This window comes from Bradyrhizobium sp. AZCC 1719 (genome assembly GCF_036924525.1).
Taxonomy (GTDB): domain Bacteria; phylum Pseudomonadota; class Alphaproteobacteria; order Rhizobiales; family Xanthobacteraceae; genus Bradyrhizobium.
Window position 1 is genome coordinate 4086412 of the sequence record NZ_JAZHRU010000001.1, and the last position, 112631, is coordinate 4199042.

114 protein-coding genes, 2 pseudogenes and 2 riboswitches (2 of these 118 only partly in view) are annotated in these 112631 nt (G+C 62.7%); of the genes and pseudogenes, 62 read left to right on the plus strand and 54 right to left on the minus strand.

The annotated features are described in order from the left end of the window. The 6 genes from flhB to V1292_RS19120 all read left to right on the plus strand — a co-directional run. Positions 1–861: the 3' portion of a flagellar biosynthesis protein FlhB gene (gene flhB, locus V1292_RS19095; RefSeq protein WP_334374257.1), read on the plus strand. It extends 213 nt beyond the left edge of the window; 861 of the gene's 1074 nt are visible here — the last part of the coding sequence; the start codon falls outside the window, past its left edge; it ends in the stop codon at positions 859–861. Between the two features lie 147 nt (positions 862–1008). Further along, positions 1009–3573 (plus strand): cell cycle histidine kinase CckA, encoded by a 2565-nt coding sequence (gene cckA, locus V1292_RS19100; RefSeq protein ID WP_334374258.1) that lies wholly within the window; start codon positions 1009–1011, stop codon positions 3571–3573. Positions 3574–3717: 144 nt separating this feature from the next. Further along, the gene (locus tag V1292_RS19105; protein WP_334374259.1) at positions 3718–4728 is read left to right on the plus strand and encodes a Tim44 domain-containing protein; all 1011 of its coding nucleotides are present in this window, start codon (positions 3718–3720) and stop codon (positions 4726–4728) included. 203 nt (positions 4729–4931) lie between these two features. Beyond that, entirely contained in the window at positions 4932–5561 is a 630-nt protein-coding gene (locus tag V1292_RS19110; RefSeq protein WP_334377092.1) for a lectin, read from the plus strand. Between the two features lie 226 nt (positions 5562–5787). Beyond that, positions 5788–6063, plus strand: coding sequence for a hypothetical protein (locus V1292_RS19115; RefSeq protein WP_334374260.1), 276 nt, complete (start codon positions 5788–5790; stop codon positions 6061–6063). 264 nt (positions 6064–6327) lie between these two features. Next, entirely contained in the window at positions 6328–7035 is a 708-nt protein-coding gene (locus tag V1292_RS19120; protein WP_334374261.1) for a glutathione S-transferase, read from the plus strand. Between the two features lie 139 nt (positions 7036–7174). On the opposite strand, the gene V1292_RS19125 is transcribed toward V1292_RS19120, so the two are convergent. The 5 genes from V1292_RS19125 to V1292_RS19145 form a co-directional block, all read right to left on the minus strand. After that, on the minus strand, positions 7175–7534 hold the full coding sequence (locus tag V1292_RS19125) for a GFA family protein (RefSeq protein ID WP_334374262.1): 360 nt from the start codon (positions 7532–7534) through the stop codon (positions 7175–7177). Positions 7535–7547: 13 nt separating this feature from the next. Continuing rightward, on the minus strand, positions 7548–8222 hold the full coding sequence (locus V1292_RS19130) for a methyltransferase family protein (RefSeq protein ID WP_334374263.1): 675 nt from the start codon (positions 8220–8222) through the stop codon (positions 7548–7550). A gap of 244 nt (positions 8223–8466) precedes the next feature. Further along, on the minus strand, positions 8467–8652 hold the full coding sequence (locus tag V1292_RS19135; protein ID WP_334374264.1) for a hypothetical protein: 186 nt from the start codon (positions 8650–8652) through the stop codon (positions 8467–8469). A gap of 159 nt (positions 8653–8811) precedes the next feature. Beyond that, on the minus strand, positions 8812–9288 hold the full coding sequence (locus V1292_RS19140; protein WP_334374265.1) for a hypothetical protein: 477 nt from the start codon (positions 9286–9288) through the stop codon (positions 8812–8814). 79 nt (positions 9289–9367) lie between these two features. Beyond that, entirely contained in the window at positions 9368–9898 is a 531-nt protein-coding gene (locus tag V1292_RS19145) for a hypothetical protein (RefSeq protein ID WP_334374266.1), read from the minus strand. Positions 9899–10172: 274 nt separating this feature from the next. Between V1292_RS19145 and V1292_RS19150 the strand changes: the two genes are divergently transcribed. The 5 genes from V1292_RS19150 to V1292_RS19170 all read left to right on the plus strand — a co-directional run bounded on the left by V1292_RS19150 (position 10173) and on the right by V1292_RS19170 (position 13686). After that, positions 10173–10394: a hypothetical protein gene (locus V1292_RS19150; protein WP_334374267.1), complete on the plus strand. Its 222-nt coding sequence runs from the start codon at positions 10173–10175 to the stop codon at positions 10392–10394. A gap of 146 nt (positions 10395–10540) precedes the next feature. Further along, positions 10541–10696, plus strand: a complete 156-nt coding sequence (locus V1292_RS19155; protein ID WP_334377093.1) for a type II toxin-antitoxin system RelE/ParE family toxin — start codon at positions 10541–10543, stop codon at positions 10694–10696. A gap of 172 nt (positions 10697–10868) precedes the next feature. Then, positions 10869–12521, plus strand: coding sequence for a fumarate hydratase (locus tag V1292_RS19160; protein WP_334374268.1), 1653 nt, complete (start codon positions 10869–10871; stop codon positions 12519–12521). 38 nt (positions 12522–12559) lie between these two features. Then, a complete protein-coding gene (locus tag V1292_RS19165; protein WP_057855673.1) occupies positions 12560–13003 on the plus strand; it encodes a MaoC family dehydratase in 444 nt (147 codons plus the stop codon). Then, entirely contained in the window at positions 13000–13686 is a 687-nt protein-coding gene (locus V1292_RS19170; protein WP_334374269.1) for a DUF429 domain-containing protein, read from the plus strand. The genes V1292_RS19165 and V1292_RS19170 overlap by 4 nt, the downstream gene beginning before the upstream one ends. 7 nt (positions 13687–13693) lie before the next feature. Here V1292_RS19170 and V1292_RS19175 read toward each other — a convergent pair whose 3' ends face one another. The 4 genes from V1292_RS19175 to V1292_RS19190 form a co-directional block, all read right to left on the minus strand. Beyond that, positions 13694–13990 carry a hypothetical protein gene (locus V1292_RS19175; RefSeq protein WP_334374270.1) on the minus strand — a complete coding sequence of 99 codons (297 nt, stop codon included), beginning with the start codon at positions 13988–13990 and terminating at the stop codon, positions 13694–13696. 129 nt (positions 13991–14119) lie between these two features. Next, positions 14120–14677, minus strand: coding sequence for an inner membrane-spanning protein YciB (locus V1292_RS19180; protein WP_334374271.1), 558 nt, complete (start codon positions 14675–14677; stop codon positions 14120–14122). 42 nt (positions 14678–14719) lie between these two features. Then, the gene (locus tag V1292_RS19185; protein ID WP_334374272.1) at positions 14720–15298 is read right to left on the minus strand and encodes a hypothetical protein; all 579 of its coding nucleotides are present in this window, start codon (positions 15296–15298) and stop codon (positions 14720–14722) included. 285 nt (positions 15299–15583) lie between these two features. Continuing rightward, a complete protein-coding gene (locus V1292_RS19190; protein WP_334377094.1) occupies positions 15584–16990 on the minus strand; it encodes a carotenoid oxygenase family protein in 1407 nt (468 codons plus the stop codon). A 112-nt stretch (positions 16991–17102) separates the two neighbouring features. Here V1292_RS19190 and V1292_RS19195 point away from each other — a divergent pair, with 112 nt between their 5' ends. Beyond that, entirely contained in the window at positions 17103–17837 is a 735-nt protein-coding gene (locus V1292_RS19195; RefSeq protein WP_442895536.1) for a TetR/AcrR family transcriptional regulator, read from the plus strand. Between the two features lie 527 nt (positions 17838–18364). On the opposite strand, the gene V1292_RS19200 is transcribed toward V1292_RS19195, so the two are convergent. Next, positions 18365–18943 carry a hypothetical protein gene (locus tag V1292_RS19200; RefSeq protein ID WP_334374274.1) on the minus strand — a complete coding sequence of 193 codons (579 nt, stop codon included), beginning with the start codon at positions 18941–18943 and terminating at the stop codon, positions 18365–18367. Between the two features lie 196 nt (positions 18944–19139). Here V1292_RS19200 and V1292_RS19205 point away from each other — a divergent pair, with 196 nt between their 5' ends. Then, the gene (locus tag V1292_RS19205) at positions 19140–19847 is read left to right on the plus strand and encodes an SET domain-containing protein (RefSeq protein WP_334374275.1); all 708 of its coding nucleotides are present in this window, start codon (positions 19140–19142) and stop codon (positions 19845–19847) included. Positions 19848–19850: 3 nt separating this feature from the next. Here V1292_RS19205 and V1292_RS19210 read toward each other — a convergent pair whose 3' ends face one another. Then, positions 19851–20141 carry a DUF6522 family protein gene (locus V1292_RS19210; RefSeq protein WP_334374276.1) on the minus strand — a complete coding sequence of 97 codons (291 nt, stop codon included), beginning with the start codon at positions 20139–20141 and terminating at the stop codon, positions 19851–19853. 29 nt (positions 20142–20170) lie between these two features. Further along, positions 20171–20599: an RrF2 family transcriptional regulator gene (locus V1292_RS19215; RefSeq protein ID WP_334374277.1), complete on the minus strand. Its 429-nt coding sequence runs from the start codon at positions 20597–20599 to the stop codon at positions 20171–20173. Between the two features lie 83 nt (positions 20600–20682). Between V1292_RS19215 and V1292_RS19220 the strand changes: the two genes are divergently transcribed. Both V1292_RS19220 and V1292_RS19225 read left to right on the plus strand, forming a co-directional pair. Next, positions 20683–21153, plus strand: coding sequence for a group III truncated hemoglobin (locus tag V1292_RS19220; protein WP_334374278.1), 471 nt, complete (start codon positions 20683–20685; stop codon positions 21151–21153). Then, the gene (locus V1292_RS19225) at positions 21153–21287 is read left to right on the plus strand and encodes a hypothetical protein (protein WP_334374279.1); all 135 of its coding nucleotides are present in this window, start codon (positions 21153–21155) and stop codon (positions 21285–21287) included. The genes V1292_RS19220 and V1292_RS19225 overlap by 1 nt, the downstream gene beginning before the upstream one ends. Positions 21288–21411: 124 nt before the next feature. Here the strand turns inward: V1292_RS19225 and V1292_RS19230 are convergent, their stop codons facing one another. Together V1292_RS19230 and V1292_RS19235 are read right to left on the minus strand one after the other, a co-directional pair. Then, positions 21412–21810 carry a hypothetical protein gene (locus tag V1292_RS19230; RefSeq protein WP_334374280.1) on the minus strand — a complete coding sequence of 133 codons (399 nt, stop codon included), beginning with the start codon at positions 21808–21810 and terminating at the stop codon, positions 21412–21414. A 38-nt stretch (positions 21811–21848) separates the two neighbouring features. Beyond that, positions 21849–22070 carry a hypothetical protein gene (locus V1292_RS19235; protein WP_334374281.1) on the minus strand — a complete coding sequence of 74 codons (222 nt, stop codon included), beginning with the start codon at positions 22068–22070 and terminating at the stop codon, positions 21849–21851. Positions 22071–22170: 100 nt separating this feature from the next. On the opposite strand from V1292_RS19235, the gene V1292_RS19240 reads away from it, so the two are divergent. The 3 genes from V1292_RS19240 to V1292_RS19250 all read left to right on the plus strand — a co-directional run bounded on the left by V1292_RS19240 (position 22171) and on the right by V1292_RS19250 (position 24744). Next, complete coding sequence (locus tag V1292_RS19240; RefSeq protein WP_334374282.1) at positions 22171–22989, plus strand: helix-turn-helix domain-containing protein; 819 nt, start codon at positions 22171–22173, stop codon at positions 22987–22989. 260 nt (positions 22990–23249) lie between these two features. Continuing rightward, the gene (locus V1292_RS19245; protein ID WP_334374283.1) at positions 23250–23915 is read left to right on the plus strand and encodes a DsbA family oxidoreductase; all 666 of its coding nucleotides are present in this window, start codon (positions 23250–23252) and stop codon (positions 23913–23915) included. Between the two features lie 190 nt (positions 23916–24105). Beyond that, on the plus strand, positions 24106–24744 hold the full coding sequence (locus V1292_RS19250; protein WP_334374284.1) for an NIPSNAP family protein: 639 nt from the start codon (positions 24106–24108) through the stop codon (positions 24742–24744). A 6-nt stretch (positions 24745–24750) separates the two neighbouring features. Here V1292_RS19250 and V1292_RS19255 read toward each other — a convergent pair whose 3' ends face one another. The 4 genes from V1292_RS19255 to V1292_RS19270 form a co-directional block, all read right to left on the minus strand. Then, positions 24751–25695, minus strand: coding sequence for a cupin-like domain-containing protein (locus tag V1292_RS19255; protein ID WP_334374285.1), 945 nt, complete (start codon positions 25693–25695; stop codon positions 24751–24753). Next, positions 25696–26886, minus strand: coding sequence for a GNAT family N-acetyltransferase (locus tag V1292_RS19260; RefSeq protein ID WP_334374286.1), 1191 nt, complete (start codon positions 26884–26886; stop codon positions 25696–25698). A 172-nt stretch (positions 26887–27058) separates the two neighbouring features. Continuing rightward, positions 27059–29785 (minus strand): EAL domain-containing protein, encoded by a 2727-nt coding sequence (locus V1292_RS19265; protein ID WP_334374287.1) that lies wholly within the window; start codon positions 29783–29785, stop codon positions 27059–27061. 81 nt (positions 29786–29866) lie between these two features. Beyond that, complete coding sequence (locus V1292_RS19270; protein ID WP_334374288.1) at positions 29867–31006, minus strand: FecR family protein; 1140 nt, start codon at positions 31004–31006, stop codon at positions 29867–29869. Between the two features lie 211 nt (positions 31007–31217). Here V1292_RS19270 and V1292_RS19275 point away from each other — a divergent pair, with 211 nt between their 5' ends. Continuing rightward, positions 31218–32921 (plus strand): ShlB/FhaC/HecB family hemolysin secretion/activation protein, encoded by a 1704-nt coding sequence (locus V1292_RS19275; RefSeq protein WP_334374289.1) that lies wholly within the window; start codon positions 31218–31220, stop codon positions 32919–32921. 2 nt (positions 32922–32923) lie between these two features. On the opposite strand, the gene V1292_RS19280 is transcribed toward V1292_RS19275, so the two are convergent. Beyond that, positions 32924–33331, minus strand: a complete 408-nt coding sequence (locus V1292_RS19280; RefSeq protein WP_334374290.1) for a hypothetical protein — start codon at positions 33329–33331, stop codon at positions 32924–32926. A 220-nt stretch (positions 33332–33551) separates the two neighbouring features. Between V1292_RS19280 and V1292_RS19285 the strand changes: the two genes are divergently transcribed. Together V1292_RS19285 and V1292_RS19290 are read left to right on the plus strand one after the other, a co-directional pair. Beyond that, positions 33552–34997, plus strand: a complete 1446-nt coding sequence (locus V1292_RS19285; protein ID WP_334374291.1) for a caspase family protein — start codon at positions 33552–33554, stop codon at positions 34995–34997. A gap of 54 nt (positions 34998–35051) precedes the next feature. After that, positions 35052–37088 (plus strand): pyrroloquinoline quinone-dependent dehydrogenase, encoded by a 2037-nt coding sequence (locus V1292_RS19290; RefSeq protein WP_334374292.1) that lies wholly within the window; start codon positions 35052–35054, stop codon positions 37086–37088. A gap of 1013 nt (positions 37089–38101) precedes the next feature. Here V1292_RS19290 and V1292_RS19295 read toward each other — a convergent pair. Next, positions 38102–38563, minus strand: a complete 462-nt coding sequence (locus tag V1292_RS19295) for a PaaI family thioesterase (RefSeq protein WP_213285844.1) — start codon at positions 38561–38563, stop codon at positions 38102–38104. Between the two features lie 235 nt (positions 38564–38798). Between V1292_RS19295 and V1292_RS19300 the strand changes: the two genes are divergently transcribed. The 3 genes from V1292_RS19300 (at position 38799) to V1292_RS19310 (ending at position 39994) form a co-directional block, all read left to right on the plus strand. After that, complete coding sequence (locus V1292_RS19300; RefSeq protein WP_334374293.1) at positions 38799–39071, plus strand: hypothetical protein; 273 nt, start codon at positions 38799–38801, stop codon at positions 39069–39071. A gap of 82 nt (positions 39072–39153) precedes the next feature. Then, positions 39154–39384 carry a hypothetical protein gene (locus V1292_RS19305; protein WP_334374294.1) on the plus strand — a complete coding sequence of 77 codons (231 nt, stop codon included), beginning with the start codon at positions 39154–39156 and terminating at the stop codon, positions 39382–39384. A gap of 274 nt (positions 39385–39658) precedes the next feature. Next, on the plus strand, positions 39659–39994 hold the full coding sequence (locus tag V1292_RS19310) for a PilZ domain-containing protein (protein ID WP_334374295.1): 336 nt from the start codon (positions 39659–39661) through the stop codon (positions 39992–39994). Between the two features lie 16 nt (positions 39995–40010). Here V1292_RS19310 and V1292_RS19315 read toward each other — a convergent pair whose 3' ends face one another. The 3 genes from V1292_RS19315 to V1292_RS19325 all read right to left on the minus strand — a co-directional run bounded on the left by V1292_RS19315 (position 40011) and on the right by V1292_RS19325 (position 41545). Further along, complete coding sequence (locus V1292_RS19315; protein WP_334374296.1) at positions 40011–40253, minus strand: DUF6894 family protein; 243 nt, start codon at positions 40251–40253, stop codon at positions 40011–40013. Positions 40254–40471: 218 nt separating this feature from the next. After that, the gene (locus tag V1292_RS19320) at positions 40472–40651 is read right to left on the minus strand and encodes a hypothetical protein (protein WP_065747894.1); all 180 of its coding nucleotides are present in this window, start codon (positions 40649–40651) and stop codon (positions 40472–40474) included. Positions 40652–41365: 714 nt separating this feature from the next. After that, complete coding sequence (locus tag V1292_RS19325) at positions 41366–41545, minus strand: hypothetical protein (protein ID WP_156434032.1); 180 nt, start codon at positions 41543–41545, stop codon at positions 41366–41368. Positions 41546–43101: 1556 nt separating this feature from the next. Here V1292_RS19325 and recA point away from each other — a divergent pair. Continuing rightward, the gene (gene recA, locus V1292_RS19330) at positions 43102–44193 is read left to right on the plus strand and encodes a recombinase RecA (RefSeq protein WP_028350014.1); all 1092 of its coding nucleotides are present in this window, start codon (positions 43102–43104) and stop codon (positions 44191–44193) included. 116 nt (positions 44194–44309) lie between these two features. Next, the gene (locus tag V1292_RS19335) at positions 44310–45296 is read left to right on the plus strand and encodes a hypothetical protein (protein ID WP_334374297.1); all 987 of its coding nucleotides are present in this window, start codon (positions 44310–44312) and stop codon (positions 45294–45296) included. Between the two features lie 144 nt (positions 45297–45440). Here the strand turns inward: V1292_RS19335 and gcvP are convergent, their stop codons facing one another. From gcvP to gcvT, 3 genes are read right to left on the minus strand one after another with little or no spacing between them, the layout of a single operon-like run. After that, positions 45441–48317 (minus strand): aminomethyl-transferring glycine dehydrogenase, encoded by a 2877-nt coding sequence (gene gcvP, locus V1292_RS19340; RefSeq protein WP_334374298.1) that lies wholly within the window; start codon positions 48315–48317, stop codon positions 45441–45443. Positions 48318–48328: 11 nt separating this feature from the next. Beyond that, positions 48329–48694: a glycine cleavage system protein GcvH gene (gcvH, locus tag V1292_RS19345; protein WP_065728594.1), complete on the minus strand. Its 366-nt coding sequence runs from the start codon at positions 48692–48694 to the stop codon at positions 48329–48331. A gap of 27 nt (positions 48695–48721) precedes the next feature. Next, entirely contained in the window at positions 48722–49867 is a 1146-nt protein-coding gene (gene gcvT, locus V1292_RS19350; RefSeq protein WP_334377095.1) for a glycine cleavage system aminomethyltransferase GcvT, read from the minus strand. Between the two features lie 55 nt (positions 49868–49922). Continuing rightward, positions 49923–50001: riboswitch (glycine riboswitch) on the minus strand. A 3-nt stretch (positions 50002–50004) separates the two neighbouring features. Further along, a riboswitch (glycine riboswitch) is annotated at positions 50005–50095 on the minus strand. Between the two features lie 327 nt (positions 50096–50422). Between gcvT and alaS the strand changes: the two genes are divergently transcribed. From alaS to V1292_RS19370, 4 genes are all read left to right on the plus strand, one after another. Further along, positions 50423–53095: an alanine--tRNA ligase gene (gene alaS, locus V1292_RS19355; protein WP_334374299.1), complete on the plus strand. Its 2673-nt coding sequence runs from the start codon at positions 50423–50425 to the stop codon at positions 53093–53095. 162 nt (positions 53096–53257) lie between these two features. Further along, complete coding sequence (locus tag V1292_RS19360) at positions 53258–53590, plus strand: hypothetical protein (RefSeq protein WP_334374300.1); 333 nt, start codon at positions 53258–53260, stop codon at positions 53588–53590. A 118-nt stretch (positions 53591–53708) separates the two neighbouring features. Then, complete coding sequence (locus V1292_RS19365; protein WP_334374301.1) at positions 53709–54032, plus strand: septal ring lytic transglycosylase RlpA family protein; 324 nt, start codon at positions 53709–53711, stop codon at positions 54030–54032. Positions 54033–54215: 183 nt separating this feature from the next. Beyond that, a complete protein-coding gene (locus tag V1292_RS19370; protein ID WP_334374302.1) occupies positions 54216–54890 on the plus strand; it encodes a DUF2270 domain-containing protein in 675 nt (224 codons plus the stop codon). A 68-nt stretch (positions 54891–54958) separates the two neighbouring features. Here the strand turns inward: V1292_RS19370 and V1292_RS19375 are convergent, their stop codons facing one another. From V1292_RS19375 to V1292_RS19390, 4 genes are all read right to left on the minus strand, one after another. Next, a complete protein-coding gene (locus tag V1292_RS19375; RefSeq protein WP_442895621.1) occupies positions 54959–55426 on the minus strand; it encodes a DUF3455 domain-containing protein in 468 nt (155 codons plus the stop codon). A 201-nt stretch (positions 55427–55627) separates the two neighbouring features. Beyond that, entirely contained in the window at positions 55628–56842 is a 1215-nt protein-coding gene (locus V1292_RS19380) for an NADP-dependent isocitrate dehydrogenase (RefSeq protein ID WP_334374304.1), read from the minus strand. Positions 56843–57030: 188 nt separating this feature from the next. Next, positions 57031–57210, minus strand: coding sequence for a hypothetical protein (locus V1292_RS19385; RefSeq protein ID WP_334374305.1), 180 nt, complete (start codon positions 57208–57210; stop codon positions 57031–57033). Between the two features lie 51 nt (positions 57211–57261). After that, a complete protein-coding gene (locus V1292_RS19390) occupies positions 57262–57618 on the minus strand; it encodes a hypothetical protein (protein WP_334374306.1) in 357 nt (118 codons plus the stop codon). Positions 57619–57846: 228 nt separating this feature from the next. On the opposite strand from V1292_RS19390, the gene V1292_RS19395 reads away from it, so the two are divergent. The 3 genes from V1292_RS19395 (at position 57847) to V1292_RS19405 (ending at position 60761) form a co-directional block, all read left to right on the plus strand. Then, positions 57847–59058: a TrmJ/YjtD family RNA methyltransferase gene (locus tag V1292_RS19395; protein ID WP_334377096.1), complete on the plus strand. Its 1212-nt coding sequence runs from the start codon at positions 57847–57849 to the stop codon at positions 59056–59058. Between the two features lie 207 nt (positions 59059–59265). Further along, entirely contained in the window at positions 59266–59898 is a 633-nt protein-coding gene (locus V1292_RS19400) for a DUF1326 domain-containing protein (RefSeq protein WP_334374307.1), read from the plus strand. Positions 59899–59951: 53 nt separating this feature from the next. Further along, on the plus strand, positions 59952–60761 hold the full coding sequence (locus V1292_RS19405; RefSeq protein WP_334374308.1) for a DUF2182 domain-containing protein: 810 nt from the start codon (positions 59952–59954) through the stop codon (positions 60759–60761). Between the two features lie 109 nt (positions 60762–60870). Here the strand turns inward: V1292_RS19405 and V1292_RS19410 are convergent, their stop codons facing one another. Continuing rightward, on the minus strand, positions 60871–61356 hold the full coding sequence (locus V1292_RS19410) for a GNAT family N-acetyltransferase (RefSeq protein WP_334374309.1): 486 nt from the start codon (positions 61354–61356) through the stop codon (positions 60871–60873). Between the two features lie 172 nt (positions 61357–61528). Here V1292_RS19410 and V1292_RS19415 point away from each other — a divergent pair, with 172 nt between their 5' ends. Further along, complete coding sequence (locus tag V1292_RS19415; protein WP_334374310.1) at positions 61529–62056, plus strand: GNAT family N-acetyltransferase; 528 nt, start codon at positions 61529–61531, stop codon at positions 62054–62056. Between the two features lie 130 nt (positions 62057–62186). Here the strand turns inward: V1292_RS19415 and V1292_RS19420 are convergent, their stop codons facing one another. Then, positions 62187–62846 carry a TetR/AcrR family transcriptional regulator gene (locus tag V1292_RS19420; protein WP_334374311.1) on the minus strand — a complete coding sequence of 220 codons (660 nt, stop codon included), beginning with the start codon at positions 62844–62846 and terminating at the stop codon, positions 62187–62189. A 226-nt stretch (positions 62847–63072) separates the two neighbouring features. On the opposite strand from V1292_RS19420, the gene V1292_RS19425 reads away from it, so the two are divergent. The 5 genes from V1292_RS19425 to V1292_RS19445 all read left to right on the plus strand — a co-directional run bounded on the left by V1292_RS19425 (position 63073) and on the right by V1292_RS19445 (position 67524). Continuing rightward, entirely contained in the window at positions 63073–63615 is a 543-nt protein-coding gene (locus tag V1292_RS19425) for an OsmC family protein (RefSeq protein ID WP_334374312.1), read from the plus strand. A gap of 35 nt (positions 63616–63650) precedes the next feature. Continuing rightward, positions 63651–64775, plus strand: coding sequence for an acyl-CoA dehydrogenase family protein (locus V1292_RS19430; RefSeq protein WP_334374313.1), 1125 nt, complete (start codon positions 63651–63653; stop codon positions 64773–64775). A gap of 50 nt (positions 64776–64825) precedes the next feature. After that, complete coding sequence (locus tag V1292_RS19435; RefSeq protein WP_334374315.1) at positions 64826–65704, plus strand: sulfurtransferase; 879 nt, start codon at positions 64826–64828, stop codon at positions 65702–65704. Between the two features lie 174 nt (positions 65705–65878). Continuing rightward, a complete protein-coding gene (locus V1292_RS19440) occupies positions 65879–66736 on the plus strand; it encodes a dienelactone hydrolase family protein (protein WP_334374316.1) in 858 nt (285 codons plus the stop codon). A gap of 176 nt (positions 66737–66912) precedes the next feature. Further along, positions 66913–67524 carry a hypothetical protein gene (locus V1292_RS19445; protein ID WP_334374317.1) on the plus strand — a complete coding sequence of 204 codons (612 nt, stop codon included), beginning with the start codon at positions 66913–66915 and terminating at the stop codon, positions 67522–67524. A gap of 573 nt (positions 67525–68097) precedes the next feature. Here the strand turns inward: V1292_RS19445 and V1292_RS19450 are convergent. After that, the gene (locus V1292_RS19450; protein ID WP_334374318.1) at positions 68098–70020 is read right to left on the minus strand and encodes a sigma 54-interacting transcriptional regulator; all 1923 of its coding nucleotides are present in this window, start codon (positions 70018–70020) and stop codon (positions 68098–68100) included. 167 nt (positions 70021–70187) lie between these two features. Between V1292_RS19450 and V1292_RS19455 the strand changes: the two genes are divergently transcribed. The 4 genes from V1292_RS19455 (at position 70188) to cynS (ending at position 74065) form a co-directional block, all read left to right on the plus strand. Further along, on the plus strand, positions 70188–71570 hold the full coding sequence (locus tag V1292_RS19455; RefSeq protein WP_334374319.1) for a CmpA/NrtA family ABC transporter substrate-binding protein: 1383 nt from the start codon (positions 70188–70190) through the stop codon (positions 71568–71570). Positions 71571–71736: 166 nt separating this feature from the next. Then, on the plus strand, positions 71737–72576 hold the full coding sequence (gene ntrB, locus V1292_RS19460) for a nitrate ABC transporter permease (protein ID WP_334374320.1): 840 nt from the start codon (positions 71737–71739) through the stop codon (positions 72574–72576). Positions 72577–72581: 5 nt separating this feature from the next. After that, positions 72582–73508, plus strand: coding sequence for an ABC transporter ATP-binding protein (locus V1292_RS19465; RefSeq protein WP_334374321.1), 927 nt, complete (start codon positions 72582–72584; stop codon positions 73506–73508). Between the two features lie 68 nt (positions 73509–73576). Next, the gene (gene cynS / locus V1292_RS19470; RefSeq protein WP_213285820.1) at positions 73577–74065 is read left to right on the plus strand and encodes a cyanase; all 489 of its coding nucleotides are present in this window, start codon (positions 73577–73579) and stop codon (positions 74063–74065) included. Positions 74066–74174: 109 nt separating this feature from the next. Here cynS and V1292_RS19475 read toward each other — a convergent pair whose 3' ends face one another. Then, the gene (locus tag V1292_RS19475; RefSeq protein WP_334374322.1) at positions 74175–74987 is read right to left on the minus strand and encodes an isocitrate lyase/PEP mutase family protein; all 813 of its coding nucleotides are present in this window, start codon (positions 74985–74987) and stop codon (positions 74175–74177) included. A 119-nt stretch (positions 74988–75106) separates the two neighbouring features. On the opposite strand from V1292_RS19475, the gene V1292_RS19480 reads away from it, so the two are divergent. Then, positions 75107–76024 carry a LysR family transcriptional regulator gene (locus V1292_RS19480; RefSeq protein WP_334374323.1) on the plus strand — a complete coding sequence of 306 codons (918 nt, stop codon included), beginning with the start codon at positions 75107–75109 and terminating at the stop codon, positions 76022–76024. 113 nt (positions 76025–76137) lie between these two features. Here V1292_RS19480 and V1292_RS19485 read toward each other — a convergent pair whose 3' ends face one another. Further along, positions 76138–76461: a DUF1476 domain-containing protein gene (locus tag V1292_RS19485; RefSeq protein ID WP_334363628.1), complete on the minus strand. Its 324-nt coding sequence runs from the start codon at positions 76459–76461 to the stop codon at positions 76138–76140. A 334-nt stretch (positions 76462–76795) separates the two neighbouring features. On the opposite strand from V1292_RS19485, the gene purC reads away from it, so the two are divergent. From purC to V1292_RS19510, 5 genes are read left to right on the plus strand one after another with little or no spacing between them, the layout of a single operon-like run. After that, a complete protein-coding gene (gene purC, locus V1292_RS19490; protein ID WP_008974302.1) occupies positions 76796–77563 on the plus strand; it encodes a phosphoribosylaminoimidazolesuccinocarboxamide synthase in 768 nt (255 codons plus the stop codon). 21 nt (positions 77564–77584) lie between these two features. Continuing rightward, a complete protein-coding gene (gene purS / locus V1292_RS19495; RefSeq protein ID WP_334374324.1) occupies positions 77585–77827 on the plus strand; it encodes a phosphoribosylformylglycinamidine synthase subunit PurS in 243 nt (80 codons plus the stop codon). An 11-nt stretch (positions 77828–77838) separates the two neighbouring features. After that, positions 77839–78093 (plus strand): hypothetical protein, encoded by a 255-nt coding sequence (locus V1292_RS19500; RefSeq protein ID WP_334374326.1) that lies wholly within the window; start codon positions 77839–77841, stop codon positions 78091–78093. Next, on the plus strand, positions 78090–78791 hold the full coding sequence (gene purQ / locus V1292_RS19505; RefSeq protein ID WP_334374328.1) for a phosphoribosylformylglycinamidine synthase subunit PurQ: 702 nt from the start codon (positions 78090–78092) through the stop codon (positions 78789–78791). The genes V1292_RS19500 and purQ overlap by 4 nt, the downstream gene beginning before the upstream one ends. An 8-nt stretch (positions 78792–78799) precedes the next feature. After that, on the plus strand, positions 78800–79753 hold the full coding sequence (locus V1292_RS19510; protein ID WP_334374329.1) for a tripartite tricarboxylate transporter substrate-binding protein: 954 nt from the start codon (positions 78800–78802) through the stop codon (positions 79751–79753). Between the two features lie 47 nt (positions 79754–79800). Here the strand turns inward: V1292_RS19510 and V1292_RS19515 are convergent, their stop codons facing one another. The 3 genes and pseudogenes from V1292_RS19515 to V1292_RS19525 all read right to left on the minus strand — a co-directional run bounded on the left by V1292_RS19515 (position 79801) and on the right by V1292_RS19525 (position 81737). Next, positions 79801–80115 (minus strand): hypothetical protein, encoded by a 315-nt coding sequence (locus tag V1292_RS19515; protein ID WP_334374330.1) that lies wholly within the window; start codon positions 80113–80115, stop codon positions 79801–79803. A gap of 198 nt (positions 80116–80313) precedes the next feature. Further along, positions 80314–81274 (minus strand): annotated as a pseudogene (locus V1292_RS19520) (DMT family transporter). After that, the gene (locus V1292_RS19525) at positions 81249–81737 is read right to left on the minus strand and encodes a PaaI family thioesterase (RefSeq protein WP_334374331.1); all 489 of its coding nucleotides are present in this window, start codon (positions 81735–81737) and stop codon (positions 81249–81251) included. Before V1292_RS19525 ends, V1292_RS19520 begins: the two are co-directional and overlap by 26 nt. A 161-nt stretch (positions 81738–81898) precedes the next feature. Here V1292_RS19525 and purL point away from each other — a divergent pair, with 161 nt between their 5' ends. Then, positions 81899–84106 carry a phosphoribosylformylglycinamidine synthase subunit PurL gene (gene purL, locus V1292_RS19530; RefSeq protein ID WP_334374332.1) on the plus strand — a complete coding sequence of 736 codons (2208 nt, stop codon included), beginning with the start codon at positions 81899–81901 and terminating at the stop codon, positions 84104–84106. Positions 84107–84201: 95 nt separating this feature from the next. Here the strand turns inward: purL and V1292_RS19535 are convergent, their stop codons facing one another. Next, on the minus strand, positions 84202–85386 hold the full coding sequence (locus V1292_RS19535; protein WP_334374333.1) for an acyltransferase family protein: 1185 nt from the start codon (positions 85384–85386) through the stop codon (positions 84202–84204). A 183-nt stretch (positions 85387–85569) separates the two neighbouring features. On the opposite strand from V1292_RS19535, the gene V1292_RS19540 reads away from it, so the two are divergent. Further along, positions 85570–85743, plus strand: a complete 174-nt coding sequence (locus V1292_RS19540) for a DUF1328 domain-containing protein (RefSeq protein WP_028349982.1) — start codon at positions 85570–85572, stop codon at positions 85741–85743. Positions 85744–85888: 145 nt separating this feature from the next. On the opposite strand, the gene V1292_RS19545 is transcribed toward V1292_RS19540, so the two are convergent. After that, on the minus strand, positions 85889–86248 hold the full coding sequence (locus tag V1292_RS19545) for a DUF427 domain-containing protein (protein WP_334374334.1): 360 nt from the start codon (positions 86246–86248) through the stop codon (positions 85889–85891). A gap of 184 nt (positions 86249–86432) precedes the next feature. Between V1292_RS19545 and V1292_RS19550 the strand changes: the two genes are divergently transcribed. Further along, positions 86433–86687: a BolA family protein gene (locus V1292_RS19550; RefSeq protein ID WP_065728623.1), complete on the plus strand. Its 255-nt coding sequence runs from the start codon at positions 86433–86435 to the stop codon at positions 86685–86687. Between the two features lie 24 nt (positions 86688–86711). Continuing rightward, positions 86712–87890: a low temperature requirement protein A gene (locus tag V1292_RS19555; protein WP_334374335.1), complete on the plus strand. Its 1179-nt coding sequence runs from the start codon at positions 86712–86714 to the stop codon at positions 87888–87890. A gap of 962 nt (positions 87891–88852) precedes the next feature. On the opposite strand, the gene egtD is transcribed toward V1292_RS19555, so the two are convergent. Next, positions 88853–89824, minus strand: coding sequence for an L-histidine N(alpha)-methyltransferase (gene egtD, locus V1292_RS19560; protein WP_334374336.1), 972 nt, complete (start codon positions 89822–89824; stop codon positions 88853–88855). Positions 89825–89872: 48 nt separating this feature from the next. Continuing rightward, on the minus strand, positions 89873–91123 hold the full coding sequence (gene egtB, locus V1292_RS19565) for an ergothioneine biosynthesis protein EgtB (RefSeq protein WP_334374338.1): 1251 nt from the start codon (positions 91121–91123) through the stop codon (positions 89873–89875). A 304-nt stretch (positions 91124–91427) separates the two neighbouring features. Between egtB and grxD the strand changes: the two genes are divergently transcribed. Genes grxD through V1292_RS19585 form a run of 4 tightly spaced genes read left to right on the plus strand, consistent with a single transcriptional unit; the run spans position 91428 to position 94929 of the window. Then, on the plus strand, positions 91428–91766 hold the full coding sequence (grxD, locus tag V1292_RS19570) for a Grx4 family monothiol glutaredoxin (RefSeq protein ID WP_057843761.1): 339 nt from the start codon (positions 91428–91430) through the stop codon (positions 91764–91766). After that, the gene (locus tag V1292_RS19575; RefSeq protein WP_334377097.1) at positions 91763–92317 is read left to right on the plus strand and encodes an O-acetyl-ADP-ribose deacetylase; all 555 of its coding nucleotides are present in this window, start codon (positions 91763–91765) and stop codon (positions 92315–92317) included. The genes grxD and V1292_RS19575 overlap by 4 nt, the downstream gene beginning before the upstream one ends. 43 nt (positions 92318–92360) lie before the next feature. Then, entirely contained in the window at positions 92361–93644 is a 1284-nt protein-coding gene (locus V1292_RS19580; protein WP_334374339.1) for a serine hydrolase domain-containing protein, read from the plus strand. Beyond that, the gene (locus V1292_RS19585) at positions 93625–94929 is read left to right on the plus strand and encodes a serine hydrolase domain-containing protein (RefSeq protein WP_334374340.1); all 1305 of its coding nucleotides are present in this window, start codon (positions 93625–93627) and stop codon (positions 94927–94929) included. Before V1292_RS19580 ends, V1292_RS19585 begins: the two co-directional genes overlap by 20 nt. An 11-nt stretch (positions 94930–94940) precedes the next feature. Here V1292_RS19585 and V1292_RS19590 read toward each other — a convergent pair whose 3' ends face one another. After that, entirely contained in the window at positions 94941–96359 is a 1419-nt protein-coding gene (locus V1292_RS19590) for a GH1 family beta-glucosidase (RefSeq protein WP_334374341.1), read from the minus strand. A 298-nt stretch (positions 96360–96657) separates the two neighbouring features. Between V1292_RS19590 and V1292_RS19595 the strand changes: the two genes are divergently transcribed. Beyond that, positions 96658–98214 carry a glycoside hydrolase family 17 protein gene (locus V1292_RS19595; RefSeq protein ID WP_334374342.1) on the plus strand — a complete coding sequence of 519 codons (1557 nt, stop codon included), beginning with the start codon at positions 96658–96660 and terminating at the stop codon, positions 98212–98214. A gap of 25 nt (positions 98215–98239) precedes the next feature. On the opposite strand, the gene V1292_RS19600 is transcribed toward V1292_RS19595, so the two are convergent. From V1292_RS19600 to V1292_RS19620, 5 genes are all read right to left on the minus strand, one after another. Next, positions 98240–99307, minus strand: coding sequence for a threonine aldolase family protein (locus V1292_RS19600; protein WP_334374343.1), 1068 nt, complete (start codon positions 99305–99307; stop codon positions 98240–98242). 41 nt (positions 99308–99348) lie between these two features. After that, positions 99349–100494, minus strand: a complete 1146-nt coding sequence (locus V1292_RS19605) for an alpha-hydroxy acid oxidase (protein ID WP_334374344.1) — start codon at positions 100492–100494, stop codon at positions 99349–99351. A gap of 117 nt (positions 100495–100611) precedes the next feature. Then, positions 100612–101229: a 30S ribosomal protein S4 gene (gene rpsD / locus V1292_RS19610; RefSeq protein ID WP_334374345.1), complete on the minus strand. Its 618-nt coding sequence runs from the start codon at positions 101227–101229 to the stop codon at positions 100612–100614. A gap of 290 nt (positions 101230–101519) precedes the next feature. Next, complete coding sequence (locus tag V1292_RS19615) at positions 101520–102299, minus strand: acyltransferase (RefSeq protein ID WP_334374346.1); 780 nt, start codon at positions 102297–102299, stop codon at positions 101520–101522. Positions 102300–102499: 200 nt separating this feature from the next. Continuing rightward, entirely contained in the window at positions 102500–103279 is a 780-nt protein-coding gene (locus tag V1292_RS19620; RefSeq protein WP_334374347.1) for an HpcH/HpaI aldolase family protein, read from the minus strand. A gap of 81 nt (positions 103280–103360) precedes the next feature. Here V1292_RS19620 and V1292_RS19625 point away from each other — a divergent pair, with 81 nt between their 5' ends. Then, positions 103361–104227 carry a ThuA domain-containing protein gene (locus V1292_RS19625; RefSeq protein WP_334374348.1) on the plus strand — a complete coding sequence of 289 codons (867 nt, stop codon included), beginning with the start codon at positions 103361–103363 and terminating at the stop codon, positions 104225–104227. A 35-nt stretch (positions 104228–104262) separates the two neighbouring features. Here V1292_RS19625 and V1292_RS19630 read toward each other — a convergent pair whose 3' ends face one another. Beyond that, positions 104263–105159, minus strand: coding sequence for a LysR family transcriptional regulator (locus V1292_RS19630; RefSeq protein ID WP_334374349.1), 897 nt, complete (start codon positions 105157–105159; stop codon positions 104263–104265). Between the two features lie 99 nt (positions 105160–105258). On the opposite strand from V1292_RS19630, the gene V1292_RS19635 reads away from it, so the two are divergent. Together V1292_RS19635 and V1292_RS19640 are read left to right on the plus strand one after the other, a co-directional pair. Next, positions 105259–106422: a mandelate racemase/muconate lactonizing enzyme family protein gene (locus tag V1292_RS19635; RefSeq protein ID WP_334374350.1), complete on the plus strand. Its 1164-nt coding sequence runs from the start codon at positions 105259–105261 to the stop codon at positions 106420–106422. A 179-nt stretch (positions 106423–106601) separates the two neighbouring features. Then, complete coding sequence (locus tag V1292_RS19640) at positions 106602–107072, plus strand: GlcG/HbpS family heme-binding protein (RefSeq protein ID WP_334374351.1); 471 nt, start codon at positions 106602–106604, stop codon at positions 107070–107072. A gap of 48 nt (positions 107073–107120) precedes the next feature. Here the strand turns inward: V1292_RS19640 and murI are convergent, their stop codons facing one another. Beyond that, positions 107121–107909 (minus strand): glutamate racemase, encoded by a 789-nt coding sequence (gene murI, locus V1292_RS19645; protein WP_334374352.1) that lies wholly within the window; start codon positions 107907–107909, stop codon positions 107121–107123. Between the two features lie 171 nt (positions 107910–108080). Continuing rightward, a pseudogene (locus V1292_RS19650) lies at positions 108081–108463 on the minus strand (RidA family protein). Positions 108464–108622: 159 nt separating this feature from the next. On the opposite strand from V1292_RS19650, the gene V1292_RS19655 reads away from it, so the two are divergent. Next, positions 108623–109219, plus strand: a complete 597-nt coding sequence (locus V1292_RS19655) for a TetR/AcrR family transcriptional regulator (RefSeq protein ID WP_334374353.1) — start codon at positions 108623–108625, stop codon at positions 109217–109219. Between the two features lie 28 nt (positions 109220–109247). On the opposite strand, the gene purB is transcribed toward V1292_RS19655, so the two are convergent. The 3 genes from purB to V1292_RS19670 all read right to left on the minus strand — a co-directional run. Further along, positions 109248–110555, minus strand: a complete 1308-nt coding sequence (purB, locus tag V1292_RS19660; RefSeq protein ID WP_334374354.1) for an adenylosuccinate lyase — start codon at positions 110553–110555, stop codon at positions 109248–109250. Between the two features lie 134 nt (positions 110556–110689). Then, positions 110690–111343 (minus strand): response regulator transcription factor, encoded by a 654-nt coding sequence (locus V1292_RS19665; protein WP_334374355.1) that lies wholly within the window; start codon positions 111341–111343, stop codon positions 110690–110692. Beyond that, a protein-coding gene (locus tag V1292_RS19670) for a histidine kinase (RefSeq protein ID WP_334374356.1) crosses the window boundary here: on the minus strand, positions 111343–112631 show its 3' portion. Its footprint extends 82 nt past the window's final position; only the last 1289 of its 1371 coding nucleotides appear in the window; the start codon falls outside the window, past its right edge — the gene reads right to left on this strand; it ends in the stop codon at positions 111343–111345. Before V1292_RS19670 ends, V1292_RS19665 begins: the two co-directional genes overlap by 1 nt.

Below are 112631 nucleotides of genomic sequence, written 5' to 3' on the forward strand. Positions count from 1 at the left end.
GCCGACGGCGCGGCGCTGCTCGCGCTTGGCAACACGCTGGGCTACGCCGTGCTCGGCGCGATCGGCGTGCCGCTGCTGATGCTGGCGCTTGCCGCGATCGCCGGCAACATGATCCAGCACCGGCTGGTGTGGTCTTCGGAATCGCTGAAACCGAAATTCAGCAAGGTATCGCCCGGCGCGGGACTGAAACGCATCTTCGGCAAACAGGCGGTGGCGAACTTCGCCAAAGGACTGTTCAAACTGATCGCGCTCGGCTCCGTCATGATGGCGGTGCTGTGGCCCGAGCGTCATCGGCTGGAATCGTTCCTGATGTTCGATCCTTCGGCGATCCTCGACGTTACCACCAACCTGACGCTGCAGTTGATGGGTGCGGTGGTGGCGATGCTGGCGGCCGTCGCGATTGCCGATTACTTCTTTCAGTACCGGCAATGGTACACGCGGCAGAAGATGTCGCTGCAGGAGATCAAGGACGAGTTCAAGCAGTCGGAAGGCGACCCCCACATCAAGGGCAAGATCCGACAGTTGCGCCAGCAGCGCATGAAGAAGCGCATGATGGCTGCCGTTCCCAACGCCAGCGTGATCATCACCAACCCGACCCACTATTCGGTGGCGCTGTCCTACGATCGCGGCATGTCGGCGCCGGTCTGCGTGGCCAAGGGCGTGGACAACGTCGCGTTCAAGATCCGGGAGATCGCCAAGAAGCACGACATACCGATCGTGGAGAATGTGCCGTTGGCGCGCGCGCTTTATGCCACCGTCGATATCGACGAGGAGATTCCGGTCGAGCACTATCACGCGGTGGCCGAGATCATCGGCTATGTCATGCGCCTCAAGAACGGGTTTGCTGGCCGGGGAAGGTGAGGGGAACCGCTGGAAAACGCCTTGAAATGCCTTCAAGCTGTCAAATAACCGCCTGATGGACTTGCGCTTGCGGGTCCGATTCAGGCACTCAGAAGCGGCGCGCGACCCCGCGCGTCACCTCCTTGCCGACGGGCAGTGCCTCTTCAGATGACCGCCGAAACCGATAGCCATCCGCCCACCGAGCCCTTCGCGGCCCACGAGCCGGCGCGGCGGGGCGGTAGCATCGTGCTGGTGTTGCTGGTGGCCGCGGGCATCGTCGCGGTGGCGGTGGCCCTGATGACCATCGGCCGCGCCCAGGCCCAACCTTATATCCTCGGCGTGTTGGCCCTTTTGGCCATGGTCGGCCTGTTCAATCTGTTCGCTTTTGCCGCCGGTATCATCCGCTTCACCGACCGCGGCGCCGACGATCCGGTAATGGGCCGCATCGCCGATCACGCCTATGACGGGCTGGCGGTGACCGACCCCAAAGGCCACGTGGTCTATTCCAACGCCGCCTATCAGGCGCTGACCGGAGCTGCCACCGCGCAGGACGTGCGGCCGGTCGAGCGCGTCTTCATCGGTAATCCCGACGTCTCCGAAGCCGTGTTCCGCCTGCTCAAGGCCGCCCGTGAAGGCAAGCGGCAGCAGGAGGAGGTCCGTATCGCCGGCTCTGACGGCGCGCAGGGCCGCTGGCTGCGAATGCGGGTTCGCCCGCTTGGCCAGAGCAAGCGCGAAGCAAAATACGCGGTGTGGTCGATCGCTGACATCACGCGGGACCGCGAGCGTCAGGAAGATGTGTTCCGGGAACTGCAGCACGCGATCGAATATCTCGATCATGCGCCATGCGGCTTCTTCTCGGTCGATCCGGCCGGCGACGTCATCTATGTCAACGCCACGCTGGCGAACTGGCTCGATCACGATCTCGCCGAGATTGGTTCCGGCGGGTTGAAGCTAACCGATATCGTCTCCGGCGATGGCGCCTCGCTCCTGACCTCGATCGTAGCGGTACCCGGCGAGGTCAAAACCGAAGTGTTCGACATCGACCTGCGCATGCGCGGCGGCAAGACCATGCCGGTGCGGCTCTACCACAAGCTCGCCTTCGGCGCCGACGGCTCGCCGGGTTCGTCGCGCACGCTCGTGATCAGCCGCGCGCGCGACGAGCATTCCGACCCCGAACGCGCCGCCGAAGTCCGCTTCATGCGGTTCTTCGACCATACGCCGATGGCGATTGCGACGGTGGACCGCGGCGGCACGGTGGTGCGCGCCAACGCCCGCTTCGCCAAGCTCGCGCAAAGCCTGAGCTCGGACGGCGCGGCCAACAAGTCGATCTTCCGCACGGTAAATGCGCGCGACCGCAGCCTTCTGATCTCGGCGATCAACCAGGCGGCCGAAGGGCAGGGCGACATCGCACCGGTGGAAGTCATGCTCGACGGCGCCAAGGAGCGCTGGGGACAGTTCTTCGTCACCGCTGTCGAGGAAGACGAGCGCGACACCGAAGCTGCCATCGTCTATCTGCTCGAGACCACTGAGCGGCGCACGCTGGAAAACCAGATCAATCAGTCGCAGAAGATGGACATGGTCGGCCAGCTCGCCGGGGGCATCGCGCACGACTTCAACAACGTGCTCTCAGCCATCATGATGGCGAACGACTTCCTCTTGAACGCGCACAAGCCGACTGATCCGTCGTTCCAGGACATTATGCAGATCAAGCAGAACGCGACCCGCGCGGCGACGCTGGTGCGGCAACTGCTCGCGTTCTCGCGCCGCCAGACGCTGCGGCCGCAGGTACTCGACCTCGGCGATGCGCTTTCCGATCTCACCATGCTGCTGCGCCGCCTGATCGGCGAGAAGGTCAAGCTCGACCTCGTGCACGGCCGCGATCTCTGGCCAGTCAAGGTCGACGTCTCGCAGTTCGAGCAGGTGGTCGTCAATCTCGCGGTCAACGCGCGCGACGCGATGCCCGATGGCGGCAAACTGACGGTGAGGACCGCCAACGTGACGGTAGACGAGGCAGCGCAGCTTTCGCACAAGGGCATGCCGGCCGCCGATTACGTGCGGATCGACATTTCCGATACCGGCACCGGTATCCCGGCCGAGATCGTCGACAAGATCTTCGAGCCGTTCTTCTCGACCAAGGAGGTCGGCAAGGGCACCGGGCTCGGCCTCTCCACGGTGTACGGCATCGTCAAGCAAACCGGTGGCTTCGTCTATGTCGACTCCACGCCCGGCGAAGGCACCACGTTCCGCATCTTCCTGCCGCGTCATCGGCCCGAACTGGAAGCGCAGCCGGAGGCGCACGCCGCCAATGGCGCGGCCAGGGAAGGGGCGGCCGAGCCGCCGAAGCCGCGGCCCGACCTGACCGGGCAGGGCACCATCCTGCTGGTGGAAGACGAGGACGGCTTGCGCTCGCTGAACGCGCGGGGCCTGCGTTCGCGCGGCTACAGCGTGATCGAGGCCTCCAACGGCATCGAGGCGATGGAGGCGCTGGACGAAAAGGACGGCGCGGTGGATCTCGTCGTTTCCGACGTGGTGATGCCGGAAATGGACGGCCCGACGCTGTTGCGCGAAATGCGCAAGCGCAATCCGAATCTGAAGATCATCTTCGTCTCAGGTTACGCTGAAGAGGCTTTCGACAAGAGCCTGCCGGAGAACGAACAATTCGCCTTCCTGCCGAAGCCGTTTGCGCTCTCCGCTCTGGTCGAGAAGGTCAAGGAGACGATGACGGCCTCATAAAATCCTGCCCGAAAGCCTGCTGCGCATGGTGAATGCGGAGTTTACGGCCAAATCGTCACATCCCCGCGACTGAGGGCCGCAGCCGCCGTTCCCGATATTTGCTTCACTTTTGGCTGGCTCTGCCCATCTTAGGGGCACTTCCCCATGGAGGGGAATGAGGAAAAAGATATGAATTTCACGCAGACTGCGCGCGGAATTGTACGTGCCATGGCCATCGTCCTGTCGGTGGCGGTTCCACTGGCGATCACAATCGAAGCGGCTGATGCCCGCGTTGGCGGCGGCGGCAGTTCCGGTTCGCGGGGATCGCGGACCTATTCGGCGCCCCCGAGCACGACCACCGCTCCGGGCACGGCGCAACCCATGAACCGAAGCTTTACCCAGCCGGGCACCCCCGCAGCGGGTAATCCGGCCGCGGGCGCAGCCAACAAGGGCGGCTTCTTCAACCGGCCCGGCATGGGCATGCTCGGCGGCCTTGCCGCCGGCTTCCTCGGTGCCGGCCTGCTCGGCATGCTGTTCGGCGGCGGATTGTTCTCCGGCCTCGGCGGCCTGTCCTCGATCATCGGCCTGCTGCTGCAGATCGCGCTGATCGTCATCGTGGTGCGTCTGGCAATGTCGTGGTGGCAGCGCCGCCATACGCCGGCCTCCGCCTATGCCAACGCGCCTGCCGCCAGTGGGCCTGCTGAAGGCCCCGGCGCCCAGACCAGCTTCCGCTCCGGACTGGGTGGCTTTGGGCTGGGTTCGAGCCAGCCGGCGCTGGAAATCCAGCCGGCCGACTATGAGGCGTTCGAGCGGCTGCTTGGCGAGGTTCAGGCCGCCTGGTCGAACGAGGACGTCGCCAAATTGCATACGCTGGCGACGCCCGAGATGGTGTCCTACTTCTCCAAGGATCTCGAGGAGAACAAGGCCCGCAACGACGTCAACAAGGTGTCCGACGTCAAGCTGCTGCAGGGCGACCTCGCGGAAGCCTGGCGCGAAGGCGAAACCGATTATGCCAGCGTGGCGATGCGGTTCTCGCTGGTCGACAAGACACTTGAGCGCAACACCGGCCGTTTGGTCGCGGGCAGCGAAACCCCGATCGAGGCCACCGAAGTCTGGACCTTCGCTCGTCGCCGCGGCGGCGACTGGGAACTCTCGGCGATCCAGCAGACGAGCTGATCGCCTGCACCAACACGAAGAAGGCGCTGCGGCTTGTTCCGCGGCGCCTTTTTCTTTGCGGGAATGCATGCTCCATTTCGGACTTCGCCCTGCAGGAATAATGATTGCGGCCGCGTGTTGATGAGACATGGCCCACAACAGGGAGGTCTTCAATGAACGGCTTCGCCCGGATCATCTCGCCGGCGTGCTTCGCCCTCGCCGCCATGTCGATTCTCGCAAGCGTGCCTGCGCATGCTCAATCCGCCAATGCCAGCTTCTTCGTGACCAGCAACGGCATCGGCAATGGCGGCAATCTCGGTGGTCTTGCCGGCGCCGACAATCATTGCCAGACGCTGGCGCAGGCCGCCGGTGCCGGAGGCAAAACCTGGCGCGCCTATCTCTCAACGCAAGGCGCCGACGGTGCGCCCGCGGTGAACGCGCGCGACCGTATCGGCAAGGGGCCGTGGCAGAACGCCAAGGGCGCCGTGGTTGCCAAGGATGTCGCCGAACTGCACGGCACCAACGGCCTCACCAAGCAGACCGCCTTGAGCGAGAAGGGTGAGGTCATCAATGGCCGCGGCGATACGCCCAATCGCCACGACGTGCTGACGGGATCGCAGCCCGACGGCACCGCGTTTACCGCCGGCGAAGATCGCACCTGCAGGAACTGGACGAGTTCGACGCAAGGCTCCGCCATGGTCGGACATTCCGATCGCGTGGGACTGCGCGACGACGACGCCTCGAAATCCTGGAATTCGTCGCATCCCTCGCGCGGGCCCGACGGCGGCTGTTCGCAGGCCGACCTGAAGAGCACCGGCGGCGACGGGCTGTTCTATTGCTTCGCGGCGAATTGACGGGCGATCGGTCTTGAGCTCGCCCGGCGAGTGACGCAACAGGATCGACCAATCGAAGTCCTTCGCACGAGCGTGCGTCCAATGACAGCTCCGCAACATCGGCATGCTGCTCTTTCGATGTAGCGGAACCTATTCAGCGTATTTTCTTGCTCGTGCAATCCGGCAGACGATTGCGGAACTCCAGAGTGTTTGGCGAGTTGCCAATCGGAATCCCGGAGGCCTTGCAATGAAACGAGTCCTTTTCGCGTTGGCTTTTACCGTCTTGGCAACGCCGCTGGCGCTGGCGGGCAACACGTCGTCGAACTCCAGCTCTAACTCGTCGAATGGCGTGCACACCCGCGTCGATACGATCACCACCGACGACGGCCGTGGACGGACATTTTATCAGCGGCGCAGCGTCCGGATCGACGCTGATCGCGGGCGACCGGCATACATGCGCAACTCCGTTCGCGAACGCTACGGCCCTGCGCGCCGCTGGCACCGTGACGATGATGATGACTGAAACCATTTGCGGCCGATCCGGCACCTGACGAGGAGGGCGTGGCTCGGGTCGACAACGTTCCCCGGCACGCGGCGCTGAAGCCGTCAATTTTCAAGTTTTGTCGATCAAAGCCGCCCCAGAGGCGGCTTTTTCTATTTGCGCCGCTCTCGGGAGCGTGATGACTTGTCGTCGAATCGTCATCCCGCTTTATCTCTTTGTTTGAGCATGATCTTTTCGGAAAGCCGCTTCTCACTTTTCCGGATCATGCTCTAGGAGGCGCCTTCGATGCATTACGAGCTTTATTACTGGCCGACCATTCAGGGTCGCGGCGAGTATGTGCGTCTCGCGCTGGAAGAGGCGGGCGCTGGCTATACCGACGTGGCGCGCCACGGCAACGGCATGGCGGCGATGACGCGCATGATGGAAGTCGGGAAGGGAACGCCGCCCTTCGCGCCGCCGTTCCTGAAAGCCGGGAAGCTCGTGATCGGGCAGACGGCCAACATCCTGCTCTATCTCGGATCACGGCATGGGCTGGCGCCGAAGACGGAAGCCGGCAGACTACGGGTGCACCAGCTACAGCTCACGATTGCGGATCTGGTGCTGGAAGTTCACGACACCCATCATCCGCTCGGGCCGTCACTGTACTATGAGGAGCAGAAAGCGCCGGCAAAAAAACGCACCGATGAGTTCTGGAAGGCGCGCGTGCCGAAATATCTCGGCTATTTCGAAGATCTCCTGCAGGCCAATGGCGGGACATATGTCACCGGCCGCCGCCTGACCTATGTCGACCTGTCGCTGTTTCAGATCGTCGAAGGCCTTCGCTATGCATTTCCGAAACGGATGAAGGCCTTCGAGAGCGACATTCCCGGTCTCGTCGAACTGCGTGACCGCGTCGCGGAGCGGCCAAACATCAAGGCTTATCTTGCGAGCGATCGAAGGATTGCTTTCAACGAGGACGGGATTTTCCGAAGGTACAACGTGCTGGATGGCTGATGTTGTCATTCCGGGGCGATGCGTAGCATCGAACTATGGGGCGCCCCTTGCGCCCCTGAGAATCTCGAGATTCCCCGATGCGCAATTGCGCATCTGAGATCTGGTCCTTACGGACCATTCCGGAATCACCGCTCCGCCGTCACATGTTCCTCCCATCCACCGGCGTCATCTTCAACTTCGACAGCTCGATGCCATCGAAGCAGCTCACATTGACCGCCACCACGTCGGTGCCGTCGGGCTTCTTGCCGCGTGCGAAGACGTCGACGCCGCAATCGATGCAGAGCTGGTGGTGGATCGCGTGCTTGTTGAAGAGATACTCTTTCAGGTTTTCCTCGCCGGCGCGGAGATGAAAACTCTTCGGGTCGAGGAAGGTGAAATGCAGCCCCTTCTTGGTGCAGATCGAACAGTTGCAAGCAGTGACCATTGCGAGATCGGTGGTGCACTCGAAGCGTACCTGCCCGCAATGGCAGCCGCCGGTATAGGTCTTGCTGTCGGGCATCTCTCCGTCATCCTTACCAAATTCCAGGCACCAGACGATAGCGCACGCGGGCGGCGTAGTCAGCATAGCCCGGAAGCCCCTCGACCAATGCGCGCTCCTCGATGCGGGCGCGAATGGCGAACAGCACGGCGAATACCGGCACGAACGCCACACCCCACCACGATCCGAGGAGCAGCGGTATTCCAATGAAGTACAGCATGACGGCGCTATACATGGGATGGCGGATGAAGGCGTAGGGCCCGCTCGAGATCACGCGTTGGTGGCGCGCGGCCTGCACCTTCACGACCGGCGCGGCGAACGAATTTTCGCGGAACACCCACATGATGAACGCGATCGAGAGTAAAAACATCGCAAGGCCGAGCGCCTGCAGCAGCAGCGGAACATCGGAGGCGTCGGCCCGCCGGTCGAGGCCGATCGCGACGAGCCAGATCAGCAGCACTGCGACAAATATCAGCATGAATATCTTGTCGGCGGCGGGCTGGTCGGCCTGAAATTTCGGCCGCATACGCTCGGCGAGCAGCGCCGGATCGGTCTTCGCAAGCCACAATCCGCAGGCAGGACCGAGGATCGCACTGACGATCAACATCACCCACGCGCCCGGCCAGTCCAGCGAACCCGCAGCGGCGAACAATAATGCGCCCATGCCGACGACGACGATGGTGTTCTGCAGCAGAAGCTTTGCGATCATGCGCGGGTTCCATTGACCCCACGCGCAACAGGATCGCGCATTTTTTCGGCAAACTTGCGGCGCTGAGGTGGGGAAGGGTACCCGCTTCCTTCGCCTGTCATAGCCGCGAAGGCAGGTATCCAGTACGCCGCGGCCTATCGGCCCAAGGCGACGTTTCTGGAATACTGGTTCACCCGCTGGAGCCTGTCATCGGGCGGCTCTGAGCGCCGACCCGTTGGCGGGTGACGACAACCGGATGGTTGGCTCAAGCCAGTTGGTCGATCCGCGTTCCCTGACCCGGCGGCAGGGGAGCGACCAGCGTCGGCTGCGGCGTGCGGGTGCCGTCGGCGGCACCGCCGTTCTGCACGTCGGGGGTCTTGTCGGGAGCCTTGAACACGGGGACTTCAGGCGCTTTGACCACCACCGTTGCGGGGACAGCAGAGACATTCATCGGAAGCATCCTCTTGGTTGCCTCCGACATGGCCGGGCTGAAACGAACGATTGGTGAATACGGCGCGGCAATCCCGCATCGATGCCGTCAATTCCGTCCAATGGTGAACGGACGGCTCGCGGAATCGTTAGAATGCGACGGATCGGGAGCGGCTTGGGCCTATTCGTCCTTGCCGCGGGTCACCACGATCGAGGCTTCGGTCTTGGTGCGCGTGCATTCCATGTTGAGCCGGCGGAAGCGCATGGAAACCTTGTCGCCGCGCAGGATGCCCATGCGCTTGATGCAGCGCGAGGAGCCGGTCGCAACGTCGGGCTTCGGAATCGTGAAAATGATGGCGCCGGCCGAGGCGACCAGTTCGAAGAATTGCGGCTTCGGTTTGCGGTCCGTCTTGGCGTAGAGCTCGTTGGAGTAATTGCGGCCGCGGCAGCCGAGCGACAGCTCTTTCGCCGCCGGATGCGTCAGATAGATCATGTTGCCGGTATTGACGCTGATCTTGAGGCCGTCGATCTGGTTCTTCAATTCCTTGGCGATGTCGTCGCAGCGGTCGGCCCGCGCCGGCGATGCGTCGACCGTCGCAACCAGCGCCAGCGTGGCGGCAAGCAAGGTCGATCGGCGAAATTGTGATCCCAAAGCCATCTGAAATGCCCCTTTTGCGCATATTGAAGCCCGCGCGCGGATTTCCTGCAAGGGTCGCGCGCCGAAGTCAACTTGCTTGTCAGAAACCGTAGAGGAAGACGCTGATGCCGAAGGCGATTACGGCGATCACATCGAACAGCGTGGGAATGCTGACCAGCAGCGTGGCAAGCCCAAGCCGCTCCTCGCGTGCGGCGAGCGCGATGGCGCAAGCGCCCATCAGCGGAAACGCGATGATCTGGACGGGGGTCTGGAGGATGGAGAGGCCGCCGAAATCGAGGCCGTGCCGCACCACTGAGGGCATGTAGTTCAGCCAGTTCATCAGCACGAGGGCGCCGAGCGCCATGACCGCGTAGCGCAGCCTGCCGACGGTGGCAAACGCCAGCGCCGCCAGCGCCAACACGGGATGCGCAGCGACATAGGCCTTGATGATCGCGCCGCCGATGCCAGGGCCCGGAATTTCCGACGTGTCGCCGAACAGCATCGGCGCATGCGAGAGCCCTTCGAAGGCTTCGATCGCGGCAATGATGATCAGAAGCAGATAATACCCGAGCAGACGCGGAGGACGCGCTGGGACAGAAGCTGCGTCAGGCAATGTGGTGGCGGAGTTCATTACAGTCGCAATCGGTTGAGAGGATATCGGCAATTTCCGTTTTTGTCTGGAGAGAGCTCCATGGGGTTCAATCAGGATCGGCAGTATCCTTGCCACGCGCGAAGGAGAGCCCCGCCTTAGCGGTTGTTTCGAGCGCTGTTTGGAATTGCAATCAAAGATTGCGTCTGCCGGAAGTCTCGGCGATAATTGCTGCAGTCCGCGGGCCAAAACCGAGGTCCTATCGCTGTGCATTCCGCACAGTGATTTATTGCGTCAGGTGTGTTAGGTTACCCTCATGACAAAACTACTCGAACAAGCCTTGAGACAGGTCGAGCAATTGCCGGAAGGTGAGCAGGACGCTGCGGCGGGCGCGCTGCTCGACTATGTCAAACATATGCGGGACATGCGCTTGACCGACGCACAAGCGGCCGAGGTTCGCCGTCGCCGGGCCGATCCGAACCGCAAACTGCTATCCCACGCCGAAGCGCGGGAACGTATTGGACGGCTGGGCTCATAGCTGCGTATGAAACCCGTATTCGATGATCAGGCGATCGCCGATCTCGAAAACATCTTTGGCTGGATTGCTCAGGATAGTCCGCGATTGCGAGGACTGTAACAGACCGGCTGTTTAGTAGCATAGAACTGCTCATCTCATTTCCCTTTATCGGCCATGTGGGTCGCGATCCCGATACGTTCGAATGGGTAGTTCCGCGACTGCCTTATGTTGTGGTGTACGAAGTCGACCGGGTGCAAGAGCGAGTCGTCGTAACGGGCGTATTTCACGGGGCTCAGGATCGCGAGGGTGGACGGGATCCATGAAAAAGCGAGTAAAGCGAGGAGTGAGATCGATGTGCCGAGCATTTCCGTGATGTCGCCCGACACGCCCTACCCCTGTTTTTCGGAACCTTCCATTTAGCCCAAAAATGCTTAGAACGGGTCTATCGTCGCGGCGCCGTTCTGGCCGCCGTCGGCTCCAACCCGAGATATCGACATGAACGCCCCGACCGCCTTTCCCGACCAGAAACCCGTTCCGCCCTACAAGCATACGCCGCTGTTTCCGCTGGGGCCGGACACCACGCCCTACAAGAAGATCACGACCGAGGGCGTGCGGGTCGAGAAGGTGCTTGGCAAGGACATGCTGGTGGTGTCGCGCGAGGCGTTGCGGGCGCTGTCGGAGGCTGCCTTCGGCGATATCAACCACTACCTGCGGCCCGGCCACCTGAAGCAGCTCCGCTCGATCCTGGAAGACAAGGAGGCCAGCGACAACGACAAGTTCGTCGCCTTCGACTTCCTGAAGAACGCCAACATCGCCGCCGGCGGCGTGCTGCCCATGTGCCAGGATACCGGCACCGCGATCATCATGGGCAAGAAGGGCTGCAACGTCATCACCGATGGCGACGACGAGGCGGCGCTGTCGGAAGGCGCGCGCGATGCCTACCTGCGCCGTAACCTGCGCTATTCGCAGGTCGCACCCTTGTCGATGTATGAGGAAAAGAACACCGCCAACAACATGCCGGCGCAGTGCGAGATCTACGCCGAGGGTGACGACGCCTACAAATTCATGTTTATGGCCAAGGGCGGCGGCTCCGCCAACAAGAGCTTTCTGTTTCAGGCGACGCCCTCCGTTCTGACCAAAGATCGTCTGCTGGCGTTTCTGAAGGAGAAGGTGCTCACCCTCGGCACCGCGGCGTGTCCGCCGTATCACCTCGCCATCGTCATCGGCGGTACCTCGGCCGAGCTTTGCATGAAGACGGTGAAGCTCGCTTCCGCGCGCTATCTCGATGCGCTGCCGACCCACGGCTCGGCCGACGGCAACGCGTTCCGTGATGTCGAAATGGAGCAGGAAATCCTGAAGATGACGCAGTCGCTCGGCGTCGGCGCGCAGTTCGGCGGCAAGTATTTCTGCCACGACGTACGCGTGATCCGGATGCCGCGCCATGGCGCCTCGCTCCCGATCGGGCTCGGCGTCTCCTGTTCGGCCGACCGCCAGGTGCTCGGCAAGATCACCAGGGATGGCGTCTACCTCGAAGAGCTCGAGCACAATCCGGCGCAGTATCTGCCGGCGGTCGAGCAGTCGCTCGGCGGCGAGGTCGTCAAGATCGACCTCAACCAGCCGATGAAGGAGATCCTGGCGACGCTGTCGAATTATCCGATCAAGACGCGGGTCTCGATGACCGGCACCATGATCGTTGCGCGCGATTCCGCGCACGCCAAATTGCGCGAGCGGCTGGAGAAGGGTGAGCCGCTGCCGGACTATTTCAAGAATCATCCAGTGTATTACGCCGGCCCCGCCAAGACGCCCGATGGTTACGCGTCCGGAGCGTTCGGCCCGACCACGGCGGGGCGGATGGATTCTTTCGTCGACCAGTTCCAGGCGGCGGGAGGCTCGATGGTGATGGTCGCCAAGGGCAACCGCGCGGTCGCGGTGCGCGAGGCCTGCAAGAAGCATGGCGGCTTCTATCTCGGTTCGATCGGCGGAGCTGCGGCAAACCTCGCCGAGCACTGCATCAAGAAGGTCGAGGTGGTGGAATATCCCGAACTCGGCATGGAAGCGATCTGGCGCATCGAAGTGGTGGATTTCCCGGCCTTCATCATCATCGACGACAAGGGCAACGACTTCTTCAAGGAATTGAATCTGGGGTGACCTGTTCGCATTCGGCGTGAAATGTGAGCGAGGACGCGATGATCGAGTGGTTCGACGACCTGAAGATCGGGATGCGCTTCAAGAGTGAGGCGGCGACGGTGTCGAAGGAGGACATCATCCGCTTCGCCAAAGAGTACGATCCGCAGCCGTTTCATCTCGATGAGGAGGCGGCCAAGAAGTCCATTCTCGGGGGCCTCGCCGCTTCCGGATGGCAGACGGCAGCGATCGCCATGCGGCTCGCCGCGAGCGCGCGCCCGTTCGGGCCGCATCCGCTGTTCGGCGCCGGCGTCGACGATCTGCGCTGGCTGAAGCCGGTGCGGCCCGGCGACACCATTTTTCTCGAAGGGGAGGTGGTGGAATTGGCGGCGTCGCGCACGAAGCCGCAAGGCATCGCCCGGGTCAGGTGGACCGCCTACAACCAGCATGGCGAAGCGGTCTATACCTTCAATCCGATTGCGATCGTGCCCAGCCGGCCGAAGTGAGCAAGAGGTCGGGCTGCAGGGCGCTTGGCCTCGACGGGTTCAGCAAAGGCTGGGTCGCCGTTCTCCTCGACGGTGACGTGCAGGAAATCTCCTTTCATCGCGACATCACGGACGCGCTGTCGCGTTCTTGCGACAGAGCGGGGATAGATATCCCGATCGGGATGAGCGATCACGGCGAACGCGACTGCGACCTGCTGGCTCGAGCAAAATTGCGGCCGCACGCGTCGCGCGTCTTTGCCGGCGCTCGCCGCTGGCTGTGGTCGGAGTTCAGCGATCCCAATGATGCCAACCGGGAGGCGCAGCGGCGCGGGCAGAAGCGGGTGTCCCGCCAGCTCTGGCATCTGGGTGCGAAGATCATGGAGGTCGACGCGTTCGTGCGCGCGAATCCATCTCGTGATATTCGCGAGGTGCATCCCGAACTGGTGTTTCTGCGATTGAACGACAACGAGCCCTTGCCGTCGAAGAAATCCGCCGGGGGAGTTGCTCTGCGCCGCGCGCTGCTCAAGCAATCAGGCTTTCGGCAGATAGATCGCTGGCTGACCCATGAACGTAGCGGTGCAAAGCCTGACGATGTGCTGGATGCCTGCGCGGTTGCGATTGCGGCCCGCGAGCCTGCGGGCAGCGTCCCCGAGGGGGCGCCGCCCGTTGATGCGCACGGCTTGCCGATGCGGATCTGGTTTTAGGGAGAACCTACGCCCGCGAACCCGTGAACGGGAAGCTGCCCATCGGGCCGATGCCCATTTCGCCGGACATGCTGTCGCCGGAAACCTTGCCGGTGAAGGCAAGCGTGAGCGGCATCGGGTTGGTGATGGAGATCTTCCAGGCGACGTCATCGCCGTTGACGGTGCCGTCAAAAATGTCGCCGGAATTGCCGTCCGCTCCTTGCGTGCCCGTCAGCGCGCCGCCCGCGCTTTGCAGCGACAGCGTTGCCTTGCGCTCGCCCATCGGCGTGCTCATGGTGATATTCCAGTTTCCGTCCACGGCCATCTTTGTCTCCCCGACGTTTCTTCCCGCCAAACCGGAATGGCTTGCGAGATCCGTTAAACTCGATCGGCGGTATAGCCTATCTCGCCACACAAGCCCAATCGTCTCAAGCGCCTTTTTGGCGCGTATTTTTCAGGCTTGCTGGGCGGCGGCGCGAAGCCGGCTGCCGACCAAAACACGAAACGCGACGTATTGAATTGCAAAGGCGGCAATCTTGGCGCCGACCAGCACGACGGTCACGTAGAACGTCCACAGCTTCATGTCGCCGGTCATCGCGACACCGATGGTGCCGGCGGCGAGTCCGAAGCACAGTGCGGCCCAGGCGTAGCCCGCAAAAGTGACATATTCGGGAATGGTCTGGGTCACGATGGGGGGCATGTAGCGCAACATCCAGCCCCGCTTGAGCATGATGACGCCGATCGCGAAATGCCCAATTGCGGGTTTCGCCAGCACGAAGCGCGGGTCGTGGGTCAGAAGCGTCGCGCTGCCGAGCACGATGACGAGCCCAAGGCTGGCCCATGTCATGTAACCGAGCTCTTTGCCCTTGATGCGAAAGTAGATCACCTGCGCAATGGCGCCAGCGATCGCGACGGCAGTCGCCAGTAGCACGTTGTCAGTCGTCAGGTAGATCGCGATGAACAGGATGGTGGAGAAAAAATCGGCGCCCAGTCTGGCGAATACGTCCTTCATCGGTTTGCTCTCTGCTGATGGGTTTCGGTTGGAAGCGTATCTTTAGTTGGCGCCGGGTAGGGCGTTCGCCGGCGGGACACCATGCTTCGCCCTGCGATATTGTGGATACCATGTCGTGAAATAGGCGGCACTGTTGCGGGCGGCGAAGGCGATGGCGAGTCCGATCCAGAGTGGGAAGCCCGGCACATAGATCGTCAGCACGTTGCCGACGATCATCAGGACGAATGCGCCGGTCCAGGCCCACGTGATGATATAGATCGCCTTCATGAAGCCGGGCAGCTTGGTCGTCTCGTTATCGACGGCTTCCAGCGCGTATTGCAGCACGAACGGCTTGCGGATGATCAGCGATGCCAGCGAGATCGCCAGCACGCCGACATCGGTTGCCAGCTTGACGGCCGAGTTGTTCAGGTTCGGGTCGATCAGCGTGACCCAAGCGCCTATCCCGGCGAAAACGACGACGCAACCCGCGCCGAGCATCTTGATCGAACGGCCGCGAGCGACGTCGATGGCAACGACAGCAAGGCAGATCGCGGCCGAAGCGAACAGGCTGACCTGGGCCGACGTCACCAGCATCAGCAGGGCGAAGGAGCCGAAGGGAGCAAGGATCAGGAAGATTGTCATGGCAGCCTCTCGGGCTAATCTTTACAGCGTAAAGATACACTAGGAGCCGGTCCGGGACTCGTCAAGAAAAATCTTTACAGTGTCTAAATTCGACGACGCGACGATCTGTGATTATCTTTGCAACGGTTTGCCGGCGCTTCAGGCGCCCAATATCGCGACCGAGAGAAACATGAGGGCACAGGCGAGCAGCAAAACGAGCGTGATCGTGATGCCGCCGACCCGGCCGACGCTTGCAACGTGGGGCGCGACAACGTCGCGCCCCGGCATCGTGGACGTATAGCGCGCTCAGGCCGCGCCAACCCAATTGCCGTGGATGCCGTCGGGGACACGATGTCCGAGCTTCACCAGCGCCACCGGTCCGGCGTCGACATCGGTGGCATTGAATACCGCGAGGTCGCTGCGGTTTTCGCGGGCTCGCCAGACCACCGACATCAGCCAGCCGTCACCCTCGCTGGCGTCATCGCCGCGTGGAACGAACACTGCTTCCGAGATCGTATCGCCGGCGGGCAGCAGGTACTGGCCAAGCCGCGATCCATTGCCGTCGACATGTACCAGGCCCGACAATCCGCCTGAAGTCGGCAGGTCGGGATTGGCGCAGGCGTACCATCCATGCCGGTTGGCTGAACCGACGCTTCGATCGCAGACGCGGGGGAATTCTCCGGTAATGTCGTCGAGCCAGGTTTGCGTGAATCGATCGGTATTGCCTGCGAGATCGAAGGTCCAGCGGCACAGCCGGGCGCGCGACTTGGCGGGATTGGTGGGCGTGCCGTCGGGATGGGTGAACAGCGGCGGCTCCTCGTACTGCATGACGTCGGCAATGATGCGGTCGCCGTCCTCCCACGCGTTCATGACGTGGAAGACGTAGCAGCACTCGGCGCGAAACCAGACGATGTCCTTGGCGGAGCCGTCGCGCTTCATGACGCCGACATAGGCGCCCTTGTCCGGCTCCCAAGCATAGGGCGGCCGACCCGTCATGGCGCGCTCGATGCTGCCGGTGAGCGGCAGGATCGGAAACAGCAGATGATTTTTGGTGACGATGAAGTCGTGCACCATGCTCGCATAGGGGGCCTCGAAGCGATCGAAGCGCGTTACTACGCCGGCGGCATTGACGGAGCCGAAGGAGAGGGCGGGGGTGAGGCGGCCTGCGGCGTTGTAGCCGAAGAACACCATCTCGCCGGTGACGGGATCGATCTTGGGATGCGCCGTGAACGGTCCAGAAATGCCTTTGCCATAATCGCAATAGCCGAGCCGGTTGAGGGTGCCAGGCTCGATCTCGGTCGGCAAATGGCCTTCCTCAAGGGCCAGCAGGCGGCCGCCATGAAAGATGATGTTGGTATTGGCGACGCCGCCGTCTTGCGTAACCGAGGCGGGCGTACCCGGCAGCCTGCGGCCGAAGCCGCCGAACAGCGCTCGGCCGGCATCGTGCTCGGCCAGCCATTTCGGGGTGCGGACCCAGCGATTGCGATAGCTGGCGCGGCCGTTCTCCAGACGGAAGGCGTGCAGCATGCCGTCGCCCACGAACCAGTGGGCGCCGGGCGCGTCGAATTGCGGGTTGGGGCCGTTGCGATAAAGCGTGCCGTTAAGCTCGCGCGGTAATTCACCAGTCACCTTGAGGTGTGCCGCGTCGCATTCCATCGGGATCGGCGCCAGATTGTCCCGCGTCGCATTGGTCGTCGCCAATTGGTCGAGCATCATACGTTCCCTCCGGTTGTATCTTTACATCGTAAAGATGTCAGTAGGCGCGTTGCCATGGGTCGTCAAGCAAAATCTTTACAGTGTAAAAATTGTGGTTATAAAGATTCGCATGGCAAGATTATCGAGAGCAACCAAAACGAACCGCCCGGCCGCGAAGCGCAGGCCCGTGAAGACTGTAGCCGAAAGGCCGGCCAGCCGGCGTCGTCGTCCGGCCGGCGAGACGCCCTATCATCACGGCGATCTGCACGACGCCTTGCTCGCCGCGGCGGAGCGGGTGCTGGAACGCGACGGGCTGTCGGGCCTGACGCTGCGGGCGGTTGCGCGCGAGGCCGGCGTGTCGCATGCGGCACCGACCCATCATTTCGGCGATCTCACCGGGCTGCTGAGCGAGCTTGCCGCCATCGGATTCCGGCGCTTCAACGCGGCGATGACCGCGGCGGGCAACACCGAAACGCTTCCGCTCATGAAGTCGTTGGCGCGCGCCAAGGCTTATGTCGCCTATGCGCAGGCGCGCCCCGGCATGTACGGGCTGATGTTCCGGACCGAGCGGCTCGACATGACGCGGCCCTCGCTGCACGAGGCGGCGACCGCCTCCTTCGAAGGACTGGCGACCGCGGTGAGCCTCAGCCGCAACGAAAAACTCACCGGCGAAGCGCTCGAGGCTTTGTCGCTCGACCAGGCTGCCGCGATTGCCCGTGCGTGGTCGCTGGTGCACGGCTTCACCACGCTGCTGCTTGATGGAAGGCTCAAGGACATTCTGCACCGGCTGCCCGAGGGGACCGGCGTCGACCAGCTTCTGGATGCAATGCTGCGTTCGACAGTGCCACGACCGCCGGGGGCGTAAGACGGCCGCCGCTCTGCGCGAGTTCGCAGGTGGGATGAGGCTGCGCGGTGACGGTTGCGGCTGGCGTCCCGCTCAGCAACCCCTGCAAATCTTGGTTTGCCGCGCGAGCCTTGCGTCAGCTTCCGCGTCTTCGTTGGGCTGCCGTGTCCAATCTTCGTATGCCGCTTTGACGCCCGATCCGGCTGACCTGTCCCTGGAAGACGCTTCGTTCAGCGGACCCAGGATGATCTCGCGGTTGCGCGCCGTCCTCCGCTTTGGCTTGGCCACCCCGGCTTGTTCGCCATCTGCGGTCGGCGGTTCACCCAAGCCGTCCCAGGCGATCGGCGCGCCCGCTGTCTGCGTCGAGCAGCCAGTTCCGGAGGCACAGCAGCCGGAGAGGGCGATGCCGGCGATGAGGAGTGCCAGGAGTTTTATGTGCATGGTGCCCCGGGGTGATGGCGTGAATAACTAGGTTTGACAAGGTTCAAGCACTCAAGCCCGAAGCTTTGACGTTAATGCGGCAAGAAAGCGCCGGACTGCGTCTACCATCACCGCTTTGCCAATTCCACCGCGCGGCCGCGCTCGCCAATCACCTTCACTCCGTCCTTGCCGCACTTGAAATCACGCGCAAATTCGTCCGCGGCCTGGCGCGCGAGCTCGTTGGCATTGCGGTTGGCCTGGCCGTCGACATAGGCGACGTGGCAGACCGGCCCGGGCGGCAGCCGCGTCACCGCGAGCATCGGTTTCGTGATGGGGTTTCCGGTCTTGTCCGGGTCGTTGTTATCGGCGATCAGCCAGCGCTGAATGATCGCGAACGGCCTGCCGTCGACCGCCCGCCATTCGACGGTGTGGCCGGTCGAATTGAAGGGGCCGAACCAGGCCTCCGCGGCCGGCTCCTTGGCGGCGGCCTCGCGGTTTCGTCCCACCGAGACGGTTTCACGCAGGTCGCCCTCGCTGATCAGTACCACCAGCCCCGATTTACCGGGGCAGACCTGCGTCGTGCTGCCGTCGGATTCGGGCTTGCCGACCGTGTGGCAGTCCTTTGGCGCGGTCGACGTGTAGCTGCTGCTGAAAGTTTGGGCGTTCGCCGGTGACATCAGGCCAAATGCAACGGCGAACAGCGTCATGGCGGCCGACACGGCGAGCTGCCGATGGGAGACGCGTTTCATCTGAACCTTCTCGCGTGGAACCTTTGGGGGTAGACGGTGCAATCTGGGGAAGGTTCAAGGCGAATGTGCGAAACACCTGACAATGCCGCGGAATCGTCCTAGAAGGACGGCTTCGCAATTCCTCGCTTTTTGAGCGCGCAGTTATCCAATCGTCATGCCCTCCATTCCTTCGAATAAACCCTATCGCGTCGGCCGCTCCCGCACCGGACTTGGCCTTTTCGCCACCAAGCCGATCAAGAAGGGCACCAAGATTATCCGCTATTTCGGGCCGCTTCTTGATTCGAAGAAGAAAGAAGAAGACGCGATCGAGAACAAATATTTGTTCGAACTGAACGACCGCTGGACCATCGACGGCTCGGTGCGCAAGAACATCGCCCGCTATATCAACCATTCCTGCCGGCCGAACGCCGAATCCGATGTCAAACCCCGTAAGCGCAGGGTGTTCATCCGCGCCATCAAGAACATCGAGCCGGGCGAGGAGATCAACTACGATTACGGCACCGATTATTTCAAAGCCTATCTGAAGCCGATCGGCTGCAAATGCGCAGCCTGCGAGAAGAAACGCAAGAAGAAGCGTGCCGAGGCGCGGGCGGAGAAGGCGCGGCTGAAGGCCAAGGCCGAGCGGAAGGCGCTGAAGAAGGCGGAAAAGTTGGCCAAGGCCGACGCGAAGCTGAAGGATAAATTGAAGGCAGAGGCCGAGCGTACGTCGAAGAAGAAGCTCAAGCTGAACGGCCATTCGCCCAATGGCATGTCACTGAATGGGACATCGCTGAACGGCAACAGCGGTGTCAGAGCGTCCGGCAAGAAATCGGCTGCCAGGAAACAGCCGGTTTCCGCGCCGGCGCCGGCCCTTCAGGCATAGGGCTCATCCGCCGGATTTGCGTACCGACTTCGGCAGCAGCGAATTGCCGTAGTCCACCGCGGAGCGCTTAATGATCACGCCCTTCTCGTCGACCACAACGCGAAACCGCCGATGTGCGGACAGGAAGGTCAGCCGATGCCGGCCGGAATCGGCATCGACCCCGCGCTCGGCAAAGCTCGTGATCTTGCCCGCCCGCATCTCCTTCTGAAGGAGCGGCAGCGCAAGGCCGAGGCCTTCGGCAACGATCGCGGCATCGATCTGCACGATTCCATTCTCGAACTCGATCGGTTTCATGTTCAAGTCCTGATGCTTCGGTGTGGGCCTCACGCGGTCACCGGACTGCGTCTGGGCTGCGCGGGGTAGGCGCATTCCGCCAGCGTCGTGGCATCGAGCTCGCGCATGAAGGCTTCGCGCGCGGCGGCCAGCTTCGCTTTCAGCCGGCAACGCGGCTTCAGCACGCAACTACCGCCATCCTCACGAAAACACTCGACCAGCGGCGGCCCTTCCAGCGCGCGCACCACCTCGCCGATGGTGATCGACTGGGCCGGGCGGGCCAGCATGAAGCCGCCGCCGACGCCGCGTTGGGTCGAAATGAAGCCGCTATCGGCGAGGTCGCGCACCACCTTGGCCAGATGGTTGCGGGAAATGCCGAACTCGGCCGCAATTTCATTGGTGGCGAAAGAACGGCCGGGTTCGCCCGCCAGCCGCATCAGGGCGCGCAAGGCAAAATCCGTGAATGACGTCAGCCGCATAGGGCCCTCTCAAAAGATCTGCTTGCAAATCATCTATAGCCGTCTAATTAGGTATTTGAAATACCTATTTAAGGGCAGGCGGAATGGAAGCGATCGTGGCAGGGCCGGAGCGGCGCGAACGGCTCACAGCCGAGATCATGCAACGAACCGGAATTGACGAGACGATGATCGAGCGCCTGGTGCGCGGCTTCTATGCCAAGGTCCGCGAGGACGCGGTGCTGGGGCCGATCTTCGACGTGCGCATCAAGGACTGGGAGCCGCATCTGAAGCAGATGTGCGCATTCTGGTCGTCCGTCGCGCTGATGACCGGCCGCTACCACGGTACGCCAATGGCCAAACATCTGCCATTGCCGGTCGATGCCGCGCATTTCGACCGCTGGCTCGCGCTGTTCGAGGCCACCGCACGCGAGGTCTGCCCTCCGGAGGCGGAAGCGCATTTCGTGGAACGGGCGCGGCGGATTGCGGCGAGCCTCGAGCTTGGCATCGCCGGCGCCAACGGCGTGATGCTCGCAAACGGTGAAAGATTTCGATGCAATCAGGCAGGAGCAGTGTGATGGCTTATCGTGCACATATCGTGACGAACAAGGAGCAGGCCGATCCGTATTCGGGCAGCAGCCTGGTGCCGATGCTGGTCATCGGGCTGGTGCTGACTTTTGCGGGAATGATTGCGGCGGTGGTATTGACCTGACGCGCTCTCGCGCGTCATTCCGGGGCGATGCGGAGCATCGAACTATGGGGCGCCCTTGCGCCCCTGAGAATCTCGAGATTCCGGGTCTGGTGCTTACGCACCATCCCGGAATGACGGGTGTGGCCTAAGCGGCGACCACACCGCCGCTCTTCCGCAGGCCGATATACTGCAGCTCGGCAAACACGCCGGTTGCAATCGCCTGCGCCACGATGAAGACCTGACCGAGCAGGTTCGGCGACACCGCGCCCGAGAACAGCAGCGCGATGCTGCCCAGCGTCCAGGCGGCATTGCCTATGATCACGAACAACACCAGCGCCTTCATCACCGTCGACCTCGTCGCCAGCCAGCCGACCAGCGCGGTATAGGCGATCAGGAACAGGCCGGTTTCGCGCAACAAGACGTCCGGCAAATTGAGGAACGGCGCGAGCGCGCCGGCGCCGAGCGTTAGCGCCACAGCGGCGACGCCGCTGAAGATGGCGTCGGCGAGCAGGGCGCGGCTCAGGAAGGTGGACGGATGGATCATGACGTTCTCCTGTGCTTGGGAATGACCGGGGGCAGGGATCAGCGTTGCAGCAGCGACCGGAGCTGACGCATCAGCCGCACCGGGCAGAGCGCCTTGCCGACCCTGTTCTCGATCGTCTGCACCTGCACGAACACGAACACACCGGTGTCGTGCACCAGGGGCTCGGGCATGTTCAGGGAGCGTGCCACGAGCCAGGTGACCAGATTGCGCACCCAGGGGATCATGGCGGCGACGAAGCGGAACAGTGAAAGCATCAGCATGGGTCATCTCCTGTGCTGCCAAGATGACTCGACCTGCGACCCGTTTCGATTACCTTGGACGTAATGGAATGGATGAAATTCGCATGGTAGGTTTTCCACCATGAACGCACATGCTGCCACGGCGCGAGCCGAACGAACCCAGCCCCTCCACATTGGCGATCACCTGCGCGAATGGCGCCAACGGCGACATCTGAGCCAGCTCGATTTGGCGAGCGATGCCGAAATATCCGCGCGTCACCTCAGTTTTGTCGAAACCGGCCGCGCCGCGCCATCGCGGGAAATGGTGCTCAAGCTTGCCGAGCGATTGGAGGTCCCCTTGCGTGAACGCAACGTGCTCCTGGTCGCAGCGGGTTTTGCCCCGGCCTTTCCGAAACGCTCGCTGGATGATCCGGCGCTGAAGTCGGCCCGGCAGGCGATCGATCTGGTGCTCAAAGCCCACGAGCCCAATCCGGCGTTGGCCTATGACCGGCACTGGAATCTGGTGACGGCCAACCGCATGGTGGCGCCGTTGCTCGAAGGTTTGCCGCCGCATCTGCTCCGGCACCCCATCAACATCATGCGGCTCGCCTTTCATCCCGAAGGGCTCGCGCCGCGCACGGTCAATCTTGCCGAATGGAGCGCGCATCTTCTGGAACGGCTGCATCGCCAGTGCGAGGCAACGGCCGATCCCGAACTGCTCAAACTGTATCAGGAGCTCAAAGCCTATCGTATGCCGGCGCGCTCGGGGCCGATCTCGGCCGACAATGTCGCGATCCCGTTAAAGCTGCGCCACAATGGCGATGTGTTGAGTTTCATCTCCACCACCATGGTGTTCGGCACGCCCGTCGACATCACGTTGCAGGAGCTTGCGCTGGAAACTTTCTTTCCCGCCGACGATCTGACCGCCGATCGCATGCGGCAGATGGCGGCAGCTTTGTAGTTTGAAGGATGGGTGGAGCGAAGCGATACCCATCATGTGAGGGTCGCACGGTTGATGGGTTTCGCTTGCGCTCTACCATCCTACATTGTGCGGTCGCCGGGGGAGTCGCCGACTAGCGACAAGGCCGTGGTCGCGCTGCCCTGCAGCATATCAGTGAGCACGGCCCCGCCGGTGAAGTGATACGAGACATGCGGCGATCGCCCTTGTCTCCTTGTCCGATCGGATTACCTTCCGGGACATCATTCAGCGAGGACGTTCCGATGAGCACCCTAAAACCCCTCAAGATCGACATCGTCTCCGACGTGGTCTGCCCCTGGTGCTACATCGGCAAACGCCGGATCGAGAACGCCTTGGCGCTGGTGCCCGATGTTCCCGTCGAAGTGCGCTGGCGGCCGTTCTTCCTCAATTCCTGGGTGCCGCGCGAGGGCATCAGCCGCGACGAATATCTCACCGCAAAATTCGGTTCGGTCGAGGCTTACAAGGGCATCGCCGGGCGCGTCGTGGCGGCTGCGGGGGAGGAGGGGCTGACCTACCGGCCCGAACTCGTGAAGCGCCAGCCCAACACCATCGATTGCCATCGCCTGATCAATTGGGCGGAAGCTCAGGGCAAGGCCGCTGAGATGAAGCAGCGCCTGATGGAATTGTACTTTCGCGATGGCGGCGATCTGACCGATATCAACGTGCTGGTGCAGGCCGCGGCCGATGTTGGCCTCGACGCCGACGATGTGCGCAAGCGTCTTGCCACCGATGAGGACGTCGCACTGATCTCCGGCCAGGCGCAGGAAGCTTCCGACAAAGGCATCTCGGGCGTTCCTACTTTCGTCTTCGCGCAGAAATATGCCGTGTCCGGCGCCCAGCCGGCCGAGCAACTCGCCCGCGCGATCCGGCAAGTTTCCGGCGAAATCAACGCGCAGGCCGCGGAGTGACCTTGCGTGTCCCGGACGCGGTGCGGCGCGCAGCGCTGCGCCGCGGAGCCGGGACCCAGGCTGCAGGGGAGACCCCAGAGCAGCAGCGCACCGCCATAGCGCGTCGAAGACGCGCGTAAACGCGCTTATGGCGCTGCGCAGCATCCGGGGAACGCGGCGATGAAACTAGAATAAACTTGGGGAGGCAATCATGATCTACGAACTGCGCACCTACACCTTAAGACCCGGCACGCTCGGCGACATGATCAAGGCCGCGAGTACGATATCGCGCGAGATCCGCAAGGACGATTACGGCAAGCTCGAAGGCTACTGGTCGACCGAGATCGGCCCGCTTAACCAGGTCCTGCACATGTGGAGCTACAACAGTTTCGAGGAGCGCGCCCGGTTGCGCGCCGAGCTTGCGAAAAGCCCGCGCTGGACCGGCGAGTATGTGCCGCTGATCCGCCCCTGGTTGGTCCGTCAGGACGTCCGCCTGATGAACGCGGTGAGGCCGCCGGTTGCCCCGGCATCGACGGGCAATGTCTACGAACTCCGCAACTACCGCGCCAAGCCGGCCGGCGGCCTCAAACAATGGCTCGATGCGTTCACCGCCGTACTGCCGGAGCGGGAAAAGTATTCAAAGATCGTCGGCCTCTGGACCACCGAAGCGGGCCAACCGAACGAAGCCTGCCACATCTGGGCCTATCCCAGCCTGAACGCCCGCGCCGAAGCGCGCGGGAACGCGATGAAGGATCCGGCCTGGCAGGAATTTCTCGGGAAGGGTCCCGGATTTCTCGACGAGATGCACTCGACCATCATGCTGCCGGCGCCGCATTCGCCGCTGCAGTGAGGCTGGTTACGCGCCCTTCAAATAATAGTTCGCGCGTTTCCCGAGCGCGATCCGCCGCAGCACGCGGCGCATCGCCATCGAGGCGCGCAGCGGCTTTATCGCGGTCGTCACGGTGCGATAGAACGCCAGCTTGAGTGCATCGAGCACCGGCTGTTTGCCCGGCGGCTGCTGCGGCAGGCCGATGCTGCGCAGCATCGAATTGAAGAAGTGCAGATCGTTCATCCGCCGCACTTCGCGCGTCTTCCAGGTGATCGCCATCGAGATCGAGAACGAGCCTGCGGTGCGCACCCAGTGCGGCCATTGATACGGCACATAGCAGCCGTCGCCTGCGAACAGGTGGAATTCCTTGCCCAACGGCGCAATGCTCTCGTCATATTTCAGGTTGCGATGCTTGGTCATCGAGCGCTCGATCTCGTCGTCGGAGACGATCGAACGGTCGGTATTGTCGAAGATCGTGAAGAATTTTTCGCCGTGGATGTGCACGAAGAAATTGTCTTCGCTGTCGAGATGAAATGGCGTGGTCGAGTTCGGCGAGGACACGAACAGGAAACCTTCGACCTGCTCGAAGCCGGCGTCAGCCAAGCTGTTGAAGCCGCGGGCGCGGGCGACGGACAGCAGCGTATCCTCCAGCAACACCCGATATTCCGGCGAATTCTCGATGCGCTTGAGCACCATCCAGGCGCCGGCGGTCTCAATGCTCTTCACGACTTCGACGGGGTCGAGGTCGACGGAGGGAATCGCATCCGGATCCTGGCTGATCGCGACCTTGCCGGAATTATATTCGATCAGGTCGCGCGGCAGCTCGGAAGCCAATTGCGCGATGCGTGGCAGCGTCAGCAGCGGATGGCCGCCGAGCTTGTGGCGGATCGCAAACGGCTTTAGCGGAAAGTCGCGGCGGAGCGCGTCATGGTCGGCCGTAATGACGGGCGCTACGGCGGTGAGCGTATTCATTTAGGATTTCTCCCGACTCTTTCTGACGAAATGGACGAGACGCCGCGCCGGCTCGCGGATTGCGGACCGCAAGGGGAGCGCGGCGCGAATCAACGCCACCACCGGATCGTTCCGCCGCAGCGGAATCAACACGTCGCCGATCGCAAGGCGTCCGCGCCAGATCGGGTTGATCATGGGATGGTCGGGATTTGCGGTGGAATCCACCATGGCAATGGCTGGATCGGCGCAAAGATGCTGCGTTAGCTCCAGCGTCAGTTGCACGCCCGGCGAAAACTTCGCAAAGCGCTCGTCGACGCCGAGCTTGAAGTAGAAGGCGCGATCCTGATGGCGCAGCACGATCGCTGCCGCCACGGGTGTTTCGCCGGCGCGCAAGGTCACGATCTCGCATTGGCCGGTCTCTGCCAGCGCAGAAGTGGCGCGGCGGACGAATGCCGCATCGCCCTCGTGCTGGCCGAGGGCCGTGCCGCGCTGGCCCTTCCAGCCGCTGGCTTCCAGCACCAGGAAGGTTTCGACAGCGGCAGCAATCTCGCCGGGCGTCCGCGCCACGTCGAAATGGACGGCGCCGTGTTCGGCGAGGCGATTGCGCTGACGGCGCAGTTCTTTCAGTTTCTTTGCGCCGAGCGCGTCGCGCAGCACTGTATCGGCGTCGGCCGTGGCATCGAGGCAGGCGCGGACATGCGACTGCAGCACCAGCGGCTGCATGCCGCCGCGATGCAGCACATTGGTGAAGGCCTTCATGGCTGCGCCATCGAGCGGGGTGGCGCGGAAAATCAGCGCATGCGCGCCGGCCCGCCTGGCCCGGCGCAGGATGCTCGTGACGGCTTCCTCAGCCATGTCACGATCGAGCAGCGGCGTGCAAAGCGTGCCGTAGGGATCGGCGCTGACCAGAGCGGGCAGCGGGATCTTGTAGGCGCGCCACATCGAGATCACGGGCACAAGGCCGATCAAGGTGGATGCATCGTGCCACGCGCCGAGCGCGGCGGCATTCGAGCGGCCCCGCGCCGAAGCATTCACCGCCAATTCCCATTCGGGCAAGTAATAGCCGTTCGGCTCGGCGGCGCCATCGGTGAGTGCGCGCCATTGGGGTGCGGAGATGTCGGTAAGCGGCGTCAGCGCCTCGCCGATGGCTGGCGCATTCGCCTCCTTGCTCGATGCCCGGCGCACCGTCGATGTATCGGTAATATCGACCACTTCCCCGAATCCCCGTTCGCGTTTTTTATGCCGGCAACACCTTGAGGCGCCGCCGGCTCATCGCGTTCACAGGGTGACCCTAGCGAAAAGAGTTGGAAAATAGCGTTGCTGCGATGCTCGGATTTGAGGTGTCGCGTTAACCGATCGTTCAGGCTGATCAAACCGCTCGGCGTCACGCCACCTCGGCGGCTGCGGGAGCGGTCAGGAATTTGGCTTCAAGATCCCGAGCCGGCATCGGCTTGCCGAAGAAATAACCCTGTCCCTCTTCGCAGCCCATCCTGACCAGGCAGTCGGCCGTGGCGCGGTCCTCGACGCCTTCGGCGATGACGGACAGGCCGAGCTGCTTGCTCAGTCCGATGGTCGAACTAACGATCGCCGCGTCGTCGGGATTGGTCAGCAAGCCCAACACGAACGAGCGGTCGATCTTCAGCCCGTCGAGTGGGAATTTCTTCAGATAGCTCAAGCTGGCAAAGCCAGTGCCGAAATCGTCGAAGGACAGGCGAACGCCAAGCTCCTGAATCTCGAGGAACGTATTCAGCGCGCCCTGCTCATCGTGGAGCAGGATGTCTTCGGTGACCTCGAGCTCGAGGCTGGTTGGACTCAAGCCGGTGCTGGCGAGCACCTGCGCGACCGAGACCGCGAGGTCACCGGACTCCAACTGGGACGGCGAAAGGTTGACGCCGATGCGGAGCTTGTGTCCCGCCCGTTCCCAGGCGGCTCCCTGGGTGCAGGCGGTTTGGAGAACCCATTCGGCGATCCGCTCGGAAATCGGGGAGGTGTTGACGACCGGCATGAATTCGCCCGGCGAAACCAGGCCCCGCACGGGATGACGCCAGCGGATCAGGGCTTCGGCGCCGATCAATCGGCCGTCGGCCAGATGAAATTGTGGTTGGTAGAACAATTCGAACTGATTGCGTTCCGCGGCCAGCGCCAGCTCTGCTTCCAGCGTCAGGCGCGTCTCCAGCTCGCGGCGGATCGAGTCTTCGAACAGCACGTGGCCGCCGCGGTTGGTCGCCTTGGCGCGGCTCAGCGCCAGATGGGCGTTGCTGAGGAGTTCGTCCGCTGTTCGTCCATCGCCCGGGCAAGCGGCGGCTCCAATGCTGACCTTGACGCGGAGGTGGCGGTTTCCGGCCAGCAGCGGCGCATCGAAGCCGTCGCCGATCTGTTCGGCGAAGCGGCTGAGGTTTTCTCCGATGTCGCTGGTCGGAACGGCGATGGCGAATTCGTCTCCGCTCAAGCGGGCGACCAGACCCGCCGGCGGGATAGCCGCCGTCAGTCGCTGCGAAATGGCGCGAAGCACGAGATCGCCACAGGTGTTGCCGAGCATGTCGTTGATCTGCTGGAAGCCGTCGATGCCGATCACCAGCAGTGCCACCTTGCGGCCGTCCGTCTCGGCCGCGGAAATTTTGGCCTCGAGCTGGACGTGAAGCGTGTTGCGGTTGATGAGCCCCGTCAGCGTGTCGTGTTCCGCAAGATATCTGACTCTCTCGGCTTCACGCTTGCGTACCGAGATGTCGCGCAGGATCGCGCCGAACTGAAGCCCGTCGGTGCCTTGCCAGCCGGAGAAGGAAGCCTCGACCGGAAACACCTCGCCATTGCTGCGGCGTCCGTCGAACTCGACCACCGATCCGGCAGCCAGACGAGCAGCGTTCTTGATGGAGAAGGCGGATGTGGCGAGGGTTTCCTCACGTGCGCAAATCTCGTCGAACGGCCGACCGATCATTTCTTCGGGCAGATAGCCGAAGATCGCGGTCGCGCCCGGATTCCACACCGTGATCAAATAGTTGGAGTCGGTACAGATCAGGCCGTCGCCGAGCGACATCGCCACGCGCTGAAAGCGGCTCTCGGCGACCCGGCCGAGCAGATCCCTGATGTCGATTTCGTCGAGTGCGATGGCCGCGACGTAGATGACGATGGCGATGTGAAGCAGAGACGTATCCGGAATGAGCGGGAACGCCGCCTGCAGGGCAAACGCGCCTGCCTCGAGCGTGAACGCCGTTGCGCCGAGCAGCGCGACCCGCTTGCCGGCGGTGAGGCGGCGCCACGAGAACAGCATCAGCAAGGCGAGCAACGCCAGGCCGGCCGCCGTGACGACGCCTGAGGTCCATTGCAGCGCGCGGTTCTGCAGCAGCGATTCCGCAGCCAGCGTCTGCAGCACCGGGCCGGACAGGATCACACCGTTCGGCACGCTGAAGCGGTCACCAAGTTCGAGCGCCGTGCCGCCGATGACAACTTTCTTGCCCTGAAGCTTTTGCAGTGTCGCCGGGTCACCGCTCAGAACGTCGGCAAAGGACACTTTGGTGATTCCGGCCGTTCGGATGCTGAAGTCGATCAAAAAGGGCGTGCGCTTTTCGTCGTACTGGCCGGCGAGCACGGCAGCCATCGAGGGTACGAATTTGCCGTCCAGCTTCTCACCGAACGGATAACGCCGGACGAGGCCATCGGGCCCGACCTCGACGTTGACGATCGCCGACCACGAATGTTCGGCGAATTGCTGCAGCGGGCGATTGATGTGAAGCGTCGTCCTGTCGGTGCGGGGCTGCTGGAAGGAGGGCAGCACCACCGATCCGCCGGCGCGCTCGAGGGCTTCGGCAAAGTTTCGGTCCGACGACGCATCGGAAGGCGTCGAGAAGTCGACGTCGAGTGCGATGTCCTGGACGTGCGCCTTCTGAAGCTGCCGGATCAGCTCGGCGTGGAGCAGGCGCGGCCATGGCCAGACGCCGATCCTGTCGATCGACGATGCGTCGATCGCGATCACCACGATGTCGCCGCTGACTTGTCGCGACTGCCAGGCGAACCGCAGGTCGGCCAGGGTGTTGCGAAGCGAGCTATGCCAGCCGCCCACCAGGACGATTGCCAGCGCAATCGTCACGAAAATATGCGGCCGATATCGTTTCACTTGGTCACCATTCTGGTGGGTCGAATGCAGCGTCGTTGCTTGATGGCCTTCAGCCTCGTGCAATTGCGTCAGCCCGCAGGTTCAGTTCCTGCCCCGGCCATTGCCGTTACCATTTCCGTTGCCATTGCCATTGCCATTGCCGTTGCCATTCCCATTCCCATTCCCGTTGCTTTTGCCGTTGCCATTGGCTCCGTTCCCGTTCCCGCCATTCCCATTGCCGTTGTTGCCATTGCCGTTTCCGCCGCCGCTCGATGCAGCTATCGTGGTACCGACGCTGGAAGCGCTGCTCGAGATGGCTGCGCCGTTGGCGCCATTGCTCTGGCTGTTGTTCGCTACGTTTGAACCTGTCCCGACATCGGACGAGCTCCAGATCGTGTCGTTCCGCGCAGCGTTGCGCGATCCGCCATGCGCAGCCGACTTGTCGCGTGCGAGCCCATGCGTGACTCGATGGACGTTGAGGCGGACTTCACCGATCGACGACGAGATGCGGGTCACGCCCGGCTTTGCGAGGTGCACGCCCGGCTGGCGGGACGGTTGGACGCTCTGTCCATTGGCGGCATTGCGGATCGCCGTAAAGCCGCCGCGCGGAACCGGCACGCGCTCGATCGAAGGTGCGCGCGGCTTGCCGCGTTCGATAGGGCTGAATGTGCCGACTCCGCCCAGCGACAGCCCGGTCTTGCCGCTCGCGAACGCGGTCGCGTGCTGCCCGGCCATCACTTGCGCGATCTGCCCCGACTTGAAATCGGCGACTTCGACCTGACCGCGGATCACGTCTACAGTGGTCTTGCCGGCGTTTACGGTGACACGGAATTGCGTGCCCTTCACCACGGCGGCGAGGTAGGGCGTTTCGACCTCGAAATGCTTGACGTTGCGTTTTTCGACGTCGAGCAGGATCGAACCCGCCTGCTGCACGATCGTGGTCGACAGCCCTTCCTTCTTCCGGGCGGGGACGCCGACCACGGAATTCGGCGCGACCATGATCATTTCCTCGCCGCGCTTCAACAGGACGCGACCGGTGCGGCCGGTGCGAACCGTATCGCCCGGCTTCAACACGTCTTCCTGTTTGATCGATGCCTGCTGCACGCCGCTGCCGGCGACCCAGACCTCGCCGGAGGATCTGCTGACCGTCCACTCGCCGCCGTCGGCGGCGTTGGCGATCGAAGCCGTCGCCAGGAAGAGCATCGTCGCGAGTGTTCTCGAGACGTGAGGGATCGCACGCATGAAATGCTCCGATTGCCGCTTTGTCCCGCAAGCTATGGGAAATGTTTCAAGATTGGGTGAGCGAAAGCCGCCGACTGCGAGGGACTTATTAACCATTCGTTGACCATGATTTTCTATTAAAAATCAGATGGCTAGCCGTTCCGCCGACGATCTTTGTTCCATATCCGTAGAATTACGGCGGCGGGCCTGTTCAGCTTTATCCCGCGCGGTGATGGTTGGCGTCGGGCTGTGGACTTCGCTCCTCTGTTTGCCGGCGCACGCGCAGCAAGCGCATCAGTCTGGTTACGATCCGCGGCAGACCGAAAAACGTTTCGAGGACCAGCAATCCAGCCAGGGCGCGAACGGGCGGCCCCGATTGCCGTCGCCGCGATTCGCCGGGCCGGAGGGGCAGGGAGACACCAAGCCGTTGTTCCTGCTTCGGCGCGTCTCGATCAGCGGCGCCGTTGCGATACCGCAGGACCGGCTGGTGACGGCATATCAACCCTACATCGGAAAAAGGGTGTCGCAGGCCGATCTGGCGGCGATCGCCAGCGCGGTCAGCGAAATCTATCGCGCCGCCGGCTTTCACCTCAGCCGGGCGATCATCCCGCCGCAGGATATCCAGAGCGGCGAGCTTCGCATTCAGGTCGTCGAAGGCAGCATCACGGAGCTGACGCTGAAGGGGGACGGCGCCGACGAATTCGGCGTCCGGCCGATGCTCGATGCCGTGTTGGCCGAACGGCCCTCGCGGCTTGCAACGCTGGAACGGCAATTGCTGCTGATCAACGGCCGCCCCGGCGTGCGGATCATGGACACCGCGATCGATGAGATCGGCACGACAACCGGCCATTTCCGCCTGATCGTCTCCGTGAAAACCTGGCACGTCTTCACCTCGTTCGGCATCGACAATCTCGGATCGTCGTCGGTCGGACCGTGGCAGAGCTACGGGACGGCGGCGTTCAATTCCTATCTCGCACCCGGCGATTCGCTGGTGTTCAACCTTTCGACCACGCCCGGCGATCCGAGGCAGCTCGCGTTCGGCCGCCTGTCCTACGAAGTGCCTGTCGGCAGCGATGGCGCCCGCATTGGTGCGTCGGGTTACTACAGCGAAGTCTGGCCCGGTGACTACCGCCGTCTTTACAACGACAACATCAAGACCGAGTCGTTCGAAATTCGCGGCAGCATTGCTCCGCTGCAATCGCAGAAGTCCAGCCTGACGCTGACCGCGGCTGCCGGATTCACCAACGCCACCGAAAACGATGTGTTCGGCCCGATCTACGCCGATCGCATCCGCACCGTGAGCCTCACGTCGGACTACCGCCTGCAGGACCATTTCGGCGGCACCAATTATCTGACGGTGAACTATCGCCAGGGCCTCGAAATTCTCGGTGCCTCGCACCGTGGCGATGACTATCTGTCGCGTGTCGGCGCGTCCGGCACATTCTCCGCGCTGAATTTCTGGTTCACGCGCTATCAGAAGCTGTCGGACGCATGGTCGGTGAAGCTCGCCGCTGCCGGCCAGGCCGCGTCCGGCCCGCTGTTCGTGTCGCAACAATTCTATCTCGGCGGCATTGCGTTTGGCCGCGGCTATGGCAGCGCCGAGATCAGCGGCGACAACGGTGTTGCTGGTACGGTCGAACTGCGCTTCGACCAGAAGACGAACCTGCAATATCTGAGCGGCTACCAGCTCTACGGCTTCGTCGACAGCGGCGTGGCCTGGAATGACGGCTACCAGCTCAGCGACGGCCTCTCGCTGACCTCGGCCGGCGGCGGCGTTCGCTTCTTCCTCAAGGAAGGCCTGCAAGCCGACCTCGGCGCCGCCGCGCCGCTCAGCTATCGCGCGCCTGACAACCCCACCCACGGCGCGCGCGTACTGTTCTCGCTGACCAGCGCGCTGAAGCTCTGTCCGGTGCGGGCGACGACGCGGTGTTTGTAGGGCTAGACCGGCTCGTAGCTCTCGGTCGCGCAGGTATCCTCGGCTTCGACCTTTTGGCGATCGGCGATCGCGCCGTCGGATATTTCGATCCGATAGGTCTGCGTGCCCAGCGGCTTGCCGGTCACCGAAACCACTTCGGCCTTGACGCAGGCGGTCCAGCCCGGTCCGCGGAGGTTGGGGCGCGGCTCGGAGACGCGGACCTGGGTTGGTTGCGAGGCCGCCACGAACACCGAATCCAGTTTTTGCCGCAGCAGCAGCTTGACGTCCGGCGGCGTCCCCAGCACGGGCGGGTCGGGCGCCTTGCCGCGCATGAAGTCGGGCACCGGCGCGCGGACGTCGGCAAAACCGCAACCCGCAAGCGTCAGCGCTGCGCCCGCTACCAGCGCTATGTGAATCACGATCCGCCGCATCGGAGGTTGTTTTACCCCGGCGGCGCCATTTCGGACAGGGGATTGCCGTGCACATAACGATCTCGCGACTGTGATTTGGATCACTGCGCGGGATTCTGGGCCTGCGACAAGGTCGCCGTCGAATGGGGCCGCCATCACCTCTCACAGGGCGCGGCCGGCTTGAACCTTTGGCTTCGAGGCCGTGACCAATCCGAAGCCTGCATTGCCGGGAGGTGCCATCATGTTCCGTCACGCGCTGCTCAAGCTGATGATTCCTGCGGCGGTTCTGCTGGGCGCCCATTCGGCCTCCGCCGAAAGTCGCCTCGCACTGGTGATCGGCCAATCGGCCTATCGTTCGGTGCCCGCGCTGCCCAATCCGGCCAATGACGCCAAGGCGGTCACGCAATTGCTGACCGATTCCGGCTTCGAGGTTTCGACCGCGGCCGATCTTTCGCAGAATCAAATGCGGGAGGTGGTCAGCGAATTCGCCGGCAAGGTGGCCGCGAAAGGCGCCGATACGGTCGCCCTGGTGTTTTACGCCGGCCATGGGCTGCAGATCGACGGCGAGAATTTTCTGGTCCCGGTCGATATCGATCCCAAGCGGGAAGCCGACATTCCGATCCAGGCGGTGCGCCTCAACGACATCCTGAACACGTTGACATCGGTGCCGAGCAGGATGCGCATCCTGATGCTCGATGCCTGCCGCAACAATCCGTTCCCCGATCTCAAGACCGCCGGCAGCGGCCTTGCGCTGGTCGACGCCAAGGTCGGCTCGCCCGGCACGTTCCTCTCGTTCTCGACTTCGCCCGGCGCGGTCGCGGAAGACGGCTCGGGCTCCAACAGCCCGTATACGACCGCGCTGCTCGCGGCCGGCAAGGAGCAGGGGATTCCGATCGAGGAGACCTTCAAGCGGGTGCGGCTTGCGGTGAACAAGGTCACCGAAGGGCGGCAGACGCCGTGGGACAGCTCTTCGCTGACCGAGGATTTCCGCTTTTCCGGCGCGTCGGTCGCCGGACCCAAGCCTGCCGCAGCTCCGAAGAAGACGGTTGCCGAATGGACGCGCGATCTGAAAGGCAAGCCGGTCGAGGCGGCGAACGAGTTGATCGTGGCTGACGGTACCGATGAAGCCTATGAGGCCTTCGCCGGCCTCTACCCGCAAACCTCGCTCGGGCGACTGGCGCGGGACTGGCTGGTCCGTCACCGGCGCATGGTGGCGTGGAATAACGCCGTGCTGATCAATACTGCGTCCGGATATCGCTCGTTCCTGACCCGATTCCCCGACAGCGATCTGTCCGCGACCGCGCGCAAGCTGGAGGAACGGCTGCGCAACCGTCCCGACTTCACGCCGGCTGTTTCGGCCGCCAACGCAGCCGTGCCGCAGAACGTCGCGCTCGCCGCGCCGATGTGCCCCTGCAACGTCCAGCCGCCGCAGCAGCCGATCAAGGTCAATGCGCCGGTCCGGCGCGTCGAGCCCGATCCGCCGAAGCGGGTCGATCGCAAGCCGCCGCGGCGCGTGCGTGAGCCGGACGACGACGTCGTGGTCGTTCGCCGTCCGCCGCCGCGCGTCGTCTACGAGCAGCCGCCACCGCCGCCGCCGGTCAGCATCGGCATCGGGATCGGTCTCGGCGGGTTTGGCGGCGGCCGCGGCGGCAACTATGGCGACCATGGCGGCCGGGGTAGATACTGAAGTGCCAATAGGGTAATCGATCCCGCAAGCGTGGGTTGCGCTTGCGGGGGCAGGATGCGAAATCCGGTTTGTCTGTTCGCTTTCGTCGTTGCCATCTTCTGTGCGGCTAATCCGCTTCCTGCTTCCGCCTGGGAGCATTGGGGCGGCGATCGCGGCGGATCGCGGTTTTCGCCGCTCAAGCAGATCACGCCCGACAATGTCGGCAATCTCGTCCGCGCCTGGGAGTTTCGTACCGGCGATCTCGATCGCAGGCCGGTCGAGGCGATGAAGCGGACCAAGTTTCAGGCCACCCCGCTGCTTGTCGAGGACAGCCTGATCTTCTGCTCGCCCTTCAACGAGGTCATCGCGCTCGACCCCGGCAGCGGCGTGCCGAAGTGGCGGTACGATCCTGACATCTCGACCGCGCAACGCCCGGCCAACCGCTACACTTGCCGTGGTGTCGCCTATTGGCTCGACGAGCGCGCCGCTGAAAATGCCGCCTGTCGCGCACGGATATTCATGGGCACCAACGACGTGCGCCTGATCGCGCTCGACGCCAGGACCGGCGTCCCCTGCGCCGATTTCGGCAACAATGGCGAGATCAAGTTCGCACTCGGTCCATTGGAGTGGCCCGGCGAATTCCAGATCACGTCGGCGCCCGTCATTATCAGCGACACCGTCATCGTCGGCTCTGCAATTGCAGATAATCGCCGCGTCGACGCGCCGCCAGGCACGGTGCGCGCTTTCGATGCGCGGACCGGGCAACCGCGCTGGAGCTTCGATCCGCTGGTGCATGATGGCGTGATTGCCGGCCACGCCAATGTCTGGGCGCCGATGTCGGTGGACGAGGAGCGCGGCCTGGTATTCTTGCCGACGTCCTCGCCGAGCCCGGATTTCTGGGGCGGCAAGCGGCCCGGCAACAACGACTACGCCAATTCGGTGGTGGCGCTGCGCGCCGAAACCGGCGAACGGGTCTGGTCGTTTCAGACCGTGCATCACGATGTCTGGGATTACGACCTGCCGGCGCAGCCGACATTGGCGCGCATCGATACCGGCGAGGGCGAGCGCGACGTCGTGATCCAGCCCACCAAACAAGGCTTTGTGTTCGTGCTCGACCGCGATACCGGCGAGCCGGTGTGGCCGGTGGAGGAACGCGCGGTGCCGCAGGGCGGCGCCGAAGGCGAGCAGCTCTCGCCGACGCAGCCGTTCCCGACCCACGTGCCGGCGCTGCTGCCACAACAGATCTCGGCCGACGACGTGTTCGGCCTGATTCCGTTCTTGGACAGCGGGGCCTGCCGCGCGCAGGTTGCCTCTGCCCGCAACGAAGGCCTCTACACGCCGCCGTCCACGCAGGGCACCGTGGTGTTTCCAATGACCGGCGGCGGCGTGAACTGGGGCGGCGCCGCGTTCGATCCGGTCAACCAGATCCTTTACGCCAATACGACGCGGGCAATTCACATTATCAAATTGCTTCCACGTGCCGCTATGGCCGATGGCTTTAGCCCGCCGCCCGGTCACGACTTCGGACGGCAACACGGCACGCCGTTTGCGATGACCCGCGCCGTTGCACTGTCGCCGCTGGGGCTGTTGTGCAACAGGCCGCCTTGGGGCGAGATGGTCGCGGTCGATCTGAAGGCGGGGAAGATTCTCTGGCGATCGAGGGTAGGCACCACGGAAGATCGTGCGCCGCTCGGCATCGCTTTTCCCTTCGGCACGCCGCTCATCAGCGGCGTCGCAATCACCGCCGGCGGCCTCATCTTCACCGGCGCGATGGATGCCTATTTGCGCGCCTTCGACGCCCGATCGGGGCGGGAGCTGTGGCAGGGCCGGCTGCCGGTGCCGGGCGTTGCCAATCCAATGACGTACATCTGGAAGGGCGAGCAATATGTCGCGATCGGCGCCGGCGGTCATTCCGAGTCGGGCACTACGATCGGCGACAGCGTGGTGGCGTTCCGCCTGGCGCGGCCGGGCGAGGCGCCCTCGCTGTGGTCGCGCACCATCGACCGGCCCGGTGGGCGATTTATGAGCGGGGCGATTGCGGTTGGCTTGGTGATCGTGGTGGTGGCGATCGTGCTGTGGCGCTGGCGGCGGAGCAGGGTGGGTAGGGCGTGAGTAAATGCATCCTCTCCTGTCATCGTCCGGCCTTGACCGGACGATCCAGTACGCCGCGGCCTTTCCACGTCATTGCGAGAAGCGAAGCAATCCATCTCGCGGCATAACGGATGCATGGATTGCTTCCGCCTTCGCTCGTTGAGCTTCGGCGGACAAGTCGCTTCGCTCGCAATGCAATGACGCGGAGGAAGCGACGCACACACTACTGTCATCCCCGCGAATGCGGGGAACCAGTACGCCGCGGCCTCTCGATTCAATCACTGCTGTCTCTGGAATACTGGGTCACCCGCCGGAGCCTGTCATCGGGCGCGCATTCGCGCGACCCGTTGGCGGGTGACGACAATTGAATGTGCGTTTGCGATCTCGCGACATAAGCTGTCCGAGCTTTGCCTGATAACTTCCCGCCCTCTCGTTGAGAGGGCGCAGGGAAGACCGGGTGCTGGCTGCACCCGCGGTCTCGTGTGCCGTTGCGCATAAAGGAAACGCACACGAGCATACAGGTACAGCGGAAACACTCCGGCCTTCCCTGCGCAATGGCTTTACGGCTTACTTCGTGCTCTTCCCGGAGAACGGCTCTTTTGCCTCCGTCGCTGCGCAAATAGTTTCACGCAGCTTAACGCCAGCACCGCGGCGCCCGAACCACACGACTTCGCCGTACGCTTCCGGCGCGTACGTCTAGCGCGCCATCGTCGTCCATCGCATCTCACCGCACGGTCGTGACGATCGCGAGCGCCCCTCAATGGGTGAGACGGTCGGAGTTATGCCGCTGATTTGCCTCTCGCGTTAAGCGGAATATTTTTGATTCCCGGGCTTGACACGATTTCGGAAAATCAGAAGTGATTTGCCGTCGTGTCAATTGGTCGCAGCCGCGCATTGAAATTTCGCTTGGGTGCGTGGCAAATCAGTTCGCAGTTTGTAGGGTGGGCAAAGCGCAAGCGTGCCCACCATCGGGAAGCGTGCTCGATGATAGATGGTGGGCACGGCGCAAGGGCGCATTTGCCCACCCTACGGCGCTACAGCATCGCGAACGCGCTCGAGACCATCGCCACGGGCTTGTTGTCGGTAGCGGAAAGCAGCGTGACGCGACCAAAACTCATGGTGCGCCCGAGGCGGACCACGCGCGCATCGGCCAGTACGTCGGAGGCAGAGACCGCGCGCATGAAATGCGTGGTCTGGTCGACCGTCGTCATTGCGCGGTAGCCGCGGTTGGCGGCGAGGTTGGCGATCACCATCGCGGTGTCGGCGAATGCCATCAGCGCCTGGCCCGAGACCGTGCCGCCATTGCGGCACAGCCGCTCCGAGAACGGCAGGCGCAGGATCGCGCCCGGCTGCCAGTCGGCGGCATCGCCGGGCGGAGCTGAGTCAAAGCGCTCGATCGACAGGTTGAGATCCATCACCCATGGCGCAAATACCTCGCCGAGCACGCGCGTTGCTTCCGCAATGCCGAATTCTCCCGCTTGTGGCTGTTGTTGCATGAACGTTCCGTTTCCTCGTCCGATCTTGTTGTCGGCGCATTGTAGTGGTCATTGCGGCGAGGGGACAGCGGCGGTGGGCGACGAATACGGCGCGATCGGCAAAGCAATTGGGCGCAAGCGCCGAAATCCCGCAAGCTAGGCGTCGAACCAAAGGCGAGGCCCGCGCGTGCTTGGCTTGGCGGTTGCGTCGGTGGTATCTTTGCCGAAACGCTGAAAGCATCCAGAGGAGAGCGTCATGAGAATGCTGAGCGCGGCCGCGATGGTGGTGTTGTTGATGGTGCCGGCCCACGCGCAGACCCCGAATATCAACCTGATACCGGAACTCCAGTCCAAATCGCCGGAGGAAAGGGAGCAGGAAGCGATCAAGGAGAAGGCTTACAAGGATTCCTTGCGGAAGATTCCCGACGCCAAGACCTCTTCCGATCCCTGGGGCACCATGCGTAGCACCGAGGCGCCCAAGGCCGCGGCGCCCGCCAAGAAGAACAAGACCGGCAGCACCAGCCAGTAGCTTCCCTGCCAAAGCGGCGGGTAGGATTCGTTCGCCGCTACCCCTATATTTGACCTGTCGTCATCGTGTCTGGAGTTACGACATGGTCTTTCGTCCGCGCGATCTCGCGAGCCGGATGGCCGGCCGGCGCAAGCTGGGCGACGGCTACCTGCGCGAGACGTTTACTTTGCCGCGCGACCAAGCGAGGTTGAGGGCGCGCGACTTCCTCAACCGCTATCCCAAGGCAGCCTATATGAGCTCGGTCGAGAGCTGGCGCGAGCTGCCCGGCGGCGACATCGAATTCACCATGCGCCGGCTTGCCAGCGCGGATTAGGCGACGCGGTTCCACCTCGCGCCGAAATTAACATCGACTCTCCGATTTTTGCCGGATTCCGATAACCCGGTATTGAGGTATTCCGCCTAGCTCTACGGACGGACGCGGGCGAGAGGGGCGGACGGCCGTTGCTTTCTCCGTCATTCCGGGGCGTGCGGAGCACGAGCCCGGAATCCATTTCACCCCGGCCTATGCGGTTCAATGGATTCCGGTTCTCGCTTCGCGAGCCCCGGAATGACGCAGACTGCGACAGGACGACCCGACAGGAGAAATCATGGCGAGAGACCGCAAAGACCTTGGTGCCCGCAAGTTCGTTCGGGTCGACTTGCGCAAGCCGGGATTCCTGATTCCGGCGCCGGATGCGCCATGGATCGAGTGCTACGTCCTCGACATTTCGGAGAACGGCGCCTGCCTGGATGTGGGCGACCTCGCGGTTCCCAAGGTGTTCGGCCTTTCTCTCACCGCAGGCGGCGAGGTGCGGCGGGTATGCACGCTGATCTGGCGCAGGGGCGAATTGGTCGGCGTCCGCTTCGTCTCCGCCCGGGAGCTGCGCAACGGCGTGGCGCCGCCAGGTGAACCCGATGCCGCTTCCCGGAAGGCCCACGCCTGACTAATTTGCCGTCCGTTTAATCAGGATCCTGCAGCGTCTCGGCCACCAGGCGAATCCGGAATACCGGCTTTTTGGATTCATCCAGCAGTTCCATCTGCCACTCGGTGTTTTCGGGCAGCTTGCGGGAAACGTCCGCGATCATGTCGCCGCAAACCCCGGTCATTTCCTTCCACGCGGCGTTGTGATCGGCAAATTCCGCGCCGTCATTGCTGACGCACGCATCTTCGCCATGTCGAACGGTGAAGAAGAAGATCGGCATGGCAAGTTGACCAAATGTAAAATGGGCCGCCGCTGGCCCTGAGATCCCCCATCCGCCGGGAGTGGATTCCTCGCGTATGGAAAGATCAACCCCGGGTTTTTACGGGCCCAAGCACGTTGCCGGGCATATAGGCCGGGTTATCGCTCAGGTCTAACCTGATGTAGTTGCAGAGAAACTTCTCCGGCTGGAAGGCCCGTGGAAGCGGCCGCCGAGCGGAATTACTTCCGTTCGGCTTTTTTCAGCTCCCGATCAATCCGAAGCTGGACCCGCCGGATGGCAAGCAGATTGAGCCTGGCTTCGGTCTTGCCCGTGACAACCCTGTCGCCGATACGGAATTGCCATTTCCAGATGCCCGGAGCGACCGCCGTCACGGTGTATTCGACGCCCTTGTGGATCATATGGAAATCCCGCTGCGGCTCCCGACCGCTTCAAACCGGACCTCTGACTTAAAATTGCAATTGTTCCTGCCGAGGGCAATGCCTTTGCCGCGACGCGCACGGCCGAAATCCGCTCCCGGGGCTTCAACCCCATGGGCGTGACCGAATTCCCTTGCCCAGCCTAATTTCCGCGGCGCGCAAAAAGCACTGCGCCGCGCAAGCGGAGTATGGTCGCTTGGCGGCGCAGGCCTATTCCCCGAGTGATGCAATGTCCCAGGCAAGAATTTTGTCGGGGGCGATATGAAAAAGGTTCAACGCGCCCGAGACAAATTTGCCCGGCGATTTGCACGGGCGCGGCCGCCCGGTAGCCGGCTTTCTTCCTATCCCTGCCGCGACGGATGAGGCTGCCGTGGCGGAATATGGGTTCTCGACGGCGCGTCCGGCCGGACGGGCTGCGGCGGCCTTGAGGGCTCCGGCGTGCGGCTGAGGTTCAACAGCCACGTGAGGAGATGGGCGCCATGGTGTTGAAGCGTCGGCAGGATGGGTTCGCAGGTGAGGACGGTCACGGGGGCGGTCGTTTGTATCTGCATGCCGCTGGGCATAGCCTGCAGCGCCTTGAAGGACGGTTCAGATGAAGCCGCAAGCACGTTTTAAAATTGTAGGCGACGTCACCACGTCCCGATTTACAGGTCGGATAACGATGAGGCCGCCGGTTCGGCGGCCTCATCGCGAGAGCTAGCCTTCCGGCTGCTCTACATCGGGCGCCCGGGGGCTGGCGTCGGGCGCCTCTTCACTTCTGGCCCGAAGGTCGGCGGCCTTGTCGAGAAAGCCCGCGGCGATCTCCGGATCCGTGGTGGCCATTGCAAATTTGAGAAAGGTTGCCGCTTGTTCCGTGAGGTATTTCTTGCCCGGCACAATACTGGTTCCCCATTACTACCCGTCACTACCCTGCCGCACCCGCTGCAATTACGCACTGCGGCGAAATCCGTTCCGGGGAAAAGTGCAAAACTATACTTAAGTCGGGTGCGCTCACGCGGATCGTGCGTTCGGACTGGTTGGGGCAGGGCGTCGAAGGCGGCAACCTCACGAGGCAGTGGGCGCGGTGTCCTCGCCCAAAAGCTTCCCGGTTTCCTTATGGATGAAGTGAAGCCGGGTGCAGGCGAGGCAGACGACGGACACATACGAATTGGGCTCGTCCTCCGGCGCGGTCGCCGGAAGCCAATGCTGCACCTTCGCGCCCAGCCGTGGGCATGTGAAAAGGATATGTCGGCCCGTCATTGGCGAGAGATATGCAGAGGCTGGGTGCCGGGTCACCTCCGTATGTTTGCGTAGTTGGGGGCTGTCCGGGCGGCGAAGGCGCGGAGCGGGGGTGCCATCCTCGTCAGGACGCACCGGGAGCCGGGTCGGATATTCCTGAGTTCGGTATCGGAAACACCGTGATGTTACGGACTCCAAAAGTGCGTGTGGAAAACACTATGCTTGATGTCGCCGGGGCTGCTTTTCATCCCGAACCAATTTGTACCGGCTGGGGGCCGCCGAAAGGCGGCCCTTTCAATTTGGGCGAGGCCCTTTTGGGGAAGAAGTCGCCAACAGAGGCGGCTCCTTCAATCGCGCGTTCGGTCCCGGTCCCGTTGCCGTTGGTGCTATCCTAATTCGAAGCTGCGCGAGCACTTAGGCGCTGTTGTCGCAACGATGCGGCTTGGCTCTAGCTGGCATGACTGCAAAGATAAGCTAGATCGTAATTACAAACGATATAGCGGCCCAACCCAGACGAGCTTTGACTTTGGAGAAGAGGACACAGGTAAGGGTCTGTAACGAAAGAGGCCACCAACTGGAGGCGGCCCGCTACTCCCGCGTCTAGCTCTGGAAGCTCTCTAATGAAGAGGCCGCCAACTGAGGCGGCCTTACCTTAGGCCGATCAGCGCCACGGCTACTTCCGCGATCTTGCGAGGCTTCCTAGTGCCGGTCGCGCTGACCTCGATAACGGTGCGAGCCACCATCTCGCAAAGGGGGTCGTTACGGTCAGCCACGCTCAGCAAGTTTAGGGCGTGATTGAAGGCACTGTTCAAAAGCTCGATTTGCTCCGGCGTGTGTTGGCCGTCTTTCAACAACCGATTGATTGGCATTGTCCCGCCCCCAAACCGACGCAAGACCCGGCTAGTTCCGGTGAGGGAACTAGATTCCCTTTTGGGCCGGGAGTCGAATTAAATTCTTGCTATGTTCGCAGCGGAATAATTTCCTTGACCTTGCTCAAGGTTTCCATCCCGTCGCCCGGAGTGGCGAATTAGGACACTCGCCAAATCAACTTAGGACACTGGGGCTTAAATACGGGCAGTACCCCTGCGGCGAAAAGAACATATTGCGAACATAGAACAAAGATGGTACAAAGATTCCTAGACGAAATCGAATCCCAAAAGCCGCTCACCGCCGTTTGTCCCGCTCGCGAATCCCCGCCATAAGGAGCACGTATTATGTCCGCCACTGCCCTGCGTATCGTTGAAGGATCCTCCATGGATAAGACCAAGGCCCTGTCCGCCGCGCTCTCCCAGATCGAGCGCCAGTTCGGCAAGGGCTCGGTGATGAAGCTGGGCAAGAACGATCGCTCGATGGACGTCGAGACGGTGTCCTCGGGCTCGCTCGGGCTCGACATCGCGCTCGGCGTCGGCGGGCTGCCGAAGGGACGGGTGGTTGAAATCTACGGGCCGGAATCGTCGGGCAAGACCACGCTGGCGTTGCACACGGTGGCCGAGGGACAGAAGAAGGGCGGCATCTGCGCCTTCATCGACGCCGAACACGCGCTCGATCCGGTCTACGCGCGCAAGCTCGGCGTCAACATCGACGAACTCCTGATCTCACAGCCCGACACCGGCGAACAGGCGCTGGAAATCTGCGACACGCTGGTGCGCTCCGGCGCGATCGATGTGCTGGTGGTCGATTCGGTGGCGGCCTTGGTGCCGAAGGCCGAACTCGAGGGCGAGATGGGCGATGCGCTGCCGGGGTTGCAGGCGCGGCTGATGAGCCAGGCGCTGCGCAAGCTCACCGCCTCGATCAACAAGTCCAACACCATGGTGATCTTCATCAACCAGATCCGCATGAAGATCGGCGTGATGTACGGCTCGCCGGAAACCACCACCGGCGGCAACGCGCTGAAATTTTACGCCTCCGTCCGCCTCGACATCCGCCGCATCGGCGCGATCAAGGAACGCGACGAAGTCGTCGGCAACACCACCCGTGTCAAGGTGGTGAAGAACAAGCTGGCGCCGCCCTTCAAGCAGGTCGAATTCGACATCATGTATGGCGAGGGCGTCTCCAAGATGGGCGAGATCCTCGACCTTGGCGTCAAGGCCGGCATCGTCGAAAAATCCGGCGCCTGGTTCTCCTATGACAGCCAGCGGCTGGGCCAGGGTCGCGAGAACGCAAAGGCCTTCCTCAAGGCCAACCCCGACATGGTCGCCAAGATCGAGATGGCGATCCGCCAGAACTCCGGCCTGATCGCCGAGCAGATTTTGGCCGGTCCCGCCGAGCGCGACGCCGATGGCGAGGAGCCGGCGGACGACGAATAAGTTTTGAGAAACGCTTCAGGGGTTAAGGCCTGAAACGTGACGACGGGTGCTGCGGACGTTGAGTTGCCGACGTCCTCAGTGCCCGTTTTGTTTTGTCTGTATTGTCGGAGCGAGCAATGAAGCCTCTGATCCTGACCGGCTGGCTGTTGCCGGACTTTCTAAAGAATGACTTCGCTGATCTCGCACTGGATTTAGCATTTTTCGACTTCATCTGGGGACCGCAGCCCTCGCCGGATGAACTCGCAGCCCACCTCGGTCCCCGCACTGATAGCCACAGCCTCGACAGAGCCACACACTGGTCGGACTGGGGCGGTAGCCAGTGGAAACACAGCAAAAGCAGGAAGCACCGGGATCTCAGCCTGGCCGAATTCTGCCAGCACTATGAAGCCGTCGAACTATGGTTTGACGTGCGGCCGAAAGCGCAGCTGAAATTGATCTGGCTGCTCGATTATTTCCGCTCTTATCCGCAAACCGTTGGCAGGTTGAAGCTGCGTCTTGTCGATCTGGAGATGAGAGCGCTTGACAAATTTGGCCGGTGGGATCCGCCGGCCGTTCAGGTTACGGAAAAGGAATTGGCGACGGCGAGCGCCGCTTGGCAGGCTTGGCGATCGCCCACACCGGAAGCTTGCTTCGATTTGCTCAGCAAGGATTTGAGTGCCTTGCCGCTTCTCAAACCCGTTTTGATCGATCTGCTCGAAGAATTGCCAAGTTCGACAGGCCTTGGCGCCTCGGAAATGCGGATGCTCGAGCTGATCGGGCGGGGATACTCGCTGACGAATGCGCTCTTCCATCTCTACCAACTGCGGCAAACGCGCATCTTCGGCGAGTGGGAATACGGCTATTTGCTGGATGGGCTTGCGCATGGCCCGCGACCGGCCGTGGCGGGCCTGGACGAGCAACTGCGCACGCTCGACCGCGAAAATTTGCGGGACCGGCACACGGCTTACCTGCGAAGCGAGCTCTCGCTGACCCAATTCGGCAGGGCTGTTCTCGCCCACAAGGAAGACTTCAGCCGGCACAACCCGATCGACCGCTGGTGGGGTGGCACGCACCTGACCAACGATAACCTCTGGCGCTGGAATCCGGCACTGGTCGCGCCGTAGCGGCACGACTGTAGCAAGGATGGGTAGAGCCACCGGGTTCGGCCTTTGGCCCGCCCGATGATAAACTCCGCGAAACCCATCGCGTCTATCACCGCAGGGCGGCACGATGATGGGTTTCGCTATCGCTCCACCCACCCTACAAAGCTACTCCGCAGCTTGCGCGTAATCCTCAACCGGCGGGCACGAGCACACCAGATTGCGGTCGCCATAGACGTTGTCGACTCGACCGACCGGGCTCCAATATTTGTCGGTGCGCGAGATGCCATCGGGGAAACAACCCGTGGCGCGACTATAGGGGCGGTTCCATGCATCATCGACAATGTCGTGCACGGTGGTGTGCGGGGCGTGGCGCAAGGGCGAGGCTTCGACCTTCCAGCGGCCGATCTCGATCTCCGTGATCTCGCTTCGGATCGCGATCATGGCGTCGCAGAACCGATCCAGCTCCGCCTTCGATTCCGATTCGGTCGGCTCGATCATCAGCGTGCCCGGCACCGGAAAACTCATGGTCGGCGCGTGGAAGCCGTAGTCGATCAGGCGCTTTGCGATGTCATCGACGGTGACGCCGCTCGTCGTCTTCAGCGGCCGTGGATCGACGATGCATTCATGCGCGATGCGTCCCTTGGCATTCTTGTAGAGCACCGGGAAATGCGGATCGAGGCGGCTGGCGATGTAGTTGGCGTTGAGGATCGCCATTTCAGTGGCGCGCGTCAGGCCTTCGCCAGCCATCATCAGGATATAGATGTAGGAAATCGTCAGGATCGACGCCGAGCCGAACGGCGCCGCCGATACCGGGCCGATGGGATGCGGCACCGCGCCGTCGGTTGAGGGATGGCCGGGCAGATAGGGCGCAAGATGCGCTCTTACGCCGATCGGGCCCATGCCCGGGCCGCCGCCGCCATGCGGGATGCAGAAGGTCTTGTGCAGATTGAGATGCGAGACGTCGGCGCCGTAATCGCCGGGGCGGGAGAGACCGACCTGCGCGTTCATGTTGGCGCCGTCGAGATAGACCTGGCCGCCATGGCTGTGCACGATGTCGCAGATCTCCGTGATGTGCTCCTCGAACACGCCATGCGTCGAGGGATAGGTGATCATCACGGCGGCGAGATTTTTGGAATGCTTCTCCGCCTTGGCGCGGAGATCGTCGACGTCGACGTCGCCGCGCGCGTCGCAGGCGGTCACCACCACTTCCATGCCGGCCATGTGGGCCGAGGCCGGATTGGTGCCGTGCGCGGAAGAGGGGATCAGGCACACCTTGCGGTGCGGCTCGCCACGCGCGGCATGATAGGCGCGGATCGCGAGCAGCCCGGCATATTCGCCCTGCGCGCCGGAATTCGGCTGCAGGGAGATCGCGTCATAGCCGGTGATGTCGCACAGCCATTTTTCCAGCCGCGCAAATAGCGCGTGATAGCCGGCGGCTTGCTCGCGCGGCGCGAACGGATGGAGCGAGCCGAATTCGGGCCAGGTCAGCGGGATCATTTCCGTGGTCGCGTTCAGCTTCATGGTGCAGGAGCCGAGCGGGATCATGGCGCGGTCGAGCGCGAGGTCGCGATCGCCGAGCTTGCGCATGTAGCGCAGCAGCTCGGTCTCGGAGCGGTGCGTGTGGAACACGGGATGGACGAGGAAGGCGCTGTCGCGCTTCAGTTCGGCGGGCAACGTTTCGCGCGCGCCCAGCTCGACATCCGCATAGGACAGCGTGCCGCCGAAGGCGCGCCACACCGCTTCGACGATCGCAGGCGTGGTCGTTTCGTCGACGGCAATGCCGAGCGTGCCGTCACCGATGCGCAGGTTGATCTTCTCGGCGAGCGCGCGGGCAATGATTTCACTCTGCTTCGCGCCAGCCGCGACGGTGATGGTGTCGAAGAACGCCGGCGACGCCGACGCATAGCCGAGCTTGGCCAGTCCCGCCGCCAGCACCACCGCGCGGCGGTGCACCGTGCGCGCGATATGCGTCAGCCCCTCGGGGCCGTGATAGACCGCGTACATCGAGGCGATCACCGCCAGCAGCACCTGCGCGGTGCAGATGTTGGAGGTCGCCTTCTCGCGGCGGATATGCTGCTCGCGGGTCTGCAGCGCCAGCCGATAGGCTGGCTGCCCCCGCGAATCCACCGACAGCCCGACGATGCGGCCGGGCAGCGAGCGTTTCAGCGCGTCGCGCACTGACATGTAGGCCGCGTGCGGACCGCCATAGCCCATAGGCACGCCGAACCGCTGCGCCGAGCCGATGGCGATGTCAGCGCCAAGCTCGCCGGGGGAGGCGATCAGCGTCAGCGCCAGCAGATCGGCCGCGACAACGGCGAGCGCGCCCTTCGCACGCAACGCCGAGATCGCCGGCCGCAGGTCGCGCACCGCGCCCGTCGTTCCCGGATATTGCAGCAGGCCACCAAAGACATCGGCGCCTTCGAGATCGCTGACGGGATCGCCGACGATCAGATTCCAGCCCAGCGGCTCGGCACGGGTGCGCAGCACGGCGAGCGTCTGCGGATGCACTTCCGCATCGACGAAGAACGATTTTGTTTTCACTTGCGAGGCGCGCTCGGCCAGCGCCATCGCTTCCGCCGCGGCGGTACCTTCATCGAGCAGCGAAGCGTTGGCCACATCTAGGCCGGTGAGGTCGCAGATCATGGTCTGGAAGTTGAACAGCGCTTCCAGCCGCCCCTGGCTGATTTCCGGCTGATACGGCGTATAGGCGGTGTACCAAGCCGGGTTCTCCAAAATATTGCGCTGGATCACCGTGGGCAAAATCGTGCCGGAATAGCCTTGGCCGATCAGCGAGGTGAACACCTGGTTCTGCGCGGCCAGCTCGCGCATGTGCGAAAGCGCCTCGGTTTCGCTCAACGCTGAACCGAGATCGAGCGGCTTCTTCTGCCGGATCGAGGAGGGCAGCGTCTGGCCGATCAGCTCGGTGAGGCTGTTCGCGCCGACGCTCTCCAGCATCACACTGATGTCGCGGGGCGAGGGGCCGATATGCCGGCGCACGAAGTCGGTGGCGGCTGCGGCGGTGGTCTTGAGCGGCGCGTTCATGACGTCCTTCCTTAGGCCGTGTGGGCCTTGTAGGCGGCCTCATCCATCAGGCCGCCGAGTTCGCTTTTGTCCGCAATCTTCAGCTTGAAGAACCAGGCCTTGCCGCCGGCGTCGGAATTCACCAGCGCGGGTTCGGCGGCGAGCGCCTCGTTGACCTCGATCACTTCGCCCGAGATCGGCGCGTAGACGTCGGAAGCGGCTTTCACCGACTCCACGACGGCGGCGGCTTCGGCCTTCTTCAGGGCGCGGCCGACTTTCGGCAATTCGACGAACACGACGTCGCCGAGCTGCGATTGCGCATAGTCGGTGACGCCGATGGTGGCGACATCGCCCTCGATGCGGAGCCATTCGTGGTCGGATGTGAACAGCGTCGTCATGAAAATTTCCCTTTGGCGTTGGCAAGTTCAGCGTTTGTAGGTGTTGGGAACGAAGGGCATGGCGGCGACCTGCAGCGGCAGGCGCTGGCCGCGCACTTCGGCGAAAACCTGCGTGCCGTTTGCGGCGAGCGCGGTCGGCAGATAGCCCATCGCAACCGGCGCATTGAGGCTCGGACCAAATCCGCCCGAGGTGACCTTGCCGACCGGCTCGCTGGAAGCGCTATCTGCGAATAGCAGCGCACCTTCGCGCACCGGCGCGCGGCCTTGCGCGCGCAAGCCGACGCGGCGGCGCGATGCGCCTTTTTCAAACTGTGCGAGGATTTTTTCTGCGCCCGGAAAACCGCCGGCGCGGGCGCCGCCGCTGCGGCGGTTTTTTTGCACTGACCATTCCAGCGCGCCCTCGACCGGCGTCGTCGTGGTGTCGAGGTCGTGGCCGTAGAGGCAGAGCCCGGCTTCCAGCCGCAGGCTGTCGCGCGCGCCCAAGCCGATCGGCAGCACGTCCGGATTGTCCAGGAGTAGCGTCACCAGCGCCTCGGCCTGTTCGGCCGGCACCGAGATCTCAAAGCCGTCCTCGCCGGTATAGCCGGAGCGCGAGACGAAGCAGTCGAAGCCGGCGACCTTGCGCGGCCCGGTATCCATGAACCGCATGGCGGTGACGTCTGCACCAAGTTTCGCCAGCGCCGATTCCGCCTTCGGTCCTTGCAAAGCGATCAGGCCGCGACCGGTTAGCGAATCGATGATGCAGGTCTCGGAGAGATGCGCGCGCAGATGCGCCTCGTCCTCGGCCTTGCAGGCGGCGTTGACGACCAGAAACAGGTGGTCGCCGAAATTCGCCACCATCAGATCGTCGAGAATGCCGCCGTCGCTATTGGTGAACTGGGCGTAGCGCTGCCGTCCCGGCGCAACCGCCAAGATGTCCTGCGGCACCAGCCGCTCCAGCGCCAGCGCCGCGTCTTCGACCCGGCCGGATTTTGCCCGCAGCGCAAGCTGGCCCATGTGAGAGACGTCGAACAGGCCGGCGGCGCTTCGCGTATGCAGATGTTCCTTCAACACCCCGGCCGGGAATTGCACCGGCATCTCGTAGCCCGCGAACGGAACCATCTTGCCGCCGCGCGCCACATGGAGCGCGTGCAACGGGGTGCGTTTGAGGGAGGATTTGTCGCTTGCCAGCATCGTCAAGGCCCTCATGGGTTCCGGAGACCAGTCTCCAAAAACCCAAAGAAAGCCCCATCTGTCGCTGTGCCTGAGAGTATTATCCCGTCGGCGGACGCCCTGGGCGCGTGTTGCCCGGCGTCTCTTTCCAGATGCTATTTCGTCACGCGGTCCGTTTGCCTGAGAGTTTCCGGGGCGGTTGCTCCTTCGGCGCCGGCGCTTAAGCCGATCTCTCCCGACGTGACGTCTTACAGATAAGAGGGAAACACAGCCCTGCCAAGCCTGTCAACGCAGCCGCAGCATTATCAACGGGACTTGCGTGCCCATCTTGTGTGCTGCGGCAAGCCTATGATCCGCCTGCACAGTTTCTGGACACCGCAGGCCGCCTTGTCTAAAAGCGTTCCGGGGAGCGCGGCCAGCAAAAGTGGCTCCCGGTTTTGCGTCCGGCCGCGCTCCAAAACCATAAAATTGGGCGCATGATCTTTTCGCCAAACCGCTTAACACTTTGGCGGATCATGCGCCGAGGTTAAAGGCTGGTTGCGGCCCATTCCGGCCCTTTTTTCCGATTGGATGAACATGAGCGGCGTCAACGAGATCAGGTCGAAATTTTTGGACTTCTTTGCGGAGAACGGTCACGAGATCGTGCCGTCGTCGCCGCTCGTGCCGCGCAACGATCCGACCTTGATGTTCACCAATGCCGGCATGGTGCAGTTCAAGAACGTCTTCACCGGCGTCGAGAAGCGCGCTTACCAGCGCGCCACCACCTCGCAGAAATGCGTGCGCGCCGGCGGCAAGCACAACGACCTGGACAATGTCGGCTACACCGCGCGGCATCTCACCTTCTTTGAGATGCTCGGCAATTTCTCGTTCGGCGACTATTTCAAGGAGCGTGCGATCGAGCTCGCCTGGAACCTGATCACCAAGGAGTTCGGGCTGAAGAAGGACAAGCTGCTCGTCACCGTCTACCACGACGACGAGGAGGCGGCGCGCCACTGGAAGAACATCGCCGGCTTCTCGGACGACCGCATCATCCGGATCGCGACCTCGGACAATTTCTGGGCGATGGGAGATACCGGCCCGTGCGGTCCGTGCTCCGAGATATTCATCGACCGCGGCGAGCATATCTGGGGCGGGCCTCCGGGCAGCCCGGAAGAGGACGGCGATCGCTTCCTCGAATTCTGGAACCTGGTCTTTATGCAATTCGAGCAGGTGACGAAGGACGAGCGCGTCGCGCTGCCGCGTCCCTCGATCGACACCGGCATGGGGCTGGAGCGCATGGCCTGCATCCTGCAGGGCGTCGACAGCGTCTTCGAGACCGATCTTTTCCGTCACTTGATCGACGCCGCCGCTTCGGCGCTCGGGCATGGACCGGACGAGAAGAACGTCGCGTCGTTCCGGGTCATCGCGGACCACCTGCGCTCGTCAGCCTTCCTCGTCGCCGACGGCGTGCTGCCGTCGAACGAAGGCCGCGGCTATGTGCTGCGCCGGATCATGCGCCGCGCGATGCGCCACGCGCAGCTCCTCGGCGCGCGCGAGCCGCTGATGCATCGTCTGGTGTGGGCGCTCGTGCGCGAGATGGGCCAGGCCTATCCGGATCTGGTGCGCGCCGAAACGCTGATCGAGGAAACGCTGCGGCTCGAAGAGACCCGCTTCCGCAAGACGCTGGAGCGGGGGCTAGCGATCCTCGACGAGAAGAGCGCCGGCCTGAAGAAGGGCGACATGTTCGACGGCGATACCGCGTTCACGCTGTACGATACCTACGGCTTCCCGCTCGACCTGACGCAGGACGCGCTGAAATCGCGCGGCATCAGCGTCGATCAGGCGGCGTTTTCGGATGCGATGGAGCGGCAGCGCGTGAAGGCGCGCGCATCGTGGGCCGGCTCGGGCGATAGTGCCAGCGAGGCCATCTGGTTTCCGTTGCGCGAAAAGCTCGGCGCCACCGAATTCCTCGGCTACGACACCGAAAGCGCCGAGGGCGTGGTGACGGCGCTGGTGAAGAACGGCAAGGATGCCGCCAGCCTGAAGGCCGGCGAGACCGGCGCGATCGTACTGAACCAGACGCCGTTCTATGCGGAGTCAGGCGGCCAGGTCGGCGACACCGGCCTGCTGACGGGCGAGGGCGTCACGTTCCGCGTTACCGACACGCAGAAGAAGGCGGGCGATCTGTTCGTGCACCTGGGCACGGTGGAGCAGGGCACGCTGAAAGTAGGCACCGCGCTGCAGCTCGAGGTCGATCATGCGCGCCGGTCGTCGATCCGTGCGCATCACTCCGCGACGCATCTGCTGCATGAGGCGCTGCGCCAGGTACTCGGCGATCACATCGCCCAGCGCGGCTCGCTGGTGGCGCCCGATCGTCTGCGCTTCGACTTCGTGCATCCGAAGCCGATCACGGCCGAAGAACTTGCCCGTGTCGAGGACATCGCCAACGAGGTGGTGCTCGAAAACGACGAGGTGACGACACGGCTGATGGCGGTCGACGACGCCCGCGAGGCCGGCGCGCGCGCCCTGTTCGGCGAGAAATACGGCGACGAGGTTCGCGTGGTGTCGATGGGCAAGCAAGCCCGCGCCCACGGCCAGAACGCGCTCGGCTGGTCGGTCGAACTGTGCGGCGGCACCCATGTGCGCCGTACCGGCGACATCGGACTGATCTCGGTGACCGGCGAAAGCGCGGTGGCCTCAGGGGTACGGCGCATCGAGGCGTTGACCGGACGTCACGCCCGCAAGCACGCCAACGATACGATGGCAATTGCGAAGACGGCGGCGTTCGAGTTGCGCACCAGCGTCGACGACATGCCCTCGCGCATCGCAGCGCTGATGGAAGAACGCAAGAAGCTCGAGCGCGATCTTTCGGATGCGCGCAAGAAGCTCGCGATGGGCGGTGGCGCCGGCAACGGCGCGGCAGCGGGCGGCGTGCGCGAAGCCGGCGGCGTCAAGCTGCTGGCCCGCGCGGTCGAAGGCGTCGAGACCAAGGATCTCAAGAGCCTGGTCGACGACGGCAAGAAGCAGATCGGCTCCGGCGTGGTCGCGATCGTCGGCGTCACCGAGGACGGCAAGGCCGGCATCGTCGTCGGCGTCACCGCCGATCTCACGGCGCGATTCAACGCGGTGGAGCTGGTGCGCAAGGGTTCGGAAGCGCTCGGCGGCAAGGGCGGCGGTGGCCGGCCCGACATGGCGCAGGCCGGCGGGCCCGACGGCGCCAAGGCAAATGCGGCGCTGTCGGCGATCGAGCAGGCGATGGCGGGGGCGTGAGGCGCAGGTAAGCCGGAACGTCTTGGCGATCGCCAGCATTGTAGCTGGCGATAGCAATGGCTGATTGGCCAATTTGGCACAGCATTCCGGCAAACAGCCCGATCGCTGGACTTACGCAACAGTCGACCTTGGCGTTCGAGAGGTGCCAGGATGATCCGGTGGATGATAAAGCCATCGCTCTTTGCGTCGATCATCTTTGGCGCTTCGGTCTGCGTGGCGACAGCGCAGGACGCCAAGGTTTCGGTCGAGATGATCGGTGCAGGAAGCATGAGTTGCGCTCATTGGCGATCCAAGGAAGAGCACGTGTTGGAGGGGACTGTCTGGATTCACGGTTTCTGGACCGGACTTAATTACGTCGCCGCGGCGAGTGGCCAAACACAGCCCAGAATCAACGTCTCGTCGATCGTTGCCGAAGTCGAAAAAGTGTGCGCTCGCAAGACATCACAGACCTTGGCCAGCGCCGTATGGACGACGTATCTTGGGGCCACGAGGTAGGGCGCCGAACAGCAGTGATGCTGCGCCGCTTTCGTCATTCTGACGCGCTTGCTGGAACTCAGAGGCCCGCGAAAAGTTGGCAGTTGGCCAATTGAGCCTCGGTCCTGGAAGGCTGACGATGATCCGCCCGGTATGCGCCGCCTTGGCGCTTAGCTGTCTATCTGCGCCTGTATTTGCCGAAACCTGCATTGCTTCTCGCTACGGCTACAACGGTGGCCGAACCGCATCGGGGGAGCGGATGAATCCAAATGCGATGACTGCGGCGCATCGCGCCAGACCATTCGGCTCCCATGTCACAGTCACCTCACATTCCAGCGGGCGAAGCGTCACAGTGCGGATAACTGATCGTGGTCCGTTCGTGAAGGGACGGTGCATAGACCTTTCCGCTGGCGCGGCCCGGGTGCTTGGCTTCTCCGGGACTACGACGGTCTCTCTCCGCTGAGGTGGATGATCCGGCCGCCAGGGGAAAATTCGCGACAGCAGGCTCTCCAGTCGCTCACTGGCAATTCGGTGTCAGCGCGCGCATAGTTGCCAGGTCGTTATACCGGATAGGTTCGTCGGTGTATGACATGGACTCTCCAGGTCAGCGCCGGTGATCTGCGGTTCGGACAACCGGAGTCCCGCCATGTCTGTTACGGCTTCCAGCGAAACCCACCACCAACACACCTTCAATTCCGCTGAAATGGGTGCGATCGCTCATCTCTACCGCGGCGAAGTCTACCGTTCGACGATCTGGAGAACGCGGCTCGACAACACGACCAACTGGGCGATCGTCACCATGGGCATCGCCTTGTCGACGACCTTTTCGAGCCCGGAAGCTTCACCGCTGCCATTGCTGCTCGTTGGCCTGCTCATTGCCGTGTTTCTCGGCATGGAGGCGCGACGTTATCGCTACTTCAATGTCTGGCGCGCCCGAGCCCGGTGGATGGAGACGAATTTCTACGCGCCGATATTCACCGGTGAAGTCCGCGACGATAGCTGGCAGGTGATACTCGGCCACGACTACACCGCGCCCCGCCACCACATTTCATTTGTCCGCGCGGCGGGACGGCGGCTGCGTCGCAACTATGTCTGGATTATCGCCGTCCAGGTGGTTGCCTATTACGGCAAGATCGCGATTCATCCGACCCCCGCGGCAAGCCTGGCGGAATTTGTCGATCGCGCCGCGGTTGGACCGATTCCCGGTTGGATCGTTCTGATGGTTGGCTTTGTCTACAATTTCGGCTGGCTGGCGTTTGCGCTCGGCACGATGTGGCTCGACCAACGCGAGCACAGAGGCGACAAGGTGGCGATGGGTTAGCGCGCCTGCCGCCCGCGGTATTGATGGAATGGGACGCATTCCATCAATCGCTCCATCGGCATCCCGGGTCAGCCCTTGCGGAGGAACACATAGTCCGCCGAGTAGGGGACGCTTTCATACGATCCTGCCTTGTAGCAGGCGCCATTGGCCCTTCCACCCACCGTGTTGATCCGCTGCACTGTCGTCACCGGACTGAGAACCCCGTTGCCGCGCCGCGAAGTCACGCCGAGCTTCAGCCAGGGGATGTCCATGGCGACTTGCCCCGGGGCGGTGCCGACGACCTGGCTGACCACCGCGCTGCCGTCGCTGTATTCCCAGGTCGGTCCGGCATAATGCCGGCCGACCGTCTTGCCGTCCAGGAAAAGCGTCGCGATCGGCTCGCGAAACACCCAGCCCAGTGTGCCATCGGCGCCGGTCTTGCATTCATAGACCTGCGCGCCTTCGGCATGCAGCGTGAGAACGGCGATTTCACCGGGAGCTGCAATAGCCTCGGGAAGCGATTTTTGGGCGGTCGCATTGACGAGCGACCCGATCAGTAGGAAGGCGGCGAGCGCGATGCTCTTGGAGAACGACACGGTGATGCTCCGTCGTTGATTTTTCTGTTATTGCGAGGCGGCGGGCCACACGAATGCGCGCCCGACGGCAGGCTCCGAGCAATCCACCGCGCCAAGCTTGGGCCGTGGATCGCTTCGTCGCTCTGCCCCTCGGTACGGATGTAGGGGAGTTGCGAAGGCGGCTTAGGCCGCCATCGCCTTCTCGAGATTGGCCGCAACCTTGTCGAGGAAACCAGTCGTGGACAGCCAGCGCTGGTCGGCGCCGACCAGGAGCGCGAGGTCCTTGGTCATGTAGCCTTCCTCGACGGTCGCAACGCAGACCTTTTCCAGCGTGTCGGCGAATTTTGCGAGCTGCGGGTTGTTGTCGAGCTTCGCGCGGTGGGCGAGGCCACGGGTCCAGGCGAAGATCGACGCGATCGAGTTGGTCGAGGTCTCCTTGCCCTTCTGATGCTCGCGGTAGTGCCGGGTCACCGTGCCGTGCGCGGCTTCGGCTTCCACCGTCTTGCCGTCGGGCGTCAGCAGCACCGAGGTCATCAGGCCGAGCGAGCCGTAGCCCTGCGCGACCGTATCCGACTGCACGTCGCCATCGTAGTTTTTGCAGGCCCAGACGTAGCCGCCGGACCACTTCAGGGCGGAGGCAACCATGTCGTCGATCAGGCGGTGTTCGTAGGTGAGCCGCTTGGCCTCGAACTCCTTCTTGAACTCGCGGTCGTAGATGTCCTGGAAGATGTCCTTGAAGCGGCCGTCATAGACTTTGAGGATGGTGTTCTTGGTCGAGAGATAGACCGGGTAGTTCCGCATCAGACCGTAATTGAAAGAGGCGCGGGCGAAGTCGATGATGGAGTCATCGAGGTTGTACATCTGCATCGCGACGCCGGAGCCCGGGGTCTTGAACACTTCCCTCTCGATGACGGTGCCGTCCTCGCCGACGAATTTCAGCGTCAGGGTGCCCTTGCCGGGGAACTTGATGTCGGTGGCGCGGTACTGGTCGCCATAGGCGTGGCGGCCGATGATGATCGGCTTGCTCCAGCCGGGAACCAGGCGCGGCACGTTCTTGCAGATGATCGGCTCGCGGAAGATTACGCCGCCGAGGATGTTGCGGATGGTGCCGTTCGGCGACTTCCACATCTCCTTCAGGCCGAATTCCTTCACCCGGGCTTCATCAGGGGTGATGGTGGCGCATTTGACGCCGACGCCGACCTTCTTGATGGCATTGGCGGCATCGATCGTGACCTGGTCGTTGGTCTGGTCGCGGTACTCCATTCCGAGGTCAAAATAGAGCAGTTCGACATCGAGGAACGGGGTGATCAGCTTGTCCTTGATGTACTGCCAGATGATCCGGGTCATCTCGTCGCCATCGAGTTCGACGACGGGGTTGGTCACCTTGATTTTTGCCATGATGGAGGGGGCCTTCTTTGGAAAACCGCGCGTTTCGGGCGGGTGGAGTGATTATAGGCGGCCTATAGCACTGCAAACCGGCCGGCGAAAGCCAAGCCGTTATGCACTTTCAGCCCATCCTTTAGATTAGGTTGCGGCTTGCGTCGCCGTCCCCGCCACCACGTACCGGGTACTGAACAGGCCGCAGATCAGGGCGCCCGGCGGCTGGAGTCGGTCCGCCGCCAGGTAAAGGTCGCGATCACGGCGCAGATGCCGAGCAACGGCACGAACTGGATGGCGACGATGGTCGACAGCGGCACAAAGCCGGGATCAGGCAGCGGGTTGAACAGCTTTCCCGTTAACCACAGCGTGCCGTATTGTAGCACCACCAGCACGATCCGAAAGCAGAACGCCCGCAAGGCGGCGGATAAGGCCGCCAGCTAGAACTTCTCGATCTTAATCTGGCCGCTGGAAAACCGCGCCACAAGATTGCGGCAATGGGGTTCGCCGCGCCGTCGAGCCCAAGCCTCCATGCGGTCGATCTCAGGCCGAAGGGCGTCCAAGGCCGCTGCTTGCCAGTGCGCTCTCATCCCGCCAAATGGCAGAGCTTCGGTTTCAGAAACAACGCCGACGAAGGGCAGGAAATCCGCGTCCCCTTCATCGAGCTTTGACGTCCACCAGGCCGCAACAATTTTTCGCGCACCTTCGATGTACGTAAGCCTTCCCGCCAACACGTCTTGCGCGGCGTCAAAGATCGCATTCCGGGCTTTCAGGATCTCGGATTCATTCCAGCTCATCCACCACGTATCCTAACCGGCCTCTAGTCCGCATTTCGATGGGGTTCCCATCGATTGTTCCTCACTGCAAGGCGACAGCGCCTTGAAGTTTGACCAAGGTTCAAACAGGGGTACTAACCCCATATTTTGCTTGAGAAATTATCCCAGTCAGGCAATCGAAGGCAGCCTGCGAAGGTTTGTCGAATCCTCCTGATCCTTCAGGAGCTGAATCAGAAAGTGAAGTCGAAAATGTCCGGCTCGGGCACCGATAAAACCAAGTCTGGTTGGGACTTAGCTGGACCTGTTGTGATCCTCGTCGAGCCGCAGCTCGGCGAGAATATAGGCATGGCCGCGCGGGCGATGGGCAATTTTGCGCTGTCGCGCCTGCGGATCGTCAATCCGCGCGACGGCTGGCCGAACATCGCGGCGCAACGGGCCGCTGCCGGCGCGGACCAGATTTTGGAACAGGCGCAGTTGTTCGACACGGTGGAGCAGGCGGTTGCTGATCTCACACTGCTGTTTGCGACCACCGCCCGCGCGCATGACCAGGCCAAGCCGGTGGTCGCGCCGGCGCAAGCGGCGGCCGAGATCGTGGCTCATGTCGGAAGTGGCGGCGGGGCCGGTATCCTGTTCGGCCGCGAGCGGTACGGCCTGCAGAACGAGGAGGTGGCGCTTGCCAACCGGATCATCACCTTTCCGGTCAACCCCGGCTTCGCCTCGCTCAATCTGGCGCAGGCGGTGCTGCTGATCGGCTACGAGTGGTTCAAACTGTCGACCGGCGGCGCCCTGCCGTTCGCGATGCCGGAACGCTCCGAGCCGGCCTCGCAGCACCAGATGCAGGCCTTCTTCGACAATCTGGTTCGGGAACTCGACAAGGTCGAATTCCTCCGCCCGCGCGAGAAGCGCGAAACCATGCTGGTGAACCTGCGCAATATCTTCACCCGGATGGACCCGACCAAGCAGGACATGCACACCCTGCACGGCGTGGTGATGGCGATCGCCGAGGGACGCAAGGGCCCGGCCAAGGGCGGCGTGCTCGACGGCGAACAGGCGACAAGGCTGCGGGCGCTGCTGGCCGAGCACGGGCAGGGGCCGGCGGTGCCTGGCGACAGCTCTACCGTGCGCGGCCTGGCACGGCTGCTTCGCCGCAACCCGACTGATGCCGAGCGCATCCTTTGGCAGGCGCTGACGCGCGACCGCCGCTTCGCCGGCCAGTTCAAGCGCCAGACCCCGGTCGGGCGCCACATCCCCGATTTCGTCTCCTTCGTGCATCGCCTGGCGATCGAACTGGTCAACCCGAACGAGACGGAAACAATTGTCGCCGACCGCGCCGGGCGGAAGGCGTGGCTGGAGGCACGGGATTACCGCGTGATCGAGATGCGGGTTGCCGATGTCGAGCGGGATCTGGCGACCGAGCTGGAGCAGCTGGAGAAAGCCGTAGGGTGGGCAAAGGCGCGTTAGCGCCGTGCCCACCATTTGTCGGCATCGTTGTCTTGAATGGTGGGCACGCTTCCGCCTTCGCTTATGGAAGCTACGGCGGACGTGGCCGCTTTGCCCACCCTACGGGTCGCTGTCCCTTGGGGCACAAACGGAGTAAGCTCGCAGCGCCCGACCAAGGAGAGGTTCAAGCGGCCGCAGTCCAATCGATAACGCAACGGGAGGTGTGCGATGGCTACATCTGACTGGCGTCTCGAAGGCGAATGGATGAAGAACTGCAATTGCGCGTTTGGCTGTCCGTGCGATTTCAACGCGCGGCCGACCGAGGGCTATTGCAAGGGCCTGGTCGGCATGAGGATCACCCAGGGACATTTCGAGGGCACTAAGCTCGATGGGCTGGTTTTTGCGGCCACCGTCGATTTTCCTGGCGCACTGCATGAGGGCAATGGCCAGTTGCAGCCGATCATCGACGAGCGCGCCACGGCGGAACAACGCGAGGCGCTGTTCAACATCATGTCCGGCAAGCATTCCGCTGAAGGTACGCTGTTTCATATCTTCAGCCTGATCGTGACGAAGATCCACGACCCGGTGTTTGCGCCGTTCGAGTTCTCATTCGACAAGGATGGACGCGTTGCGCGCATGGTGGCCAAGGGCGTGCTGGAGACCGAGGTCGAGCCGATCAAGAATCCGGTGACGGGAGAGCCTCATCGCATTCAGGTCGTGATGCCCGAGGGCTTCGAACACCGCGCTGCCGAAATTGCCTCGGCCAACATCCGCTCGACCGGTGCGATCAAGTTCGACACCAAGGGCTCGCATAGCTCGCTGGCGAATGTCGTCCAGACGCCGGAGGGCGTAGCGGCCTGATTCTGCATGGAGACGGCATTTCGACGTGCCGGCTCAGTGGCGGAGGTTAGTCCATGTCCGGGACCTCTGCGCTTGAACAGACCTTGCGCCACGATCGCCTGATCGTGGCGTTCAGCATGGCTTCAGTGGTCGCGTTTGCCTGGGGCTATCTGGCCGCCGGCGCCGGCATCGACATGAGCATGGCCGATATGCCCATGGACCCCGAGCCATGGTCGCCCTCGCAGGCCGCGCTGATGTTTGCGATGTGGTGGGTGATGATGATCGCGATGATGGTGCCGAGCGCCGCGCCAATGGTGCTGCTGTTTACGGCAATCAAGCGCAGGCAGGAGACCGAAAATCCCGTCTTCACGAGCTGGCTCTTTCTCGCCGGCTATCTCCTGATATGGGCCGGCTTTAGCCTCGCCGCGGTCGCGGTGCAGTGGGCATTGGATCAGGCCGGGCTGCTGTCCGGCATGATGGCGAGCACCAGCAGCATGCTCGCCGGGACCATCCTGCTTGCCGCCGGGCTCTACCAGCTCACGCCGGTCAAGCGCGCCTGCCTGCGCTACTGCCAGAATCCGGTATTCTTCCTCAGCCGCTTTTGGCAACCGGGCGCCATGGGCGCGTTGCGCATGGGCTTTCGGCACGGCAGCTACTGTGTCGGCTGTTGCTGGTTTTTGATGGCGCTGCTGTTCGTTGCCGGCGTGATGAACCTGGTGTGGATCGCGGCGGTCGCGATCTATGTCGCCTTCGAGAAGCTGCTCGCCCGCAGCCCGTGGCTCAGCCGCGCCGCAGGCGTGGGCCTGATCCTGGCCGGCGGGGTGGTGCTGGCGCGCGGTCTGATCGTCACGGCGCCCGCGTCGCTCTGGGGCGTGTACTCATAAAATCAAGACGCCAATGGACTTGGCGATGTCGCTTTACCATCGGTAAGCGGACAGCCAAGGCTGGCCTTCAGCAGTGCTTGTGCCAGCAGCGGACATAGCAGCCGACTATTCAGCCATAGGCATTCAAAAGGATTTTCTGCATCTCAAAATTATTGACCGGGCATCCGCACTCTGTTCCCTGATACTGCCGCACTTCGGTCCATCCGCGTCGTGCGTAGAAGGCTCGCGCTCGTGAGTTAAAGCTGCGTACTTCCAACCGTGCGACCGGGGACGTGCGTGCGATCTGCTCCTCGGCTTTGGTGAGCAGTTTTGATCCTACGCCACTATTCCAATGGCTCGGATCGACATGCAGGGCTTCGATGAAGTCGTGGTTCATCTGGACCATACCTAAAAGCACGTTCTCGCACGTTGCAACTGTGAAGTTGCGCCATTCATTTTCGGCGTGGTGGCGTGCAGGGTCAACAGCAGCAAAGGCTTGCACCGCCTCGAACGGCAGCTCAGGAGCCCACGTGACAAGCCAAGAGCGTCTCAAAAGACGGGCGAGCGCAGGCACATCCCGCTCTTCTGCAAGTCGAATGGTGATCTTGGATGCCATCTGCAACTCGTGTTTATCCGCTTATAACATGCCTCTGTAAAAAGTAGGGTGAGGCGCTGACGGAGGCTTGTCTGCCTCGGGTCATAAGTGGACAATTTCAGAACCGGTCGGCAGGTCGCAAAGGGCCATGAACGACTTTTGTACGCCCCATGGATCATGTTATCAATTTTGAATGGATAAGAGCTTTAGAATAAGACGAGCTTCTCAAGATGATGCCGGTGAAGTCGCCCGGATTCATATCGAAGCCACTCGCGCAGCCTACCGTGATATCTATACAGTCGAGTACCTCAACGGCCTTTCGGTTGAAGACCGTGCTTACCGCTGGGTTGAAAAGGATAAGGGTCATCTGGCGATTGGCCGCCCGTTCGGTGTGTTCGTGGCATTTGACAACGAAGTGATGATTGGTTTTGCGGACGTCGGACCAACTAATGAGAATGGTGTCGCGGAACTTTACGCGATTTACCTGGATCCCGATTATATTGGGAAAGGCGCAGGCAAGGCTCTCTTGGAGGCGTGCGCTGACTACGCTGCCAGCAATGGCTTTAAAGCCATGACCGCAACCGTATTAAGCAGAAATTCTCTGGCACGCGCATTTTATGAGCGCTCAGGTGCGCGAGCGGTAACAGAGACCGAAAGATTGATAGAAACAGGCGGGACCAAGGAAACGGTCATTTCTTATCTTTGGGCAAATTTGCGCTGATGGACAGGCCGACCGAAGCCCATTCCAACTAACCGTTCGGTGCGCAACTTCTGCTTCGGGTCACAAAAGGCGCAATTCTGGCGTGACCAACGCGGACATCTTTGGTTTTACGAGTAGCGCCCTAGCCGCCTCAGACGGCGACAAGCTCCGCTGGGTTACCGGCGCGTTTCGGTTTCCTCACCTTCGACGACCCGAACAGATTTCCCGCGGCAAGCCCCGCGGTATCCGCGACGCCGGGATCGCGCGTGACCATGGCGGCGACGATGGCGCCGTCTATTAACAGCGCGAGTTGATGGGCGAGCACCTGCGGCTCGGCCGCGCCCATTTCACTTGCGAGCTTTTCGATGTGCGCCAGCACCACCTTCTTGTGGCGCAGCGCGATGTTGCGGAACTGCTTGGCGTCCTTGTCGTGCTCGGCCACCGCATTGATGAACGGGCAGCCGTAGAAGCGCTCTTCGGCGAACCAGCGCTTCAGCGCCGGAAAGATCCGCTTCAGCTTCGCCTGCGCATCGCCGCCGCCGTCCTCCATCGCGCCGATGAACCATTCGCGCCAGGCCTTGCCTTCGCTTTCCAGCACGGCGTTGACGAGGTTGGTTTTCGATCCGAACAATTTGTAGAGCGTGGTTTTGGCGGTGCCTGCCTCGTCGATGATCGCGTCGATGCCGGTGGCGTTGATACCGTTCTTGCAGAACAGATGCGTCGCCGCGCTTAGCAGGCGGCCGCGCGCGGACTCCTCGTCGCCTGCGGCCGACGCCGCGACAGCTTTCCGCTTGGAAACTGATTTGCCCATGCGCCGCAGTTAATCGGAGCGCGGCGCAATCATCAAGCCGCATCTTTGCGCCGAAAATAATCGCAAGCACGCGGCAATTGCTTCGCGCCTGAGCAGCACGGCGCTGACCAATTTGCGGGCAGGCGCACTAAGCGACGAGAGACGTTCGGCTTTTGATTTCGACCTGATCTGGCACGCTTCATGCAGGAAACAGAACGTTCGGTATCCTACCCAAGGGAGAGAAATGATGACCGCGGTCGCTCAAAAAACGGTGCTCACGGGCTGCCTGGCCCCGATCGACAAGAACGGGCTCGATCAGCTCATCGCCAACGGCAAGGCCAATCCGAAGGTCATCAAGACCTTGAAGTGCAAGACGGTGGCGGAGGGCAAGTTCCGCCACGCCAACTACATTCGCAATCTCGCGCCCTACATCGTCGACGAGCCGCCGGGCTTGCTCGGCGATGACACCGCGCCCAATCCTTCCGAAGCCTCGCTCGCCGCGCTCGGCTCGTGCCTTGCGGTCGGCCTGCACGCCAACGCCGTGCACCGCGGCTGGATCGTCAACAAGCTCGAACTCGAGCTGGAGGGCGACCTCAACATTACGGCGGTGTGGGGCACCGGCGACGTCAGCGAAAAGCCGGTCGGCTTCACCGATGTGCGCGTCAAGATCGACATGGAATGCGAGGGCATTCCGAAGAGCGAGATCGATGCGCTGGTCGCCCACGTCAAGAAGTGGTCGCCGGTCGCCAACACCTTTACGCGGCCGGTCAATCTCGAAGTCAGCGCATAAGCAGTCGCAACAAGCACTGGGGTGCGGAGGTTCTCATGGGTTCGGTGGCGGTATCGCGGCTCGCAGTTGCCGAAGATCTCCCGGCGGCATCGATCGTGGATCAGGTCGCGGCGATTGCGCGTAGAGAACTCGCACCCCAGGCCGCGGCCATCGACGAGGGCACCGTCTATCCGGATGCGTTGCTGCGGCGGCTCGGGGACGCCGGCGCGTGGAGCAGTCACCAGCCTGCGGATGGCATGGCGGACCTGCGCTGCGCCATTCAATCGATCTCGGCGCTTGGAGAGGTCTGCGGCGCCACCGCTTTCATGGCGTGGTGCCAGAACACGCTGGTCTGGTACGTCTCGAATTCGGACAATCCAAAACTCGTTGCCAAATTCGCCGGCAAGTTTGCCAGCGGAGAGATGCTCGGCGGCACCGGGCTCTCCAACCCGATGAAGAGTTTTTTCGGAATCGAGAAACTCAAACTCAGGGGGCGCAAGGTCGAGGGCGGTTACGTCGTGCGCGGCGCGCTGCCCTGGGTGTCGAACCTCGGTCCCGATCATTTCTTCGGCACCATCTTCGAGCGCGAGGACGAGGGCGGCGGCATCGCGATGTTCCTTGCCGATTGTTCGAACCCCGCGATCACGCTGCAGCCCTGCAAACCATTTCTCGCGATGGATGGCACCGGCACCTATGCCGTGCAGTTTCGGGACGTCTTCGTGCCGGATGAGTTGATCCTTGCCGAACCGGCGGGACCGTTCGTGAAGAAAATCCGCGCCGGTTTCATCCTGCTGCAGGCCGGCATGGCGCTCGGCCTGATCAAGGACTGCATCCAGATCATGGACGAGGTCGACGCGCCCTTGAGCCATATCAACCGCTATTTGCCGCAACAGCCTGCTCAATTCCGCGAACTCCATGCCGAGTTCGAGAAGGAGACGATGGCGCTGGCGCGCGACCCCTACAATTCCGACGATAGCTACTGGCGCCGCGTCATTGCGCTGCGGCTCCGGCTCGGCGACGCCAGCGTCGCGGCTGCGCATGCGGCGATGCTTCATTGCGGCGCGCGCGGTTATTTGAAGAGCCACCGCGCCCAGCGGCGGCTGCGCGAAGCCTATTTCGTCGCCATCGTTACGCCCGCCACCAAGCAGCTTCGCAAGATGCTGGCCGGCGATGAGCACTAAGGGATTTCCGATCGACTCGAACCAGCAACCACGAACAGGAGAGGCCTGCCATGACGGACGTTCTGATTACTGCCGGCGAACTCGCGGAATTCCTCAAGCAAGAGCCGTGTGTCGTCATCGACACCCGCAATCCGGAAGGCTACGGCGCGGGGCATCTCCCGAACGCCGTCAACGTCCATGAAATCTTCACTTACCTGGCGACCTCGACGCCGGAAGGTATTCACGAACTGAAGATGAAATTCGCCGACGCGTTCGGCGCCGCCGGGCTTTCGGGCACGGAGACCGCGGTCATCTACGAGCAGTCGATGAATTCCGGCTTCGGGCAGTCCTGCCGCGGCTACTATCTGCTGACCATGCTCGGCTATCCCAAGGTCAAGGTGCTGCATGGCGGCTATGATGCCTGGATGGCGGCGGGCCTGCCGGTGACCACGGAGGTGCCGTCGCCGGTGAAGGCGTCATTCGCGATCGTGCCTGAAGCGGGCGACATCCTGATCGACGCCAAGACCATGCTGGCCGCCGTCGGCAAGCCCGGTATCGCCTTGCTCGACGTGCGCGACATCGACGAGTGGATCGGCGAAAGCTCTTCACCTTACGGGAAGGATTTCTGTCCGCGCAAGGGACGCATCCCCGGCGCGGTCTGGCTCGAATGGTACCGTATGATGAAGCCGACCGCGGAAGGGCCGCGCTTCAAATCCAAGAACGAAATTTTGGCGGAATGCGCCACCGTCGGCATCACGCAGAGTACGCCGGTCTATCTCTACTGCTTCAAGGGCGCGCGCGCCTCGAATACGTTCCTCGCGTTGAAGAACGCCGGCGTGAAGGATGTGCGGATGTATTTCGGCTCCTGGAATGAGTGGTCGCGCGATCCCGCGCTGCCGATCGAGGAGGGGCTGCCGATGGAGGCCAAGCTCACCACCAAGGCGGCGTGAGGAGGCGTTTGATGATTGCAGTCTGGTCCAGCCGGGTCAGACTGCAACCTTGCTCAGTCTCGTTCGCAGTACCGGCTTAGTGGCTCAAACAAGGGACGTCTGGCAGTTCCTGGGGTGGAGGGGCCGACATATTCCTGTTACGTTTGCCTCGATTTTGCAGATGGGCGAACGCAAATGGACACGCGAGTATGTCTCGGCTTGGCAGTAATCGTTACATGCCTTTGCGCAAACCCCATCGCCTCGGCGCAGGAATTGGTCAGGTTTGAAAGTGCTCCAGTCCACCTTGGTCAACTCCAGCAGCGCTTGGCGCGCGAGCGTGGCGAAGCGCCGAGGGCGGCGGAAACGATTGAAGGCTATCTTTCAAAACCTGAGGGCGAGGGCCCATTCGCCGCCATTGTATATCTCCATGGATGCGATGGACTTTCGAAAGATGCTCCAAAGTTCATCGCTGAGTTCATGACCGGCTTGGGCTATGTGTCACTTGCCGTGGATAGCTTTGCGACCCGTGGCATCAAGGACGCGTGCGCCAAACCGATGCCTGCCCTGATGCTTGCCCGCCAAGGTGATGCGCTGGGCGCTCTCTCCTATCTTTCCAAACTTCCTTTTGTCGATCCTCAACGCATCGCTGTTCAGGGAGGATCGATGGGCGCAATGGTTGCGCTTCAGTTAGCGTCGACCCATCACCTCGAAACCTTCGCCGCCCCGCGCGATCTGAAGTTCAAGGCCGCAGTGGCCTACTATCCTTTGTGCGGTGTTGCTTCAGAGGAGCTCATCGTTCCTACGTTAATCCTGATCGGCGAACTCGACGACTGGACACCCGCAAGGGACTGCGAACTTTGGATGAAGCGGCGGGCCGACAGGGGCGCACCTGTTAAGCTGGTCGTCTATCCCGGCGCCTATCACGCCTTTAACGTGCCGGCCTTCGCCGACGGCAGGGAAATGTTCGGGCACTGGCTCAAGTACGACGGGAAAGCGGCCAGGAGTGCGGTCCAGGAGATGCAGAGTTTTCTGGCTGCTCAATTCTCCCGCTGAGTGACCGTCAACCTGAGCTCGACTCGAAGTGATCCGATTTTCAGGTTTCGCGTGGTTCGGAGGCGCTCACTGCCTGCGATCTCGATGCATTGCGCGAACTGGAACCGCGCCATCGCGTCGCTCTGGCGTTCTCGATCTCCGCTGCGTATAATCGCGACGCAGTCGGGTGGTCGCGGATGTCGATGTCTTCACGCAAATTCGGTCTCGTATTGGTCGCGGCGACGCTGTGCCTTGGCGCGCGCGCCGCTCATGCCCAGGCCTCGCCGGTGAATTACTGGATTCCGGGCTGGCCGATGGGTTTCAGCGGGGAGGCGAGCGAGAGTCCGAACGCTTACGGCAATTTTCCGAGCTTCGACTTCCGCGACGTCGGAAACGGCTCGTCCTATGCGCGCTACAATTTTTCGAACGGCTTTTTTGTGGGCAGCCAGCGCAGCAGCATGGGCCTGAGCGGCATCAGCCAAAGTGCGTTCGGCGGGTTCGGCTCGCTCTATAGCGAAGGCGTGCAGTTCGGCTACAGCTTGAAGAACAGCGGCTTACCCGTCACCTTCTATGCCGGTTTCGACACCCTGAAATACAATACCGGCATCGGCGGCCCATTCGCGCCGTTCGATTCCAAATCCGGCACGCTGCCGATCTCCAGCGTGAATGCCGGCGTCGAATTCCAGGCGACGTCGAATCTCAGCCTGTCGCTCGGCGTCGGCTACGTCCAGCAGTCGGGCCGCCTCGATAGCGAGTTCAACTCGCTGCCCGGCGCGTCGTCGTTCGCCGTCGGCGGCCGCCGCTACTAGGGCATGGGCTCGCAGTTAAGTCAGGTCCGTTTTACTCTCGGAAGGCGATTATCAAGCCAACATTGATGCGTGTTGCCTTTGGGCAAGAGCCGACATCGACAATTAATAGGCACCAACTCAGCCAGCCGTGCCCCTATACGGGGTACCGCCATTTCAGAGCGCGTCGCACGGTAACTAATGCCGCAGTATTCGCCAGTATGCTGAACCAAAGAAGAGTTGGAACTGACAACGCGAACCAAATGTGGATCACGTAAGCGATCTGCGCGATGAGGCTGACAAGCAGCCCAACCGAAGTCCAGCCAAGAAGTGTTCGGGGTGCGTAGTCAGAGGTACGGCCGATCAAAAGGTCCGCGATCCATGTTGCCAAGAATTCCATTCCTAGATACTCGCGCTACCTACCCAAGCTGTTAGTGACGCTGGCCGTCCTTGTGCGCCTGATGAACTTTGACGTCCCCCAGAGCTGAAGCGTAGCGCGAACACGTCAAACAGCGTGCGCTAGAATTGATAAAGTTTTAATGGCTCCCAGTAACTGACGTGCCGTGGGAAGTCGACGTTTATGAGTACACGCCCCAACTAGCCCGCCAAGCCACGCGCGCTCGCAATCCCCAGCGCCTTGATGCGGGAGGCCAGCGTGGTCGGCTTGATGTCGAGCATCTCGGCGGCGCCGCCGGGGCCGAACACCTTGCCGGAGCAGGCCTGCAGCGCCGCCAGAATGTTGGCGCGTTCGTGCGCGCGCATTTCCGTTGCCGTCATGACGGTCGGCCGGGCGTCGGCTTTCTCGCGCGCCGCGCCGGAGGAGGGTGATGTGCCCGATACATCGGGCAGGTCGATGCGCAGGCGGCCGTTCTGGGCGAGGATCGCCGCGCGCTCGATCACGTTCTGCAGTTCGCGGACATTGCCGGGCCAGTCGTAGCGCGCAAGCCGGCGGGCATCGCCTTCCGACAGGCGCAGGTCGGATTTCAGCGCCTTGCTCTCGCGCGTCAAAAAATGCTGCGCCAGCAGCGGAATGTCCTCGCGCCGCTCGCGCAGCGGCACCGATTCCACCGGAAAGACGTTGAGGCGGAAATAGAGGTCCTCGCGAAACCGGCCGCGTTGCACTTCCTGCTTGAGATCGCGGTTGGTGGCGGCGATCACGCGCACGTCCACCGCGCGGGTGCGCTCTTCGCCGACGCGTTCGAAATTACCCTCTTGCAGTACCCGTAGCAGCTTGCCCTGCAACTCCAGCGGGATTTCGCCGACCTCGTCGAGAAACAGCGTGCCGCCGTCGGCGAGCTCGAACCGTCCGATGCGGTCGCGCATCGCGCCGGTGAAGGCGCCTCTGATATGGCCGAAGAACTCGCTCTCAAAAAGTTCGCGCGGGATCGCCGCGCAGTTGACGCGGATCAGCGGCCGGTCGCGGCGGCTGCTCGCTTCATGAATGGCGCGCGCGATCAATTCCTTGCCGGTGCCGGATTCACCCGTAATCATCACGGCGGCGGTGGTCGGCGCCACCAGCTTGACTTGGCGCAGCGTCTTCTGGATCGCCTCGCTCTGGCCGATGATGCCGCGCGGGTTGGTCTCGATGCGGATTTCTTCCTGCAAATAGGCGTTTTCCAGCTCCAGTCGCTCGCGCAAGCGATCGACTTCGGCAAGCGCTGCATGCAGCTTCGCGTCGGCTTCGCGGCGCTGGCTGACGTCGCGAAACACGATGACGGCGCCGACCACTACGCCGCGGTCGCGGATCGGCGTCGAAGTGTATTCGACCCAGACCGGCGTGCCGTCCTTGCGCCAGAACACCTCGCCCTCGACCTGGTGCACGGCGCCGTCGCGAAATGCCGCGTAGATCGGGCAGTCGTGATCGGGATAGTGCCGCCCGTCATGATGGGTATGATGCACGATCGGGTGGATTGCCTTGCCGACCAATTCTTCCGCACCCCAGCCCAGCATCCGCTCGGCGGCCGGATTGACGAAGGTGGTCTTGCCTTCCGCGTTCACGCCGTAAATGCCTTCGCCGGCGGCGCGCAGGATGAGCTGGTTTTCCCGCTCGATGTCCTGAAACACCCTTTCGACCCGCTGCCAGGTCGCGATCCCGCCGCGCATATGGTCTTCGGCCGCCGCGTCGACATAGCGCCGACGGCGGGCCTCGAGATCGCTCATGGTGAGCAGCACCAGTGAGCGGCCTTCGCCCGGCACGAGTGAGCCGGCATATTCCAGGCGCAGGCTTTGCCCGGTCGCGTGGCGCGGGGTCAGCGCGTTGGTCCAGTACGCGCCCTTGTTGAGCACGGCCTGCGTGAACACGATGAGCGCCGGCAGTTGTCCGGCATGCAGTGTGCTGGCCTTGGTCTGGCGCAGCAAGGCGCGGTCATAGCCGAGCAGGGTGCAGGCCGCCGGATTGGCGTCGAGGATCTGGTCGGCATGGGGATCGAGCAGCAGCGCGGGCTCGATCGCGAACTCGAAGGCGGCGGCGCGCAGTTCAGCGTCCTGCGGCGGGGCGGTTGAGCCGAGGGCCAGATCCATCCGAACGCTACTCCGAAATCTCGTAATTCGACTACGACATTTCGTGTATCACGAATTTTCGTAGCCGCCAACGTCAGCAGAATCCCTGTGATCTCAGAGCCATCGCCGCAGAACGGGGCTGGCATGTGCCTTGCTTAATTAGGGTGCAACGTCGCGCAGGAGGGCTGATGTCTACCTTCGACAATCCATTCGATCCCAACCGCCGCCTTCATGCCGGTGGCTGTAGCTGTGGCCAGCATGTCAGCGAGGCCGAGCATCAGGCCGCCCAACTGCAGGTCCAGGCCGCCATCGAGAGCGAGCAGCAGCGCTACGAAGGCGTGGTCGCCTCCGCCGTAATGCGCGCGATGTTCCCGCAGGACGTCGCGCGCCGCGCGTTCTTGAAGTCGGTACGCGCGGCAACCGCAGCGGCAGCGCTATCGCAATTCTTCCCGCTCAAGACGGCGACCGAAGCGTTCGCTGCTGGCGGCCCGCTGGAAAAGAAAGACCTTAAGGTCGGCTTCATCCCGATCACCTGCGCCACGCCGATCATCATGGCCGCGCCGATGGGGTTCTATGCCAAGAACGGCCTGAACGTCGAAGTGATCAAGACCGCCGGCTGGGCGGTCATTCGCGACAAGACCATCAACAAGGAATACGACGCCGCCCACATGCTGTCGCCGATGCCGCTCGCCATCACGATGGGCGCCGGCTCCAATCCGATTCCCTACACCATGCCGGCCGTGGAAAACATCAACGGCCAGGCGATTACGTTGTCGATCAAGCACAAAGACAAGCGCAATCCGAAGGACTGGAAGGGCTTCAAGTTCGCGGTGCCCTTCGACTACTCGATGCACAATTACCTGCTGCGCTATTACCTTGCCGAGCACGGCATCGATCCCGATGCCGACGTGCAGATCCGCGCCGTGCCGCCGCCGGAAATGGTCGCCAATCTGCGCGCCGACAACATCGACGGCTTTCTCGGGCCCGACCCGATGAACCAGCGCGCGGTGTTTGACGGCGCAGGCTTCATCCACATCCTGACCAAGGATATCTGGGAAGGTCACCCGTGCTGCGCCTTCGCCGCGTCGAAGGAATTTGTCACCTCGATGCCGAATACCTATGGCGCCTTGCTCAAATCGATCATTGAAGCCACCGCGTACGCGCACAAGGCGGAGAACCGCAAGGAGATCGCGGCGGCAATCGCGCCGGCGAACTATCTCAACCAGCCGCCGATCGTGCTGGAGCAGATTTTGACCGGCACCTTCGCCGACGGGCTCGGCAACATCGTCCAGCAACCGAACCGCGTCGATTTCGATCCGTTCCCGTGGCAGTCGTTTGCGGTATGGATCATGACCCAGATGAAGCGCTGGGGCCAGATCAAGGGCGACATCGACTATGCCGGCATCGCCGCGCAGGTTTATCTCGCCACCGACGCCGCCAAGCTGATGAAGGAAGCCGGACTGACGCCGCCCGCCGCCACCACCAAGAGTTTCTCGGTGATGGGCAAGACGTTCGATCCTGCGAAGCCGGAGGACTATCTCGCCAGCTTCAAGATCAGGAAGGCGTCGTGATGAGCGATGCTCTCGTGTCCCGGACGCAATGCAGCGCGCAGCACAGCGTGCGGAGCGGTGCATTGCTGAGCCGGGACCGCCTCACGCGCGGTGGGTCCCGGTTCTGCGGAGCACCACTGCGCTGCGCTTCGTGCTGCGCCGCGCCCGGGACACGGAGCTTGTCGTCATGACCTCATCCCTCCGTTTCCGTGCGGCCGTCGTCTCGATCGTGCTGTTCGCGGCGTTCCTCGGCATCTGGCATCTCGCCACCCGCTCGACGGGCGCTGTCGGCAACATGTCGCCGGAATACGCCAAGCTGATGGGGCTGACGGCCACCCAAGGCAAATCGGCGATGCCGGGGCCGCTCGATGTCGGCGCGAAATTGTGGGAGCACCTCAGGCAACCGTTCTATGATAACGGGCCGAACGACAAGGGGCTCGGCATCCAGCTCGGCTATTCCATCGCGCGTGTCGGCCTCGGTTATTTTCTCGCCGTGATCGTCGCCATCCCGCTCGGCTTTTTGATCGGGATGTCGCCCTTGATCAGTAAGGCGCTCGACCCGTTCATCCAGGTGCTGAAGCCGATTTCGCCGCTGGCCTGGATGCCGCTCGCGCTCTACACCATCAAGGATTCCTCGATCTCGGCGATCTTCGTGATCTTCATCTGCTCGGTGTGGCCGATGCTCTTGAACACCGCGTTTGGCGTCGCCGCGGTGCGCAAGGAATGGATCAACGTAGCGCGCACGCTGGAAGTCGGCACCGTCAGGCGCGCCTTCACCGTGATTCTGCCGGCGGCGGCACCGACGATCCTGACGGGCATGCGGATTTCGATCGGCATCGCCTGGCTGGTGATCGTCGCGGCCGAGATGCTGGTGGGCGGGACGGGCATTGGCTACTTCGTCTGGAACGAGTGGAACAATCTCTCGATCACCAACGTCATCATCGCCATCCTCATGATCGGCATCGTCGGCATGCTGCTCGACCAGATCCTGGCGCGGTTTACGCGCATGGTCACGTTCCCGGAGTGATGGCGATGACCGACAAATTCATTTCCATCGAGGGCATCGCGCGGCGCTATCCGGGCGCGGGTGGCGGCGAGACCACGATTTTCGAGGATCTATGGCTGTCGATGAAGCGCGGCGAATTCGGCTGCGTGATCGGGCATTCCGGCTGCGGCAAGACCACGGTGTTGAACATCCTGGCCGGGCTCGACCAGCCGAGCGAGGGCGCCGTCATCGTCGACGGGCAGGCCATTGAAGGCACGAGCCTTGATCGCGCCGTGATCTTCCAGAGCCATGCGCTCTTGCCATGGCGCACGGTGCTCGGCAACGTCGCTTATGCGGTGACCTCGAAGTGGCGCAACTGGGATCGCGCCAAGGTGAAGGCGCATGCGCAGAAGTTCATCGATCTGGTCGGGCTGACCGGGTCCGAGCACAAGCGGCCGTCGGAATTGTCCGGCGGCATGAAGCAGCGCGTCGGCATTGCGCGGGCGCTATCGATCACGCCGAAGATCATGCTGATGGACGAGCCGTTCTCGGCACTGGACGCGCTGACGCGCGGTACGCTGCAGGACGAGGTGCGGCGCATTTGCCTCGAGACCGGGCAGACGGCGTTCATGATTACCCATGATGTCGATGAGGCGATCTATCTCGCCGACAAGATTTTTCTGATGACCAATGGTCCGGGCGCCGTGTTGGCCGAGATCGTGGAAAATCCGCTGCCGAAGGATCGCGGCCGCGTCGATCTGCACCGCCATCCGCTCTATTACGCGGTGCGCAATCACATCGTCGATTTCCTGGTCAGCCGCAGCAAGACGTTTGCTGCCACCGTGACCGATCATGATCCGCGCAATGTGCCGGTCGTGCGGCCGGGCAAGCCGGAATTGGTGCTGGCTGCGGAGGCGGAGGATTCAATTGAGGCGTCATGGCCCAGCGTGGCCCGGCCATCCACGTCTGCCTAGGCAATGCGAAACAAGACGTGGATGCCCGGGACAAGCCCGGGCATCGCGGGTACATAAGGAGATAGGGCATGAAGCGCGAAGACCTCACAGAAAAGCTGCTCGACATCAAGCGCGAGAAGGGCTGGAGCTGGAAACACATCTGCGAAAAGATCGGCGGCTATTCGGAAGTGCTGATCGTCGGCGCCATCATGGGCCAGATGAAGCTGACGAAACCGCAAGCCGCCAATGCCGGCGAATTGTTCGGGCTGTCGAAAGCGGAAACTGCGATGCTCAACGAGGTGCCGATGCGCGGCACCGGCACGCCGATGCCGCCGACCGATCCCTTGATCTACCGCTTCTACGAAATGGTGATGGTCAACGGCCCGGCGTGGAAGGCCCTGATCGAAGAGGAATTCGGCGACGGCATCATGTCGGCGATCGATTTCGACATGGCATTGGAGCGCGTCGCCAATCCCAAGGGCGACCGGGTCAAGATCACGATGTCCGGCAAATTCCTGCCGTACAAATATTACGGCGCGAGTGGGAATGTGCCGGAGTATGGGTTCAAGGAGGAGTGACGTCTGCCTCCACCGTCATTGCGAGCGAAGCGAAGCAATCCATCTCGCGGCATAACGGAAAGATGGATTGCTTCGTCGCTTCGCTCCTCGCAATGACGGGGAGAGTTCATCACCCGAACGCCGCCCGCACTTCTCCGATCGGCGCCATGTCGCGTACATAGGTGAAGGCGCCACACTCCTTCATCTCACGCGCGCATTTTAGGAACGCCGCCAGTGCGTAGCGTTCCATCGCGCCGCCGACGCTGATGCGCTTGACGCCCGCGGCTGAGAGCTGATCCACCGTCAGCGTCGGATCGGCAAATCCCATCACCAGGTTGAACGGCTTGCCGACCGAAGACACTACGGTGCGGATCGTGCCGATGTCGTAGAGGCCGGGGGAATACAGGACATCAGCGCCTGCGGCCTCGAACGCCTGCAGACGCTTGATGGTGTCGTCGAGATCCTTGCGACCGTGCAGGAAATTCTCCGCCCGCGCGGTCAGCGTGAACGGGAAGGGCAGTGCACGCGCCACCTCGACCGCCGCCTGCACCCGCTCGACCGCGAGCGAAAAGTCGTAGATCGGCTTCTTCGGATCGCCGGAAAAGTCCTCGATCGAGCCGCCGACGCAGCCTGCTTCGGCCGCGCGTGCGATCGTCTTCGCCGCGGTCTTCGGATCGTCAGCGCCGCAATTCTCCAGGTCGGCGTTGACGGGCAGGTCGGTGGCTTCAGCAATCACCCGGCAGTTCTCAATGATGGCGTCCAAGCTCACGGTCGCGCTGCCAAGCGTATTGGCAAGCCCCAGGCTCGTGGTCGCGAGCGCCTCGAAGCCTATCGCTGCGAGCAGCTTTGCGGTGCCGGCGTCCCAGGGATTGGGGATGATGAACGCGCCGGGCCGCGCATGCAGCGCGCGAAACGCATCGGCTTTTTCCGTCTGACTTCGCATCGGCAATCTCCGCTTCGTTTGTTGGTCGGCTCTGGTTGGCGACGAAACTAGCGGGCTATCTGCCATCAGCCAAATTTGTTATTTCTCTAGGCATCATCAGCTTTTTGCATGGACGAAACATGGACAGCGATGCGCTTCTCACCTTCCTGACCATTCATCGCCGCGGCGGCATTTCGAATGCCGCGAAAGCGCTGCACCGCTCGCAGCCGGCGATTTCGCGACGTATTGCGCTGCTGGAGCAGGAGCTCGGCGTGCCGTTGTTCGAGCGGATCGCGGGGCGCACGACGCTGAGTGACGCCGGAAAAGTGCTGGTGCCTCATGCGGAGCGCGCGGTGGCTGCGGCCCAGGATGCGGAGAATGCGGTGCGCGCACTGGCGCGGCCGAATTTGGGACCGGTCGCGCTCGCCGTCGTCGGCACGCTTGCCGGCGGGCGGCTGTCGGCGGTTCTCAGGCGCTTCGCGGCCGAGCATCCCGAGGTCGAATTGAGCCTGCGTACCGCGACCAGTGCGGAGGTCAGCGACATGGTTCGGCGCGGCGAAGTGACCATCGGCCTGCGCTATGATCGCGACCGTTCACGCGACCTCGACTGCGAATTGCTGCTCTCCGAACGGCTGCAGGTCGTATGCGCGCTGGATCATCCGCGTGCCGGCCGCCGGATCGCAAAGCTCGCCGAACTGCGCGGCGAGCGCTGGATCGCGTTTCCGGTCGTACCGGGACGGCGCGAGATCACGGCCGCGCACGTCTTTGCGCTGTTCCAGATCCACGGCCTCGGCGAAATCGACTGGACGCCAGTCGACAGCTTGACTGCGCAGAAGCGCCTGGTCGAAGCCGGCCTTGGCATTGCGCTGTTATCGGAGAGCAACGCTGCAGAGGAACTGCGACACAAGACGATTTCGACAATCGCCGTGCGCGATCTCAAGGCAAGCCATGACGTCGTCACAGTAACGCGCCGCGGCGGCTTCCTGAGCGCGGCGGCGCAGCGCTTGCTGGAGATCGTGCGCAGGGAATATCGCGGCACGAAGGCGTTCGGATGTTAGCACCGTCATTCCGGGATGGTCCGAAGGACCAGACCCGGAATCTCGAAATTCCCCGATGCGCAATTGCGCATCTGAGATCGCCGCTTCGCGTCGTCCGGAATGACGGTGAGGTGTCAGTTCCCCGCCTTCACCTGGGCGGCGGCAACCGCAATCAGTTCGTCCATCTTGACGCGAACTTCCTGCGCGGTGACGGCGACGCCCTTGGCGGTAAGATCCTTCACCACCTTGTCCTGGACGTCCTTGTCGCCGGCTTGCTCGAAGTCGGCCGCGACCACTTCCTTGGAATAGGCGGTGGCGGCATCGCCCGACAGCCCGAGCTTTTCCGCTGCCCAAAGACCGAGCAGCTTGTTGCGGCGTACCTCAGCCTTGAACTTCTGCTCCTCATCGAGGGCGAATTTCTTCTCAAAACCTTCCTCGCGCTTGTCGAAAGTGGTCATTCTTCGGTTCCAATCCCCGCAAACGGTAAATAAGGCCGCGTTGTCGCGGCCCGATGGACTACCTAGATAGAGGGGGCGAATCGGTAAAACAACGGTCCGTTAAGCCGCAGGCAATCGGGATAAGTTGGGCCCAATCGGGCCGGGTCGATTGTGCTGGATGGGCCAATCGGATAGGTTGCCATCAGGCTAGGTTCTTGTTCTGTTTCCGGTCGCTTAGTTCAGGACGCCGTTAGGTTCAAGACCTGGCCTTCACGGCAGCTCCGTCGTGGTCGCAAACCCTTGTCATCCGGAGCACACCAATTTCATGGATTTCAACAAAACACGGTACATCCCAATGAGCCGTCGACGCCGTATTTATGAAGGCAAGGCCAAGGTCCTGTATGAAGGTCCGGAGCCGGGAACCCTGATCCAGCACTTCAAGGATGATGCGACCGCGTTCAATGCGAAGAAACACCAGGTGATCGAGGGCAAGGGCGTCCTCAACAACCGGATTTCGGAGTACCTGTTTCAGCACCTCAACGACATCGGGGTGCCGACCCATTTCATCCGCCGCCTCAACATGCGCGAGCAGTTGATTCGCGAGGTCGAGATCGTGCCGCTGGAGGTGGTGGTGCGGAACGTCGCCGCCGGTTCGCTGTCGCAGCGCCTCGGTATCGAGGAGGGCACCCAACTGCCGCGCTCGATCATCGAATTCTATTACAAGAACGACCAGCTCAACGACCCCATGGTGTCGGAAGAGCACATCACCGCGTTCGGCTGGGCGACGCCGCAGGAAATCGACGACATCATGGCGCTCGCCATCCGCGTCAACGACTTCCTCACCGGACTGTTCCTGGGGATCGGGATCCGCCTGGTCGATTTCAAGATGGAATGCGGCCGTCTGTTCGAGAACGAGATGATGCGGATCATCGTCGCCGACGAAATCTCGCCCGACTCATGCCGGCTGTGGGATATCAAGTCGAACGAGAAGCTCGACAAGGACCGTTTCCGCCGTGATCTCGGCGGCTTGCTTGAAGCCTATACCGAGGTGGCGAAACGTCTGGGCATTCTGATGGAGAACGAGCGCCCGGCCGGTTCGGGTCCGGTGCTGGTGAAGAGCTAAAGAACAACTGGGGCAAATCTCGTGAAGGCACGCGTTACCGTTACGTTGAAGTCCGGCATCCTCGATCCGCAGGGCAAGGCCATCGAAGGCGCGCTGAAATCGCTCGGCGTCGATGGCGTCGCCAGCGTCCGCCAGGGCAAGGTGTTCGACATCGAACTATCCGGCTCGGACAAGGCCAAGGCAGAGGCGGCATTGAAGGATGCCGCCGACAAGCTGTTGGCGAATACGGTGATCGAGAATTACGCTATCGAGATGAAGGCTTAGGGGCTGAGACAATGGCCGACGTGACGATGGAGCCGATGTTTGAGGTGTTGAAATCGGTCCAGGCCCGGCTTGCCCAGGTCGATGGCAAAATTGATGAACTCACGCAAGCAACTCAGGCGCTGCGAACATCGCAGATCGGCATTCGTCAGGAGATCACGAGCGTCTTTCAGGAGATTTCGGGCGTACATGCAACTCTAGTTCGCCATGAAGGTCGACTTGATCGCATCGAGAAGCGTCTTGAGCTGAGCGAAGTGCCGCACACATGAAATCAGCCGTTCTCGTCTTTCCCGGAATCAACCGCGAGCGCGACATGGCGCGCGCGCTCAAGCTCGTCTCCGGTGAGGAGGCGGCGATGGTCTGGCACGCCGACACCGCGCTGCCCAAGGGCACCGATTTGGTGGTCGTGCCCGGCGGGTTTTCCTATGGCGATTACCTGCGCTGCGGCGCCATTGCCGCGCGCGCGCCAGTCATGGATGCGGTGCGTAAGTATGCGGCCGATGGCGGCCTCGTGCTTGGCGTCTGCAACGGTTTTCAGATCTTGTGCGAAGCAGGCTTGCTGCCCGGCGTCTTGATGCGCAATGCGCGGCTGAAATTCGTCTGCAGGGACGTGCATCTGCGAGTCGAGCGCTCGGATTCGCCGTTCACGCGCGGCTACAATGCCGGCCAGGTCATCCGCGTGCCGGTCGCGCATGGCGAGGGCAATTATGAGGCCGATGAAGAAACCGTGAAGCGGCTGGAGGGCGAGGGGCGGGTGCTCTACCGCTACTGCACCCCTGAGGGCATCGTCGACGAGGAGTCCAACATCAACGGCGCCGCGCAGTCGATCGCCGGCATCGTCAACGAGCGCGGCAACGTGCTCGGCATGATGCCGCACCCGGAAAACCACGTCGAAGACATCATGGGCTGCACCGACGGCCGCGGCCTGTTCGCGGGCCTTGCCGCGCATCTGCAAAAAGCCGCGTGAGGTTCCTGGTGTCGCGCCTGACGATTGTCGTTGTGGCGCTACTATGCGCCGTGGCAGCCCACGCGCAGGATTATCCCAAGCGTCCCATCACCATGATCGTGCCGTTCGCGGCCGGCGGCACCTCCGACGTGATCGCGCGTGTGGTCGCCGAGGAGATGACCAAGTCGCTCGGGCAGCCGATCGTGATCGAGAATGTCGCGGGCGCCGGCGGCTCGACCGCGCTGACGCGTGCCGCGCGGGCGGAAGCGGACGGCTACACCATCGCGATCGGCAATGCCGGCACCAGCGCCGCGACCTATACGATCTATCCGAAACTGCCGTTCACGCCGGAATCCTTCGTGCCGATTGCGGTGGTAGCGAAAACCTTCGGCATCGTCGCGTTGCGCAAGGATTTCCCCGCCAAGAACCTGCAGGATTTCATCGCCTATGCGAAGAAAAATCCCGGCAAAGTCAACCTCGGCCATGCCGGCGTCGGCTCCTCGAATTTCCTGATCTGCAAGAGCTTTGTGCAGGCCGCCGGCATCGACGTGACGCTGGTCGGCTATCGCGGCGCGGCGCCGGCGCTGACGGATGCGATCGGCGGCCAGATCGACGGCGTCTGCGACGCGGCCGCGTCGGTGTCGCAGGCGATCGATGACAAGCTGGTAAGGGGCCTCGTCGTCGGCTCAACGGTGCGGCTTGCAACCTTGCCCGGCCTGCCGACTTCCTCCGAGGCCGGTCTTCCCGAATTCGAGGCGCAGGGCTGGAACGGCCTGTTCGCTCCAAAAGGCACGCCGCCTGCGATCATCGCGAAACTGAACGCCGCCGCCAGGACCGCCGTCGAGAGCGAGGCGGTGAAGAAGCGTTTTCACGATCTCTCCACCGTTGCGCCCGACGCCAACGAGCATGCGAGCGAAGTGCTCGGCCAGTTGGTGACGCGGGACGTCGAGAAATACAGGAAGCTGCTGGAAGAGAAGAAATAGCAGCGGCGACCATGTGATAAAAAAGCCCCGGTGAGCGGGGCTTTTTGTTATCGGCCGGTGGCCGAACCCGGCCCCGTCGGCGACAGGGTCGAACCGCTCGGTGATGGGTTGATGTGGGTGTTCCCTGACGGGTTCGCTGGACTGTTTCGGCCGGCTGCTGTACTGCCGGCATCGTTGCTCATACCGGTGGTGGAATTACCGCCCGTTCCACTTCCGGCGGTCGTTCCGCTGGTGGAGGATCCTGCCGCACCACCTGCCGCCGCGCCACCCGTGCCCGAACTTCCGCTGCCGCCGGCTTGCGCAAGGGCAAAGGTATTCGTGAATGCCAGCGCCATGGCCAATCCGATTGTTGCGAGTTTCATGATTGCTCCTTTTCTTGCTGCGTAACGGCGCAACACGATGCGCTTGCGTGCGTTCCAGTGTGTCAATCATCGTTGATTGCTGTTCCACCACCGTTCCCGCAGGCGAAATGCGACGCGCGCCGAAATATTCGCGCGAAGCCCAGGCGGAGTGGCTTTCGCTCGCCGAGAAACAATTGTCGACTTGAACGCTGGCGGCTTTCATCCGCCTCTCGGCTTCCCGCGCAGGCGCTCGATCCACTTGCGATATTGACCGCGCGGGATAGTCATCGCGGCGACGCCCGCCATCACCAACACGAGGCCGAGCGCCAGATTCGGCGGCACGGGTTCGCCGAGCAGCAGAACTGACAGGCCGACGCCGATCGGAATTCGCAAGTATCCCTGCGCATTGGTGGTCAGTGTGCCGAGCCGCGTCAGGCACATGTAGAACAGCATCAGCCCGAAGGCGCTCGAGAAGATGCCCATCGCGGCGGTCGCAACCAGCGCTTCAGTCGTCGGCCGCAGGGTCCAGGGATGATCGACGATCAACGCGAGCGGCAACAGCACCGTGCCGCCGAACAACAGCGAGCCCGCCGCCACCACCATCGGGTCGTAATCGGTCAGCTTGAGCCCGAAGATCGTGGCGCAGGCGAACGAGATGGTGGCGATCAGGATGACCATTTCGGCAAAGAGGTTGCTGGAGAGCCCGCCGAGCGTATCGAGGCCGATGGTCACGGCCGTACCGGCCAGGCCCAGAATGGCGCCGATCAGCTTGAGCAGCGTCGCGGGCTCGTGCCGCGTGACGGCCCAGGTGATGAGGAAAGCGAAGATCGGTGTGGTCGAGGCCAGCACCACGGTCGGCGCCGCCGCCACATATTGCTGCGCCCAGGTGATCATCAGGAAAGGAATCGTCGAGTTGATAGTCTGCTGGAACGCAAACAGCCTCCAGGCCTTGCCGTCCGTCGGCAGCCGCAAGCCGCGGGCACGCAGGATCACCAGCAGAAAGCCCGCCGCGATCAGCGAGCGCGCCGAGATGAACGGTGACCGGCGGGATCGAGCCGAGACCGATCTTGGTCAGCGGATAGGTCGAGCTCCAGCAGCACGCCAGCGCGAGCAGCAATGCATAGTCGCGCCAGCCGCGACGGGCCTGTGGCGCGTCAGGTGGCAACGGCGCCGGTGCCAGTCGGCTTCTTCCACTTCACCCGCTTGATCGTGCCCGAGAAGGTGAACAGCGACCGCTCGCCGGATTTCAGCACGCCGCGCAGGAAGATCAGCGAGCCGCCGGCGCGCGTGATTTCGCCCTCGCATTCGACCAGTTCGCCCTCGCGCGCGGCATCGAGAAACTCACAGGCAAACGATACCGTCACGCCCGGCCCTTCAAGTACGGAAGAGGCGATCGCAAACAGGCAGTAATCGGCGAACGACATGAAGCAGCCGCCATGGACGTTGCGCATGCCGTTGAGGTGCTTCTTCTCGACCCGGAACGCGCAGCGGACCTTCCCGTTTTCGTCCATGCGGTGCCAGAAAGGGCCGTTATGGGTCTCGAAACTGTCGCGGGTCCAGGTCCGCCAGCCGGCAAATTCGCCCTCGGTTTCGACATGCAGATCGGGGCGGCGGTGAAATGCATTTTGGGGGAGTTCGTTCACAAAAAATGACCTTCAATTCGATGTTTCAGCCCTTAAATCCGATCCGGGAACGATGTGCAAACGCCGATCCTGCAAAGCTCCCTTCGCAAAGCTCTGGACAGGACGGAAATGCGCCATAAAAGGCCTTTTCGCACCCCCTCGATCTTCCTATTAAGGCACCCATGAACGAGCCCCAGATCACCCCCGAACTCGTCGCCAGTCACGGTCTGAAGCCCGACGAGTATGAGCGCATCCTCAAGCTGATCGGGCGGGTGCCGACGTTCACCGAGCTCGGGATTTTCTCGGCGATGTGGAACGAGCACTGCTCGTACAAATCCTCGCGCATCCATTTGCGCGGCTTGCCGACCAAGGCGCCCTGGGTGATCCAGGGCCCGGGCGAGAACGCGGGCGTGATCGACATCGGGGACGGGCAGGCGGTCGTCTTCAAGATGGAGAGCCACAACCACCCGAGCTACATCGAGCCGTATCAAGGCGCGACCACCGGCGTCGGCGGCATTTTGCGCGATGTGTTCACGATGGGTGCGCGGCCTATTGCCTGCCTCAATGCGCTTTCCTTCGGCGCGCCGGAGCATCCGAAGACGCGCCATCTGGTGTCGGGCGTGGTGGCCGGCGTCGGCGGCTACGGCAATTCCTTCGGCGTGCCGACGGTTGGCGGGCAGGTGCGCTTCCACACCCGTTACGACGGCAACATCCTGGTCAACGCGATGGCGGTCGGCCTCGCCGAGACCGACAAGATTTTCTATGCGGCAGCCTCCGGCGTGAACATGCCGATCGTCTATCTCGGCTCCAAGACCGGCCGCGACGGCATTCACGGCGCCTCGATGGCGTCGGCCGAATTCGACGATGACTCCGCCGAGAAGCGGCCGACGGTGCAGGTCGGCGATCCCTTCGCCGAGAAGCTATTGCTGGAAGCCTGCCTCGAGATCATGGAAAAGGGTTGCGTCATCGCGATCCAGGACATGGGCGCGGCGGGCCTGACATGCTCGGCGGTCGAGATGGGCGCCAAGGGCGATCTCGGCGTCGAACTCGATCTCAACGCGGTGCCGACCCGCGAAACCGGCATGAGCGCCTACGAGATGATGCTCTCGGAAAGCCAGGAGCGCATGCTCATGGTGCTCAAGCCCGAGAAGGAAGAAGAGGCCGAGGCGATCTTCAAGAAGTGGGGGCTCGATTTCGCCGTGGTCGGCTACACCACGCCGACCAAGCGCTTCGTGGTCAAGCATGGCGGCGACGTGATGGCCGATCTGCCGATCAAGGAATTGGGCGACGAGGCGCCGGTGTATGACCGCCCGCACGTCCCATCCGCAGCCTTGCCGATGGTGCAGGCGCGCGAGGTGACGGCGCCGATCGGCATTTCGGCAGCGCTGGAGAAGCTGATCGGCACGCCGGAGCTGTGCTCGAAGCGCTGGGTCTGGGAGCAATACGACCACGTCATTCTGGGCAATACCGTGCAGCGTCCGGGCGGCGATGCTGCGGTGGTGCGCGTCGAGGACGGGCCGAAGGGGCTCGCGCTCACCGTCGACGTGACGCCGCGCTATTGCGAGGCCGATCCGTTCGAGGGCGGCAAGCAGGCCGTTGCCGAAGCCTGGCGCAACATCACCGCGGTCGGCGGCCGGCCGCTCGCAATCACCGATAATCTCAATTTCGGTAATCCGGAACGGCCCGAGATCATGGGCCAGTTCGTCGGCTGCCTGAAAGGCATTTCGGAAGCCTGCAGCGCGCTCGACTTTCCGGTCGTCTCCGGCAATGTCTCGCTCTACAACGAGACCAATGGCCGCGGCATCCTGCCGACACCCTCGATCGGCGGCGTTGGCCTGCTCGATGATTTCACGAAGTCCGCCACACTCGCGTTCAAGGCCGATGACGAGGCCATCCTGCTGATCGGCGACACCCAGGGCTGGCTCGGTCAGTCCGTTTACTTGCGCGACGTCTGCGGCCGCGAGGAGGGTGCGCCGCCGCCGGTCGATCTCGCGGCCGAAAAGCGCAACGGCGACGTGGTGCGCGGCATGATCCATGCCGGCACGGCGACCGCGGTGCATGACATCTCCGACGGTGGGCTGTTGATTGCGCTGGCCGAGATGGCGATTGCCGGCGGCATCGGCGCGCAGCTCTTGGCCGCGCCAGCCTCGACCGTGCCGCACGCCTACTGGTTCGGCGAAGACCAGGCGCGCTATATCGTCACCGTACCGGCGGCAGAGGCGGGCCTGGTGCTGGCGAAGATGAAGGGGGCGGGCGTTCCGTGCGCGCGGATCGGCACCACGGGCGGCGATGCGATCAGCATCACCGACCAGATTCCGGTTTTGATCAAAACGCTGAAGACGGCGTTCGAGCAGTGGCTGCCGGCCTATATGGGCGGCAAGGCGTCGTAGCGACGCCGCAACTTCGTAGCCCGCATGAGCGCAGCACATGCGGGGCCAGTGTCCGCGTGGCCCCGCATGTCGCTGCGCTCATGCGGGCTACAGGACTACAGCACCTTCGTCGCGCCGGGGATCTGCCGCAACGCTCGCGTCAGCGCCCAGCTTCCTGCGACCGTCAGCACGAATCCGACTGTCGCCTTCACGATCGCTGGCAGCTCATAATCGAACAGCCAGTATTGCAGCCACAGTGCGATCGGGTAGTGCACCAGGAACATGCCGTAGGCGTCCGCCTGCATCGGATCGAGCAGCTTGGCTGAGCCCGATTGCCTGAACCTCTGGAAAAAGGCCAGGATCAGAAACATGATGGCCACGCTGAAAACGGTGAAGCAGATGGCATAGAGCACTTCATACCAGTCCGGCAACGGCGACGGGTTGCCCAATATTTCGCGCTTGATGAAGATCAGCACCCACAAGAGGCAATACGGAACGATCGCCAGCACCATCCAGTCCCAGCTCACCTTCGCCATCCGGCCCTCTGCAGCGAGCAGCCCGCGGTCCATTTGCGCAACGCCGATGCCGGCACCGAAAAAGAAGTAGCTCGCATAGAGCATCACGCGCCCGTGCTGGACCGAGAACGGCCCGAACTCAAACCAACTGCTATGTCCGTAGTGAACCAGCCCGGGAATGTAGAACGCAGCGGTGACAGCAAGCATGACCGCGAAGAACACTGCGGGCCGGCGACGACCGTGCAGGGAGAGGCGGTTGATCGGATCGAGCAAGTTGGGTGACAGCCGATACAAGATGCAGGCCACCACGTCGAAAACGAGCAGGACCCAAAGGAACCAGATCGGCCCGCTCGGCCACGGGCCCTTCGTGATCATATTCCACCAGTATTCCGAAAAGCCGATCTCGGGATGGTGCCGCAGTGAGATGGCGTAGTAGGCGAGCGGAATGACCGTGAAGGCGCAGATCACGAAGGGTAAGCCAAGCCGAAGCAGGCGATCTGCCAAATAGCTCAGCGGTCCCTTCCGGGCGATACCGGACCAGGCGAACAGCCCCGACAGGAAAAAGAACATCGCCATGAAGAAACTGTCAGTGGCGAGCACGATCATGTCGAAGCCGAAGAATGACGTCGGATCGGTATGACCGAAATAGGTATAGGGGATGACGGCGTGGTGGAGCAGCACCACCAGCGTCAGGAAGGTGCGCGCGCGATCAAGCGAAAGGTTTCGCGATTTGGCTTGGGGCACTGCGCCCACGTCGGCATGCCCCACGGTGGAAATCGATGTCATGCGCGCCTCCCAGCCAGGCTATGTGGTCAAATGTTGCAGCGGGGAACCTGATTCAGCAAGGCCCAATCGAGCGCTGCCCAATCCGCCTATCCGGCGTGCACGGAACCGGCGGTGCAACCCGTCGTTAGGACTGGTGAATTTATGGGTCACCATTGGGCATGATCGAAGGTCGCGGAGCTCGTAATGACAATTCTCAAATGGGCGCTGATCTTCTTTCTGGTGTCGATCGTTGCCGGCATCCTCGGCTTCACCGGCATTTCGGAGGCCTCCGCCGACATCGCCCGCTTCCTGTTCTATGTCTTCGTCGTGATCTTCCTGGTGCTCCTGATCCTCGGGCTCACGATATTCAGGGTGTAGCTCAATGGTCGTCATTCCGGGGCGATGCGAAAGCATCGAACTACGGTGCGCAATTGCGCACCTGATAATCTCGAGATTCCCCGGTGTGCAATTGCACACCTGAGGTCTGGCGCTTTGCGCCATCCCGGAATGACGTCCTCGCTGACTACGCCACTTCCTCGATCGTCACCTTGTCCGGGTAGAACGCCAGATGGCCGGCGATCTCGGCCATGGCCGGGAAGGGCGTCTCGTAGGTCCAGATCGAATTTTCGAGGCTCTTGCCGTTGGCGTTGATGCTGAAATAGTTCGCGTCCCCCTTGTAAGGGCAGTGCGTAGTCCGCTCGGTCCGGGACAGTAACGCCATATTGGCATCCTCGCGCGGCACATATTGCACCGCCGGATAGCTGGCTTCCTTCAGGGTCAGCGCGCGGGTGGTATCGGCAATGACCACGCCGCCCACCGAGGCCCGGACGCGCTTGGGGTTTGCCGTAATCGTGATCGGATGGTCGGGACCGGGCAATTTCATGCTTTTGAGCCTCTTTTTGGTCCGCCCGAAATGATCGGGCGCGACGCGATCTCGCGGTGTCAAACGCTTCGGCCCGGAATATAGTGCCGCCAGGCGTGACCTAGAAGAGCGTACGCGCTAGGTTTGGCCGTCACGGTCGCGCGAGCCGGCCGTGATTCGAAACACCTGACGGAGACATGCTGGAATGCCGATGGATGCCCACGATATCGAGTCGATGATCAAGGCAGCTATCCCCGATGCCGAGGTGACGATCCGCGATCTCGCAGGCGATGGCGACCACTACGCAGCGACCGTGATCTCGGAGTCGTTCCGTGGCAAGTCGCGCGTGCAGCAGCACCAGATCGTCTACCAGTCGCTCAAGGGGCAGATGGGCGGCTTGCTGCATGCGCTGGCGCTGCAGACCGGGGTACCTGGCGGACCCGGGGTACCAGACAGCTAGTCCCCGACGGGCGGCTGGGCATCGATGACAGACAACGCACACGGCGCGCTGTTTCGCCGAATCGTGCCGCACCAGCATAGCCGCGTCACGTACGCGGAGTTGTTCTTCGATCTCGTCTTCGTCTTTGCGATCACGCAAATTTCGCACACGCTGCTGGCTCACTTTACGCCGCTGGGTGCGTTGCAGGTCACGCTGCTGTTTCTCGCGGTCTGGTGGGTATGGGTATTCACTACCTGGATCACCAACTGGCTCAATCCCGAAAAGACTCCGGTCCGTCTCCTGCTGTTTGCGATGATGCTGGGCGGGCTGGTGCTATCGACCTCGATTCCAAAGGCGTTTGACGAGCGCGGCTTGTGGTTTGCCATCGCCTACGCGGGGATGCAGGTCGGCAAGACGATATTTCTCTGGTTGTCGACGCCGCCATCGCGCCCGCGGACACGCATGAATGCAGTACGGATCGCTGTCTGGCTGTCGGTGTCGGCCATCTTCTGGATCGCCGGCGGGATAGTCGAAGGCCAGTTGCGGTTGGCGCTATGGGCCGTTGCGCTCGTCATCGAATATATCTCGCCGGCGGTGCGGTTCTGGATTCCCCGCCACGGCGCGTCCTCGGTCTCGGACTGGATGATCGAAGGCGGGCATATGGCCGAGCGCTGTGGGCTGTTCATCATCATCGCGCTTGGCGAATCCATCGTCGTCATCGGCGCGACTTTTGCCGAACTCGCCTGGACCACCGAAAACGTTCTGGCGTTCGTCTCGGCCTTGGTCGGCAGCATCGCGATGTGGTGGATCTATTTCCACGTCGGCGCCGAAGCCGGCTCCGAGCAGCTTTCAAAATCGAGCGAGCCGGGAAGGCTGGCACGGCTGGCCTACACCTATCTGCACCTGCCGATCGTAGCCGGCATCATCGTCGCGGCGGTGGCGGACGAACTGGTGCTGAAGCACCCCGGCGGACATTCCGATCTCAAGACGGTAATGAGCGCGATCGGCGGCCCCTTGCTGTTTCTGTTCGGGACCATCCTGTTCAAGCTGAGCTTTCGCGGCTTCCTTCAACTCTCCCACGGGGCGGGCATCATCACGCTTTGCGTGCTCGCCTGGTTCGCAAGCGAGCTGTCGCCGTTGATGCTGTCGATCCTGACCACCGCGATCATGATCGCGGTCGCGGTGTGGGAAACGGTCTCGCTGCGATCCGATCCGGCAGAATAGTACCTTTAATCCAGCCTGGGTCGCCTCATCGGCACCAGTTGCGGCGAGTTGTGATGATCGACGACATTTCTGAGGACGAGATCTGACAGTTGGACGACGAGAGCCCGGAGCCTCGCATTTTCCTCGCGAAGCGCCACCCGCTCGGTGTCTGCTCCCTCGTCCCAGCCCGTGTCCGTATCACTGTGTACGGACGAAGATGCCGAACGTTGCCCGTGGTTGCTTGACGCTGGAAATGCGTTGCCCATGACTGAAATCCCCTGGCACGAACTCACCCCAAGCCATGCTGCCGCGGAGGCTCGGCTGAGTCCGCGTCAAAAGTTGGACATTTCGAAGGGGAAACGACAGCGCAGATGGACCGTTTTGCGGGCGGGGTAATAAAGATGAATACTTGTTAAGAAGTTTGGTTATACTGCGCCCGGCAAGGTGCGGGGACGCGCGGCGGCGTAGGCACCTTCCATCAAACTTGACCAGCGCGATCAGTCAGTGCCCACGGGGGAGCCGTGGCTGGGAATACGCGCCTATGAAACAGAGTGAAGCAAGAGTACGCATTATTGAAGAGTGGGACCGCTGGATCTTGACGCAGATGATCGAGCCGGACGGACCGACTGGAAAAGATTCTTTGAAATTTTTCCACGAACTGCAGGACGCAGGATCTCCGCTACTGAATTTCCAGTCCCGCGGACAAGACAAGTGGCGGATCATTCACGCGTGGTTGTTGGGTGCAGACCGATTGTCCGATGATTGGATATCTGTCGCTCCCCGGATTGCGCCGACACGCAGGCCGCGACCGGACCGCAGGCGGTCCGTCTGCAAGACGTGAGCTGCAAAGCCCGCGGCTAGAGCCTTTCGGTTCTGATTGAATCAGAACCGGCTCCAGATTCCTGTTTTGACGCGTTGACGCGAACCGGTGTCCACCCCGGATCAAGTCCGGGGCAGGCTTTCGCTTGAAAGCGCTCTAATCCTCAGTCCGACGCCACCAGCGCGTGAACGGAGAACATCTGGTCGCGATCGTTCCAGGATTCCCGCACCGACCAGCCCGACTCGCGCGCCAACGCGGTGAAGCGGTCGAGACTGTATTTGTAGCTCGACTCGGTGTGGATGCTCTCGCCGGGACGGAATGAAAAATTCCGTCCCAGGATGCGCACGCTCTGCGCCTTCTTGGAAATCAAGTGCATCTCGATGCGATGGCGCTCGCGATTATAGACTGAGCGGTGCATGAAGGCGGAGACGTCGAAATTGCCGCCGAGCTCACGGTTGATCCGAACCAGAACGTTGAGATTGAACCGCGCGGTAACGCCGGCAGCGTCGTTGTAGGCGTCGTAAAGCACCCGTTCGTTCTTCTCGAGGTCGACGCCGATGATCATCTGTGCGCCTTTGCCCAGAATGTCGCGCGCGCTGCGCAGGAAGGCGCGCGCCTCGTGCGGCTCGAAATTGCCGAGCGTCGATCCCGGAAAGAAGCCGACCTTGGGCTGGTCTGCGATTTCCGCCGGCAGCTCGAACGGCGCGGTGAAATCGGCGGCAACCGGATAAACGCCGAGAGCGGGGAAATCCTTGCGCAAGCCGCCGGCCTGCGCGTTGAGGAAATCGCCGGAAATATCGACCGGGACATAGGCGGAAAAATCGCAGCGCTCCAATAGCAGGCGGACCTTGGTGGTCGCGCCGGCGCCGAATTCGACCAGGGCCGCGCCTTTCGGAATGAGTGCGGCGATTTCGTCGCCGCGGCTGCGCAGAATGCCGAGCTCGGTGCGGGTCGGGTAGTATTCCGGCAGCACCGTGATCTGCTCGAACAGCTCGGAGCCCGCGGCATCGTAAAAATATTTCGGCGACAGCCGTTTGGGGAACTGCGAGAGGTCGCCGATCACGTCGCCGGCAAAGGCGGAGGTCTGTTCGTCGAACGGGTGCGTTTGGGCCAAAGCGGCGGCATGCACATTCATGATACTCTCCTGAACGCGCTTTCCGGCGCGCTTCGATGATCGAAAATGTCAGGCGTAATCGGCGAGGCGTAACCCCGTGAATTGCCAGCGGTGGTGCGGGTAGAAGAAGTTGCGGTAGGTGATACGGCTGTGGCCGGCCGGAGTTGCAAGCGAGGAGCCGCGCAGCACGAGCTGGTTGACCATGAACTTGCCGTTGTATTCCCCGAGCGCCCCCTCGATGGCGCGGTAGCCGGGGTAGGGGGAGTAGGCGCTGCGGGTCCACTGCCAGACGATGCCGAAGGCATCGTTGAGCTGGCCGGCGCGGGCGGCGACCTCCCATTCCATTTCGGTCGGCAGATGGCGGCCGGCCCAGCGCGCAAACGCGTCCGCCTCGTAATAGCTGACATGGCAGACCGGGGCAGCCGGGTCGATCGGCTGCAGCCCGCCGAGCGTCATGATCCGCCACTCGCCGTCGACCTGGCGCCAGTGGCCGGGGGCCTGCCAGCCCTCGTTGGTCGCCGTGGCAAAGCCGTCCATCAGCCACAGCGTGGCCGTGCCGTAGCCGCCGTCCTCCATGAAAGCCTGCCAGTCGGCATTGGTCACGAGGTTGCGGGCGAGCCTCACCGGGCCGACCAGGGCGCGGTGCGCGGGCTTTTCATTGTCGAAATGGAAGCTGTCGTCGGCGTGGCCTACGGTGTGGATGCCCTCGTTGAGGGTGGTCCAATCGTCTGCAGAACGGTGCGATGTCGGGAAGCGCCAGGATGGATCGTAGGCCGGCGGGATCGGGTTCTGGGCAAAGGCGTGCAGGATGTCGGTCAGCATCAACTCCTGATGCTGCTGCTCGTGATTGAGACCGACCTCGACCAGCGGGACCAGTTTTGTGAGGCGCTCTTCGCCGGCGGTCTGGAAGAATTTGACCACGGCGGCATCGACATGCCGGCGATAGGCGGTGACCTCGTCGGTGCTCGGGCGGGTCAGATGGCCGCGCTGGTGACGGGCGTGCCGCGGTCCGGCGCTGACATAATAGGAATTGAATAGAAACGCATAATCAGGGTGGAAGGGCTGGTAACCCTCGCAGTGCTCGCCGAGCAGGAATTGCTCGAAGAACCAGGTGGTATGGGCGCGGTGCCATTTGGCCGGGCTGGCGTCCGGCATCGACTGGATGAGCTGGTCCTCGGGGCTCAACGGGGCGGCCCGACGCTCGGTCTCGCCGCGGACGGCCAGATAGGCTTCCACCAAATTCTGGGCGAGGGCGCCGGAATCCGAGAAAAGTGACGGGGCAGGGGCGGCAAACGCGGCGGCGGATACTGGTTTCGTCACAGGTATCTCCAGTGAAAGGAGAGAACGTTAGGCTGGCAAACTGGTTCCTGACGGGCAGTCCGTCCTAGATAGGGGTTCCGTCGCGGGAAAAAAGCCTGCCCGCGCTATGGCATTAATGCCGTCAGACTATGGGCTGCGGTCGCCCCGAGCGGCCCCCAGCCGGCCCCGCGCATGCCAGCTCCTCGCCATTTTACTTTGGATACACAACGGTTTGGGCTACATATATGGCAAGTATCCGGGTTACATGGACGAGCCGGCCCGTTACGCGACGCCGCAGGGGGCTGAGCCCCAAAAGGAAGCAAATATGAGCATCGAACAATTCATCGACAACGAAGTGAAGTCGAACGACGTCGTGCTGTTCATGAAGGGCACGCCGCAGTTTCCGCAGTGCGGTTTCTCTGGCCAGGTGGTCCAGATCCTCGACCACGTCGGCGTCGGCTACAAGGGGCTGAACGTCCTGGAATCCGCCGAGCTTCGCAACGGCATCAAGGAATATTCGAACTGGCCGACCATCCCGCAGCTCTACGTCAAGGGCGAATTCGTCGGCGGCTGCGACATCATTCGCGAGATGTTCCAGGCCGGTGAATTGCAGCAGCTCTTTGTCGACAAGGGCGTCACCGTCAACGCGGCGGCTTCCGCCTGAGCGGCATCGCGCGTCAGGTCGGCCAGGCGCGGCTGGAAGTCATTGTTGCCGACATCACCACGCTGCGCGTTGACGCCATCGTCAACGCGGCGAACACGTCGCTTCTCGGCGGGGGCGGCGTCGATGGCGCGATCCATCGGGCGGCCGGACCTGAACTGCTTGCCGAGTGCCGCACGCTGAACGGCTGCGCGACCGGCGACGCCAAGATCACCCGAGGATACCGGTTGCCGGCCAGGCATGTGATCCACGCCGTCGGGCCGGTTTGGCACGGCGGCAATGATGGAGAGGACGGCCTGCTCGCTTCGTGCTATCGGCGCTCCCTCGAGCTCTGCCAGGCCAATGGGCTGTCCTCTCTGGCCTTTCCCGCGATCTCTACGGGCGTCTATCGCTTCCCTGCCGACCGTGCGGCCGGCATCGCAGTCGCAACCGTCGTCGATGGACTGGCCGAGGCGCCTGCCGTGACTAGGGTCATCTTCTGCTGTTTCTCCCCTGACAGCGGCCTGCTGCATGAACAGGCAATGGCAACCTTTGGCAGCCCTTGCGCCGACTGACGCCGCAGCTACACTCCTGCCCGAATTCCGGAGGGGGGTTCCAATGAACTTACGTCAAATGCTGCGTGCGCTCGCCTGCGGCGTGCTGATGCTGGCGGTTGCGCCACAGGTCCGCGCCGAAGGCACCTTCGACATTCCCGCCGGCGCGCGTTTCAACAAGGACAAGCTTGCGAAGATCACCGAATTCTTCAAGAACGAGGTGGCGACCGGCAAGATCGCGGGCGCGAACGTCCTGATCCAGCAGCATGGCAAGCCGGTCTATCACGAAACCTTCGGCGTTCAGGACGTGGAGTCCAAGAAGCCAATCAATGACAAGACCATCTTCCGCCTGTTCTCGATGACGAAAGCGATCACGTCGGTCGTGGCCATGCAATTGGTCGAGGACGGCACGATCAAGCTCGACGATCCCGTCTCAAAGTACATTCCGTCCTTTGCGAATGTGAAGGTCGGTGTCGAGAAGAAAAACGAGGACGGTACCAAGACGCTCGAGCTGGTGCCGCCCACCCGGCCGATGACTGTCCGCGACCTGATGGTGCATACGTCGGGGATCACCTACGGCTTCTACGGCGACACCCTGGTCCGCAAGGCCTATGCGGCCGCCAATATCTATGACGGAGATTTCGATCTGGCCGGGTTCGCCGAGCGGATCGCCAAGCTGCCGCTGCACAATCAGCCGGGCGCGCTTTGGCAATACGGCCATTCCACCGATGTGCTGGCGCGGGTGATGGAAGTCGCGTCCGGAAAATCCCTGTTCACGATCATGCGCGAAAGGCTGCTCGATCCGCTCGGCATGGTCGACACCGGCTTCTACATCACCGATCCGGAGAAGCAGAAGCGGATGGCGCTGCCGGTACCGAACGACAGCAACTTTCGCGTCGGCCGCGACACCAACCCGACCAATGTCAAGAAGATCGAATTCGCCAGCGGCGGCATGTACTCGACCATGGCGGACTACCGCCGCTTTACGCAGATGCTGCTCAATGGCGGCACGTTCGAGGGTAAGACCTATCTGAAGCCCGAAACGTTCAAGCTGATGACGACCGACTATGTCGGCCCCGGGTCTGGGGTCGAGCGGGACTATTTCTATTTCCCCGGGGACGGCTTCGGAATGGGCCTCGGCCTTGCGGTGCGCACCGATCCCGGTAACGCCAAGCCGCCGCCGCCGGGATCCCTTGGCGAATTGAAATGGGATGGCGCCAGCGGCTGCTATTTCGTGGTCGACCGCAAGCAGGACATGTTCTTCGTGCTGCTCGAGCAGACGCCGACGGAACGCCAGCGCATCCAGCGGACGCTGAAGCAGTTGGTCTATGAAGCGCTGGAGAACTGACGGCACGGCAGGGCGTTGCCTTGCTGCGGCGGCGCTTGTGGTTTGCCTGGTCGGCGGCCAACCGCAGGAGGCGCGGGCCGAGCCGAAAGCGCCGACCGCGCCAACTTTTTCGCGCGCGGCCCTTGACCGGATCGGTGACTACGTTCGCAACGAGGTCACGACCGGCAAGATTCCCGGTGCGGTGCTTCTGATCCAGCAGCACGGCAAACCAGTCTATCTTGAATGTTTCGGCGTGCGGGACCCTGCGTCCAGCCAGCCGATGACGTCGGACAGCATTTTTCAGATCTATTCGATGTCAAAGGCCGTCACCTCGGTCGCCGCGATGATGCTGGTCGACGACGGGAAGCTGGCCCTCGACGATCCCGTGTCGAAATACATTCGCTCCTTTGCGGATGCGAAAGTCGGCGTCGATCTTTCCGATGAAGCAGGAAAGTATCCCCTCAAGCTCGAGCCGCTGAAGCGCCCGATCACGATCAAGGATCTGCTCCGGCACACCTCGGGTATCACCTACGGTTTCTTCGGCGAAACCGCGGTGCAGAAACTCTATGCCAATCCGCAACTGTACGTCGGCGACTTCGACAACGCCGAATTCGCTGATCGCATTGCGACACTGCCGCTCGCCGATCAACCGGCGACGCGTTGGAACTACAGCCACTCGACCGACGTGCTCGGCCGCGTCGTCGAGGTGGTCTCGGGGCAGACGCTATTTCAATTCGAGAAGCAGAGACTGTTCGATCCGCTCGGCATGTCCGAGACCGCATACTATGTCGCAGATGAAGCGAAGTGGCCGCGCATCGCCCAGCCATTTCCCGTTGATCGTTTTCGGGTGGCCGGAATCGGAGACCCGACAGTGCCGCGGCGCTGGGAATCCGGTGGCGCGGGTCTGGTCTCGACGGCGGCCGACTACGCCCGCTTCCTGCAGATGCTGCTGAACGGAGGTACGCTGGACGGCAGGCGGTACCTCAAGCCCGAAACAGTCGCGCTAATGACGTCCGATCAGATCGGTCCGGAAACCAGGATCATTCACGATCCCTTTTACTTTCCGGGACCGTCCAGCGGCTTCGGTCTTGGCTTTGCCGTGCGCACCTCACCGCCGCCAAACACGACATGGCCGCTCGGCGAATACCGGTGGGATGGCGCAGGCGGAAGTTTCTATTTTGTCGATCCGCAGGACGACTTGCTCGTTGTCTTGATGGTGCAGGCTCCGACGCAAGGCGGTCGAATTCAACTGGCGCTGAAGACGATCATGTACGAGGCGCTTGGGAAAGGTCTGCGCAAGGATTGACAGTCGCCTGATTACGCCACGGCGTTTTTCGCGATGGTCTCGCGATAGAACGACGCGCTCAGCTTGGGCGTACGACGCTTGGTATCGAAGTCGACGTGGTAGATGCCGAAGCGCTGCTCATAGCCATCAGACCATTCGAAATTATCCATCAGGCTCCACAGGAAGTATCCGAGCACGGGCACGCCCTCGGATGTCGCGCGCTGCAACTGCGTGAGATAATTGCGCAGATACATGATGCGGTCGACGTCGTAGATGGTCCCGTCCGGCGCCGGCTGGTCGCTCCCTGACGTTCCGTTCTCGGTGATATAGATCGATTTCACGTTCCACAGTTTTGCGACGTGACGCGGCACCCAGTAGATGGCTTCGGGGCCGGGCCTGAGCCAACTCGCTTTCATGTGCGGAAACGAGGCGGGAAACGGCGCCAGCGTGAAGCCGCGATCGTTGTCGGCGGCAACGACATAATGGTCCGGCGTATAGACGTTCAGCCCGACGAAATCGATCGGGGATGAAATGGTGCTGAGATCATCGGCGGTGAATTTCGGCGCGTCTTGGCCGGACCGCGCCAGATACGCGTTGGTATATTTTCCCTCGAACATCACGGTCAGATAGCCCGCGTTGAGTTCGCGCGTCGCTATCTCGGCGGCGCGGATGTTGGCTGGCGTTTCGATGGCAGGGATGCAGCTCACGGCATTCTCCGCCGGACCGACCCTCGTTCCGGCACGCCCGTGGGCGCGGATGGCCTGAACCGCGAGGCCATGTCCCAGCGCAACGTGGTGACGGACCTGGTTCAATCCTGACTGAGGCAGTTTGAGGCCGGGCGCGTCGGCACCGAGGCCGTGGCCGAGATGAGTGAGCCTGGAGCACTCGTTGATCGTGAAGAAATGCTTCACGCGATCACTCATGCGGGCAGTGACATGGGCCGCGTAGTCCGCGAATGCTTTCGAGGTGTCGCGCGAAGTCCAGCCGCCGAAGCGATCCTGCAGCGCCTGCGGCAGGTCCCAATGATACAGCGTCGCAAACGGCTCGATGCCGTTGGCCAACAATTCGTCGACAAGACGGTGATAGAAATCAAGGCCCTTTGGATTTGCCGATCCGGTTCCATCCGGGAAGACGCGCGGCCATGCGATCGAGAATCGATAGGCTTTTGCGCCCAGCGACTTCATGATCTGGATGTCTTGCTTGTAGAGACGATAATGGTCGGTCGCGGTGTCGCCATTGCTGCGATCGGAAATGGTGCCGGGCGTGTGGGCAAAGCGGTCCCAGATCGACGGCCCGCGGCCGTCTTCGTTGACCGCGCCCTCGACCTGATAGGCCGAGGTCGCCGTGCCCCACAGAAAGCCGTTCGGGAAATCCGACGAGGGTCGCTGATTCTGTGTTCCGGTCGCTTGATCCGACTGCGCCGTACCGGACTTGGTTGACAGCATCGACATGCCAAGAGCCGACCAGCCTGCAAGTCTGCCAAATTGTCGCCGGGAAAATCTCTTGAATGCCATCATTTCACTCGTCAGGCGCGATCAATTTTGCGCAAACAAAGCTCACTTTTGAAGGGCTCAATATCGCCGCTTCCGTACTCTCGCGCAATTGTACACATGGCCGGACCAGCGGGTCGACATGCCTGCCGCGCACGGCTAAACAGGCTCATCTATTCGTCCTATTAGGGGAGCAGGACCAATCGGCTTTCGCACGCCGCTGGCGCTTTTATTTCTATCGCTCGGCATCGTTGTCGCGGTGTGGTGGTGGCTGGCCACGCCGGTAGCGCTGACGCGCGCACCGATTGATGATGCATCGAAGCTGGAATGCGTTTCCTACGCGCCGTTCCGCAACGATCAGACGCCGCACGATCCGACTCTCATCGTCAAGCCGGAGCAGATCGCGGAGGATCTGCAGGAGCTTGCCAAGGTCTCCAAATGCATCCGCACCTATTCCATCGACAACGGGCTGGACAAGGTACCCGAGCTTGCGTCCAGGGTCGGGTTGAAGGTTCTGCTCGGCCTGTGGATCGGGCGCGATCGCGCCAAGAACGCGCAACTCGCCGACATTGCGGTCTCGCTGGTGAAGGATCATCCGGGCACGGTCGCGGCGCTCATCGTCGGCAGCGAAGTGCTGCTGCGCGGCGACATGACGGTCGGCGACCTTCGCCAAACGATCCAGTCGGTCAAGCCGCGCGTGGACATTCCGGTGACCTATGCCGATGTCTGGGAATTCTGGCTGCGCTACCGCGAGGTAGGCGCCGATGTCGATTTCGTTACCGCCCATTTCCTGCCCTATTGGGAAGACGTTCCCCCGCGCGCCGAGGATGCGGCCGCCCATATAGATGAGATACGCAAGCAAGTGGCGGCAGCCTTTCCCGGCAAGGAGATTTTGATCGGCGAAACCGGTTGGCCAAGCCACGGGCGGATGCGCGATGGCGCGCTGGCTTCCCGCGTCAACCAGGCACGTTTCATCTCCGAGATTCTCGAGCGGGCACGGCGCGATAACTTCCGCGTCAATTTGTTCGAGGCCTATGACGAGCCGTGGAAGCGCCGCTGGGAAGGAACGGTGGGTGGCTATTGGGGGCTGTTCGACGGGGCTGAACGCAAGCTGAAATATCCGGCCGGCGTGGCCATCAGCAACTACCCGTTCTGGAAGCTGCAGATGGCAGGCGGGCTGCTGCTTTGCCTCTGTGTATTCGCAGTTGCCGGGTTCACGCAGAAGCGCCAGCAGGCCGCGGCGCCGTTGGCATCGTGGGCCGCGGTCGCCGCATCCGCGACCGCTGGCGGAATCTTGCTGGGCATCAGCATCGACAAGATGCTCCAGGAAAGCTACGGGCTCGGCGGTTGGCTAGTTCAGGGTTTTCTGCTGACGGCGGCAGTGACAGCGCCGCTGCTGGCCACCTACGCGCTGATGTCGGGGCGGGGGCTTCCGGCGTTTCTTGAAGTGTTGGGGCCGCGCAAGGGCCTGACCCCATTGTTCATGAGCAACATACTGGGCGTGACGCTGATCGTGACGACGCTGATTGCTGCGCAGACCGCGCTCAGCCTGATATTCGACGCGCGCTGGCGCGATTTCCCGTTCGCCGCCCTGACCATGGCCGTGGTGCCGTTCTGGACATTGGCGTTTCTCAACGGCTCAAAATCCGGTGAGCGGCCGCTCTCTGAGGCCGTGTTTGCCGGACTCTTCGCCTCGGCCGCGATCTATATCGTCCTCAACGAGGGTTTTCAGAACTGGCAGGCGATGTGGACGGGCGCGGTATATCTGCTGCTCGGCAGCGCGCTGTGGCGGGCGCGCACATCAGCCGTTGCCTGAGTTCACGGCTTCGGGCTGACGCCTCTCACGCACCGCGTACGATCTCGCGCACCAGCCCGACCGTCTCCTCGATCATCGCAGCGCTGACGTCGAGATGCGTGCAGGCGCGAATGCGGCCGTCCATCATCGCGAGCAGCACGCCGCGTTTGCGCAAGGCTTCGACCATTTTGTCGCCCGCGATGCCGGCTCTGTCAGGCTTGAAGAACACCAGGTTGGTCTCGGGCTCTTGCACCTCGATGCCGTCGATCTGCGACAGCCCCCGCGCCAGCGCACGCGCATTGGCGTGATCGTCGGCGAGGCGGTCGACGTGATGGTCGAGCGCATAGACGCAGGCCGCGGCGCAAATGCCGGCCTGCCGCATCGAGCCGCCGAGGCGCTGCTTCCAGCGCCAGACGTCGTCGATGAAGGCGCGCGAGCCCGCAATCACGCCGCCGATCGGCGCACCGAGGCCTTTTGAAAAATCGATCCAGGCCGAATCCCAGCCTGCGGCCATGTCGCGCGCCGATATTTTCGTGGCGACGCAAGCGTTCAACAGCCGCGCGCCATCCATATGGGTGATCAGCCCATGGGCCTTGGCGATCTCGACGATTTCATCCAGCGCCGTCTTCTTCCAGATCGTGCCGCCGCCGATATTGGCGGTTTGCTCGACGCTGACGACGGTCTGCGGCGGCTGGTAGCGCGAGCGCGGGTGCAGCGCGGCGCGGAACGTTTCGGGCGTGAATTGCCCGTCATCGCCCGGCAGCGCCGTGATCTGGAATCCGCCCAGCGCCGCATGCGCGCCGCCCTCGCGGGCGATGATGTGCGCGCTGGCATGGGCGAGGATTTCGTCGCCCGGCCGGCAATGGGCGAGGGTGGCCGAGACGTTGCACATGGTGCCTGACGGCATGAACACGGCGGCTTCCTTGCCGAGCAGGTCAGCGACGCGCTCGCAAAGTAAATTCACGGTCGGATCGTCGCCGATCTGCTCGTCGCCGACTTCCGCCCGCGCCATCGCCTCCCGCATCGCGGGCGTCGGTCGCGTCTGCGTGTCCGACAACAGGTTGATGCGGATGGGATCGGCCTTGGAATCGCGCGGGGCAGGGGTGTAGTGCATGGCAGTTTCTCGTCTCTTTTGACTTGATGGCGGAACAGAAATTATCTGAACCGCAGATTTTCGCGAGAGAGCTGATTGATCGCAGTGCATCCCATCAGCTTCATTCCCCGCTCAAGTTCCGACCGCATCAGGTCGAGCGCCCGCTCGACGCCGGCCTGGCCGGCCGCCGCGAGAGGATAGAGATAATAGCGGCCAACGCCTACGGCCTTGGCTCCAAGCGACAACGCCTTCAAGACATGGGTGCCCCGCTGAATTCCGCCGTCCATGATCACGTCAATTCGATCGCCGACGGCATCCACGATTTCGGCCAATTGATCGAATGGCGTGCGCGAACCGTCCAACTGCCGGCCGCCATGATTGGACAGCACGATGCCGGTGCAACCGATCTCGACGGCGCGCCTGGCGTCCGCCACCGACATGACACCCTTCAGGCAGAATTGCCCGTTCCATAGCCGGACCATTTCAGCCACATCGTCCCAGTTCATCGAAGGATCCAGCATCTCGGTAAAATATTTGGAGATCGACAGCGCGCCGCTGCCCATGTCGACGTGCTGTTCCAGTTGCGGAAGCTTAAACCGCTCATGCGTGAGATAATTGATGCCCCAGGCCGGCTTGATCCCGAACTGGTACATCCCGGCAAGCGTCAGCCGAAATGGAATCGAAAAGCCGGTGCGCTTGTCGCGCTCGCGGTTGCCCCCCGTGATGCTGTCCACGGTGAGCATCATTACCTGGACGCCGGCTTCTTTCGCGCGTTGCATCATCGCGCGGTTGAGACCGCGATCCCGGTGATAGTAGAATTGATAAACTTGCGGCGTGTCATGCGCCTTGCGCAGTTCCTCGAGGCTTACCGTGCCGAGCGAGGATACGCCGAACATCGTGCCGTACTTCGCCGCGGCGGCGGCGACGGCGCGCTCGCCGGTATGGTGGAACAGGCGTTGCAGTGCGGTCGGAGAGCAATAGATCGGCATCGCGAGCTTCTGGCCCAGGACCGTCACCGACATATCGATGTTTTCGACGCCGCGCAGGACGTTGGGTACCAGGTCACAGCGCTCGAAACTTGCGGTGTTCCGGCGATGGGTCACCTCGTCGTCAGCCGCGCCATCGATGTAATCGAAGATAGGGCCGGGCAGCCGTCGTCGGGCCAGCCTGCGGAAGTCATGAAAGTTGTGGCAGTCGCGCAAGCGCATGTTGGATCCGCATTGATTCAGCTCACGGCGAGGTTCGGCGTTGAGACGACGCCATACTCGCATACAAAAAGGCCCCGGCAAAACCGGGGCCTTTGATATCTCGTAACTGAAAGCCGATCAGCGCGAATAGAATTCGACGATCAGGTGCGGCTCCATCTGCACTGCGAACGGCACGTCCGACAGTGCGGGGATGCGGGTGAACTTCGCCATCATCTTGGAGTGATCGGTCTCGATGAAGTCGGGCACATCGCGTTCGCCGAGCTGGCTTGCTTCCAGAACCGGGGTGAGCTGCTTGGAGGATTCCTTGACCTCGACGACGTCGCCGGGCTTGAGCTTGTAGCTCGGAATGTTGACGCGGCGGCCGTTCACCTTGATGTGGCCGTGGTTGATGAACTGGCGCGCGGCGAACATCGTCGCGACGAACTTGGCGCGATAGACCACGGTGTCGAGACGGCGCTCCAGGAGGCCGATCAGGTTTTCACCGGTGTCGCCCTTCATCCGGCCGGCCTCGACATAGATGCCGTGGAACTGGCGCTCGGAAATGTTGGCGTAGTAACCTTTAAGCTTCTGCTTGGCGCGGAGCTGGACGCCGAAGTCGGACAGCTTGCCCTTGCGGCGCTGGCCGTGCTGGCCGGGGCCGTATTCCCGGCGGTTCACGGGGCTCTTCGGGCGGCCCCAGATGTTCTGGCCCATACGGCGATCGATCTTGTATTTCGCCTCACTGCGCTTTGTCATCGCGTCCTCTGCTTAAGAGTTTGAGTTTTGAGGAAACGCGCCCTCCTGTGCACCGGGGTTGCCGGGGCCGACAGGTCCGCCTCGAAAGCTCGGGGAGGACCACGGGTCGCGAAACGCATCGCGGGCCGAAACCGGCCCGCGAGCAAGCGGGTTCTTAGGGAGAAACCGCCGTTCTGTCAACGAAAAGGGGCCTGTGAGCACTGTCATTCCGGGGCGCGAAGCGAACCCGGAATCTCGAGATTCCGGGTCTGGTGCTTACGCACCATCCCGGAATGACGGCCACGAGGCCGTCACGTTGCCACCGCGCGGACCGGCTTGGGCTCGGTTTGCTGCCGATTGGCCCGCAATTCGGCTGATATTTCGCCGTTCAGCACCTGTTCCAGCCGGTTGAGGGCCTTGGCCATCGGGGCGGCATCGGTAATCCGGTGATCCCAGCGCAAGACGACATCGATGGTCTGGTCGGGCTTTTCCACCCCATAGCTCAGGACAAAGGGCCCGGGGCTGATGGCATGGAGCTGGCCCGCGCCATAGGCGGCCACGGAGGTGACCCCAAAACTACCGAAATAATTGGCCCGCTGGCGGCCGAAATTCAGCCCGACGGCCCAGAACAGCCGCCGCAGCGGCAGCGGCAGCCGCGTGGTTCGCAGGATCTTCCGGAACGCCGGCACCTCGTCGATCGCCGCCACCTTGGCGTGCCGGATCAGGGCGTCGACTTCGGCAAGCGGCATTTCGTCGGGCGCGGCGACCTTTTGCGGCAGCACGCAATCCTGGCCGTCCTCGACCCGGGCGATCGCCACCATGGCGACGCTGCGCGGCAGTTCGTAGAAGGCCGGCATAGGCCATTTGACGTAGAGGGTGCGCAGGATCGGCTGTTCCTTGGCCACCAGCGCGAACGCTTTGACGAAAATCGCGGCCCAGCCCGGCCGCTGGGCGGCCTGCGCGCGGGCTTCCTGCAGGGCTCGAATATGAAGCGGGCGCGAGAGCGAAACAAAGGGCACGCGGTTCGAGGCGTGCATGAGGTCGGCGACCAGACGGCGCGGTAGTGTGATTTTTCGAACCGTTCCGCGCATCGCTCCGCCCGCGTTTCCGCAATAGATCAATCAAAAAGCCGGCAGGCCGCCCCGGCAACCTGCCAGCACCTCATCTAGCACGAACAAGGCGTTTTGACGCCAGAGGGTTCGTATCCGGATTGCTCCGGGTGGGCGGCGCCGCGTCCCGAGGGATCCTGTAAACCCCGAGAACTTTGAAGGGCTTGCCGCCGTCTCGGCACCTATCGCTTGATCCCTTCAAAGCTTGCCGCGATGCCGCGCTGGAACAGCGACCAGTCGAAGCCGAGCGCCAGCGCGACGTAGCCGCGGTCGATCATCTTGTTGGCTTGCTCAGCCGTGCGCGCGACGCCGCCGATTGGTACGCCACTCCTAAGGATGCCTTCCTCGGCGCGCTTCATCAGCGCCACCACCTCGGGATCATCCGGCAGGCCGCGCTTATTGATGGAGGTGGCGAGATCGCCGGGGCCGATCACGGCGACATCGATGCCAGGCGTCGCCATGATCTCATCAATGCGCTCGACCGCTTCGACATGCTCGACGGTGACCATGCAGATCATGTCGTCGTCGGCGGTCGCCATGTAATCCGCCATCGACACGCCCCAGCGGAACGGCGCATGGAACGGGCCCCATAGCCGGTCGCCGTTCGGCGGATAGCGCACGCTGCGCACGGCTTTTTCGGCAGCCGCGCGGCTGCAGATCATCGGAAAGTTGATGCCGAGCGCACCAAGGTCCATCGGTGCTTTCGCCAGCCACGGCTCGTTGGCGGCAATCCGCACCATTGGCACGCAGGGCGTGCCTGAGGTGGCCGTGATCATCGCATGCGCCGAGCCGAGATCGATCGGGCCGTGCTCGAGATCGACGATGATGAAGTCGATCCCCGAGCGCGCCATGATCTGCACGGTCTGGATCGAGGGAATGGTCGCGATCGCGCCGAAGGTCGGACGCCCCTCACGCCACAATTGGCGAAGGCGGTTGAGCGGCGCAGGCTTTGCGGTGGTCAAGCGGAAACTCCCTGCTGAAATGACCGAGTGATCATTGGGCGAGGGGACCATAAGGTCAAATTCACCGCTTATCGAGCCACATTGTTTCTGCGCCTTGCCATCATTTCAGACGCCAGAGGCGGAGCAACGCCAGCGCTGGTCCTATTTGTGCTAATCTTTTTTCAGCACATGATTGCCTATGGTTTTGCGGAGCGGATTGTGAGGCGACGTGAGTTCATCGCGCTCCTTGGCGGCGCGGCGGCAGCGCGACCACTCGGCGCGCATGCGCAGCGCCCGACAGCGCGCATCCTCTATTTCACTTACTCGGCCGGCTACCGGCATCAGGTCCTGCCGCTTTCCAAGGCAATCCTGGCTCAGCTCGGCGGCAATTCGGGTATCTTTGAGGTCACTGCAACGGAAGACCCGTCTGAATTTTCGACCGAAAACCTCGCGCGCTACGCCGCGGTGATGTTCTTCACATCCGGAGAGCTTCCGATGAGCGACGCACAAAGGATGGCTCTTCTCAACTTTGTGAGTTCGGGCGGTGGGTTCATCGGTGTTCATTCGGCGACGGACACATTCTACACGTGGCCGGACTATCTCGATTTGGTCGGCGGCTACTTCAATGGTCATCCCTGGCATCAGGCCGCGACCATCAAGGTGGTTGATCCCAGCGACCCTCTGGTGGCGTTTCTCGGGAGTTCATTCCAGATCGAGGACGAGATCTACCAGATCAGCGACTTCGACTATCGTGGATCAAGTGTGCTTCTGCGCCTTGACCCAAACTCGGTGGACCTCGGCAAGAGCGGCGTGCATCAGCGATTCTATGGTTGGCCTCTCGCATGGACCCGCCTCTACGGCGAGGGGCGCGTATTCTATACGGCGCTGGGCCACGAGCCGTCAGTCTGGCAGGACTCCCGCTACCAGCGCCTCCTCACGAACGCTATCCTCTGGTCGATGCGAAAGTAACGAGCGAGTATCGACACCGCCGCCGCTCATTGCTTCTATTGGGCCAACGCATGCCACAATTCGTCTGCTGCGTGATTGCGACAGTCGGGCGATCTGAATAATCTGATCTCTATCGGGATATCGAACTGCGGTGGCCCTGCGCCAACGAGCCGTCCCTGTTCCAGATCGTGTTTTGCCAATGTTCGCGGAAGCCACGCGACCCCATGGCCTTCGCGCGCCATCGTCATCAGCGTCGCGGCGAGATGTGAGGTAAAACCGGTCTCCATTTGCGCGATCGCATCCCGGCTCATCTGATGGGCGGAGAGGATCCGGCCAAGTCCGGAGGCATGGCTATACGCGAGGAGACGTATCGGTCGAGCCGATGTGCCGGAGAGCGGCCATGCAGGCCGCCCGTCGGAATAGGGCGCGCAGAGCGGGACCAGACAATCATCGCCGACCCGCACGCTCTGGAAGCGCTCGGGTTCGAAACGCGTCGGCGCCTCTGGATGATAGTGACACAGCAGGAAATGGACCTCTCCGCCGAGCATGATCTCTTCGCAAGCTTCCATGCTGTCCGAAACCAGGTTGAGGGCGCCGAGGGCTTCAAAGCGCAGGTGGTTCCGAATCCATTCGGGGAAAAACGTGAAGGAAAGCGCGTGCGTTGCTGCGATGGACAGAGCGATCGTATTTCGCTCGCCCACCGATCGGGTATCGCGTCGCGCCCTTTCCAAACCACGGATCATGTCGGCAGCCAGCGGCTGAAAGTGCTGGCCGGCTGGCGTCAAGCTGGCGCCTTGAGCGCCCCGCACGAAAAGCGGGGTGCCGATCCAGTCCTCAAGCGCGCGTACGCGCCGGCTGAAAGCCGGCTGTGTTACGTTCCGCGCGTCGGCTGCGCGCGAGAAGCTCTTCAGTTCTGCCAGCGCCAGGAAGTCTTTGAGCCAGTCGAGATCCATGTCGATGCCGTTTGCGCATAACGCGAACCGATCATGGCATTGGCCAATCCGCCCTGTCCAGAAGTACCCATCGAGGCAGATCGCCCGAAGGAGAACATCATGCGCATCATCGACGTCTGTGAGATCACCAAGCCGATCTCGTCGCCCATCCGCAACGCCTATATCGACTTTTCGAAGATGACCGCGAGCCTCGTCGCTGTCGTGACCGATGTCGAACGCGATGGCCGCAGGGTCACTGGCTATGGCTTCAACTCGAACGGCCGGTACGGCCAGGGCGGTCTCATCCGCGAGCGCTTTCGCAACCGCATTCTGGAAGCAGACCCCAAAAGCGTCCTCAACCAATCCGGTGATAACCTCGATCCGCACAAGCTCTGGGCGGTAATGATGAGCAACGAGAAGCCCGGGGGGCACGGCGAGCGTTCAGTTGCGGTCGGAACGCTCGACATGGCGGTCTGGGACGCGACGGCCAAAATCGCGGGAAAACCGCTGTTCCGGTTGCTCGCTGAGCAAAAGGGGCGCGAGGCCAACCCTCGCGTCTTCGTCTACGCCGCCGGCGGCTACTACTACCCCGGCAAGGACAATGCGGCGCTGCGGGCAGAAATGCGCGGATATCTCAATCGCGGCTACAACGTCGTGAAGATGAAGATCGGTGGCGCATCCATTGACGAGGATCGGCGCCGCATCGAGGCGGTTCTGACCGAAATCGGCTCCGAGGCTCAACTGGCTGTCGACGCCAACGGCCGTTTCGACCTTCAGACCGGCATCGCTTATGCCAAAATGCTCCGCCAGTACCCGCTGTTCTGGTATGAGGAGGTCGGTGACCCCCTCGACTATGCCCTTCAGGCAGCGCTCTCGGAATTCTATCCCGGCCCGATGGCTACCGGCGAGAACTTGTTCTCGCACCAGGATGCGCGCAACCTTCTGCGCTACGGCGGAATGCGCCCGGACCGCGATTGGCTGCAGTTCGACTGCGCCCTGTCTTACGGCTTGGTCGAATATCTGCGCACGCTCGACGTGCTGCATCAATTCGGTTGGTCGCCGTCCCGCTGCATTCCGCACGGCGGCCATCAGATGTCGCTTAACATCGCAGCAGGACTGGGGTTGGGCGGCAATGAGAGCTATCCTGACCTCTTCCAGCCGTACGGCGGCTTTCCGGATGGGGTGAAAGTCGAGAACGGTCACATCGTCATGCCCGAGCTTCCCGGAATCGGGTTCGAGGGCAAGTCGGACCTTATCAAGGTCATGCGCGATCTGGCTGAGTGAGCGTAACGCGATCTGCGGTGTCGTTGCGATCCTCGCCATCTCCGACGAGGCAAGAGGCGAGCTCCGCAGCGATGTCCGCAACGCCGAATTATCATTCGGCGAGGGACCATAAGGTCACATCGACGTTTTCATCCGCCCGGGTATAGTCCCCTGCACAATAAAACCTAAGGGAGGAGACAATGATGAGGACAATTCTGGTCGCCGCTGCATTCGCCGCCCTGACCACCGGTGCATCCGCTCAGGACAAGCGCCCTGACTACGGCACCGCGGTCAATGCCGCAGGTGCGAAGAAGATCGCAGCCGGCGTCCTCGCCGAATGCCAGAAGAACGGGTGGAACGTGGCTGTCGCTGTGGTCGATAATCACGGATTCCTCGTGTATTTCGAACGCATGGACAACACGCAGACGGGCAGCATGGACATCGCCGTCGGTAAGGCGAGGTCCGCGGCGACCTATCGGCGCCCGACACGCGTTTTCATGGAGGCGATCAACAAGGGCGGGCCGGCCACGGCCACACTTCCCGGTGTCTTCGCCTCGCCGGGCGGATTGCCGATCATGGTCGATGGCAAGGTCACTGGCGGCGTGGGAGTGAGCGGCGTCACCGGCGACCAGGACGAGCAATGCGCGAAGGCCGGACTCGGGACTACATAAGGAATTGCATCCTGCACTCCAGCGTACCGTGACGCGCGCCCAGGCGACCTACGCCGGGACGCGCCCGCCGAAAAACGGCATCAGCGCCCGGCTCAGCGCGTGCGGCCGCTTGGACGTGAAGATGATCTCGGCCCCGGCCTCATTGCTTTCCCGGCCTGGTGACGCCAGTAGCTCGGACACGCGTCGGGCGATGGCGGGCGCCGGGTCGATCCAGTCGACCGGCCAGGGTGCGAGCTTGGTCATGCGGTCGAGCAACAGCGGATAATGGGTGCAGGCCAGCACGACGGTGTCGGTGCGATCTTCGCCACTGCCGACAAAGCAGGGGACGAGCTCCGCCGCGATATCCTCGTCGCGCACGTCGTTTCCGCTGAGTGCGGCTTCGGCCAGCGAAGCGAGTTCTGCCGATCCCACCAGCGTCACTTCGCAGCCTTGCGCGAAATCATTGATCAGGCGCCTGGTGTATTCGCGCTTGACGGTGCCCTTGGTCCCGAGCACCGATACGCGCTTGGTCTTCGAGCTGGCGCAGGCCGGCTTGATCGCAGGCACGGTGCCGACGAACGGCACGCTATAGGCGTTGCGCAGGTGCGACATCACGAGCGTGGAAGCAGTGTTGCAGGCAATCACCACCAGGGCAGGGACGTGACGTGCGAGCAGCTCACCGACCAGCGGGACCACGCGGGCGATAATCTGATCCTCACCGTGATGGCCGTAGGGGAAGAACGCGTCGTCGGCGACATAGACGTAGTGCGCGTCGGGCCGGGTGCGAACGATCTCGCGCAGGACCGTGAGGCCGCCAAGGCCGGAGTCGAAGACGAGGATTTTCGGCGGGGATGACACGCTGCGACCTTAGCCGATTTGCGGTTACCGTCAGGTTGCTTCGAGGGTGCCGGCGGGAGTCACGGCGGTTGCGACAATTTGGAACCATCTGAATCGGCTTGGCAAGGCCGGAAAACTGCTGGGGTGGCTACCCAGGACGTCCTGCAAGCGTGGATGCTCGCCGCCAATCGGTCAGGTGGATTGAGGAAGTCGCGCGATGACTTTGATTTCAAAATCGAAGCCCGCTAGCCAGTTCACCCCCACCGCAGTCCAGTTCGGATAGGGCGGTTCACCGATCTCCTTCAGGCGAACTGCGTTGACCGCCTCCCACTGTGCGGCCGGATTGGTATGGAACGTGGTCACGTCAACGACGTCGTCAAATGTGCAACCGGCAGACTTCAGCACGGCCGAGAGATTGTCGAAGGCAAGCTGGACCTGCTTTTCGAAGACCGGCTCGGGCGACCCGTCATCGCGGCTGCCGACTTGGCCCGAGACGAGCGGATCGCCGCCGAATAACGGTTGATCTCGTAGAGCGCCTGCCGGCCGGCAGGGAAGATTGCATCGCGTTTGGCCATGACGTCACTCCTGTTCAAAGGCAAGCCAGACCTCCACGGGTCCGGCTGTTTGCATCCTACTCGAGCGATAAATTGACATACGCTCCGTATGTTTCTATAAATCACATACGCGGCGTATGTCAACTAGCATACGGGGCGTATGTAATTGCGGAGATAGCGGTGGCCGCGAAGCGACGCGCACAGATGGTGGAGGAAACCCGGGCCAAGCTCATCCAGGCCGCCCGTAAGGCTTTCGCGACCAAAGGCTATGCGGCGGCGTCGATGGACGATTTGACCGCCGAGGCCGGCCTGACGCGCGGCGCGCTCTATCACACCTTCGGCGACAAGAAGGGTCTGCTGCAGGCCGTGATCGAGCAGATCGACGCGGAAATGGTGGCGCGAATGCGCGCTGTACAAGATCAGGCGGAGACCCGGTGGCTCGGCTTTCTCGCCGAGGGCGTCGCCTATATCGAGATGGCGCTGGAGCCGGAGATCCAGCGCATCATGCTGCTAGACGGACCGGCCGTGCTCGGCGATCCATCGCTATGGCCCAACCAGACCGCGTGTCTTCGCTCGACGACGCAAACGATCCAGGCGCTTATCGACGAAGGGACGGTGAGGCCGATGGATGCGGAAGCTGCCGCGCGGCTGATCAATGGAGCGGCGCTCAACGCCTCGCTCTGGATTGCCGCAGCCGACGACCCGCGCGCCGTCTTTGCAAAGGCTGTCGAGGCTTTCCGATATCTCGCGGTCGGCTTGCTGCAGACCGAGAGATGACCGTCAAGCGTTCGGACGGCGTGCGTTGTCAGCTCTCGCCGAACACGCGTTTGAAGATCGTGTCGACGTGCTTGAAATGATAGCCGAGGTCGAACTGCTCCTCGATTTCGGCATCGCTCAGGTGCTTCTTCACGTCGGGGTCTTTTTTCAGCAGCGTCTGGAAGTCGCCTTCGCCGCGCCAGACCGGCATGGCGTTGCGCTGGACGTATTTGTAGGCGTCCTCGCGGCTGGCGCCCTTCTGCGTCAACGCGATCAGAAGCCGCTGCGAATGCACGAGACCGCCGAGGCGGTCGAGGTTCTTCTGCATGTTGGCGGGATAGATCAGGAGCTTCTCGATCAGGCCGGCAAGCCGCATCAGTGCGAAGTCCAGCGTCACGGTGGCATCCGGCCCGATCATGCGCTCGGCCGAGGAGTGCGAGATGTCGCGCTCGTGCCAGAGGGCGACGTTTTCCATCGCCGGCATCGCATAGGCGCGCACCATGCGCGACAGGCCGGTCAGATTTTCCGACAGCACCGGGTTGCGCTTGTGCGGCATCGCCGACGAGCCCTTCTGGCCCTCGGAGAAGAACTCTTCGGCTTCCAGCACCTCGGTGCGCTGCAGGTGCCGGATTTCGATGGCGAGCCGCTCGACCGAAGAGGCGATCACGCCAAGTGTCGCAAAATACATGGCGTGACGGTCGCGCGGGATCACCTGGGTCGAGATCGGCTCCGGCTCCAGCCCCATCGCTTTCGCGACGTGCTCTTCGACGCGCGGGTCGATCTGCGCAAAAGTGCCGACGGCGCCCGAAATCGCGCAGGTCGCGACTTCCTTGCGGGCGGCGACCAGCCGCTCGCGGGCACGGGAGAACTCCGCATAGGCATAAGCGAGCTTGAGCCCGAACGTCACCGGCTCGGCATGGATACCATGGGAGCGGCCGATGGTCGGCGTCATCTTGTGCTCAAAGGCGCGCTTCTTCAGCGCGGCCAGAACCTTGTCGAGGTCTGATATCAAGAGGTCGGCTGCGCGGGTGAGCTGCACGTTGAGGCAGGTGTCGAGCACGTCGGAGGACGTCATGCCCTGGTGGACAAAGCGGGCCTCGGGGCCGACGATTTCGGCCAGATGGGTCAGGAAGGCGATCACGTCGTGCTTGGTCTCGCGCTCGATCTCGTCGATCCGCGCCACGTCGAAGGTGGCGTGCTTGGCCTTGGCCCAGATCGTCTTCGCCGCCTCCCTGGGGATCACGCCAAGTTCCGCCAGCGCATCAGCCGCATGCGCCTCGATCTCGAACCAGATCTTGAAACGCGTCTGCGGCTCCCAGATGGAAGCCATTTCCGGGCGGGTATAGCGGGGGATCATCGAAAACTCCGAAACGGGCAAGCGAGGCGCACGAGGCGGCTCCCGGCCGATTTGTTTTTACGCCGTGCTTTAGCAAATCGTGTCGGGGGAGGCCACCCGTACGGCGGCCGCGAGCGGGGAAAACCGGGCCGCCGCTACAGGCTGGCCAGTCCGCATTCCACAGCCAGGCGGACCAACTGCGCATCCGTCCGCATGCCGGTCTTGGTCTTGATCAGGTAGTGGTAGTTCTGCACGGTCTTGATGCTGAGATTGAGGTTCGAGGCGATCTGCTCGGTGGTTGCGCCGGCGGCCAATTGCCTGAGGATCTCGATTTCCCGCTCGCCCAGTTGATCGAGCAGCGATCCCGAGGGGGAGAGGCTTTCCAGCGCCAGCACGTGGGCGATGTCGTCGCTCATCGCCGGTTCGCCGCGGACCAGTGAACGGATCGCCCGGATCAGCGCTGATGGGTCGGAGCCCTTCGTGACGTAGCCGTTCGCGCCGGCATTGAAGGCGGCCTTCACCTGCGCCGCCTCGCTGTGCATGCTGAAGACGAGAATGCGGGTGTCGGCGGAGCGGGCGCGAATGTTCCTGATCGCCTCGAGCCCGCTGGCGCCCGGCATCGATATGTCCATGACCACGACGTCAGGCGCGTGCGCCTTGAACGCGCGATAGGCGTCGGCGGCGTTTTCGGCCTCGGCCACCACCTGGAAATCGTCCTGGTGCTCCAGCACGCGCCGGTAGCCTTGCCGGACCACGGGATGGTCGTCGACGAGCAGGATCGAAATGCCTTTGGTCTGCGACGCGGTCATCAGGCTGCAAGCGGGATCGTGGCGGCCACGCTCACCCCGCGGTTCGCATCCGCGATCGACAGCGAGCCGCCGAGCGCGGCGACCCTCTCGCGAATGCCGGTCAGGCCGAAGCCGGGAGAGCGGGCCAGTTTGGCCGCATCGCCGCCGCCATCGTCCTCGACGTGGACCAGCAGCGCGTTTTCCGCGCCGGTGCGCCGCTCGATCCGCAGCACGATCACCCGCGCCGAACTGTGCCGCAAGGAATTGGTCAGGCACTCCTGGGCGACCCGATAGGCGGTCGCAGCGACGGCGCCGCGGACGTCGGCGAGATCGCCCTTGAGATCGAGCTGGATCATCGGCTGCGTCGCATTGCGCGAGCGCCAGCTATCGACGAGATCGACGAGGCAGGCTTCGAGCCCGAGTTCCTCGGCGGGCGGATGGCGCAGGCGGTTCAAGGTATCGCGCAGGCACGCCATGATGCGATGGGTGGCTTGCGAGATCATCCGCGCGTCCTGCGCGACCTCGCCTCTCGCCGTTTCCCGCGCGCTGGTTGCTTCGATCGTGTTGGCGAAAGCGAGGATCGCCGTCAGGTTCTGTCCGAATTCGTCGTGCAGCTCACGGGCAAGCGCCCGCCGCTCGTCGCTGCGGATTTCGAGCAGGCGCCGGGTCAGCGCGGCGCGTTCCTCCATGGACTGTGCGAGGCGGTCGCCGAGATCTCCGACGGCCTGTCCGATCATGGCAAGTTCCATCGATCGGAAGCGGGGCAGCGACGTGCTGTATTGCCCGCGCGCCATCCGCTGCAGCGCGGCGACGATCTGCCGCGCCGGCGCAAGCGTATGCGCAATCGCAAGCGAGGCAAGCAGCGCGATCGCCACCGCCATCAGCAGGGCGACGTGGATGTTGTCGAGGATGTGCTGCCAGGCGAGTGCGATGGCGGCATTTGGATCGGCGGCGGCCGAGACGCTGCCTGCATTGGCCGCGCGGGTACTGATCGGCCGGACGACCGCGGCGTGATCCCCAAGCAGTGTCTGCACGGTGGCCGCGAACCAGCGCGGCGGAGCTTGGCCGATTCCCTTGCTCTGTCCGCAGAGCGGCTTCTCGAACGCGCCCGCCGGCTCGAGCCGGACGCAGATGCCCGGCGAGATCAGCCCCATCGTTTCGATGGTGCGCCATTCCGGCACCGGCAGCAGTTGCTCGCGCATTCTGTTGCTGCGCAACATCAATTCGCGCCAGTAGAGCGCTTCCAACGCCACCGAGACACGCTCAGCGGAAGCGGCCGTGGCACGATCGACGCTGCGATGCGCGTCGA

Coding starts and splice junctions, on each gene's coding strand:
- V1292_RS19335 (WP_334374297.1), top strand. CDS start 44,310: ATGAAGCCTCTGATCCTGACCGGCTGGCTGTTGCCGGACTTTCTAAAG.
- V1292_RS19535 (WP_334374333.1), bottom strand. CDS start 85,386: ATGACATCGATTTCCACCGTGGGGCATGCCGACGTGGGCGCAGTGCCC.
- V1292_RS19430 (WP_334374313.1), top strand. CDS start 63,651: ATGGGTTCGGTGGCGGTATCGCGGCTCGCAGTTGCCGAAGATCTCCCG.
- gcvH (WP_065728594.1), bottom strand. CDS start 48,694: ATGACGACGCTGTTCACATCCGACCACGAATGGCTCCGCATCGAGGGC.
- V1292_RS19210 (WP_334374276.1), bottom strand. CDS start 20,141: ATGAAACCGATCGAGTTCGAGAATGGAATCGTGCAGATCGATGCCGCG.
- V1292_RS19640 (WP_334374351.1), top strand. CDS start 106,602: ATGATGAGGACAATTCTGGTCGCCGCTGCATTCGCCGCCCTGACCACC.
- V1292_RS19150 (WP_334374267.1), top strand. CDS start 10,173: ATGACAAAACTACTCGAACAAGCCTTGAGACAGGTCGAGCAATTGCCG.
- V1292_RS19465 (WP_334374321.1), top strand. CDS start 72,582: ATGACCGACAAATTCATTTCCATCGAGGGCATCGCGCGGCGCTATCCG.
- V1292_RS19415 (WP_334374310.1), top strand. CDS start 61,529: ATGGATAAGAGCTTTAGAATAAGACGAGCTTCTCAAGATGATGCCGGT.
- V1292_RS19550 (WP_065728623.1), top strand. CDS start 86,433: ATGCCGATGGATGCCCACGATATCGAGTCGATGATCAAGGCAGCTATC.
- V1292_RS19245 (WP_334374283.1), top strand. CDS start 23,250: ATGAGCACCCTAAAACCCCTCAAGATCGACATCGTCTCCGACGTGGTC.
- V1292_RS19190 (WP_334377094.1), bottom strand. CDS start 16,990: ATGCTCGACCAATTGGCGACGACCAATGCGACGCGGGACAATCTGGCG.
- V1292_RS19255 (WP_334374285.1), bottom strand. CDS start 25,695: ATGAATACGCTCACCGCCGTAGCGCCCGTCATTACGGCCGACCATGAC.
- V1292_RS19540 (WP_028349982.1), top strand. CDS start 85,570: ATGACAATTCTCAAATGGGCGCTGATCTTCTTTCTGGTGTCGATCGTT.
- gcvT (WP_334377095.1), bottom strand. CDS start 49,867: ATGCTGGCAAGCGACAAATCCTCCCTCAAACGCACCCCGTTGCACGCG.
- V1292_RS19125 (WP_334374262.1), bottom strand. CDS start 7,534: ATGCCCGACAGCAAGACCTATACCGGCGGCTGCCATTGCGGGCAGGTA.
- V1292_RS19185 (WP_334374272.1), bottom strand. CDS start 15,298: ATGACAATCTTCCTGATCCTTGCTCCCTTCGGCTCCTTCGCCCTGCTG.
- V1292_RS19130 (WP_334374263.1), bottom strand. CDS start 8,222: ATGATCGCAAAGCTTCTGCTGCAGAACACCATCGTCGTCGTCGGCATG.
- V1292_RS19615 (WP_334374346.1), bottom strand. CDS start 102,299: ATGCGCGGAACGGTTCGAAAAATCACACTACCGCGCCGTCTGGTCGCC.
- V1292_RS19445 (WP_334374317.1), top strand. CDS start 66,913: ATGTCGATGTCTTCACGCAAATTCGGTCTCGTATTGGTCGCGGCGACG.
- V1292_RS19475 (WP_334374322.1), bottom strand. CDS start 74,987: ATGCGAAGTCAGACGGAAAAAGCCGATGCGTTTCGCGCGCTGCATGCG.
- V1292_RS19410 (WP_334374309.1), bottom strand. CDS start 61,356: ATGGCATCCAAGATCACCATTCGACTTGCAGAAGAGCGGGATGTGCCT.
- V1292_RS19545 (WP_334374334.1), bottom strand. CDS start 86,248: ATGAAATTGCCCGGTCCCGACCATCCGATCACGATTACGGCAAACCCC.
- V1292_RS19250 (WP_334374284.1), top strand. CDS start 24,106: ATGATCTACGAACTGCGCACCTACACCTTAAGACCCGGCACGCTCGGC.
- V1292_RS19395 (WP_334377096.1), top strand. CDS start 57,847: ATGTCCGGCTCGGGCACCGATAAAACCAAGTCTGGTTGGGACTTAGCT.
- V1292_RS19220 (WP_334374278.1), top strand. CDS start 20,683: ATGGAAGCGATCGTGGCAGGGCCGGAGCGGCGCGAACGGCTCACAGCC.
- V1292_RS19275 (WP_334374289.1), top strand. CDS start 31,218: ATGGTTGGCGTCGGGCTGTGGACTTCGCTCCTCTGTTTGCCGGCGCAC.
- V1292_RS19105 (WP_334374259.1), top strand. CDS start 3,718: ATGGAGGGGAATGAGGAAAAAGATATGAATTTCACGCAGACTGCGCGC.
- V1292_RS19205 (WP_334374275.1), top strand. CDS start 19,140: ATGCCCTCCATTCCTTCGAATAAACCCTATCGCGTCGGCCGCTCCCGC.
- V1292_RS19405 (WP_334374308.1), top strand. CDS start 59,952: ATGTCCGGGACCTCTGCGCTTGAACAGACCTTGCGCCACGATCGCCTG.
- V1292_RS19480 (WP_334374323.1), top strand. CDS start 75,107: ATGGACAGCGATGCGCTTCTCACCTTCCTGACCATTCATCGCCGCGGC.
- V1292_RS19235 (WP_334374281.1), bottom strand. CDS start 22,070: ATGCTGATGCTTTCACTGTTCCGCTTCGTCGCCGCCATGATCCCCTGG.
- V1292_RS19140 (WP_334374265.1), bottom strand. CDS start 9,288: ATGGCTTTGGGATCACAATTTCGCCGATCGACCTTGCTTGCCGCCACG.
- V1292_RS19485 (WP_334363628.1), bottom strand. CDS start 76,461: ATGACCACTTTCGACAAGCGCGAGGAAGGTTTTGAGAAGAAATTCGCC.
- V1292_RS19315 (WP_334374296.1), bottom strand. CDS start 40,253: ATGCCGATCTTCTTCTTCACCGTTCGACATGGCGAAGATGCGTGCGTC.
- V1292_RS19145 (WP_334374266.1), bottom strand. CDS start 9,898: ATGAACTCCGCCACCACATTGCCTGACGCAGCTTCTGTCCCAGCGCGT.
- V1292_RS19605 (WP_334374344.1), bottom strand. CDS start 100,494: ATGCGCTTGCGCGACTGCCACAACTTTCATGACTTCCGCAGGCTGGCC.
- V1292_RS19420 (WP_334374311.1), bottom strand. CDS start 62,846: ATGGGCAAATCAGTTTCCAAGCGGAAAGCTGTCGCGGCGTCGGCCGCA.
- V1292_RS19195 (WP_442895536.1), top strand. CDS start 17,103: ATGGCAAGATTATCGAGAGCAACCAAAACGAACCGCCCGGCCGCGAAG.
- V1292_RS19160 (WP_334374268.1), top strand. CDS start 10,869: ATGAACGCCCCGACCGCCTTTCCCGACCAGAAACCCGTTCCGCCCTAC.
- V1292_RS19240 (WP_334374282.1), top strand. CDS start 22,171: ATGAACGCACATGCTGCCACGGCGCGAGCCGAACGAACCCAGCCCCTC.
- V1292_RS19120 (WP_334374261.1), top strand. CDS start 6,328: ATGCATTACGAGCTTTATTACTGGCCGACCATTCAGGGTCGCGGCGAG.
- V1292_RS19590 (WP_334374341.1), bottom strand. CDS start 96,359: ATGTCGATGCTGTCAACCAAGTCCGGTACGGCGCAGTCGGATCAAGCG.
- V1292_RS19305 (WP_334374294.1), top strand. CDS start 39,154: ATGGTCTTTCGTCCGCGCGATCTCGCGAGCCGGATGGCCGGCCGGCGC.
- cckA (WP_334374258.1), top strand. CDS start 1,009: ATGACCGCCGAAACCGATAGCCATCCGCCCACCGAGCCCTTCGCGGCC.
- purQ (WP_334374328.1), top strand. CDS start 78,090: ATGAAATCAGCCGTTCTCGTCTTTCCCGGAATCAACCGCGAGCGCGAC.
- V1292_RS19230 (WP_334374280.1), bottom strand. CDS start 21,810: ATGATCCATCCGTCCACCTTCCTGAGCCGCGCCCTGCTCGCCGACGCC.
- V1292_RS19665 (WP_334374355.1), bottom strand. CDS start 111,343: ATGACCGCGTCGCAGACCAAAGGCATTTCGATCCTGCTCGTCGACGAC.
- V1292_RS19455 (WP_334374319.1), top strand. CDS start 70,188: ATGTCTACCTTCGACAATCCATTCGATCCCAACCGCCGCCTTCATGCC.
- V1292_RS19175 (WP_334374270.1), bottom strand. CDS start 13,990: ATGGCCGTGGACGGAAACTGGAATATCACCATGAGCACGCCGATGGGC.
- V1292_RS19555 (WP_334374335.1), top strand. CDS start 86,712: ATGACAGACAACGCACACGGCGCGCTGTTTCGCCGAATCGTGCCGCAC.
- V1292_RS19320 (WP_065747894.1), bottom strand. CDS start 40,651: ATGATCCACAAGGGCGTCGAATACACCGTGACGGCGGTCGCTCCGGGC.
- cynS (WP_213285820.1), top strand. CDS start 73,577: ATGAAGCGCGAAGACCTCACAGAAAAGCTGCTCGACATCAAGCGCGAG.
- V1292_RS19400 (WP_334374307.1), top strand. CDS start 59,266: ATGGCTACATCTGACTGGCGTCTCGAAGGCGAATGGATGAAGAACTGC.
- V1292_RS19115 (WP_334374260.1), top strand. CDS start 5,788: ATGAAACGAGTCCTTTTCGCGTTGGCTTTTACCGTCTTGGCAACGCCG.
- V1292_RS19515 (WP_334374330.1), bottom strand. CDS start 80,115: ATGAAACTCGCAACAATCGGATTGGCCATGGCGCTGGCATTCACGAAT.
- V1292_RS19110 (WP_334377092.1), top strand. CDS start 4,932: ATGTCGATTCTCGCAAGCGTGCCTGCGCATGCTCAATCCGCCAATGCC.
- V1292_RS19300 (WP_334374293.1), top strand. CDS start 38,799: ATGAGAATGCTGAGCGCGGCCGCGATGGTGGTGTTGTTGATGGTGCCG.
- V1292_RS19630 (WP_334374349.1), bottom strand. CDS start 105,159: ATGGATCTCGACTGGCTCAAAGACTTCCTGGCGCTGGCAGAACTGAAG.
- V1292_RS19135 (WP_334374264.1), bottom strand. CDS start 8,652: ATGAATGTCTCTGCTGTCCCCGCAACGGTGGTGGTCAAAGCGCCTGAA.
- V1292_RS19580 (WP_334374339.1), top strand. CDS start 92,361: ATGAACTTACGTCAAATGCTGCGTGCGCTCGCCTGCGGCGTGCTGATG.
- V1292_RS19270 (WP_334374288.1), bottom strand. CDS start 31,006: ATGCGTGCGATCCCTCACGTCTCGAGAACACTCGCGACGATGCTCTTC.
- V1292_RS19215 (WP_334374277.1), bottom strand. CDS start 20,599: ATGCGGCTGACGTCATTCACGGATTTTGCCTTGCGCGCCCTGATGCGG.
- egtD (WP_334374336.1), bottom strand. CDS start 89,824: ATGAATGTGCATGCCGCCGCTTTGGCCCAAACGCACCCGTTCGACGAA.
- V1292_RS19365 (WP_334374301.1), top strand. CDS start 53,709: ATGATCCGCCCGGTATGCGCCGCCTTGGCGCTTAGCTGTCTATCTGCG.
- V1292_RS19435 (WP_334374315.1), top strand. CDS start 64,826: ATGACGGACGTTCTGATTACTGCCGGCGAACTCGCGGAATTCCTCAAG.
- V1292_RS19425 (WP_334374312.1), top strand. CDS start 63,073: ATGACCGCGGTCGCTCAAAAAACGGTGCTCACGGGCTGCCTGGCCCCG.
- V1292_RS19360 (WP_334374300.1), top strand. CDS start 53,258: ATGATAAAGCCATCGCTCTTTGCGTCGATCATCTTTGGCGCTTCGGTC.
- V1292_RS19310 (WP_334374295.1), top strand. CDS start 39,659: ATGGCGAGAGACCGCAAAGACCTTGGTGCCCGCAAGTTCGTTCGGGTC.
- V1292_RS19585 (WP_334374340.1), top strand. CDS start 93,625: ATGAAGCGCTGGAGAACTGACGGCACGGCAGGGCGTTGCCTTGCTGCG.
- V1292_RS19370 (WP_334374302.1), top strand. CDS start 54,216: ATGTCTGTTACGGCTTCCAGCGAAACCCACCACCAACACACCTTCAAT.
- V1292_RS19450 (WP_334374318.1), bottom strand. CDS start 70,020: ATGGATCTGGCCCTCGGCTCAACCGCCCCGCCGCAGGACGCTGAACTG.
- alaS (WP_334374299.1), top strand. CDS start 50,423: ATGAGCGGCGTCAACGAGATCAGGTCGAAATTTTTGGACTTCTTTGCG.
- V1292_RS19165 (WP_057855673.1), top strand. CDS start 12,560: ATGATCGAGTGGTTCGACGACCTGAAGATCGGGATGCGCTTCAAGAGT.
- V1292_RS19290 (WP_334374292.1), top strand. CDS start 35,052: ATGCGAAATCCGGTTTGTCTGTTCGCTTTCGTCGTTGCCATCTTCTGT.
- purC (WP_008974302.1), top strand. CDS start 76,796: ATGAGCCGTCGACGCCGTATTTATGAAGGCAAGGCCAAGGTCCTGTAT.
- recA (WP_028350014.1), top strand. CDS start 43,102: ATGTCCGCCACTGCCCTGCGTATCGTTGAAGGATCCTCCATGGATAAG.
- V1292_RS19500 (WP_334374326.1), top strand. CDS start 77,839: ATGGCCGACGTGACGATGGAGCCGATGTTTGAGGTGTTGAAATCGGTC.
- gcvP (WP_334374298.1), bottom strand. CDS start 48,317: ATGAACGCGCCGCTCAAGACCACCGCCGCAGCCGCCACCGACTTCGTG.
- ntrB (WP_334374320.1), top strand. CDS start 71,737: ATGACCTCATCCCTCCGTTTCCGTGCGGCCGTCGTCTCGATCGTGCTG.
- purB (WP_334374354.1), bottom strand. CDS start 110,555: ATGATCCCCCGCTATACCCGCCCGGAAATGGCTTCCATCTGGGAGCCG.
- rpsD (WP_334374345.1), bottom strand. CDS start 101,229: ATGACAAAGCGCAGTGAGGCGAAATACAAGATCGATCGCCGTATGGGC.
- V1292_RS19390 (WP_334374306.1), bottom strand. CDS start 57,618: ATGAGCTGGAATGAATCCGAGATCCTGAAAGCCCGGAATGCGATCTTT.
- V1292_RS19295 (WP_213285844.1), bottom strand. CDS start 38,563: ATGCAACAACAGCCACAAGCGGGAGAATTCGGCATTGCGGAAGCAACG.
- V1292_RS19380 (WP_334374304.1), bottom strand. CDS start 56,842: ATGGCAAAAATCAAGGTGACCAACCCCGTCGTCGAACTCGATGGCGAC.
- purL (WP_334374332.1), top strand. CDS start 81,899: ATGAACGAGCCCCAGATCACCCCCGAACTCGTCGCCAGTCACGGTCTG.
- V1292_RS19225 (WP_334374279.1), top strand. CDS start 21,153: ATGGCTTATCGTGCACATATCGTGACGAACAAGGAGCAGGCCGATCCG.
- V1292_RS19440 (WP_334374316.1), top strand. CDS start 65,879: ATGGACACGCGAGTATGTCTCGGCTTGGCAGTAATCGTTACATGCCTT.
- V1292_RS19280 (WP_334374290.1), bottom strand. CDS start 33,331: ATGCGGCGGATCGTGATTCACATAGCGCTGGTAGCGGGCGCAGCGCTG.
- V1292_RS19635 (WP_334374350.1), top strand. CDS start 105,259: ATGCGCATCATCGACGTCTGTGAGATCACCAAGCCGATCTCGTCGCCC.
- V1292_RS19180 (WP_334374271.1), bottom strand. CDS start 14,677: ATGAAGGACGTATTCGCCAGACTGGGCGCCGATTTTTTCTCCACCATC.
- V1292_RS19600 (WP_334374343.1), bottom strand. CDS start 99,307: ATGCACTACACCCCTGCCCCGCGCGATTCCAAGGCCGATCCCATCCGC.
- V1292_RS19200 (WP_334374274.1), bottom strand. CDS start 18,943: ATGACGCTGTTCGCCGTTGCATTTGGCCTGATGTCACCGGCGAACGCC.
- grxD (WP_057843761.1), top strand. CDS start 91,428: ATGAGCATCGAACAATTCATCGACAACGAAGTGAAGTCGAACGACGTC.
- V1292_RS19285 (WP_334374291.1), top strand. CDS start 33,552: ATGTTCCGTCACGCGCTGCTCAAGCTGATGATTCCTGCGGCGGTTCTG.